The following is a 115075-nucleotide window of genomic DNA, read 5'->3' as shown; positions in this document are numbered from 1 at the left end:
TATGGCGGTCACGAATCCAGCTGGTCATCTTACCTGGCTCAATGCCTTCAACTGTTGCCGCGAAGTCATCAATGATGTCCACGCCCACGGCCACGCGGGTGGCACCTGCTTTCACGCCAGCTTCAATATCTTCAAAGCCGCCTTCCACCACAACTGGGACAAAATTATCCTGCAGCTTCTTCAGCACGCCCACATGCGCGGCAGTGTTCTCACCAACAAGGGCAAAGCCCACGACGTCCTCATGAGCAATAGCGGCATCAGCAATTTCGGCCACGTTTGCTGCCTCAGTATTCGCGGTGAGGATAATGCGCGCATCCACCTTGTGCGCTTGGATGGCGGCGGTGGCCTGGGAGATGGCATCGGCAAGCGATGCATCATTAAGGGAATCTGCGAAATCAGCCGGATTCAGCCGTAACTCGGCATAGATCACACCGTTGGTATCAAGTTCATTCAAGGTCGTAGAAACGGCATCGGCAACGCTTTGCCCTGCGGGGACAGCGGCGGAGAGGACGATCTTGGGTAGGGAGGCGAAGATTTCTGCGGAGGAATCTTTGTTTTCAGGGCTAATTAAAGGCGCGTCATACATGCCAGCCATACTAAGCCGGAGTCTAAGATATTTCATACAATGAATGCCATTTCCAACTACACCTCTGCCCTAAATCAACGTGCCCAGCTCATTCAGGCACGGCGCCGCCGTTTTCTCACCGCGGTAGTTGCTAGTTCTTTAGCCGCAGCAACTTTATCCATGTCTGTTCCCGTTGTTTCGGCGCAAGACGTGGAGCCGACCGAACTTGATGGCATGGCCGCGCAGGGCGCTGTGGCTGAGCAAGGCCTTAGTGAAGTTTTTGATGGATTGTTAAATGATTCCGATGATCCCACTGGCCCCGAAGACGCTGAGGAGGCTGATGAAGCGGCGGAGTCTTCAACGCGTGCGGCAGCGCCGAATACGGATTCCTGCCCGCGGGCGCTGCTGCCGCCGGAGCCGGTAACAACCTCTGAGGTTGTAGCCCCGGGCCAGGAGTCTCCTGTTCCCCTGCCGGAGGTACAAAACACTGATTGTGGTGTGCACGCCCCGGAAGGTTTTGAGGTAGATGACGATGTGCGGGCGGCGAGTTGGATCATCTCCGATTTGGACACCGGTGAAGTAGTCGCGGCGAAAGACCCGCACGGTCGCTATCGTCCGGCGTCGATTCTCAAAGTGCTCATCGCGTTGGTGGCCATTGATGAGTTGGATTTAAAAAAGACCGTCACCGGCACCGATGAAGACGCGGCGATTGACGGCTCCGCTGTGGGTATTGGCCCCGGTGGGCGCTACACCATTGAGCAGCTCTTGCAGGGTCTAGTCATGGCGTCTGGCAATGACGCCGCGCACGCCCTAGCGCAGCAACTAGGTGGCGATGAAGAGACTCTGAAAAAGATCAACCAGCTTGCGCTCAATTTGGGTGCGCGCTCCACATTCGCAGCCAGCTACTCCGGCCTCGATGCACCAGGTATGTCCACCTCCGCCGCAGACATGGCCTTGTTGTACACCGCCGCTTTCGAAAACCCCACCTTCACGCGCTTGGTGGGTACCGAAAACGTAGAATTCCCCGGCTATGGCGATTTAGAAGGCTATGAGCTGTGGAATGACAACGGTCTGTTTATGAATGACCCGGATGGAATTGGCGGCAAGACCGGCTACACCGATGACGCGCACCATACCTTCGTTGGTGCTCTAGACCGCGATGGTCGCCGGTTGATGGCTGTCATCTTGGACACCACCGTGGACCACGGCCCGCGCGCTTGGCAACAAGCCCAGCTGCTGCTGAATGAAGCCTATGATGTGCCAGCTGGTGAAGGTGTCACCACGTTGGATGACATCAAGCTCGTGGGCATGGACGCCTCAGATGCTGATGCAGAAATTTCTGCCGATGAAGCCGCACGCGCCGCCGACAACGCGCCCGAGGCAGCCGATGCACAGGCGGCTACCGATGCCGCAGCAGCCGAAAGCCACAACCAACCAGGCTGGATTTCCTGGCTGATTGTGGCTGGTGTTGCAGCGCTAGTTATTGCAGTTATTTCTTCTTTACTACTTCTGCGTCGGCCCAACGGTCGTGGGCGCCACGCAGCTCATTAGCCGGGTTGATGGTAAATGAGGTTGCGATAGCACCGATTAGTCCCACCGTCTGGCCTAGTCCTGGCACAATCAGGATGCTTCTAAACCACTGGCGTTTAATAGACTTTTCAATGCTGAGCTTTTCACCCGTATTCACATCACGCACGCGGTAGCCCAACATCAGCTTCGCGGGTGAGCCACCGAAGGCGACTTCGGTGCCCACGAACAGTACAGCCACCAAAATACCGGCGACCACGCCCGCAACGACGGAGTCCCCTGCCACCAACGCCAAAGGAACAATGGACAGCAAAAAGTAGTCCAGGAAAGCCATACCCACGCGCGTACCGGAAGACGGGCGGTCAGCGACTGCCGGGTCCACGGAAGGGTGGTACACGCCCTGGGTTTGCTGCGGGACTATCTGCTGGTGCTGATGATTTGGCTGCTGGTAGGGATTAAACGGCTGCGCATAAGGGCTCGCCTGCGGCTGTTGTGTTTGCGTATAAGGCGCTTGCTGCGGTTGCTGCTGCGGTGATTGTTGCGGCTGCGGCTGCGCAAACTGCTGTGGTTGCTGCCGTTGCGGCCCCTGTTGCGGACGGCCCTGCGGCCTGGACCAGCCGTGGGTCTGCTGCGGGGACTCGCTGACATTCATGCGGGTAACTGGGTCAGGCCAGGTACCGAAGTTTGCCAGGTGCTCCACCTCCGGCCAGGTAATCTTGCGGCCCGCGGCAATCGCGTCATCGTATAGTTTGCGTACCTCAGGCTTAGACAAGATGGAGTAGCACAGCTGAATCTCTTTGCGGCGAGGGTCATTCGCCGTCACACCGTGGCCTTCTAAGTCCGCGTCGCGCGCGGCCAGCAAAATACCAAGCGCCGCGCATTCATCAGCGGCATCAAGCTTCATGTGCTTGTACAGATCGGGAGCAAAGCTGTGACTCATACGGCCAACTATAGCGTGAACATAGAACATCCAACAGGTTAGTTTTCGCACATGGGTGCGTACCCTAACCCCTACCCTGAGATAAGAACTCAGGGTTGTGATTGCCAAATAGGACAATCACACCATCAGTTTGGAACTAAGTTACTTCCGGCGAAGCAGCGCTACAGCGCCCGCGCCAACTGCACCGATGGCAGCACCGACACCGAAGGTGGTGCCGGCAGATGGTCCCCGCGTGATTTCTTGACGCACTCGGATAACAGCTGGTTCTGGAACTGGTGGTTCTTCCAGAGCCAGCGATTCCTCGGTGGTTGCAGTCCAAGCGGAGACATACATGACCACACGCCAGATCAGGTACATCATGACCATGAGAACAATGACGGGGCCAAAGACAGCGCCGGCAGGATTGCCAGTGGCCGAAGACATGATGACGGTAGATAGCTGCTTGATCAGTTCCAGCGCAATAGCGCCCAGCAACGCACCCTTCGCGCCGGACTTCTTTGGCACCTTGGTGCGTGGCAGCACCACAATCATCCACCACATGACCAGGAAGTTGGCCAGCAGACCAACAGCCAAACCAGCAGCGAAGATAACCCAGCTCATACCCGGGAAGTGGTCAATGCCCATCCAATCAAAGATGCGCGGAATGATGCCCGAGGTACCCAGGGCGGTCACGCCGAAGGCCACGATGAAAGCCAACAGCAGACCAATCAGGCCAAGCAAGTCATTGATCTTTTTCACCAGGAAGTTGCCGCCGCCTTCATTGGCGTCCAGACCCCACATGGCGGAAATACCAATGCGCAGGTTGTTCATCCAGCCAAGACCAGACCACAAGGTGGTCAAACCAGCCACACCGAACATCGCGCCACGCTGATCGATAGCGGTAACCAGCAGTTCATTGATGGTGTTGCCCAACTCGCCATCAACAGCATTGGTAATAGATTCCTGCACCTGCTGCATCAGGTCATCGCGGTTAGCCAGAACGGTTGCCACCACAGCGACCATGAGCATGAGCAGCGGGAAGATAGCCAGGACCGAGTAGTAGGTGACACCGGCTGAGAACTGGTTACCACCCTGGGCGGTGTACCGGTCCTGCATGCGCATCATGTGGTCGACAAAGTTTGAGCGTTCGCGGATTTTATCTACTGCACCCGGTTCATCTTGGTGGGAGCGTTCAATTCCGTAGTCGTCGGTCCTTTTGCCGTTGGGTTTAGTGGCGGCAACCATCATCAAGGCCCTTTCTATGAAACGTTCAGCTGACTTTTATCTACACTAGACCCGATTTACCGGCGGCGCGCAGGAAGAAACCCAATCTTGTCGTAAACGTTTTCAAGAAGAGGTGTTGCAATCTCGGTGGCTTTATCGGCGCCATCGGCAAGCAAGCGCTCAATTTCGCTGCGATCATCCATCAGTTCATCAAAGCGGGCCTTCAGCGGAGTAACGAATGCTTCCAGCGCATCGGCGGTATCCACCTTCAGCTGGCCATAGCCCAAGCCGTCATAGCGCTCTACTAGCTTGTCGATGTTTTCCCCCGTCAACGCCGACTGAATCACCAACAGGTTAGACACACCTGGCTGATTGACGCGGTCAAAGTTCACAACACCCAAATCATCCGTGACAGCGGAACGAATACGCTTCGCAGACGTCTTTGGTGCATCCAACAAGTTGATCAAACCCTTCGGGTTCGGACCAGACTTGGACATCTTGGCCGTTGGATCCTGCAAGTCATAGATCTTCGCAGCACCTTCTGGGATGTAGGCATCTGGCACGCGGAAGGTCTCACCGAAGCGCGCGTTGAAACGCTCCCCCAGGTTGCGGGTGAGCTCCAAGTGCTGGCGCTGATCTTCACCAACAGGGACGAAGTGTGGCGAATACAGCAGGATATCTGCCGCCATCAGCACTGGGTAGGTAAACAAACCCACCGAGGTACGGTCCTGTCCGTGGCGCGCGGACTTGTCCTTGAACTGGGTCATGCGGCCGGCTTCACCGAAACCGGTCATGCACTGCAGCACCCACGTCAGCTCAGCGTGCGCTGGCACCTGGGACTGCACGAACAGCGTGGAACGCTGCGGGTCAATGCCCAAAGCAATCAGCTGTGCCGCACCAGCGATGGTGCGCTCCCGCAGTTCCGCCGGGTCCTGCTCCACGGTAATAGCGTGAAGATCAGGGATGAAGTAGAAGGCGTCAAAGCCATCTTGCAGATCAATCCACTGCTTCAATGCTCCGAGGTAGTTACCAAGGTGGTAGGAATCCGCGGTTGGTTGGATGCCGGACAGGATTCGGTCGCTTGGCTTCGGCGTAGCTGGGGTTGGGGTGGTTTCAGTCATGATTTATACCTTAATGTTTAGCGGTTTTGATTGTCTTATATGGCCCTAAAGGCCCAAGCTGGCACTGTTTGCTGAGGTCGTTTAGCCAAAGCAAAGCGCCTCAGCCGGCGCACACTTATTAAGTGTGCTTATCCGACCAAGGCGCTGTGGAAAGTGCGAAGAGAAGTTTAAGAAGCTTCTTAAGCTGTTTCTTAAATCTTGCGACTCGTTGGTGAGTAGACGTCAAGGGTGGTTGCCCAGCCAGCGACTAGGAACGCGCCACCTGCAGACATAACGATCAACGGAGCAAGGAAAGCGAAGGACGGACCAACGATGGTCCACCACCAGATACCTACGACGAGGCCAATGATTCCCAGGACGTAGTAAATAATTGCTTGAGTCATGCGGTCTACTCCATTGCTTAAATGACGGTAGCGACGTGAATCGGGTTAAAGCCAGCTTCACCAAATATTGTTCACAGGTAGCTTAACACTCACGGGCTAAAAGATTAAGATTTGGAGGCTTTATACTCACCCCCAAACCCGGTTAGTGGTCTTCCTAGTTGTACTCCACCATCAGTGGTGAGTGATCCGACCAGCGCTCTTCTACACTTGGCGCCTTTTCCACCCAGCTGCGCTGTGCGCGCTGCAGCATAGAATCGGTTGCGGCCTGGTAGTCAATGCGCCACCCTGCATCATTGTTGAAAGCTTGTCCGCGGTAGGTCCACCAGGTGTACGGACCGTCAGCTTCTGGTGCCAAGCGGCGGGCAACATCAAACCACTTCGGTTCTTCGGCTGCTTTCCATTCCGTCTTGGTTTCATAGTCAACGGTTCCCAGCCAGTCCCCCAGGCCTTTTTTGATCTGTGGCTCAGCATCAGGGAATGCTCCGAAGACGTGATCCATAAAGGCGCGTTCTTCTGGCAAGTGACCAGACTGCTTTTCATTGGGCTTGTTGTTCTTCAAGTCCTGCGCGCGGTGGCAGATATTCCAGTCGCCACCAATAACCATCTCTGGGTATTGCTGTGCGCGCTCATCCAAGACATCTGCGAATTCATCAAGGAAGTTGTACTTCTCATCCAGCTTTGGTGACTTCACATCACCCGAAGGCAGGTACAGCGATGCTACGCGCACACCAGCGGTGGTTGCTTCAATCCAGCGACCCGATTCCAAGAAGGAACCAAAACCGGTTTCCACATCAGTCAATGGGGTGCGGGACAAAATACCCACGCCGGCACGGCCCTTCGCGCCTGGGGTCAGCGCATCAGCCATGGCCAGATGCCACCCTGCTTCCAAAGCTGGCTTGAGCGCTGATTCAGTCTGAGCAGGATTGGCGCGCACTTCCTGCATGAGAACAATGTGAGCGCTGGTTTCTTGCAACCACGCATTCATTCCGGGGTTGAGTTCATTGCGCTGCTTACATGCGGCGCGAATGCCGTTGACGTTGACCGAAGCAATAGTTAAAGACATGCCCAACAGTCTAACTATTGTTCGGCTACTACCCCTCTATCAGCTCTACGCAGGGCTTATCCAACTACAGTCACCGCAGAATCACCGCAGACTCACCGCGGAGGCATCATGAAGCAAGTGCTATTTCTTCACGAACTGCGCGCCGATCCAGATGAGGATCGCAGCAGCAGAAAGAGCTGCACCAGCCAGCGCTGGGGAAGCATAACCCATGCCTGCACCAACCACGAGACCGCCGATGGCCGCGCCAGCAGCATTGGCCAGGTTGAGTGCTGAGTGGTTCAACGATGCTGCAAGCGTTTGTGCATCACCAGCCACATCCATCAGACGGATTTGCAAGCTTGGCGTTAGTGAAGCGCCGAAGAAACCAATCAAGCCGAAGTTGATGGTTCCAAGAATTGGGTTCTGTGAGGTAAAGAAGAAGGCCACCAGAATCAGGGAAATGGCTACGAGTGAGAACAGAATGCCCTTTTCCAAGTTGCGGTCAGCCAACCAGCCGCCAAAGTAATTACCGGCAACATTGCCAATCCCGTAGACCATCAGCACCAACCACATGAGGCTTTCTGCCATCCCGGCGCGCTCCGTCATGGTCCACGTGATGTAGGTGTAGACGGCAAACATGCCGCCGAAACCAACCGCCCCCATGGCAAGGGAAAGCCACACCTGTGGGCGGGCGAATGCCCCGAGCTCAGTTTTGACTGACGTTGCTGGCATGCGCGTCATGTGCGGCATAAATACCCACAATCCGGCGAGCGTCAAAATACCAACGGCGACAACCAGTACGTAGGCGGCTTCCCAACCCAATGCAGAACCAAGCGCCTGGGCGGCGGGAACGCCAAGGACGGTTGCAACGGAAAGACCCATGCCCACCATCGCCACGGCTTTGCCGCGCGAACCAGCTGGTGCCATGGACGCAGCCGATAGACCAGCAACGGAGAAGTATGCGCCGTGCGGAAGTCCGGCGATGAAACGTGCAACCATCAAAACCGTGTAATTCTCAGCAAAGACGCCCAGTCCATTGCCGATGATGAAAGCTGCCATCAAGATAATGAGCAAGCGCCGGCGCGGGATCCTGCCGGTAACCGCTGTAATCAATGGCGCACCAACCACCACGCCAAGCGCGTAGGCGGAGATAATGTGGCTGGCTTGACCTTCGGATATACCGAGGTCACCAGAAATCATGGGCAAAAGACCCATGGAGACAAACTCCGTGGTGCCAATGGCGAATCCGCCCATGGCTAATACGAACACGACAAACATGCGTCGCGCATTAGAAATATTGGTCTGCAACGGACGCGGATGGCGCTTGATTCGCGCGCGACGAGACGCTTCAGTGGAAGAAGCATCTCCCATCGCAGATCCATCGTTAGTAGGATCGGCAGATACGCCCAAAGGGTTAGCTATGTGCTTGCTATCACTCTGGGAATTTTGTCCTTCATTTTCGCCATCAATCCGCTTGCCATTCACTCGGGCAACCTTACCCAACACGATAAGAAACTCGCACGTCAAGTGATATATCAAGGAAACTACTTGACACTGTGCATCACACCACGAATGATGGGTGAATCTGAGTTATAGGTTTCGCCTTCTTAGATCCTTAGCGAAACCGTATTGACAAGGGCATATGTGTGCGGATTAACATAGGTAAGCCCTAGACAATTTAAGGTAGGCTCGCCTGCCTGATCACGTGGAGGACCACACACCGTGCATACATCCAAACTTGTTCGATTCACCGCTGTTTCCGCTATCGCGGCGCTTGCTTTGACTGCTTGTTCCGACAGCGAAAGCACTGACTCTGCGGCAAACTCTGACTCTTCTGCTGCATCCGAATCCGCAGACGAATCGGGTTCTGATTCTGAGTCCAGCAACCCTGCTGATGAATCTCAGTTCCCAGTCACCGTTGAACACGCACTGGGTGAAACCGTCATCGAAGAAAAACCTGAGCGTGTTGCCACTGTTGGTTGGGCAAACCACGAGGTTCCACTGTCCTTCGGTATCGTTCCAGTCGGCATGTCCAAGTCCACTTGGGGCGATGATGATGACAACGGCATCATGCCATGGACCGAAGACAAGCTGGAAGAGCTCGGCGCTGAAGAGCCAGTTCTCTTCGACGAAACTGACGGCATCCCATTCGAGCAGGTTGCGGACACTCAGCCTGACGTCATCTTGGCTGCATATTCTGGCCTGACCCAGGAAGACTATGACACCTTGTCTCAGATTGCTCCAGTCGTGGCATACCCAGACAAGCCATGGACTACTTCTGCCTATGATATGGTTTCCCTCGACGCCGCTGGTCTTGGCCTGTCTGCTGAGGCAGAAGAGCTCAACGCTGACCTGAAGAAGCAGGTTGAAGAGGCAATGGCGCAGTACCCAGAGTTGGAGGGCAAGAAGCCTCTGTTCACCTCCTTCGGTGGCGCCAGCTCCGAATCCCAGATTGGTTTCTACACCCTCGATGACCCACGTGCGGGCTTCCTGGAAGAAGCTGGATTTGAGACCCCTGAAATTGTGAAGGAATACACCGGCAACTCCGATTCCTTCTGGGAAGAGGTTTCTGCGGAGAACCCTGAGCAGTTCGAAGACGTTGACTTCTTCATCTCTTACTCTTCCGGCGATGAAGCTGCAGACCAGCAGGCATTGGAAGATATGCAGGCTGATCCACTGATGTCCAAGATTCCAGCTATTGCTGAAGGTCGCGTTGTCTTCCTCGAGGCTGGCCCTCTGGGTGCTGCCGCTAACCCATCCCCACTGTCTATTCCATGGGGCATTGATGATTACTTCGCTGAGCTGAACACCGCGTTCGAAGCTGAGTAATAGATTCACCGAAGACCTGAAAGACTGTCAGAGGTATATCACGCAGTGTCAGTAAAGTCCGTTGATGTCCAAGAGCAAGCTAGCGCGAAACATTCGCGCACAGCCAACGAGCTTGCTGATGCCGCACTTGCATCCCAAGCCGGAGGCGCTGGTAAAAAGCGCCCCATTGGGATGCGTCTGGCTGTGTTTGTTGGTCTGCTCATCGCCCTCGCAATTGCTTGCATTGCGTCGGTGATGTTTGGCGTGCGCTCAATTTCGATTGAGGACGCAATAGCCGCCATTGGTGGCGCTACCGAAACAGCTGAACAGGCAGCCGCCAGCACCCGGCTGCCACGCACCGTGATGGCGCTGCTCGTTGGCGCCGCCCTCGCAATGTCTGGTGCCACCCTGCAGGGAATCACCCGCAATCCATTGGCCGATCCTGGCATCTTTGGCGTGCTGTCTGGCGCTTCCCTCGCTGTGGTCACAGGTATTGCTTTCTTTGGGCTCTCTCGCCCAATCCCCACGATGATTGCGGCGATGGCAGGTTCACTGGCTGCCGCGGTATTCGTGTACTTCGTCGGTTCATTAGGCCGTGGTGGCGCAACTCCACTGAAGCTTGCACTATCAGGCGCAGCGACCGCCGCAGCGGCCTCCAGCTTGGTCTCGGCAATCTTGCTGCCACGCGCTGATGTCATGGACCAGTTCCGTTTCTGGCAGATTGGTTCCGTCGGCGGTGCAAGCTGGACCGAGCTCGGTTTGTCCTTGCCTTTCTTAGGAATCGGCGTGCTCATTGTTTTGGGCTGCGCCCCTGGCCTCAACGCTCTTGCACTTGGTGATGACGTCGCTACTGGCCTGGGAATCAAGGTCATGACCACCCGCCTGGTAGCTGTTCTGGGCGCTGTCATGCTGTGTGGCACCGCCACCGCATTGGCTGGTCCCATCGCATTCGTTGGACTGATTGTTCCGCACCTTATCCGCCTGCTGTGCGGCACTGACCATCGTTGGCTTTTGCCCCTGACGGGTCTTGCCGGCGCATTGCTACTTACTGCTGCTGACACCATCGGACGCGTTGTGACCCGACCATCCGAATTGGCCGTGGGCATCCTGGTTCCGCTTATCGGCGCACCACTGTTTATCTGGATTGTTCGCAACACCAAGGTGAGGGAGCTTTCCTAATGAGTACTTCAACCCAAGCAACACCATCTAACGCTGCGGGTACTCCGGCGAATACAACTGCTACCAAGCAGCTCGCGGCATCACTATCTGCTGCACGCAAGAAGCGTGGACACCAGTACTGGTCACTCATCACCTTCTTGGCCGTGGCAGTTATTGCTGTCTGGTTTGTGTCGTTGATGATTGGTGAGACCTTCTATACCCCGGGCGATGTCTTCGCTGTCATCATGGGCGAAACCGTCCAAGGCGCAAGCTTTACCGTGGGAACGCTGCGCTTGCCGCGCGCCACGGTTGCTATCTTCGTGGGTCTCGCATTCGGTATCGCCGGTACGATTTTCCAAACCATGCTGCGCAACCAGCTGGCATCCCCGGACATCATCGGTATTTCTGCCAGTGCTTCTGCTGCTGGCGCGACCGGCATCATCATGTTCGGACTGGGCCAGACTGCTGTTTCCATGATGTCCACCGTGGCATCATTGGCCATCGCAATATTGATTTACTTGCTTTCCATCAAATCTGGTTTCACCGGCACACGCATGATTCTGATCGGTATTGGTTGTGCCGCCATCATGCAGGCGTGGACTTCCTATGTGCTCTCCCACGCGGCCGCCTGGGACCTTCCTACTGCAACGCGCTGGATCACAGGCTCGCTCAACACCATGACGTGGGAGCGTGGAATGCCCACTATCTTGGCCGTTGTCATCATCGCCCCAATCATGGTGGCCTGCGCGCACTTGTTGTCCATCCTCGGATTGGGCGATGACCTCGCGCGCGGGCTGGGCATCCGCCTAACACTGACTCGCGTAGTGCTCTTCGTCGGCGCCGTTGTCCTCATCGCGATTGCTACTGCCGCAACCGGTCCTGTTGCATTCGTGGCGTTTATGGCAGGACCTGTTGCATCCAGAATCTTCAAGCCCGGATCTTCGTTGGTGCTTCCCGCAGGCTTAATCGGCGCACTACTGGTCTTAGTCGCGGACTTAGCTGGCCAGTACCTGTTTGGCACCCGCTACCCCGTCGGTGTTGTCACCGGCGCAATCGGCGCACCATTTCTTATTTATCTACTTACTCGATCGACGCGATAGGACATTCATGACTGCAACAGATGTAAATGAGCAAACACCTCATGCGGATCAGTCCAACTCCACCGCATTGAGTGCATCGGAAGTCTCCGTCGGCTACGGCGAGCGTTCCGTTATTGAAAAGCTCAGCGTCGACATCAAACGCGGCGCGGTAACTTCTATCGTCGGGCCAAATGGCTGCGGCAAATCAACGCTGCTGCGCGCGATGGCGCGTCTGCTTAATCCAAGCCACGGCGAAATTGTGTTGGATGGAAAATCTATCCATGACATCCCCACCCGAAAGCTTGCAACCAAGCTCGGCCTTTTGCCGCAGACCCCCATCGCGCCGGATGGCATTGTGGTTGCGGACCTCGTGGGCCGTGGCCGCACCCCACACCAAGGCGTGCTGGGACGTTGGAGCCAGCAAGATTACGACATCGTCGCTGAATCACTAGAAACCACCGGCATTTCCGACTTAGCAGAACGCTCCATCGATGAACTATCCGGCGGCCAGCGCCAACGCGTCTGGATTGCGATGGCGCTTGCGCAGCGAACGGACACATTGCTTCTCGATGAACCAACCACCTACTTAGACGTCAAGCACCAATTGGATGTTCTGGACTTGCTCACGGAACTCAACCGGGATCGCGGCACCACCATCGTCATGGTGCTGCATGACTTGAACTTGGCGGCGCGTTATTCCGATGAACTCGTTGCCGTATCCAGGGGCAAAGTCTTCGCCCACGGACATCCACGCGAAGTCATTACCAAAGAAAACGTTAAATCCGTATTCGGAATTGATTCCGTCATTATCAATGACCCAGTTTCCGATCACCCGGCAGTCATGCCTATTGGCCGCCACCACCTAAGGAGTAAGTAGATTCTCAATGGCATTCTTCCCATTTACTGCAACCGTCAAGAACTCTGAACGAATCTCCCCCAATTTCCAGCGCGTCACCTTCACCGGGGTCAATGACATGGGGCCGGCTGGTCACATCATGGACTTGCGCATCAAACTAGTCATTCCTGGTGAGCACGGTCTGCCACAGATGACTGGTGAGGAGAATTGGTATGACGAGTGGAAGGCCATTGATCCAGTAAAGCGCGGCAGCATGCGAACCTACTCCATCCGTGAGCTTCGCCGCGCTGGCGAGCACGGTGAAGCCGAACTAAACATTGACTTTGCACTGCACGGCGTAGGTACTCCTGACAGCGGACCTGCTGCCACCTGGGCAGTTGAAGCACAGCCAGGTGACCAGCTGTATGTCGTTGCTCCGCAAAAGGAAGATGAATCCGGCCCAGGCATTGAATTCCAGCCTGGTGAAGCAAAAAATGTTGTCATCTTGGGTGATGAAACCGCACTGCCAGCCATGCTGCGCATCGCGGACGAATGGTCTGCGGAGCTCACCGGCACCATGTACTGCGAACTCGTTGATATCGCAGATGCCCCAAAGATCGACTTCCCAGCGAATCTGACTGTGCATTGGGTGCCACGCGGCGAAGGCCACACCTACGGCGACATGCTGGTGGAATCAGCAGCACGCCTGTTTGAGGTAGAAAACCCACGCGGCGAATTCACCCCACCAGTACCGTCGTCTCCTTCTGATGCTGAGCAATCCCCGCTAATTTGGGAGACTCCAACGTACAGCTCCTTCGATGATGAAGAAGAACGAGCCGAGCCAACCTCGACTGTGGCTGAGCGCTATGCAGATACCTACTTCTGGATTGCCGGCGAATCCTCCATGGTCACCACCATCCGCCGCATGGTGGTCAAGGGCGCTGGAATCTCCCGCCACCAGGTTTCTTTCATGGGCTACTGGAAGAACGGTGTTAAAGCCCTCGGCTAAGAAATCAAGTAACAGATTCAAAGCTTGATTTGTGGGCTGCACGTTGAAAACGCGCAGCCCACTTCCAGTTTTCACACGCTCGAATTTTTCACCGACGGATCACCTCGTTGCTGTTGTATCACCGCGCGGGCCTCGCTTAGCGCCTGAAGGTGCAATAAGGGGTATCTATCCCCCAAAAGATACGGTGAACCGGTATTCTTGGTTGTTGAACGTTTTCCAAAACATTAATTTTTAGGAGAAACATGGCAAAGATCATCTGGACCCGTACTGACGAAGCACCATTGCTTGCGTCCTACTCTTTCAAGCCAATCGTTGAAGCTTTCGCTTCCGTTGCAGGCATCGAAATAGAGACCGCAGATATTTCCCTGGCTGCTCGTATCTTGGCTCAGTTCCCAGAGACCAAGGTTCCAGACGCACTGTCTGAGCTCGGTGAGTTGGCTAAGACCCCAGAAGCGAACATCGTTAAGCTTCCAAACATTTCTGCATCTGAGGTTCAGCTGCGCAAGGCTATCGCCGAGCTGCAGGCTGCAGGCTTCGACCTGCCAGAGTACGACGACGCAAAGGATAAGTACGACGTAGCTAAGGGTTCCGCTGTGAACCCTGTCCTGCGTGAGGGCAACTCCGACCGTCGTGCACCACAGGCAGTGAAGAACTTTGTCAAGGCAAACCCACACCGCATGGGTGCATGGTCCAAGGATTCCAAGACCAACGTTGCAACCATGGACGCAAACGACTTCCGCCACAATGAGAAGTCCGTCATCATCGAAGGTGATGACACCCTGACCATCAAGCACGTTGGCACCGACGGCGCTGAGACCGTTTTGTTGGACGGCCTGAAGGTCCTGGACAAGGAAGTTATTGACGGCACCTTCATCTCCTCCAAGGCTCTTGATGAGTTCTTGAAGGCTCAGGTTGCACGCGCAAAGGAAGAGGGCGTTCTCTTCTCCGCTCACCTGAAGGCCACCATGATGAAGGTCTCTGACCCAATCATCTTCGGCCACGTTGTTCGCGCATTCTTCGCAGACGTTTATGACAAGTACGGCGATCAGCTGCTCGAGGCTGGCCTCAACGGTGAGAACGGCCTGGGCGCAATCTACACCGGTCTGGACAAGCTGGAGAACGGCGCTGAAATCAAGGCTGCTTTCGAAGCTGCTCTGGAAAACGGCCCTGACCTGGCTATGGTTAACTCCAACAAGGGCATTACCAACCTGCACGTCCCATCGGATGTCATCATTGACGCTTCCATGCCAGCAATGATCCGTACCTCCGGCCACATGTGGAACAAGAACGATGAAGAGCAGGACACCCTCGCTGTCATCCCTGATTCCTCTTACGCTGGCGTGTACCAGGCTGTTATCGATGACTGCCGTGAGAACGGCGCATACGATCCAACCACCATGGGTACCTCCCCTAACGTTGGCCTGATGGCGCAGAAGGCTGAGGAGTACGGCTCCCACAACAAGACCTTCAAGATTGCTGCCGACGGCGAAGTTCAGGTTGTTAACTCAGCTGGTGATGTTCTGATTTCCCACAACGTTGAGGCAAACGACATCTGGCGTGCATGCCAGACCAAGGATGCTCCAATCCAGGACTGGGTAAAGCTGGCTGTTAACCGTGCTCGTCTGTCCGGCATGAAGACTGTCTTCTGGCTCGACACTGAGCGCGCACACGACCGCAACCTGATCGACTTGGTCAACAAGTACTTGGGCGACCACGACACTGAGGGTCTGGACATTGAAATCCTGTCCCCAGTTGAGGCAACCAAGGTCACCGTTGAGCGCATCCGTCGCGGCGAGGACACCATCTCTGTTACCGGTAACGTTCTGCGTGACTACAACACTGACCTCTTCCCGATTCTGGAGCTGGGTACCTCTGCAAAGATGCTGTCTGTTGTTCCTTTGATGGCTGGCGGCGGTCTGTTTGAGACCGGTGCTGGTGGCTCTGCTCCTAAGCACGTTGAGCAGGTTCAGGAAGAAAACCACCTGCGTTGGGACTCCCTGGGTGAGTTCCTGGCTCTGGCTGAGTCCTTCCGCCACGAGCAGCAGACTCACGGCAATGAGCGCGCTGGCGTTCTGGCCGCTGCACTCGACAACGCTACCGAGCGTTTGCTGACTGACGGTTACTCCCCTTCCCGCAAGGTCAAGGAAATTGATAACCGCGGTTCCCACCTGTACTTGGCAGCGTTCTGGGCTGAGGAGTTGGCTAAGCAGACCGATGACGCTGAGCTGGCTGAGGGCTTCAAGGAGTTCTCCGCGAAGCTCAATGAGAACCTGGACGCTATTGCTCAGGAGCTCATTGACATCCAGGGCCAGCCTGCAGACTTGGGCGGCTACTACTGGCCAAACGAGGACAAGACCGCACAGGTCATGCGTCCTTCCTCTATCTACAACGAGATTCTGGAGTCGTTGAAGAAGTAGTTCTTCTTCAGGCCTAACAAGCCCTCTTAGCCCCTTTTCATCGGGGTTGAGAGGGCTTTGTCGTGCCGCCAGCTTTTAGTTTTGTTTTAAACCCACATAATCAGCTGTCGTTGAGGGGTAGATTGGTAACTTATGGCTACCCCACTACTTGTCCCCTCTCAATTGCCGTATCAGCTGCCACCTTTTGCTGAGATTCGCGTTGAGCATTACCGTCCTGCGTTTACTGAGTCGCTCTCCCGTCATAATGCGGAGATTGCTGCGATTGTTAATAACTCTGATTCTCCGACATGGGTCAATACTGTTGAGGCGCTGGAGCGTTCCGGCCGTGACCTGGAGCGGGTCATGTCGGTCTTCGGGAATCTTTCTGGCACCGATATCACGGATGAAATGGAAGAGATTGCTGCGGATATTTATCCGGAGTTGTCAGCGCACATGGACGCGATTTATCAGAATGAAAAGCTCTATGAGCGTTTAAAGTCGGTGGAGGCACCGGAGGATACTGAATCCCAGCGCTTGCATGATCATCTGCTTCGTACATTCAAGCGCAAGGGCGCGGAGCTTTCCGCCGATTACAAGCAGCGCTTGTCGGAGATAAACCAGCGTTTGTCCACGTTGTCTGAGGATTTCGGCCGCAATTTGATGGCGGATACTCTTGCCCGCGCGGTGCGTTTTGAGGATGCGGAGGAGCTTAAGGGCTTGCCGCAGGACCGCATCGACGTCGCCGCCGCTTATGCCAAGGAGTTGGGCGAAGAGGGATTCGTCTTCCCGCTGGAGTTGCCGTCGGTACAGTCAGAACAGCAGCGCCTCGCCCGTGCTGAAGCGCGTGCAGCGTTGTATGAGGCAGCGCGTCTGCGCGGTACGGAATCCAACTCAGCCACGTTGGTGGAGATGGCTCAGCTGCGCGCGGAAAGTGCCCGTCTGTTGGGGTTTGATACCCATGCGGATTATGTGATTGCAGAGGAGACCGCCAAGGAAGCATCGGCGGTTAATGATATGTTGCGCGGTCTGGTCCCGGCGATCAACGCGAATGCGGCTGGTGAGCACAAGATTCTGGCCGAGGAAGCGGAGCTCAACGGCGAGAACTTCACCGCTGCGGATTGGCCGTACTGGGAGGCCAAGGTGCGCCAGCGCGATTTCGCATTGGATGACAATGAGTTGCGTAAGTACTTCCCGTTGGATGCAGTGCTTGTCGATGGCGTCTTTGCCGCCGCCCACCGCCTTTACGGCATCACGGTTATTCCACGAGATGACCTGGAAGGATACGCCGAGGGTGTGCGCGTCTGGGAGGTCTTCGATGATGGCCAGGAGCACAAGCTCAACACCGGTATCGGTTTGTTCCTCACAGATTACTTTGGCCGCCCGACTAAGCGCGGTGGTGCGTGGATGTCCACGTTCATGGAGCAGTCGCACTTGCTGGATACGCGTCCGGTAGTCATCAACGTCATGGGCATCGCGCGCCCGGCGAATGGTTCGACTCCATTGCTGAGTTTGGATGAGCTGCACACGGTCTTCCACGAATTTGGCCACGCGTTGCACGGCTTGCTTTCCGATGTCCGCTACCCCACCTTCTCCGGCACAAACGTACCGCGTGACTGGGTGGAGTTCCCCTCGCAGATTAATGAGAACTGGGCACTGGATCCAGCGTTGGTGAAGAACTACGCGCGCCACGTGGACACGGGCGAGGTCATCCCGGATGAGTTGCTGGAAGCTGTATCGAAGGCCTCGCAGTTCGGCCAGGGTTTTGCCACAGCCGAATACGTCGCGGCATCCATCATTGACCTGGCGTGGCACTCGCTCACTCCAGAAGAGGCTGCGAAGCTGGATTCCACGCCTGAGGCAATCGCCGAGTTCGAGCAGGCCGCGCTCGCCGCCGCTGGCATGGACACCGACGCTATCGCACCGCGATACCGCTCAACCTATTTCCAGCACATCTTCGCTGGCGGCTACTCCGCGGGCTACTACTCCTACTTGTGGGCAGAGGCTCTCGATGCCGACGGCTTCGAATGGTTCCGCGAGAATCACGCCGCCACGCCTGCCGATGACACCACCGGCGCTACCGACACCGCAGCCGCTGACTCCGCTGCCAAAGTCAGTGATGACGCAGCCCGGCGCGCGGGCCAACAGTTCCGCGACCTCATCTTGTCCACCGGCGCTTCGCGAGACTTCTCCGAGGTCTACGCCAAGCTCCGCGGCCGCGACAAGGAGCTCACCCCACTTTTGGTCCGCCGCGGACTAAACACCCCGAGTGTTTAATACTCCCGGCTTAAGCTAGGACTCGCCTTTCTTTCTGGACTCTTGTGCATCTAGATTTAAAAGGAAGGCGAGCACTTCGAGGGCATCATTTTCGCTCGGACTTTCTGCGCTTTCATCGAGGATTACCTCAATGCGCTTGAGAAGCGGGGTGAACGCTCTCCCGCCTGGGTGCATGAGTCCAATTCCGACCCGTTCGGAGAACGCGTCTCCGCCCACGGGCCCCGCGTGCCAGTACGTGTCCGATGCGGCATTCGACCAGGTTCCCGCTATAGCAGTCATGGTTGCTATTTTCTGTTTCTCTTCCAGTTCGCCATCACGCACTTCTGCGAGCAGCTCAATGGGGAACTCCCCTTCCCCGTTTTCTACTCGCCGCCGCGCATCTGCTGACAATGTGGCTAGTGCTTTAGGGACTTCCGTGTCTTCAAATTTCTGACGGTATTGTCCGTAGAAGTCCTCGTACCTTTGTAAAAAGGTCATCGTATTTCCTTCCCCATCGACACTCATCGACACTCATCGACTTCGCCGCCCAACCTACGCGAAGATTACGCACATAGCAGAAGCGGAGGCCATCCGTTCTTGGATGGTCTCCGCTTCTGTTCCACTCCTTTATTAGAGCCTCAGTGACAGGTGCTCAAACCGCGAAGCTTAAGCCTTGTCAAGGTGTGCGCGCACGAACCACTGGAACTTCTCGAGCTCCGCAGACTGTGCGATGAAGATGTCTTCGGTGATTGGATCGATATCGCCGGAGACCTTCAAGGACTCACGAACGTTTTCGATGACGGTGGTGTACAACTCATCGATAGCCGCGAGGTGGTCTTGGGTGTTAGCGCGGTTGAGGTCGTACTTCAAAGCAGTACGGTCTTCAGCCTGAGCCTTTGGAGTACCCAATGGCTCAAAGCCAAGGGTGGATACTCGTTCAGCGACTTCGTCTGCGTAGCCGCGCACCAGTTCAATTTGTGGGTCGAGCATCTCATGAACAGCAATGAAGTTTGGTCCCACAACGTTCCAGTGGGCGTGCTTCAAAATCAAATGCAGGTCGTTGTAATCATTCAGACGGGCCTGCAGCTCTTCAGAGAGCTTCTTGGAATCAACATCGGACAAACCAGGAACAGTGTACTGAGTCATGACTCCATTATATCCCCGAACCACATTTATTGCATGTCTATTTTGCCACATTTACGCAGGTCAGAGCTAAGGTTAGCCTCAGCAACCGTTCCTGGGTCACGCCACGGGAAACAGGTTTTTATCTAGGCTAGTGCTATGAAACTCACACTCCATGGACACTCTTGCGCTTCCGTCTCAACCGACCAGGGAGTCTTCGTCATTGACCCTGGCCCGGCATCAAATCTTTCTATCTTGGCATCGGCAGATGCAGTGCTTCTCACCCACTCACATCCGGATCACGTTGATGCTGAAACCGTGAAGGCATCAGGCTTGCCAGTCTGGGGCCCAGCGGATGCGGTTGGTCTGATTGGCGAGGGCACAGTTCTTCGCCCAGGCGAAAACTTTGAGCTTTTGGGCACCACCATCCATGCCGTGGGCGGCCTGCACCACGAAGTTCACCCACGCATGCCGCGTCCAGTGAATCTTGGCTATTACTTCAACGGCGTGCTCCACCCCGGCGATCAATACATCAAGGGCTTGCACAACGTCGAAGTACTGCTACTTCCAATCTCTGCCCCATGGGTGAAGAACTCTGAAGCCGCGGCCTATGCCCGCACTGTTTCTGCCACCCGCACCATCCCGATCCACGATGGCGTTCTCAGCAAGTTCGGCCGGACACTCTATGACAACGTCATGGTCAAGATGAAGGTTCCGGGCTACGCCCGCTTGGAAGAAGGAACCCCACTGGATCTTTCCCAGCCCCTAGAATTGGACGCATGACGCAGCCCAGCAGCCAAGAATCGCCTGCCGATAACATACGCGACTTCGATATTGTTGTCTTCGGCGCCACCAGCTTCGTTGGGAAGCTAACCGCGCAATATCTGGCCGAGAATCACCCGGAGCTATCCATCGCGGTTGCTGGCCGCAATGAGTCGAAGCTGCAAGAGCTCGTTTCCGCAACTGATATTGCCTTGCCGATTCTGGTTGCGGATGCTTCAAACATCGATGAGATGCGCGAGTTGGCTTCGCGCTCTACGGTGCTCATCTCCACCGTTGGGCCATATACGTACTACGGCGACAAGGTTGTTGAAGCCTGCGTAGAAAATGGAACCCACTATGTTGATCTGTGCGGCGAGGCGCTGTTTATCCGCCGCAACATCGACACCTGGCATGAGAGAGCACAGCAAACCGGCGCCAAGATTGTCCATTCCTGCGGATTCGACTCCGTCCCCTCAGACATGGGCATGTTCCATCTACACGACACTGCTCAAACTGCATTTTCTGAAGTAACCATGGCTGTGGAACACCTCGCTGGCGGATTATCCGGCGGCACCATCGACTCCATGCGTGCGGTGAGCGCGGATGCCAAGAAGATGGAAAAGGGCGGTGCCATCTTGCATAGTCCTTATACCCTTTCGCCCGACCACAAGAATGAGCCGGACCTGGGCGAGCAAAAGGACATGGACGTATCCTTCGACCCGCTGGCGCGCCAATGGACAGGGCCATTTTTCATGGCGATGTTCAATACGCGCATCGTTCGCCGCTCAAATACCTTGTCCGAGTATGCCTACGGCGACAAGCTGCGCTACCGCGAGGCCATCACCGCCGGAACCGGACTGAGCGGAAGAATTAAAGCCAATGCACTCTTTGCTGTAACCGCCGTTGGTTTTGCCGCGGTGATGAACAAGCGCATGGCGCGCTTTCTGCCAAAGCCTGGCGATGGCCCCAAGAAGCTCGATGAGGGCGGATTCAGCATTACCCACTACGGATTGACTGAATCCGGTGCCCTGCACACCGCAACCGTTACTGCACAGGGCGATCCGGGATACCGCGTAACCTCCATGATGTTGAGCGAGGCCGCAGTATTTCTGGCCACCAAGCCCGCGGGACTACCAGATGTTTCCGGCGGCATTTTGACTCCCGCTACTGCATTGGGTGCGCCATACCGCGATGCACTGCATGCTCATGGAATGAAGTTCTCCTAGACAGCTCGTTACGGCAAACAATACCGCTTTGTCTATTTATATTCTTTTTCTGCCAGCAGGTTCAGAAATAGACATGGAAGGTGCCACACATTCTAGGTACCGTGCGAGACATGACTAAATATGACAACAGCAACTTTGAGAACTGGTCTTTGGCCACCCGCGCACTGCACGTGGGCCAGGACCTAGACGGATCCGCAAACTCTCGTAACGTTCCAGTTCATCAGACCACGTCTTATGTTTTTGATTCTGCAGAGCATGCAGCCAACCGCTTTAACCTTTCCGATGCGGGCCCGATTTATACCCGCCTGACCAACCCAACCGTGGACGCTTTAGAGCAGCGTATCGCGAGCTTGGAAGGCGGCGTTGCCGCGGTAGCGTTTGCCTCGGGCCAGGCCGCACAAACCTCCGCTATCTTCACCCTTGCTTCAGCCGGTGACCACATCGTGTCTTCCCCTCGTCTTTACGGCGGAACCAACACCTTGTTCACCATCACCTTGGCTCGTTTGGGCATTGAGGTCACCTTGGTAGAAAACCCAGATGACCCACAGTCTTGGGCAGATGCAGTCAAACCAAATACCCGCGCGTTCTATGGTGAGACCTTCGGCAACCCAGTAGCGGATGTCCTGGATATCCCAGCCATCGCTGAGGTTGCGCACGCTAACCAGGTTCCACTAATTGTGGACAACACCATCGCAACCGCTGCAGTGTCCCGCCCAATCGAGCTCGGCGCAGACATCGTCGTAGCCTCAACCACCAAGTTCTACTCCGGCAATGGCTCTTCCATCGGCGGCGTGATTGTTGACAGCGGCAAATTCGACTGGACCGTCGAGCGCAACGGTGAGCCAGTGTTCCCATACTTCGTTAACCCAGACCCTGCGTACCACGGCCTGAAGTACGCGGATCTTGGCGCACCAGCGTTCGCGCTCAAGGCACGTGCAGGCATCCTGCGCGATACCGGCGCTGCTCTTTCTCCATTCAATGCCTGGATCACGCTGTCCGGTTTGGAGACGCTGCAACTGCGTATCGACAAGCACGGCGAAAACGCGCAAAAGGTAGCTGAGTACCTCGAAGCACACGACAAGGTCACCAAAGTCAACTACGCCGGCCTGGAGTCCAGCCCATACAAGGACGTCAAAGAACGCCTCGGTTACACCTCCGCCGGTTCCGTTCTCTCCTTCGAGATTGACGGCGGCAAGGATGAAGCGTGGACATTCATTGACGCGCTGAAACTGCACTCTAACCTGGCCAACATCGGTGACACCCGCTCCCTGGTGGTGCACCCAGCAACCACCACGCACTCCCAGTCCGATGAAGAAGGACTGCGTGTTGCTGGCATTACCCAATCCACTGTCCGTCTGTCAGTCGGTATTGAAAACATTGATGACATCATCGCTGACCTTGAGTTGGGATTCTCCGCAATCTAATGGTTTCGACGCACGTTTTGCTTGCCGATAAAGGCGTTTTGACGACCATCCCCATCGGCTCTTTCACCACTGAAGCCAGGGCTGAAATTGCCAGCGTTGATATCGCATATCAGCGCTGGGGTGAATTCCGCGGCTCCAATGTGCTGCTCATTGAGCATGCGCTCACGGGCGACTCTGATGTTGCCACGTGGTGGTGTGACCTGGTGGGGCCGGGCAAAGCGCTGGACACGGATTCTTGGTGCGTTATTGCCACCAATGCCTTAGGCGGTTGCAACGGCTCAACCGGTCCGAGCTCGGACTTGGATGGCAAGCCCTATGGTTCGCGCTTTCCGGCTGTTTCCATTCGCGACCAGGTGGAAGCAGAAAAGCGCTTCCTGGATGTTTTGGGAATCACCGAGGTTCATGCGGTTATCGGCGGCTCCATGGGTGGAGCGCGGACTTTAGAGTGGACGTTGTTATATCCAGAGATGCTCCAGGCAGCGTGCGTTATTGCTGTGTCGGCGCGGGCTTCGGCCTGGCAGATTGGTATTCAGTCGGCGCAGATTTCTGCTATTGAGCGCGACCCGCTGTGGCAAGGTGGTGACTACTACGACGGCGAATACCCTGCTGAGGGTTTGGCTGCGGCACGCCGCATTGCGCACTTGACCTACCGCGGGGAAATGGAAATCGATGAGCGCTTCGGTACCTCGGCGCAGGCAGGGGAAAATCCGCTCGGCCCTTATCGCAAACTGGATCAGCGCTTTGCCGTCAATTCCTACCTGGATTATCAGGGAGCGAAGCTAACGCAGCGTTTCGATGCAGGCTCCTACGTCACCTTGACTGAATCCCTCAACCGGCACGATATTGGCCGCGGGCGAGGCGGTCTCAATAAGGCCTTGGCCTCTTCGGAGGTTCCGACCATGGTGGTGGGCGTGGATACAGATATCTTATACCCGTATCACCAGCAAGAACACATCTCCCGCAACCTAGGCAACCTGTTGGCGATCGCCAAGCTGTCCTCCCCTGTCGGTCACGATGCCTTCTTGGTCGAAGGCCGCCAGATGGACCGGATTCTGCGCAACTTTATCCAGCAGTCCTTGCCTAATGCGACAGAAAGTGTCGATGGTGTGGAATACCGGCTAGGCGACGAATACATCATCTAGCAGGATGCGCGCTTCGGGGAGCGCGCATCCTGTGAGCATTAGCTTCCGAGGGCATCCACCGAAGCTGAGAGCCACACAAGCGCTGCGCCGAGGGCAGTAGAAAATGCCATGTCGAATCGGCGCGAGCGCACGGCGAATACGCCTACCCGGTCAGAATCACAGGTTCTGCGCACGACTGCGAGCCAAATCATGGCGGCGCCTAACAGGAAAGTAGCGCGGCGCCAATGCTCCATCAGGCTCATCACGCCGGAAGCCACAACGCCGAGGCCAAACAGCGCGATAAATACCCACTGCAGCCAGCTTGGTAAAGGCGAAGGCTTCAAGTGGATATCGTGCGGGTTCGACACTGACAGCATATTCTTACGGGCTTTACTTTGAGCTACTTGGCTGCGAGCTGCTCTGCGCGCTCGACGATATTAGAAACCAGGAAGGTACGGGTCAATGGGCCCACCCCACCTGGGTTCGGAGAGATAAATCCGGCCTTTTCCCACACGTCAGGGTGTACGTCGCCGGCAAGTTTGCCATCGACACGCGAGACTCCCACGTCCAAGATAGCTGCGCCTTCTTTGACCATATCGGCGGTGAGCATGTGTGGCTTGCCTGCTGCAGCGATGATGATGTCAGCTTCCAAGGTTTCTGCCTTCAGATCCTTAGTACCGGTGTGGCACAGGGTCACCGTGGCATTTTCGCTGCGGCGGGTGAGCATCAAACCAATTGGGCGGCCCACGGTCACGCCGCGGCCGATGACAACCACCTTGGCGCCGTCAATTTCAACGTTGTAGCGGCGCAGCAAAGAAATACAGCCATTTGGAGTACATGGCAGTGGTGCATCCTCGTTGAGGACCAGCTTGCCGAGGTTTACCGGGTGCAGACCGTCAGCATCTTTTTCCGGGTCAATCAATTCCAGGATGCGGTTTTCGTTGAGATGCTTCGGCAGCGGCAGCTGGACGATGTAGCCGGTGACATTGTCATCGGCGTTGAGCTCCGCAATGACTGCTTCAAGTTCTTCCTGGGTGGTGTCTTCTGGCAGGTCTTCACGAATCGACGCGATTCCAAGTTCTTCGCAATCGCGGTGCTTCATCTTCACATAAGAGTGTGAACCTGGATCTTCACCTACCAAAACGGTGGCCAGCCCTGGCTGCTTATCCAGTGCGGCAACTCGCTTTTTGAGGTCTTCAAATAGCTCGGCGCGGTACAGTTTTCCATCCAAAGTGGTTGCAGTCATGCACCCATCTTAAACTTATGGTTATGCCGTTACACATCGTGTTCGATAATCCTGTCATTCCCACCAATACTGGCAACGCCATCCGCACCGCAGCGGTGACTGGCGCCAAGCTGCACTTGGTGGAACCACTGGGCTTTAACTTTGACGATAAGCACCTCAAACGCGCAGGCCTTGACTACCATGACCTGGCAGATCTGAAAATCCACGCCGACTTTGACGCGTGCATGGAAGCGTTGCCCGGCGCGCGGGTATTCGCGTTTACAACCTCTGCAACTAAATGGTTCAGTGATGTCGAATACACCGACGGGGACATACTACTTTTCGGCACCGAGCCAAGTGGTTTGCCCGCCGAACACCTGGCGCATCCCCGTATCACCGAAGAGGTTCGCATCCCGATGGTCCCCGCGCGCCGCTCGATGAACCTCTCCAACGCGGCCTCGACCGCTGTCTATGAAGCCTGGCGTCAACTTGGTTTTCCCGGCGGCGTGTAATTCCTCCCCAGCTTCGTCAATCGCTTAATTCTGTTGCAGGTCTTCAGCTTCGGTAATCGTGGGCTGACTCGTTGACGCTAAAGACGGGAGCTTACGCGCGCGCAGGCGATCCAGTAGTTCCACGCAACCAGAAAACTCGAGGTCTTCGCCCGCGAGGCTAGCTGGACCCGCAACCATTTCGAATTTTACGGTTCCCAAGCGCAACATCTGACGGATGGGGCCAGCTTTAAAAGTCAGCTCCTGAATGTGAGAAGTACTCACCGCGCTGACGCGGCGATTAATCCGCCCAGCGTGAGCAATAGCAATGGAATCATCCTCCAGTAGCGTGACGGCTTGCCTTTGGTGGTCCAACGGTGAAGACCACAACGCACGCTTCGGCGATGTAAAATCTGGCTCCGCATAGCCCTCGGGTTGCGCATAGGTTGCAATTTGTTCTGCGGTTAAATCACTCACGCGCTCAAATAGTTGTAGCGCAAGCTCTCTGTTGCCAACGGGAAGAATTCGCGTGGAACCAGATTGCGCGCCGCCGCTGGTTTGCCCATACCCCGCTACGGAGACATTGACTTCATACCAGCCGAAGAAGCGCCACAGCAGCGGCTGCGTCACCCGCACGCCGTGAATACGTTCAATTCGGATCGACTGCCGGCGGCGATCTGCTAAACCGTAGGCAATATTGAGTGTGTTTTCTTCCTCATTGACTTGGGCATTGAAGCGCCAGGAAGAATCCAAGATCCCCCACACCGCCGGAACAATACCCACCAGAATCGGGACAACGGTACTCAACGGCACCGGAGTAACAATAGTGATGCCGATGAAGACCACCGTGAAAATTGTGGTCGCGCGCAATGCTGCAGCTGCCAAGGAACGGCGAATAGGGATCTCAGGCACGATGTCTGGATTTACACGACCGAGTTCATTATCAACTACCGCGTCGGGTGACTGCGCAGGCCCCTCTAGTCCAGGCTGATTCTCACTTCGGCCATCAGCCACACCATGGACATGGGCGAGTACTTCCAAACGTAAATCTTCTGCCTCTGTCTTCTTCAGGTAAGCGATTTCAATAACCGAAGAAGTGCCACCAGCGGTTTCCACGCGCACCGCCGCTAAACCAAAGATGCGTGCGATCAAGCTTTCTACGACATCCACAGCCTGCGTGCGGTCATAACGGGCAGAGCGCAATGACTTCGAGAGCACTCCTCGACGCAGAGATATTTCTTCTTCTCCAAGTTTAAAACCTAGCCGTCGCCACCAGATGCCAGAGACAAACCACAAAATCAAACACAGCAGAATAAACCCGCCTACTGCAATCACGGTTCCCCGTATTGCTTCGCCCAAGTGCCCATCCTTAAAGAAGGCGTAGATATCGCCCAATAATTCCAGGTTCACCTGCAAAAGAAAGACGGTGATGACAGCTAAAATTACTGACCAAAAGCGCAGCAAAGGCGTCAGCCGGTGAACCCGGCGGTAGCCTGCATCGATAGCCGGAGCTTCGTCACTCATAGCCCACTCATCCTTTCGCGTGCCTTATCAGCCAAGCGCCCACGCAAAGCATCAGCGGTATCTGCTTCCAAGCCTTTGACGGTAGCGTCGGTTCCCGCAGATGCGGTGTGTAGCTTGACGGTTTTCAATCCGTACATGCGCGCAATCGGACCCGAGGAGACATCCACGAATTGAATACGGCCATAAGGCACGACGGTAAATCGGTGCCACAAACGCCCCTTGGTTATGAGTAGCTCGTCCTCGGTTTCTTGCCAGCCCATGAGCCTGATTTGAGAAGGAATAAGCCACAACACCCACAAAATCAGCGCCACAAGTACCCCAGCCCCGATATAAAAAGACCAGTGCAGAAAATACCCCGCGATACCGGCAGCAATGGCGAGAACCCCCAGCCAGGATAAATTGACGATATAACGAGCTTTAATCAGATTCCTGGATACCGGATTCATGCCATCGGGTACGACATCGCGTGAGTTCATAAAGATCCACCCTAATGGAAATCCCTACTACCCCCGCGACAGAAAAGTGCTCATCGTGGGGACGATCCGAAAGGCCTTGATTTCTTCTATCCTGGTCAAGCTCAGTCGGAAACAGCAAACAGTCATCCATGCCCAGAAACAATAGGTTTGAGCGCGCAGCGGACACTATAGACCCGCAGTTCGACTCTCCCGTCAAACGAAATCCATGTGAGTACTTGAAACACTACTCTCGCCGTAACGAAGTAACCACTGCACCCCAGCGTCGAAAGTAGAATCTTTTCGACGCCTTTTGGTGACTTTCCAACGAAAGGGAGAAAATTCAGTAACTACCAGGCAAGGTTGACCTACATCGGGGCTAATCTTTCTAAAGTTCAGCTGTGAGCCGGAACTTAGGGATAAATCTCAACGACTACCTTTAAGAAGTCCTCATTGGTTCTTCCTTTTGTATCGTCAAATGCAATCGATTTTCTGAGTTAATAAGTCTGTTCCTGTCAATCTTCGATGGAGAAGGAAGCGTACTGAACGTGGACGTCGTCGACATCGCACGGTGGCAATTCGGAATTACCACCGTCTATCACTTCATTTTTGTCCCACTGACCATTGGCTTAGCGCCGCTGGTCGCAATCATGCAAACGTTTTGGCAAGTCACCGGAAAAGACCACTGGTACCGAGCCACGAGATTTTTTGGCACGGTACTGCTCATCAACTTCGCGGTTGGTGTAGCTACTGGCATTGTGCAGGAGTTCCAGTTCGGTATGAACTGGTCAGAGTATTCACGTTTCGTCGGCGATGTTTTCGGCGGACCGCTGGCGCTGGAAGGGCTCATCGCGTTCTTCCTCGAGTCTGTGTTCCTAGGCCTATGGATTTTCGGATGGGGCAAGATTCCTGGGTGGCTGCACACTGCATCCATTTGGATCGTTGCTGTTGCAACGAATATCTCTGCCTATTTTATCATCGTGGCCAACTCATTTATGCAACACCCGGTGGGCGCTGAATATAACCCTGCAACTGGTCGTGTGGAGCTTACAGATTTTTGGGCTCTTCTCACTAATTCCACCGCGTTGGCTGCGTTCCCGCATGCTGTTGCCGGTGGTTTTTTAACAGCTGGAACTTTCGTCCTCGGAATTTCGGGTTGGTGGATTATTCGTGCGCACCGCCAGGCGAAGAAGGCTGAGGAGGAAATCGAGTCGAAGCATTCAATGCACAGGCCGGCGTTGTGGGTTGGTTGGTGGACCACGGTTGTCTCTTCCGTGGCACTGTTCATCACTGGCGATACACAGGCGAAGCTCATGTTCGTGCAGCAGCCGATGAAGATGGCGTCGGCGGAATCCTTGTGTGAAACCGCCACAGATCCAAACTTCTCCATTCTGACAATTGGTACGCACAACAACTGCGATACGGTAACCCACCTGATCGATGTTCCGTTTGTGCTTCCATTCTTGGCTGAAGGAAAGTTCACCGGGGTGACTTTGCAGGGTGTAAATCAGCTCCAAGCTGCTGCGGAGCAGGCTTATGGTCCTGGCAACTACTCCCCTAACTTGTTTGTCACCTACTGGTCATTCCGCGCAATGATCGGCCTAATGCTTGGTTCTTTGGCTATCGCTGCGATTGCGTGGCTGTTGCTGCGTAAGAAGCGCACACCAACTGGAAAGATTGCTCGTCTGTTCCAGATCGGCAGCCTCATTGCCATTCCATTCCCATTCTTGGCTAACTCTGCTGGTTGGATCTTCACCGAGATGGGCCGCCAGCCATGGGTGGTGCACCCGAATCCTGAATCTGCCGGCGATTCCCGAACAGAGATGATCCGGATGACTGTTGATATGGGTGTTTCTGATCATGCGCCGTGGCAAGTCTGGCTGACTCTCATTGGCTTCACGATTCTCTATCTCATTTTGTTCGTGGTGTGGGTGTGGCTGATTCGCCGCGCAGTTCTGATCGGGCCACCAGAGGAAGGCGCTCCATCCGTGGAGGCAAAGACTGGACCAGCAACTCCAATTGGTTCAGATACGCCCATGACACCGCTGCAATTTACCGCTGCCGCCCCAACCACACGTGAAAAGGAATAACCATGGATCTTAATACCTTTTGGTTTATTCTCATCGCATTTTTGTTTGGGGGGTACTTTCTCCTCGAAGGATTCGACTTCGGCGTCGGAATTTTGGCACCCATCATCGGCAAAGATCCCGCCGCTAAAAACACGATCATCCGCACCATCGGCCCTGTCTGGGACGGAAATGAAGTATGGCTGATTGTGGCCGGTGGCGCATTGTTTGCTGCATTCCCAGAGTGGTACGCAACCATGTTCTCAGGAATGTACCTGCCACTGTTTCTTGTACTCATATCCTTGATCATTCGCGTAGTCGGCCTAGAATGGCGCAAAAAGGTAGATGATCCCCGTTGGCAGAGATGGTCCGACCACGCCATCTCTATTGGTTCTTGGACTCCTCCGCTGATGTGGGGATTCATCTTCGCCAATATCCTCCGGGGCATGCCTATCAAGGAAGATCACACTATTGACGCTGCGTCTGCGCTATCGGGTATGTTCAATGCCTTCGCTATCCTAGGCGCGCTCGCCTTCACCGCACTGTTCGCGCTTCATGGTCTCGCGTTCATCCGACTGAAAACTGCTGGTCGGGTGCGCACCGATGCAGCGAAAGCAGCCCCCGTAGTAGCACTCCTTGCAGCAGTAACCGGCGGACCTTTCGTGTTGTGGGCTGCCATAGCCTACGGCCGTACCTGGTCCTGGATTCTGGCGGCGTTGATTATCGCAGCAGTTCTCGGTGGAGCTTTCGCGCTGATCAAAGACCGCGATGGCTTGAGCTTCCTGTCCACCTCGATCGCAGTTATTGGTGTGGTTGCGCTGCTGTTTAGTTCACTTTTTCCCAACGTCATGCCAACATCCCTGGCCAACGGCGTCAGCCTCGATATTTGGAACGCTTCTGCAAGCCACTACGCCCTGACCATTCTGACCTGGACCGCTGCTGTGCTCGCACCACTAGTTATCCTCTACCAAGGCTGGACCTACTGGGTGTTTCGCAAACGGCTTCACGCCGAGCCAGTGTCTGCTTAAAATTGGAAGCAGAATTGAGCACTACCAAATCCGACACTCCTGCTAAACGTCGCACCGGTCCCGTCGATCCGCGGCTTTTGCGCCTGTCTCCCGCTTCTCGCCATTGGGTAATGATCGCGGGTGTTCTCACCGCGTTAAAAACCCTCGCGACAGTGGCGATGGGACTGCTCATCGGCCAAATGGCAGCGGGCATCATTGAAGTTCCGGGAAGTTCATTGCCGCGCGCCAAACTCATCGCGCTGGTTATCACGGTTTGTGCCCGCGGAATTCTCGCATGGGCACAGGACCGGTTCGCACAGCGTGCGTCAAGCCAAGTGACCATCGAACTTCGAAGGAAAGCACTGCAACACTTGGCACAAAGCGATCCCCGCACCATCGATCAGGCATTATGGCGAACTCGCTTAACCTCTGGCCTTGATGGTTTGGGGCCATACCTCACCGGCTTTTTGCCAGCCCTAGCCGCCACCGTCATCGCCACCCCAGTGATGCTCACGGTAGTGGGGTGGCTGGATGTGGGGTCCATGATCATTGCGATCATCACCCTTCCATTGATTCCAATATTCATGTGGCTGGTAGGAACGCTCACCGCAGGACGCACAAAACAACGCCTGAGCGACCTTGCTGTTTTGGGAGATCAGCTGCTTGACCTTATCGCTGGCCTACCCACTTTGCGCGCGTTTCGACGCCACCAAGACATGGCCGCGCAGGTCACGCGACTATCTTCTCAACATGCGACCTCCACGTTGAGTGTACTGAAAATCGCGTTTCTCTCGAGCTTCGTGTTGGAATTTTTGGCCACACTATCGGTCGCGTTGGTGGCGGTTGGCATTGGCTTTCGCCTGCTCGCGAGTGATCTCACCCTCGTCATCGGCCTGACCGTGCTGATCATCATCCCGGAGGTCTATGCACCAATTCGCGAAGTCGGCACCCGCTTCCACGACGCCCAAGACGGCCTCGTTGCCACAGATGAGATCTTTAAATTACTCAGCACTTCTGCGCTTCTCGACGCGCCTACCCACGCACCCCGCAGCGTTGTAGGCGGGCTGGAGGTAAGCGTCGAAAAGCTCCGTGCCGATGGACGCGATGGGCCGCGGCCTGCTAATTTGTCGTTCACAGCCCAGCCTGGGCAGTTGACGGTGCTGTGGGGACCAAACGGTAGTGGTAAATCCACGGCACTGTTGGCAGTACTGGGTTTGGCAACAGAAGACGTCTCGGGAGAAATTTCCGTCAAAGATGCTTCTGGTCAGGAATTTCTAAAAAGCGCATTGTGGGAGCACTGCGCATATTTACCGCAGCGGCCGGTCTTTGATCCTGAAAGCGTCAGTGATTATGCGGAGCTGTCGCTTGGGCAGCGCCAACGACTTGCGCTGAAACGTGAGCTCGGGGCGAAGCTAGTTCTGTTGGATGAGCCGACCGCACACCTGGATCCAGACAATGCTGCGGTCATGATCCAGCAATTGCAGGAGGAAGCCCGCCGAGGCACCACAGTCCTGGCAGTATCGCATGATCCGTTGCTACGCGCGGCTGCCGATGAAGTGGTGGAGGTCAAATGAACACCTTAGTTAAACTTCGTTTCCGCGAGCTAATTCCCGCCGTTGTTGCAGGTAGCGTGACGATGATCGCCTCCATCACCCTGACGGTGGTGTCGGCCTGGCTGATCACCAAAGCTTGGGAAATGCCACCAGTGATGGATCTGACCGTGGCGGTCACCGCTGTGCGCGCCCTGGGCATTAGCCGTGCAGTATTCCGTTATATAGAGAGAATCGTTTCACATGACTTGGCGTTGAAGGCAGCCAGCCGAGCCCGTTCGAGTGCATATCAACGCCTGGCTTCGTCGCCAAACTCTGCGTTGACGATGCGCCGCGGCGAACTGCTTAGCCGCCTCGGTGCGGATATCGATTCGGTTGCCGATGTCATCGTCCGCGCCATCATCCCCGCCGGAGTTGCCCTGCTCACCGGAGTTTTCGCCATCATCTTCACCGCGATTCTCAGCCCCGCAACAGCACTTGTCCTGGCGATTGGATTGATTGCTGCTGCAATTATCCCTCCCCTGCTTGCTGCTCGCGGAGTTAAAACAGCCGAAGCCCGGCGCGCTGAATCCAGCGAAGCCTACTTGAGTTCCTTGGATCAGGTGCTGTCCAACCAGGCGGCGCTTCGTGTTCGTGGTGATATGCCTTTGGCTCTGTCCAAGGCGGATGTGGCTGCGCGTTCCTATTCTTCTTCACTGGAGGCAGGCGCGAAAGACACTGCCATTGGCGCAGCGAGTTCCCTGTGGATTCACGGTTTCACTGTCATTGGTGTGCTCATGGTTTCCGCGTCACTGTATACAGATGGAAGCCATTCACCGCAGTGGTTTGGTGTGTTGGTGCTGCTTTCACTCGCAGCTTTCGAGACTGTCTCTGTTCTCCCCGATGCTGCGATTGCTCGTACCCGCGCCGCAGATGCCACCAGGAGGCTTGCGGAAATCTCGGCGCTGCCAGAATCTGTGTCTCTTGAGCTTCGCACGGCCTCTGACCAGCCCGTATTACGCGCCGAGAATCTAGTTTATGGATGGGACAGCGACCTAGGCACGAGCAACCTGGATCTCACCTTTGGTTCACGACATGAAATCATCGCACCCTCTGGAACTGGCAAAACTACCTTGTTGCTCACACTTGCTGGACTGTTGACGCCTCGTAGTGGCCGGGTGCTTATCGACGATTCCGATCCTTCTGCGTTGAAAAACGCCGTGCTGTTCAGTCCAGAAGATGCCCACATTTTTGCCACCACCGTCCGGGATAACCTAGCGCTCGGAGCACCAGAAGCAACCGATGAAGAGATGGCCTCGATCCTGGAGCACGTTGGTTTGTCAGAATGGCTCGAAGGATTACCCGATGGTCTTGGTACCGTACTTGATTTAGGTGCCGGTAGTCTCTCTGGAGGTCAACGCCGCCGGCTTCTTCTTGCCCGCGTGTTATTGAGCGACGCACCAATTTTGCTTCTGGATGAACCCACCGAGCACCTTGATACCGAGGGCTCTTCTGAAATTCTGTCTATGCTGGTTTCCGACCATCTCCCAGGTAAGAGAGCTCAGCGAACTGTAGTGCTCGTGAGGCACGTAAGGTAATTTTCCCCGCTAGCTTCTTAAAAAGGGCGCGTCCGCTAGCGTGGGGTGTTCTGCTCGTTGTGTTATGTCCAGGGAGTTAACGCGGAAGTAAGCACCTTGGTAGCTCCACGGATTGAATTCGCCTCACTCGCTCACCGAACCCGAATCCGGCCGTTCCGCCAATATCGTGCTTGCCCACAACGCATAGTCTAAAGTTGCACAGCGTTTGTTCTGAGATTTGTATTCTTCAACCAAATCCCGAACTTCATCGGATTATCAATCAGCCATGGACGTTTAAACGAATGTTAAACTTATATACTGTGACTGTGGAGTCAGGGGTTTCATCCCACCTAAGCTGAGACATAAGTGATGGAAACCAGCTCGATAACTGTGGGTTCAATTGTTTAGTCCCTAGGGTGGCTAATCCTTCGCACACCTAATGGAAATCCCTACTACCCCGCGAAAGGAAACTGCCTATATCAAGCGCCTCTAGCTTGTCGGCGGTAACTGTCACCGCCCCATTCGCATTGGAAACAATCCCGCGAATCACCAATGCCTTCGCGGTGCGAGCAACCACTTTATTGCGCTTCCACAGCCCCGGGGTCACCATTACATTAATCAGCCCGGTTTCATCTTCGAGGCCGAAAAAGGTCACACCGCTCGCGGTCTGCGGGCGCTGCCGGTGCGTGACGATGCCCGCCACGCGAATCCGCGAGCCGTCCTCAGCAGTCTTGAGCTCCGCCGCGGTTAGCACACCCGGCGGGCGAATCAGCTGCATCGGTTGCAGATTATGCGTAACACCCGTCGAGGAAATATCGGTGGCAACCAGCTCCATCAGACTCATCCCGGGCAGAGCAGGAGCCTCAGTAATCGTTAGCCCCGGCAGCATGCCCTCACGTTCCGTTGCCGCCACACGCGCATTCCATAACGCTTGCCGGCGACTTAGCCCAAAGCAATCCAACGCGCCCGCTTTTGCCAGTGCCTCCAAATTCGCCGTGTTCAAATCAGCCCGGCGCGCTAAATCCGCCATGTCCTTATACGGCGCATTCTCTTCAATACGGTCAGTGACTTTGCTCAGTCCTTGCACAAGGTTGAGTCCCACACGAATGGCAAAAGCACCATCTGAGTGCGCTTCGAGGCGGGCCTCGGTGCCAGAGGCGTTGACATCGACAGGCAAAATGCGCACCCCATGCCGACGGGCATCCTGGATAAGCGACTGCGGCGAGTAAAACCCCATGGGCTGCGCGCGCAGCAAACCGACGCAGAACTCCGCCGGGTAATAGTGCTTAAACCACGCCGAGAAATACACCAACGATGCAAAAGACTGCGCATGCGATTCCGGGAAACCATAGGCGGCAAAGGCCACAATCTTATTCCACAAGGTCAAGGCAACCTCGCCCTCAATCTTGTTGGTCTCCCACAGGCCAGTAAAGAAACGCTGGCGCAGCGCCTCCATGCGCTCCGGGGAGCGTTTAGAACCCATCGCGCGGCGTAGCTCGTCGGCTTCTGCTCCGGTGAACCCGGCGGCATCGACAGCAATCTGCATCAGTTGTTCCTGAAACAGCGGAATACCTAAGGTCTTACCCAAGGACTTCTCCAACACCGGATGGTCATAGACCACCTCTTCTTCCCCATTGCGCCGGCGCAGATACGGGTGCACCGAACCACCCTGGATGGGGCCGGGGCGAATCAAGGCGACTTCCACCACCAGGTCGAAAAAGCGCCGGGGCTTCAACCGCGGCAGGGTGGAAAGCTGCGCGCGGGATTCCACCTGAAATACACCCACCGCATCCGCACGCGACAACATCGCGTAGACCTCCGGATCCGCCAGGTCTAGCTCCCACAAATTGATGGTTGTACCGCGGGTTTCTTTCACCAAATCCACCATGTGGTGAATGGCTTCCAACATGCCCAAACCCAGCAGGTCAAACTTCACCAACCCGGCCGCAGCGCAATCATCTTTATCCCACTGCAACACCGACCGGTCCTCCATGCGCGCCCACTCCATGGGCACCACATCCGCGATCGGGCGATCACACAACACCATGCCGCCGGAATGAATACCCAAATGCCGCGGTTGCCCACGAAACTGCTCCGCCAGGTTCAACACATCCTCCGGGGCATCCGCAATGCCTTTCGACCACGCATCACCGGCACCCTGCGGATAGCCCAATGCACGGGCAGCGTCACGCAACGCACCCTTGCGCCGGTAGGTAATCACATTGGCAACCTGCGCTGCCCTATCGCGACCATAAAACTCATACACATACTGAATGACTTCCTCGCGCCGACCGGACTCAATATCCACGTCAATATCCGGCGGACCATCCCGGTCCGGTGAGAGAAAACGCTCAAACAACAACTGCGCCGAAATCGGCTCCGCATTCGTAATACCCAACACAAAACACACCACGGAATTCGCAGCCGAACCACGGCCCTGACACAAAATACTGCTGCGGGCACAAAAATCCACAATGTCCGTGACAATCAAGAAATATCCCGGAAACCCCAGCTTCTCAATCACCGCCAGCTCATGCACAATCTGCTTCTGAGCTTTCTCCCACGCCTTCGGGTGCGCGCGGTAACGCTGCGGGGCGCGCCGGGCGACCATCTCCCGCAGCCAGCTCATCTCATCAAAACCTTCTGGCACATCGCAGTACGGCAGGTTCGGGGCCAGCGCGTCCCAGGTAAACGCGCACTGGCGCGCAAGCTCAACCGTGTAGGCGATTTCTTCCGCGCGGTCTGGCAACAGCGTGAGCATCTGCTGCCCGGAGCGCAGCCACTGCGCGCCCATCGGATGCTGCGCAGGTTCCGCGATTTCCAATGATTCCCGCCGGGACAAAGCGTGTTTGGCCGCAGCCAGCCGCGCATCAGTGCGGGTCGCCGCCGCAGGCAACGCCGTGGCAATCGCGCACAGACCCCAACGCGCGCGCATGTCATCTAGTACCTCGTGGTGGTCAGTATCTTCCGGGGACAATGTCGCCGCGTATTCCAGCACTACATTCGCTGCGCCGAAATCTGCCACCAGCCCATCAATCTCATGCGCCCATTCGAAACCGGCGATGATCACACATTCTTCGCCCAGGCGTTCGGCAACCTCAGCGCGCGGCGGATAGCGGACTTCATCCTTTTCTTTCGTCACCATGCGGGCATCCGCCACCAGCCGGGACAGCCGCCGATACCCCTCCGGTCCGCGCGCGAGCGCCACCAGGCCCGGCCCGATGGACAGCTGCACGCCATAGACCGTGGGCAACTCTTGCAATGCGGCTGCCTCAGCGAACTTCATCAGCCCATAAAAGCCATCCTTATCCACCACCGCCAAGGCTTCCAACCCCAGTTCAACAGCTCTTTCCACCAACTCTTCTGGCTCAGATGCACCGTTGAGAAAAGAGAAGCAGGAGGTAGCGTGCAGTTCCGCAAAAGCCACCAGGGGCGTAGCCCGCGCGCGCTCCCGCCGGGTCTCATCTACTTTCTCCGGGGCGTCATAGACAGGCACAGGCGTAGGACTTGGCCGGCCGGAGAGAATCCTTTCAATCCGGGACCATGACAGCTGACTTCCGCCATTGAACCTCATGGATAAAATGCTACACTCTATGCGCAAGTTTGTTCTAATTAATCTGGAGGATGGAACATCGGCAAGCAACCGCTAGCAAAAATCCCTGAGAAACAGTGCGGTCTATTAATATTCAAAGCCGGAAAAATTGCCATATAAGCAGGTAACAGGCAGGGAAAACACCTTCACAACACGCGGTGAATAAAACTCTGAATAGACAAAGCGGTACGGCAGTTGTTACTTTCTACCCAGCAATAAACAAATAATTCCCTTCAATCACACACTCCCTTTAGAGAAAGACGTCTATAACATGCAGATTCGTCGCGTACTTGCTGCCACCTCGGCCGCTGTCATCGCTGCAACCGGCCTGGTTGCTTGCTCCTCTGCTTCCGAAGACACCGCTTCCGGTGACGCCGAGTCCGCAGAGCAAGACGGCCCAATCCGCGTTGGCACCACCGACGCAGCTAAGAAGGCTTGGGCAGCATTTGAGGAAGCAGCTGAGGCTGAAGGTATCGACATCGAAATCGAGAACTTCGCTGCCTACTCCACCCCTAACCAGGCACTGGAGCAGGGCCAGCTGGACACCAACAACTTCCAGCACCTGAAGTTCCTGGCTAAGTACAACGTGGGCAATGACTCCGACCTGACCCCAATCGTGGCAACGGAAATCATTCCTTTGGCACTGTTCTGGAAGGACCACGACTCCCTCGACGGCATTGAGGGCGAATCCATCGCTATCCCGAATGACCCATCCAACCAGGGTCGCGCCATCAACGTTCTGGTCCAGGCTGACCTGCTCACCTTGAAGGAAGAGGGTCTGGTGACCCCAACCCCGGCAGACATTGATACTGAGGCTTCCAAGGTTGAGGTCACCCCGGTTGATGCAGCGCAGACCCCATCCGCTTACGGCGAGGGCACCCCAGCTATCATCAACAACTCCTTCCTTGACCGCGCAGGAATCGATCCAAACCTGGCCGTATTCCAGGATGATCCAAACTCGCCAGAGGCTGAGCCTTACATCAACGCTTTCGTTGTTCGCGCTGAAGACGCTGACAATGAAACCATCAAGCAGCTGGCCGAGCTGTGGCACACCCCAGAAGTCCAGGCTGCTGTCGATGAAGATGCCAAGGGCACTTCCGTTCAGGTAGAGCGCACTCAGGAAGAGCTGCAAGAAATCTTGGACCGCCTCGAAGAAGCAGAGCGCAACAGCTAAGCTTTAAACTGAAGAAATCGTTACCCCGCCGGCGAAACACGCTTGGCGGGGTTTCCAACTGAAATGAGTAAAGCCATGAATACTGTTGGAACGCGGGTTGAGTTCCGCAATCTCACCAAGGTTTTCAAACAGAAAAAAGCTGAGATTAAAGCACTCGACAATGTTTCGCTGACCGTTGAGGCAGGCGAAATCATGGGCATTATCGGCTATTCCGGTGCCGGTAAGTCCACGTTGGTGCGCATGATCAACGGCCTCGACCAGCCGACTTCTGGCAGCGTGCTGCTGGATGGCACCGATATTGCGAAGATGCCGGAGTCCAAGCTGCGCGGCATCCGTAAAGATATCGGCATGATCTTCCAGCAGTTCAACCTGTTTACCTCGCGTACGGCGGCGGGCAATATTGAGTACCCGCTGAAGCTGCAGGGTATGGCCAAGGCTGAGCGCAAGAAGCGGGTGGCTGAGTTGTTGGACTTCGTTGGTCTGGCGGACCGCGGCGGCAACTATCCGGAGCAGCTTTCAGGTGGTCAAAAGCAGCGCGTGGGTATTGCCCGTGCGTTGGCGACCAACCCGACGCTATTGCTTGCCGATGAAGCCACCTCCGCCCTTGACCCCTCCACCACCAAGGAGGTACTCGAGCTTCTGCGTGAAGTCAACAAGGAATTCGGCATCACCATCGTGGTGATTACTCACGAGATGGAAGTTGTTCGCTCTATCGCTGACAAGGTTGCGGTGATGGAAAACGGTGTCGTCGTGGAACAGGGCTCTATCTATGAGGTCTTCTCCAATCCGCAGACTTCCGTGGCGCAAAGTTTCGTGGCTACCTCGCTGCGTAATACTCCTGACCAGGTCGAAGCCGATGACTTGCTGGCTTATGATGGCCGCCTGTTCACCATCGAGCTGGCTGAGGATTCAGGTTTCTTCGGCGCTGCTGCCGATGCCCGCAATGCTGGCGTCAACATCTCCATCGTGCACGGTGGCGTCACCACGTTGCAGAAGCATTCCTTTGGCAAGATGACTGTTCGTCTCAACGGCTCTGATGCTGCCATCCAGCAGTTCTACGACACTTTGAACGCCACCACCGATATTCAGGAGATCACCCGATGAACATCAACTATCTGGCAGAAGCAGACTGGGATCGCCTGGGCAGCACGCTAACCACCGCCATCCAAGACACCCTCATCATGGTCATTGTCACCATGCTGGTGGCAGGCGTCTTGGGTCTTGCGATTGGTATTTTGCTCTACACCACGCGCCCTTCGGGCATTTTGAAAAACCGCGTGGTCTACACCGTGCTGAACGTGCTGGTGAACTTTGTTCGACCGATTCCGTTCATCATTTTGCTGGCGTTCGTCCAGCCAGTCACTGTGGCCGTGATGGGCACTTCCATCGGCCGTAACCCGGCGACCTTCGTCATGGCTATCGCCGCGACCTTCGCGGTTGCTCGTATTGTTGAGCAGAACTTGGTCGCCATTGACCCGGGCGTGATTGAAGCAGCTCGCGCGATGGGCGCTGGCCCGTGGAAGATCATCACCACCGTCATCATCCCTGAGGCTCTTGGACCGCTGGTCCTGGGCTACACCTTCTTGTTCATTGGTGTGGTCGATATGTCCGCGATGGCCGGCTATGTCGGCGGCGGCGGCCTCGGTGACTTCGCGATTGTCTACGGCTACCGCGCCTTCGAATGGGAAGTCACCCTGGTGGCAACCCTCATCATCATTGTCCTGGTCCAGGCAGCGCAGTTCTTCGGCAACTGGCTGTCCGCCAAGATCATGCGTCGATAACTCGCTGCACTCGTTATCGACGGCTATTCGTCCTTAACGTTCCCGCTTTAACGTGGCTGCGCGGCTTTTAAGCGCGCAGCCACCCAGACTGAGGAGGTCTTTGGTTTGTCTCCACACGAGGAGATAGCACTAGGGACTTCCTTTTTCTTTAGCTCCACCGCCCACACGCGGCCATCGGTATGCGTGACTTCCACGGGCTGGTTGGATTTGCCCTTCGGGTCTTCATCAATGGCGGTGAGGGTGCCGTAGTGAAGGGTCTCGCGGGCATCGATAAGCTGCTGCGCTACCGCAAGCTCTGCGACCTGTGCCCTGCCGGACAACAAACCATTGCCGCGGTTGCCGGGGAAGAAATACTCGCCCTTGATGGCTGCCTCCACCAGCTGCTTGCCTGCCTCAGCATTCAAACGGCCGAAGGAATACGCCCACGGCATGAGCAAACTAACCGCCGCGAATCGGTGGCCTTTCATGTGCGAGGCCTCCCACACCAAAGACTCGCCAAAGTGCTCATGCAGCTGCGCGGCCAGCGGGCGGCCTTTCACAGCGCAGCACACATCGCGTTTGCCGTGGGTGCATACCAGCAGCAGTGGCTTATCGATGCTCTCTCCGCCATTTCTCCCCGGCCCCGACAAGTCCAGATCGAGAATGTCTTCTGGCCCCGACAACTTCACCAGCTCCATCGTGGCCTGTTCTGCCCACACCAGATAGCAGCGGTGGAACTTGCCCACATCCCGGCCCTCGCGGCCCGGACGCCGAATTAATTGCAGACCAGTGCCCTTGCCAGATTTCTTCAACTTCGACTTCAACTGGGATGTAAGCTCTTTGGAAAAAGTCTTGCCGTCGAGCACATCACGGGACCAACCTGCAGGCCATTCAAACAAAACATAAGCTCTGCCTTGCTTCGCACTGCCTGGAAGCGGCTCAACGTGAATATCAGAACAGACCGTCATGAGCCTTACTTTACCCAGCGGGATTCAGAATGTAGAGAATATGTACGCCCACAAGTTCGCAATCCTTTGCAATTGCTATTATCGTACTTCTCATGAATAAATCCCTCCGTGCCGTGCCGGCGTTGCTGATCACAACTTCGCTGGCTCTTAGTGCCTGCGGCGCGGAGAACCCAGACCAAGTCACCATGGCTGCCTCTACGAAAGCTGGCATCACTCCGCTAGGAGAAGCCAGTCCCGCAATGAAGACGCTGCGCCCCACCAAACCTTCGCAGCTGCTTGTCACCAATGTCCGTTTGGGCATTCATGACAGCTTTGAGCGCGTGGTCTTTGACCTTGAGGGCGAAGGCGACCCGGGCTGGTTTGTGGACTACACCGATAAGCCAATGCAGCAGGGTTCTGGCAACCTGGTCCAGCACAGTGGCCGCATTGCGCTCAACGTCAATATTGATGGCACCGTGTACCCACATGAGCTCAACCATGAAGACCCTGAAATTCAAACTGTCCAGGGCCAAGGCGGGTTCGTTTCTGAGGTTGTCAACGCCGGTACTTATGAGGGCCGCTCCCAGTTCTTCATCGGCATTGATGAAGCACGCCCCTACTCCGTGCAGGTGCTAGAAGACCCCAAGCGCGTGGTCATCGACATCATTCGCTAACTATAGGTCGCTTCCACGCGCCACTGCCCGGCCACCCACTGCAATAACCACGCTCTTTCATAGGATTCGTTGTCGGCCTTGCCCACCAGCTGCAGCCGCGCCACGCGCCGCGGCTTATCGGGGTCTTCCGCATGCGCGGGCTGCCACCACAACGTATCCACAGGCCACGGTCCTGCCCATCCCACAACCATGTAGCGGTGTTTGCCCCACCCCACGGCATAAGGCACCGATGACAGCACTGCCTCGGCGGTGACCTGTACGTCTTTCGCCGTGGCATCGATAAGCCGAATGCGCGCGGCTGGGTGCTGCGGCCCACCGTCCCGGCGCGCTGGCAACGGCGCAGGGATTCTTCCGGGCCATGAACCTTCCTGTGTCTTCGGGATGTCATCGCCGTAGGGGACAAAGTCCACCCGTTCTGCCACCCCGCGGCCGCCAGCCGCCCAGGGCTGCAGGACTTTGTCCGTGCCCAGGGTCGATTGCACACGCGCGATAGCCCTTTTGACGTGCTCATCTGAGCTTCCACTGCCCCACAGCTGGCCGATGAAATCCGGCTGACCAACTTCCAGCGGCTCCAGCGACAGCTCGATGATGCCAGCGCCCTCTGACTCCGCGTCATCCGCAAGATGCCCATCTGCCGTGCCGGAATCCGCCGCCCGCACCGCAGTCAGCCAGCCGTCCAACTGCCAGCGCACACGGTCTGCCGTGGCGTCTTCGCTCAGTGCTTCCCGCGTGCGCCACACCCGCTCCAGTGCCTGTCCACGGTTGAACTCCGCGCGGATTTTCAACCGCAGGCACACCACGCCTGCGGCGGCGAGCTTTTCATGTAACTTCGCCGCCAACTGGCGTGCGGCAAACGCCGCTGAGTCCACGCGCGCAATCGGGTCAGCAGGGATGACCGCCACCGACAGGTCACTGCGCGCTTCCTCCGGCGCGACTCTCCTATCCGCCCGCGTGGTCACGATGTCATGCACGCGCGCACCCGGTGGGCCGAAACGGTTCACAACCTGGCGCAGCGGCAACTTCGCTACATCGCCCAAGCGCCGCAGCCCCAGCTGCTGGAACTGCTGCACCAACTCAGACGGGACTCCCAGCGCGGTTTCAGCCGATAGGACGGACACCGGCTGCACCGCTAAGAAGTCTTTCGATGCACCCCGCGCCACCACATGCCCCGCCTCCTGGTCGCGCGCTGCGATGATCGCCGTGGCAATCTCATCCGCCACGCCCGCGGTGGAGTCCACGCCCCTGCGCGCCACCGAATCAATGAGCATCTCCACCGCACTTTCCCCATGAAAGCGCGACGCGGCACCCGCATCCACGATGACCAGCCCCGGCCGCAGCACCTCCACCGAGGACGCCACGTCATCCAAAGAAGTAGCAATCGCAGTAAAGAGTGCACCATCCCGGTCCTCATTGGCTTCCACCACCGTGGCCTCACTGCAGATAGCTTGAGCCTGCCGCAGCCGCATGCCGCGCTTGACGCCCGCTGCACGCGCTGCCCTATTGCACACCTCCACGTGGTGATTGCGCACCAAAATTATGGGACCTGTCAGCGAGGAGTCTTCAATCTGTGCGGCCTGGATAGGCCAGTCCGGAAACCACAGCGCCGCAATACGAGGTTGCCCGGCACTCATACTGCCCTCAACTTCGGACGCGGATTCTTCGAAGGCTGGCCGCAGGTGATTGTGGTGGACTTCGGCCGCATGCCTTTAGCTTCTGTTCGCACCGCAATATCCACACCCCGGATTCGTCCTGTGCCGCGGCCAATCCCGTGATAGCGCACCACATTCGCATCCATGCTCAACACGGTTCCCGGCAGCCGTGCACCCACGGTCACCAATGCTGCCTGCCCGCCGCGCACCCGGGCCAGAATGGGCCGTGCCCGCGCGGGGCTTAGCTCCACCGGTGGGCCATGGTGAAAGACCACGTCCATTCCCTCCACCAACACACCGGTGATGCTCCAGGGATCAGCGCCCGGGTCAGGCACCGCAACCACCCGCGACAAATCCCCTTGTTCGACAACCTGTGCGAGCAACAACTCTGGCCATCCAACTACCGCAACGTGCCCGCCTGCCGATGTCACATGCGAAATAATCTCCACCGCAAGCGCCGGCGAATTAGACAAAGACATCACTTGCCGGCGCGGTAGACCTCCGCCAGGCAGCACAGAAGCCAGCTCCGAAGGTACATCAACGACGCCTTCATCAGGGGTTACTTCAACTTCCGGCGCTTGTTCCGATCCAAGTGCGGCCATGCGGGAGCGCAGCGCGGCAACACGCTCACTCCGGTTCAGGCCTTCTAAGTCAACGGCGGCAGATCCTTCAATCCCGCCGTGACGAACACTTGTTTGATTCACGGATACAGTATGCAACCCACAACGGACGCATTGCAACTGTATGTTCGAAAACGCTGGTAGGCTAATCGAACACATTTCGACACTACCGAAAGCGGCTTAAAACCTCACAAGCCTAGCCTATGGCTGCCCATCGCTTTCGCAATAAGAGCAGATCACAGGCCTATTTAAAAGCAAAACATGCTCTCAGCTTGGGATTAATCCAAGTCCCTATCCGCCGCCCAACGCGTGAGCTGATACCAGTTCGACTGCTACGTCTTGCGCAAGATGTTCGATACATGCGTTTCCACCGCTCAACTCTCGGAACAGGTCGTCGATGACACGATCGGTATGTTTACTTCCTTCCCGCATCAACGGAAGCTTAAGCGTCCACAAACAGAGATCGGGCTCTATACCCAAAATGCCCAAAGGATACCCCCCGCATCATTCGCCGCCCAGCAGTAACAATCCGCTAGTTCCAATCCGCCACCCGCGCAAGAAAAGAACTGGTAGATAATATTTTAGACTTATGCGCCAAACCGCCAGAGAGTCCCCAGCCCACCTCAGCCCAAGCCGCATAGTACCCCCGATGAGACGAGAACGTAATTCTTAGAAACAGGCTGCAGTTACGTTTAAAACGTCCAAATCGTACATACACTTCAAGGATGAAATCGTGTCGACAAAATTCAAACTCACAAGGAAATTACTCACCCCCCTGGCATCCACTGCACTTGCACTGAGTCTACTAACCCATGTCCCCACTGCAAGCGCAACAGAAATCGACGATCTCAAGCTAGAAGAGATAATCGACAGCAATACCGATTCTGCTACGAACATCATCGAAGAAGAATGGATCAGTCATGACGGGACTATCGAATTCGACTCGATTTCCAATTCAACAGGTCCTGAACTGAGAAATGCTCAGGCCCCCCTACAAAACGAGGAAATCACTACAAAGGTAATTGAACGTGAGGACGGCTACCAACTAGTCACGGTGAGTGAAGGCGCCGAAGCGCTCGACCTCTCTTTTGAATTCGCTGATTCTTTCTTAGAAGAGCTGCCCAGTGGCCACATCTTGGTCCGCCCCTCAGAAGGAGAAGAGCCTACTGCGTATATCGATCCTGCATGGGCACAAGACGCCGACGGCAATCATATCGATACGCGTTTTTCTATTGAAGGCGATACCCTAGTCCAACATATCGCTCCAAGTCCAGTTGGGACACATGTCGTTTCAGATCCCTATATCCGAGATGTTCGTAAGAACGGTCGCAAAATCGGTCAAGAACTTGTATTCACTCGAGACGAAACAAGTATTATTTCTCTTAGTGGGCTGCCGGCGTGTATCAGACTCGCAGCGAAAGGCGGCCCTGTATCTACAGCAATCGGAACCATCGGCTGTGGAGGTGCGCTGCTAATCGCCAGCCATGCAAACAACACCGGACGATGCCTCACACTTCGGGCAATAGGTTCCCCTTATGCGCCGAATTTGATTTTCCCTTACGCAACTAGCTGCTGACGCTATACAGAAGCTAACTGCGTTAGTACAACTTCACATTAAAGAGCGGAGCAAACCTGTGACCACCACGCTACTGGCAGTGATAGTGGGATATGCGACAGTATCCTTTGTACTGCTTCGGACAAACCCGAAAGTCGGAAGAATAGCTACATATTCCCTATATGTATCGCTTATTCTCACTACAGCAATAGTCATTAATGAGCTAACCCTCCAAGCTGATTCAGTCCTCATCATTGTTCAGCCCATGATCATCGCACTGCTACTCATAACCGCAGTAGCCATTTTGAGACAACCAGGAGTTCAAGAGAAACCCTCACCCGGCATTCAAGAAGACAGAAGTTAAGCATTCCGCCGGAAGTAGTAACACTGGATTAATCCAAGTCCCTATCCGCCGCCCAGCGCGTGAGCTGATAACGGTTCGACTGCTGCGTCTTGCGCAAGATGTTCGATGCATGCGTTTCCACCGTCTTGATTGAAATAAACAGCTCTTGGCCGATTTCACGGTAGGTATAGCCACGCGCCAAAAGCCGCAGCACTTCCAATTCACGGCGCGTTAACGCGTCCACGACGGGGTCTGAAATTGGTTCCGGTTCAGAGTCCGGCCCACCCACTGGGTCTGGTGCTGGCTCACCTGAAGCAAAGGCATCGAGGACAAAACCTGCCAGCCGTGGTGAGAAATAAGCATCGCCGCTATGGACCCGCTCAATAGCCTCAGCGAGTTCCACACCACCAATATTCTTGGTGACGTATCCGCGCGCGCCGGCACGAATCAACGCGATAACGTCCTCCGCCGCATCTGAGACTGACAACGCGAGAAACTTCGGGCCATCATCCCCGGGATGTGCCTTGGTGATGCTACTAAGCACCGCCAGTCCCCCACCATCTGGCATGTGCACGTCCAACAGCACCACGTCTGGGTTAGTTTCTGTGATTCCACTGGTTGCCTCAGCAACCGTGCCGGCATCCCCCACGATAGAAATACCTTCAGCGCTGCTGAGCTCAGCACGGACACCCGCACGGAATACGGAATGGTCATCAACCAGAAAGACGTTCACCATGTTCACAAGGCTACACGGCTACATCCGGTTGAGCCTTGCCAACTACGGTTTCCAGTTCTTTCCAAAATAGATAACCGACAATGCCCCGACAAACAGCGGAACGCACGCCATCACCACAGAGCGCCATTCGAGTACCCCAGCAAAACGAAATACCACTAGAACCACAGTGCAAAAGGCGAGAAACGCAAGGACTGTCTTTTGACTGCGAGACATCAACACTTCACCCTTTGAGAAATAAACTTCATGAGAGTTCAGGCTAGCCCGCCCCCCTTTTTAAGGTCAAGGGATTGGGAAGAACTCGGAACGTTCGTGCACACCGAATGAGGGGCATCCGCTCCAGCGTGAATGTTTAGCTCGCGATGATGAGCATTACTTCGGCGCCTTCGCCGGGAGCGGATTTAATCTTGGCGCTGCCGCGGATACACACAATGCGCTCCACAATGGAGTCACAGATACCATGACGATCTTCTGGAATGGCATCAAAGTCAAAGCCATCGCTGCGGTCGCGGACAAAGATAGACAGCTCACCGGCAGGGTGCTCCGCATAGACGTCCACGGAATCCACACGCGCATGCTTACCAGCATTGACCATGGCTTCGCGCGCAGCCATGACGGTCAGCTTGGTGTCTTCGGTGAGCGCAATATCCTCGCCCACGGTGACGGGACGAATGGTTATGCCAAAAGATCTTCGACTACACCACAGACATAACCGCAAACCTATTATCCCACAGAAGCAATTCATCCTAAATTCCCGGTCCGATTACTGCCACAACGCTGAGCGAATACAGCAAACAAGTTTAACCCCATAAATGGGTATCACCTTCAATAGTCATTTCCCTTCCGGAGAAACTGTGGCATACTCGCTCGAAATCAATTCCAATCGGGAGGAGTGAAAATGAAGGGACATACCCTCAAAAGACCAATATATTGATTGCGGCAATCATATGGATTTTCAGCATTCCAGTTGCTTCGACACACCCCACATCTACAACTCATTCAGTTACGAAAAACGAAGCAGACAGGGAAAACCAAAACTTGACCCCTTATGGGTCATGCGGCGATGTCCTTCAAGCAAATACAACCGGTGGAAGCGCAAGCTGGACACTCTCATGTCATCCAGGACAAGTGCATGTTCAGGGGACGGTCAAAGATACACTTCCAGACAATCGCTGTGCTCGAATAACTGCCAATTTTGCCGATGGCACGTCCTACACCACAAGCACTTGTGGTTTCCGCTCATCCAAATCTTTTTCTTGGAGCGGACCTGGATCTATCGCTGATGTCTATTTGTCTGTCGGATAGGGAAATGATGAAAAAGCGATTTGCAGCATTAATTACAAGCGTCGGAATCTTATTTTCAGGTTCCATAACGGCCGCCCACGCCAGTGATATCCGTCCAGTTGCCAATGGATATTCGGAAGTATTCCCACTCGCCTCAGCTCCGTGTACTGTCTATTCATATTCGTGGCATGCGAAACAAGAAATGGCAGCAGACAGTATCACGGAACCCACCGTACAAGACGTGGTCTATTCAACATGCAATACGGCCACACGGCAAGCTAACGGAACATGGAAATACAATGGCCGCACCATAGTTGTAATCATGAATACCAACCACAATGTCGTAACTGTTTGGCGAAAGTAATGAAACGAACAATAACGCTCAATGTCGAGCAATGGAACGACGCTGGAGAGTTAACAGTCCTAAGTTTTCTAGATGAGATTGGCAATCCACTGGCCACGGGCCCAACTCGAGGTATTGAAGCCATTGATCCGATCAGCGGGGATACTTTGGCAGTGCTGAAACTCAATAGTGACGGTAGAATCACTTCGATTGAAATTCTACAATCATCGAGTCTCCTACCAGGACTGATTACAGAGGATGATGAGCACAAGTAGTTCCGGGCCAAGCAAAGAAAACGCTTCTACCTTAGTCTGTACCCTCCCACTAAGCTCCTTTTTAGTCGGCATGTGCGATGTCTAGCTCGCGATGGTCAATGTAACTTCGGTGCCTTCGCCGGGAGCAGATTTAATCTTGGCGCTGCCGCCGATACGGGACATGCGCTCCACAATGGAGTCACGGATACCGTGGCGGTCTTCTGGAATAGCATCCGAGTCAAAGCCATCACCGCGGTCACGGACGAAAATGGATAGCTCGCCGGCAAGATGCTCCGCGTAAACGTCTACGGAATCCACGCGTGCGTGTTTGCCGGCATTAACCATGGCCTCACGCGCAGCCATCACGGTCAGCTTTGTAGCTTCGGTTAACGGAATATCCTCACCCACGGTGACGGGACGGATAGAAATACCAAACATATCTTCAACTTCACCACACGCACTATCAAGCGCAGCGAAAACAGATTGCGAGGTCTTTTCTTCCGAACCAAACAGCCAACTACGTAACTCGCGTTCTTGGCCGCGGGCAAGGCGCGCGACTTCTTGGGGGTCATCGGCACGTTTTTGTATCAGCGCAAGGGTCTGCAGGACTGAGTCATGAAGACGTGATGCAATCTCCGCGCGCTCGTCAGAGGCTGCTTTCGCCGCTTGCTGTTCCGTTAACTGGTTCCACATCCGAATACCAAGTGGAACCACCAGCGCGCCAATACCACCCAAAGTCAGCACGACCGCCAAAAGTGCGGCACCGAAAGAGTCATTGCCTTGCCAGCTCAAGCTCATAAAGAGCACTCCAGCAAGCACTAAAATGGCACCGGAGACCACGCTAATGATGCCAGTCGTGCCGCTGAGTCCACGGTCATATGCGCGCCAGGCGAGCACTGCACCGATAGCCACAATAATCATCGGCAGCAGCGCAACCAACGATAGCCCCGCGCCGAGGGTGGCAAAAAGAATCGGCGCCACAATGGCAAAAGCAATAATGGCGATATTCGTGCCACGCGGCAACTTACCAGCAAAGCGTTCACTGAACTTGCCGATGACCGGTTGCACGTCTCTAGGCTTGGTCAACATCCACAAGGACGCATACACAAAAAGCCCCACACCGGATGCCAAAGACCCCACGGCGAATACCAAGCGGACAAGCAGTACGTCCACGTTGAGGTGCGCTGATACGCCTGAAGCTACGCCAGCGACCACGCTGCCGTTAGAAGCACGGCTTAGGCGTGGATACGGCGCTGGCCGTTCAGCGGTTGAATAAGGCGCAGGTGTGGTCATGGCATCAATTGTGGCATGGACATAAGCCTCTGAGGTATCGGGGAGAACCCTGAACCTTAAATATCAGGGCAGTCCCCGATAGTTATTTGTGCTCGTAGCTTTGATAATTAAGACATGACTTCCTACGAACCCTCCCCATACGGCCCGAGTTCTCGCCCATCCGGCAAGAACGACAATGGTGCCAACAGCGGAGCATCCTCCCACTCAAATCCGTACAAGAAACCATCCAGTCTCTCCGATAACGCGAATGCAGATACCCCCGGCAAGAAGCCGCAGTCTGACTTCGTAAAGGACATGTCCAACGCCTTTACCGAAGCTAAAGAAAGCATCACTTCGGCGTTCAATGAGATACGTTCGGAAACCACCGGCAAGACCAACAGCACCCACAACCAGGAATTCGCTTACCAGCAATACGAAGGTAAGCAGCACGATGACGATTCCCAGACCAGCTTCGATGATGTAAAGAAGCAATTTAAGGAAATGTGGGCATCCCGCCCAGTGCGCTTGCCAGCTGACCAAGGTGGCGGCGGCAAAATTGCCGGCGTTGCTGAGGGCATTGCTGTTCGCTACCAGATAGACCCAGTTCTGGTCCGCACCGTATTTGTTGTGACTGCATTCTGCTGGGGCGGTTCCATCGCCCTGTATTTGCTGGCGTGGATGATTATGCCACGATATTCCAAGGCCACCTCGCCCATCGAAGATGCCTTCGGGTCTAATAAAGACCTGCCACGTGATTCGAAAGGCAAGTCCACCTCGGAGAAGTCCTTGGGTACGACGCTGGCGGTCATCTTTGCTATCGGTTTCATCATCCCGCTCATCTTCTCTTCCAGCTCCATAACCATGCTGCTGCCAATCATCGCTGGTATCGGCGGCTGGTACTTGCTGCACAAGCGTCGCCCGGACGCACCAGCAGGCCTGCTTGCTACCCCGCAGCAGCGCACCGAGCCACCGCGCGATGAGCACATCGACTTGTCGATGTTCGAGCCTGTCGATGGCTACCCCTTCCCCGACGGCCGCACGACCCCACCAGCCTGGGACCCACTCGGAGCGGCACCTGATACCTGGCACCTGCCCGACCCAGAGCCAGTACAGGAGCCACAGCCAAAGAAGAAGCGCCGCTGGGGTCGCGTGCTCGGCATTACCGCCGCTGTTATCGCGGTATGGAGTCTGATTATCGGCGGCATCCTCCTCGCCTTCGGCTTTGCAGCTAATAGCCCAAGCTGGACTTCCTCAGACTGGGGAGCACGCTCTTATACTCCCGCAAATGAAGCAGCCGTCACGGATGTTTACGATGTTGGAATCGGTGCTTTCTCCCTCGATCTCTCACAAACTGAAGGCCTAGATGACATGACCGAAGACCGCACCGTGACCATCGATGGCGGTATCGGTGCAATCAACCTGGACCTGCCAGAAAATACTCCGGTCAATGTGACATGTGATTCCGGAATTGGTCATAGCAACTGTGTTGACTTGCAGCACGATGATGCGAAGCTGACCATCGATATCGACTCCGGCATCGGCTCCACCACCATCGATTACGGCTACATGAGCGAAGAAGCCGACAAGGCTCGCGCCAGCATCGGCAGCTAAGGGCTCGCAGGAAGTCACTGGCTAACCCCTCATAAATCGAGTTGCGTATCAACACGCAACTCGATTCCTCATTTTCGGGGACTTTCGGACCGTTTTCTGCCCGAAAATGGCGTGCCTGTGGATAACCATGCCAGTTGCGTGACATGTCAACTTAGTTATCCACAGGTTTTCAACCTTGCTATGGCGTTTGCTTGCATTCTCGTTTTAATGTCGATCTCATGAACCAGATATTGCAAGCATTCAGACTTTTCACCAGCAAGGGGGTGGAATTTTTGCGGCTTTTCGATGAACACTCGCCCTACGACATCGCCAGCTACGGCATCGAGTTGTCGTTGGCGAAAGAGTATTCAAAACTCGCGGACGCCCTCTTTAGCTCCACCAACTCAACACGCCTCCAACGAGACTCCATAGCCCTCGCCGAAGAAAAGCAGCTCAGCGTCAATCACTTGCTGATGATTGACAAACTCGCCCGACAATTAAACGCCCGCGGCGCCGCCTGGAAACTCCGCGCCGAACTCATCGCTTATAACGGCACCTTAGAAGAAGTAAAAGCCTACGGCCAACAACGCATCAAAGAACTCATCGGCGAGAAACCCAAAGAACCCGGCGTACGCCTAAGCCGTTCCAAGAATGGCATGCGCACCCTGAGTATCACTGATACTCAACGCAGTATCACCGATTTCGAGAAAACCCTCGCCGCCAACATTACCGATGAGGACAAGCCCCGCTCCGCAGCTCTTCTGGAAGCGTTCTGGAACCACGTCAACGGAAACGGCGGCGTCATCGAGCCGAAGTACCGCCCGGTTATCGCCATCGGTCTTGAAGAATCTGCCGAAATCTTTAGCGGCGCTGGCAGCGAAACTAACGTAGGCGTTTCCGACGGCACCACCATGACCGGTGCCGAAATCGTAAACCTCGCAATGTCGGGTGCACTCGGCGACAAGCTCTACGCCGGGCTCTTCCACCCGACCGCCGGACCAGTCAATCTCTACGAAGCACGCTTCGCCTCGCCCAAACAACGCATCCTGGCAACAGCTGAGAACCTCGTCTGCCCATGGCCGGACTGCGGAGTCCCGGCGGATAGGTGCCAAGTCCACCACATCGACGCTCACAAGAACGGCGGCCAAACTAATCCCTCAAACCTCACCATGCTGTGCAAGTACCACAACGGCGTCAACGACGACGGTGACCCGGGCACTCCCGGGGCACAGAAAAGAAAAAATAAGCGAGGACGGATGCGGCGCCACCGCGGGAAGGTCCGCCTGCAGACTCCCGGCGGAAAACTGGTGGGCAACACCCATGAGCTGAGCACGATGGGGGCGATGGATCTGATTTAAACCCCCAGCACCCAGAGGGTCTATAACCGATGCAAGTGGATAAGCCGGTGCATCGGTGATCACCCATGCCCTGAGCAGATTCATGGCTGGTTAGCTCTGATAAGCTTGCGCTTCGCATACGTGATGGCGGATTAAGCTTTACTTTCGGAGGGGACTAGATGATAGATTTCAGTGTTTCTCTCATGGGGTTGGCTGATTCCATTAATCTCCTGCTGTGGATCATCATTTTCCTCGGCAAGTTTCAGGGCGTGAGAAACCGCGAGTTAACGCTTAGCGTCGTGGGTGATTGGTTAGGAATTTGCGTTGCGGCGCTAGGGATGCGTCTTGTCGTTCGAATTTCTGGTTGGACGCCGCCGCATCTTGGAGAAAATCCGTTCCTCGGAATTGTGTTGTGCTTGCTCGCTGTATTCGCATTCTTTACGCGCAATAAGGGCACTTCTTTGTGGGATCTTGCGAACAAACTAACCAAGCGTTGCTACAGCTCCCCCGGCGCAGCTATCTTCATGGGCATTGTGCTCGGTGTCATTCAGTCAGTGACTTCGGTGCCATTTATCGGTGCAGTACTCACCTTGCTGGCTGAAGGCGACGGCGCCATGCTCATCGTTTCAATGTTGCTGTATTCACTGATAGCTATTTCATCATCGTTTGTCGTCTTATTGCTTCTGTCTAGTAAGAAGCAAGCACATAGCGTGGGAACGATTTCCATGGAGCGGGTAAATCTCTTACTTTCAGCCGCACTGTTTATCATCGGCGCGCTGCTCATTTACGCTTCCCTGACTTAGAGATAACAAAAAGCGAAGCCCCAACCAGATATCAACTCTGGCTGGGGCTTTGTCCTACTCTTCTAAGTAAAATTTCTTGGAAGTTTTACTCCCACTCGATGGTTCCTGGTGGCTTGGAGGTCACGTCGAGGACGACGCGGTTGACGTCGTTGACCTCGTTGGTGATGCGGGTGGAGATTTTCTCCAGCACCTCATAAGGGATGCGTGTCCAGTCGGCGGTCATGGCGTCCTCGGAAGAAACAGGGCGCAGCACGATTGGGTGGCCGTAGGTGCGGCCGTCGCCTTGGACGCCGACGGAGCGGACATCGGCGAGAAGAACGACTGGGCACTGCCAGATTTCGTTATCCAGGCCGGCGTTGGTCAGCTCAGTACGGGCAATAAGGTCAGCTTCGCGCAGGGTGTCCAGGCGTTCCTGGGTGACTTCACCAATGATGCGGATGCCCAAACCAGGACCTGGGAATGGCTGGCGGCCAACAATTTCCTCCGGCAGGCCAAGCTCACGGCCAACGGCGCGGACTTCGTCCTTGAACAGCAGGCGCAGTGGCTCAACAAGTTCGAACTCGACATCATCAGGCAAACCGCCGACGTTGTGGTGGGACTTGATATTCGCGGTTCCGTCACCGCCGCCGGACTCAACCACGTCCGGGTACAAGGTGCCCTGGACCAGGAAGTCCACGGTGGAGCCCTCAGGGGATTCTTCCAGCACCTGCGCAACGGCACGCTCAAAGGAGCGGATGAACTCCGCGCCAATCGCCTTGCGCTTTGCCTCAGGGTCGGTAACACCGGCGAGCTTAGCCAAGAAGGCATCAGCCTCATGCGCGGTGACCAGCTTCGCGCCGGTAGAGGCCACGAAGTCCTTCTCAACCTGCTCACGCTCACCAGCGCGCAGCAGACCGTGGTCCACAAACACACAGGTCAAACGGTCGCCGATAGCGCACTGCACGAGTGCGGCCGCAACAGCGGAGTCCACGCCGCCGGACAGACCGCAAATAGCGCGGCCTTCGGGGCCGATTTGGGCCCGGACGTCATCGATAAGCTGCTGTGCGATATTCGCCGAAGTCCAAGTCTGCTCCAAACCTGCTACCTCGGTGAGGAAGCGGGTGAGCACTTCCTGGCCATGCGGGGAGTGCATAACCTCCGGATGGTACTGCACGCCAGCCATCTGTTTGGACACGCATTCCATCGCAGCGACCGGGGCACCGGCCGAGGAAGCGGTCACGGTAAAGCCCTCGGGTGCTTCCGCGACGGCGTCACCGTGCGACATCCACACCTTGTGGTTGGCCTCCAAGCCGTCGTGCAGCACGCCACCGGTGTGAGTGATTTCGGTACGGCCGTATTCACGGTCACCGGTCTGCGCAACGCGGCCGCCCAGGGCGTGGTTCATGGCCTGGAAGCCGTAGCAGATGCCGAAAACGGGAACGCCAAGTTCCAACAGTTCAGGCTTGAGCTGCGGGGCGCCATCGGCGTACACGGAGGACGGGCCGCCGGACAGAATCAGGGCGGCAGGGTTCTTGGCCTTGATTTCTTCAACGGTGGCAGAGTGTGGGACTACCTCGGAGTACATCGACGCCTCGCGTACGCGACGAGCAATAAGCTGTGCGTACTGGGCGCCAAAGTCCACCACGAGGACTGGGCGCGGAGTTGTTGCAGGTTGAGTCACACAGGTAGTTTAACGCACCCGCGGCCTGCGGCGGTAAACATAGCTGCCCGCGGCCCACACGCTCAGCGCGGCGGCGATTCCGATGCCGGTACCAGCGATAACATCGCTTAGCCAATGCACCCCAAGGTATATCCGGGACGCAGCGCTTGCCGATGCCCCGACGATCACCATTATCGCGACGGCCCACGGGTACTTCGCGCGCCAGGTTTTAGTGGCTAACAAGACGATTACTGCGGTGGCAATGGCGAACGCGGCTGAGGAATGCCCGGAGGGAAAGCTGGGGTCATAGGTATAAACCAGCTGTTCTTGCACCGGCGGGCGGGGCCGGTTGATGGTGTATTTGAGCACCGTGGTGATGGCTTGCGCCAGGATTAAGCTGGCGGGGACATAGGCGGCCAGCCACGGGGAGACCTTGTTAAACATGGCGATACCGGCGACGATGAGAACCACCACTGCGAGGTAGCGCGGGCTCATGGCGGTGCTAAATCCTGCGACAATCTCAGCGAAGATATCGGGGCTGTGATTACTGGCCAATGTATTCCTCCGCTTCCTCCACGGTGCTGGATACCGATTGCGCGAGCGCTTGCCTAAACGCGCGGAGGGCCGGATGCTGCTCGCGGCCGGCGCGCACGGCGGTGTACAAAGTGCGGTGCGGCCGATCCGGCAGGTGCACAAAACGCACGCCAGGCTGCAGGGGCGCGAACAGCGCTGAGGTCACCGAACACGCGTGCCCGGCGCGCACCAGGTGGGTTTGGAGGAACGGGTCTGGGGTTTCAAAAAGCACGTTGGGTTCCACACCGTGTTGGCGGCAATAGGCATGAAAGAACTTGCCCAGTGAGTAGTCCACGGAGTCCATAGCAAACGCTGTGGGCGGGCGGGACTCTGCGCGTTCTTTGATCTCTTCGAAGGTCAACGTGGAATCTTCCGGGGTAATGAGCACCAGCTCATCATCAATCAAATGCTCTCTGTGCACCGTCTTATCCGTCAACGGCAACACCCCGGGATAGTCCTCGCCCAGAATCAAATCCACCTTGCCATTGGCCACTGCCGGCAGCGCGTTTTCAATGTCCAGCTGGGAGATTTCCACCTTCAAGTCGGGATATTTCTTGCTCAAAATATCCAGCGCTTCGGGCAGGATGGAGGCCAAGACAGTCTGGAAACTAGCCACCCTAATGCGCCCGCGCACCTGGGAGGTGGAGTCGATGACGGCGGACTGGGCGGCATCGGCAAGCGCTAAAAGCTCATCGGCATAATCGGCCAACAGCTCGCCCTGCTCAGTGAGCACAATGCGCCTACCCGCGCGCTCATAGAGCTTTGCGCCAACGTCCTTTTCACACTGCGCCAACTGCTGCGAAATCGCCGAATGCGTGTAGCTGAGCAACTCCGCAACGGCCGTGACCGTGCCAAGCCGGCGCAACTCCCGCAGGATGCGCAGCCGGTGCAAATCCAGCATGGCGAACACCGATTCTTTCTGTCAGCAATTCTTACATATAAACGCTATTAATTGTAGATAGACTAACAGAAGACTTTCTCGCAGAATATCCATATGACCAATCCCTACGCAGTTCTGTGCATCATCGGCTCCTGCATCTCCCTGCAGGTCGGCGCCGCTTTAGCCATCCAGCTCTTCCCCCACGCCGGCACCTGGGGTACCGCCTCCATCCGCCTGCTGATGGCGGGTCTGATTCTGATGGTGATTGTGCGCCCGAAGTTTCACACCTGGACGCGCAAGCAATGGTTCGGTGTAGCGCTCTTCGGTGCATCTCTGGGGCTAATGAATGGCTTCTTCTACAACGCTTTGAGCCTCATCCCGCTGGGCACTGCCGTCACCATTGAGTTCCTCGGCCCCCTGGCGCTGGCTGCGTTTTTATCCCGCAGCATGCGCGATGCCGCCTGCGTCGGCCTTGCGCTACTCGGCATGGTCTTGCTGGGCATTGAATCTTTCAGCGGCGACTCGCTGAGCCCACTAGGCGTGGTCTTCGTGCTCATCGCCGGCGCATTCTGGGCCTGCTACATCCTGGCTTCGAAGAATGTTGGCTCCTTGGTGCCCGGCCAAGGCGGGCTCGCCGTTGCGCTGCTCATTGGCGGTACCTTGATTTCCCCACTGTCGGGTACCAAGGCGCTGGTTGTCTTTACCGACTGGAACCTGTTCGCTCTAGCCATGGGCACCGCGGTGCTGGCATCGCTGATCCCCTACTCCCTCGAACTCGTCGCGCTGCGCCGCCTGGGCCCGAACGTGTTCTCCATCCTCATTTCGCTGGAACCAGTCTTCGCGGGGCTCTTTGGGTGGCTGCTACTGTCCCAGAATCTCAGCGCGCTGAAAATCTCCGCCATCCTCCTGGTGGTCATAGCGTCCATCATCCAAACCGTGGCCAAACCCGGCATGAAGCTTCCCGCACCTGAGCCCGATACTGACTCCGCGGGCCCGCTATATCCCCCAGCCCGCAAACGCACCCTGCGCCAGCGCCTAAAGCGCGTGAGCAATGTGAGCCGCTAGCGGGATCTAAAAAGGGCCGTTCGGAGGAACTTCTCCGAACGGCCCTTCTTGTTGAGCAGCTAATTAGCGCACCGCCAGTCCAACCTTCTGGAAGGACTTCAAATCCGTGTAACCGCATTTAGCCATCGCGCGACGCAGGCCGCCGACTAGGTTGAGCTGGCCGAAAGGCTCATTCGATGGTCCGTAAAGCACAACTTCCAGGGTTGGCTCGCCGGATTCATCAATGGCATCCAGGTCAAAGTCCAGGGTGCCGGCGTATTCCACCACGCCACGTGGGAAACGTGGGTGCCCAGCAACAGCTGGCCAGTAGAAGCCACGCGCGCCAGCTTCCTTGGCTTGCGCCAGAAGCGGGCCAAGCACAACAGCGTCCGCGCCACAGGCAATCGCCTTAGCCATATCGGCGGACGAGGTCAGGTCATCATCAGCCATGATGTGCACATAACGGCCACCGGTTTCATCCAGGTAATCCCGGCGCGCTGCCGAGACATCCGCGATAGCAGTTGCCAGCGGAACATCAATGCCCACGGTTTCCGCGTTGGTGTTCACGCCGCCGCCGACAATAACGCCCGCAGCACCAGTGCGCATCAAGTGCAGCGCGGTGGTGTAATCCACAACGCCACCGGCGATAACTGGAACCTCCAGGGTGCCAATAAACTCCTTCAAGTTCAAAGGCTCACCACCGGTGGTAACATGCTCCGCGGAAATCAGCGTTCCCTGAATAAACAGCAACTCGGCGCCGGCCGCGATAACGATTGGCGCAATCTCGCGTGCGTTCTGCGGAGAGACGCGCACGGCAACGGTCACGCCGGAATCACGCACCTGCGAGATACGTTCCGACAGCAGCTCAGTGTTCAACGGCGCCGAGTGCAGACGCTGCAGCACCGCCAAATCACCTGGGTTCTGGCAGACCTCAGCGATAGCTCCGTCTAGGTCCTCATGGCGACCCCACAGGCCTTCCGCGTTAATAACGCCCAGGCCACCCTGCTTGCCCATTTCAATGACAAAGTCAGGGGTTGCCAAAGCATCAGTTGCGTGAGAGACCACTGGAATATCGAAAGTGTAGGCGTCAATATTCCACTGCGTGCTCACATCCGAAGAAGAGCGAGTACGACGGTTAGATATCAAAGAAATATCAGCGAGGTCATAGGTACGGCGCGCTTCGCGGCCAATACCGATTTCAACGTAATCACGCATGAAAAATTCTAATCCTTAACGGTAGTTCGGAGCTTCAGCAGTCTGCTGCAAGTGGTGAGGATGCGACTCTGCCAGGCCAGCAGTGGTAATACGCACGAACTGCTTGGTCTTGAGCTCATCAATAGTAGCGGAGCCAGTGTAGCCCATCGAAGCACGCAAACCGCCCACAATCTGGTGAGTAATCGCACCAATTTCGCCGCGGTAAGGAACCTTGCCTTCCACGCCTTCTGGAACCAGCTTGTCTTCGCTGCGCACATCAGCCTGGAAGTAACGGTCCTTGGAGTAAGAACGCTTCTCACCGGACAGGCCACGGCCCTGCATAGCGCCCATGGAGCCCATGCCGCGGTAGCGCTTGTACTGCTTGCCGCCGACCACAACAATGTCACCAGGTGCTTCAAGCGTGCCAGCAAACATAGAGCCCAGCATCACCGAGTCAGCGCCAGCAGCCAAAGCCTTGGCAACGTCGCCGGAGTACTGCATGCCGCCATCGGCGATGATTGGCACGCCGGCTGCCGATGCCACCGCTGCCGCCTCCATAATCGCCGTAATCTGCGGCGCACCAACACCTGCAACAACACGAGTGGTGCAGATAGAACCAGGGCCAATACCGACCTTGATAGCATCCGCGCCAGCTTCAATCATGGCCTTCGCAGCAGAACGGGTAGCCAGGTTGCCGCCGATGACGTCAATCTTGGAACCGAAATCCTTCTTCACGCGGGAGACCATCTCCAGCACGCGGTTGTTATGCGCGTGTGCCGAGTCAACTACTAGGACGTCCACTCCGGCATCGACAAGCATGCCTGCACGGTCATAAGACTCATCACCGGTACCGATACCAGCAGCAACCAACAGGCGACCCGAAGCATCCTTCGCGGAATTCGGGAACTGCTCAGTCTTAACAAAGTCCTTGACTGTAATCAGACCGACCAGCTTATTGTTGCCATCAACTATCGGAAGCTTTTCCACCTTGTTAGCAGAAAGCAGCTCCAGCGCTTCTTCCTTGCTGACGCCTTCTTTTGCCACAACCAGCGGCATAGCGGTCATGATGTCAGAAACCTTGCGGGAGTAGTCACGTTCAAAGCGCATATCGCGGTTGGTGCAAATACCCAGCAGGGTGCCTTCATCATCAACCACTGGAAGACCCGAAATGCGGAAGCGTGCGCACAGGTCATCTACTTCCTGAATGGTCATATCTGGATTCGCCGTCACCGGATCGGTGACCATGCCCGACTCGGAACGCTTCACAATCTCAACCTGCTCCGCCTGCTCCTCCGAGGACAAGTTGCGGTGCAGCACGCCAATGCCGCCCTGGCGCGCCATAGCAATCGCCATACGTGCCTCAGTCACGGTGTCCATCGCGGCCGATGCCAACGGCATCCCCAAACGAATATTGCGGGTGAACTGCGCCGAAGTGTCAACTTCCGACGGAACTACATTAGATTCAGCAGGAAGCAACAGCACGTCATCAAACGTCAAGCCGTGCAGCGCAACCTTATTTGGGTCATCTCCACCGGTAGAAACACGATTATCGGACATTAAGGGTCATCTCCTTCGCACAGGCTTTTCTTTTTACCTACCTTAATCCTTAAACCCTCGATATACATATCCGTGTAAGCCAGCTAATAACTCATGCATTAATAATTGCCTAATCCGAAAGTATTACCTAGGCTTCGTGGTGTGAACTTTTTCGCCAATATGCCCAAAGATCCCTTTGCTGACGATCCGAACGATCCAGCGTCTTTCATTGAGGATGATGAGCACAATGAACTGGTAGATCCCATCACCGCCGAAGAACGCTTCGCACTCAACCGCGACCTCGAACTGGTCCAAGAGTTTGCCAAGCACCTCTCCCCGCGCGGCATCGACGGCATTTTCATGTTCTGCGAGGACTGCGAAGAGCCACACTTCTACGAGTGGGACATCATGGCTTCCAACATGAAAAGCATGCTCAACGATGAACTCTCGGCCGTCCATGAACCCGGCGCCGAACCTGACCCCAACCGCTACGTGCCATGGGAATACGCCGTCGGCTTCATCGACGGGCTCAACTCGCACCGTTTTGGCTAATTCCTCGTGCCTCACGGCACTGCGGGATTAACCAAAACGACGAGCAGAAAGCAAAGTAGGCTGCAGTTTGGCCGATAGGGCTCGTGGTTGTTGCGTGCAGATGGCATGCGAAAAGCCTCTGACTTTAACCAGAATTTCTGGAAAGTCAGAGGCTTTCTACGTCTGAGCGCGAGCTCAACTAGGTAACTAGTTCTGAACCTGCGGTGGAGTCAGGCCGTTATCGCCGCCACCGTCGCCCTGGTTTTCACCAGGATTAGCCGGGTCCTCAGTTGGCTCCGGGTTATTGGTAGGCTCAGGAAGCGGATTTGGAACCGTGTTGTCATAGACCGTGGTGGTCTCCACAACAGTTTCCGTGTACTGCTCAACCACAGTGGTCGTGGTCGTCTCCGGCGCTGGAGTCTCAGATGGCTCCGGTGCTGGCTGTTCCACGGTCTCGGTCACAGTGGTTGTGCGCGTCTGGGTATCGCGGTTAGCGCGCGATGCCTCACTGGCTTCGCTTTCCGCCGCACGACGATCCCCACGAGCCTGGGCTGCTAGGTCACGTGCCTCTTCAAGAAGTGCACGCGTGCCAGTCATATCGCCAGAGGCCGCGGCAGCATCCATTTCTTCCAGCGTGCTTGCCAATTCAACAAAGGCAGCATCAGAAGAATTGAACAAGTTCTGATTCACGCCATACAGCGGTGAACCCGGTCCGGCGTTGTAAATCGCCGCACCCGAACCAGCAATCAATACGGTGGCCGCAGCTGCACCAATCAGACCGTTCAAAATCGGACGGCCCTTACGGCGACGCTTGCGCGCATCCGCCAAAGAAATAACCTCTGGTTCTAGCTCCGCGCCCTCAATAACTGGCGCGGCAGGCATCGGACGTTCAACGTCTTCACGCAACTCCAAAAACAGTGCAGCAAGTTCATCTGCACCATCAGAAGGATCATTACCTAAGGAAAGCTCGGTCAGGAAAGCATCATCGTCGATAAGTGGCTGAAGCTGCTCAGCCATGGACTCAGGCGATTCCAGTCCATCATCTTTCTTCTTACCCATGTCTACTCCCCCTTTCCCTGGCGATTAGTCATTTTATTGTTTCACTATCGGTTTGTAACGAACATTGGAAGGTTGTAAGTCTCCGTCAGTCCTCGTGGGTTGCCTCCACTACTTTCCGCAACTGTGCGAGCGCCCTATGCTGGGCAACGCGTACAGCGCCCGGAGTGGAATCAACAACCTCCGCGGTCTCCTCCGCAGACAGCCCAACGAACACACGTAGGATTACGATGTTGCGAGCCTTGTCACTTAATGTATCGAGCATCGAGCGCACTCTGTTACTACCATCTGTGACCAGCGCAAAGTCTTCAGGATTATCGCCCTGTTCAACCGAATCTGGCACCTCTTCAGTGGGCAGCGTATGGTCCCGGCCCATCGCGCGGTGCGCATCCGTGACCTTGTTAAACGCAATGCCGTAGACATAAGCCATAAAAGGACGGCCCTTGTCCACATAAGAACCAATAGAGGTAGCTACCGCCAAGCAGATCTCTTGCGTGACATCCTCTGCGGTTGGCTGGCGCCCACCACCGATGCGGGCACGGCAATACCGCAAGACCGGCGGATAAATAATCCGCATGATGTCTTGGATCGCACGACGACTGCCGTCCACAGCCAACGGAACCAGGCCCGCTAGCTCCTTTTCGGTATCGCTCACGTTCTCATTTGCCCTTCATCATGAAACCAGTTGGTTTTAAACAATAGTCCCCCATACGCCGCACAAACCGAATCAGTCTAACAATTCGGCCGAGCATTGTTGGTGTCCTTAGTGTGCGCCAGCGTGTTTCATTGTGCCAAACCGAAACACGATTAATGCGGCACCCATCATGCCACAGTAGCACCATAGACCACACTCGCCACATGCGTTTCAACTAAATTACCTGCATTATTGCAGGATTTAGCCCCCTCGCAACTTGAAATAGAAGAAACCTCAAAAGTTCACCTATCTTTAACCTTCCACAACAGCGCAGGTCACGCGGGGCAAAAACCCATTCGCAATGGTCAGCCCACTTGAACGCAACCAGTTGGCTACTTTTTGTTCACCAAATCGCGAAACACTACCTCTTGGCCAGTTTGGTGATGTCTTTCCGATACCACTGAGTTTTCGCTGGAATTTTTCGCTTTCTTTTCAATTCTTATTCCCAATAAGGAGTCTTTACCGTGTCACAGCCGCACCTGCTTCCAGGACCAAACGCTGATTTTTGGGAATGGCAGCTACATGGCGCCTGCCGAGGAGAACAGTCTGATGTGTTCTACCATCCGGACGGCGAGCGTGGACGCGCTCGCGCCCAGCGTGAGAACCGCGCTAAGGCAATTTGTGCTTCCTGCCCAGTACTCGAACTCTGCCGCGACCATGCTCTCGAATCTGCAGAGACTTACGGCGTCTGGGGTGGAATGAGCGAATCTGAGCGCTCCGTGGCGCTTCGCGGGCACCGCAAGAAGAAGGTCACCGTCTAAGAAAATAAGAGCCTAGCGGCGATTTTGTGCGCTAGACGGACGTAAGATGTTGTATTCCGGGCATGATTTCGCGCTTCACCGAAATCGTGCCCTTTGTGCTTTCTATCCTAGTACGGTGGGCGGTTAAGTTCCCTCACACCACCATGATTTTTGGATTAAGGAAGTGCACACCATGTCACAGTTTTCCGGCGTCGAACTCAACCACCAACTCATTGCGGGCACCTGGCGCGCGGGCAGCTCTGAGCGCAGCGCCACCGATAACAATCCTTTCGATGACTCAGTTATCACCGACATCCAGCAGGCATCGGCCGCCGATGTGGATAAAGCCTATGAGGCAGCCAGGAAGGCTCAACCTGAGTGGGCTGCGCTGACTCCATCGAAGCGCTCTGCCATCATCTACAAGGCTGCGGAGTTGCTGGAGGAAAAGCGTGCGGAGATCGTCGAATTGCTCATCCAAGAGTCCGGTTCCACCCGCAGCAAAGCAAACCTAGAAGTCACCCTGGCTGCCAACATCACGCGTGAGGCAGCGTCCTTCCCAGGGCGAACCCACGGCCGCATCTCGCCGTCGAATACCCAGGGCAAAGAAAACCGCGTTTACCGCGTCGCCAAGGGCGTTGTGGGCGTAATTAGCCCCTGGAACTTCCCACTGCACCTGTCCATCCGTTCGGTCGCCCCAGCGCTTGCTTTGGGCAACGCTGTGGTAATTAAGGCAGCCAGTGATACTCCGATTACCGGCGGGCTTATCCCGTCGCGCATCTTCGAAGAGGCCGGCGTTCCAGCCGGTGTTATCAGCAATGTCACGGGCTCGGGTTCTGAGATTGGTGACCACTTTGTCACCCACGCCATCCCGAAGCTGATTTCCTTTACTGGTTCCACCCCGGTGGGCCGCCGCGTAGGCGAGCTCGCTATCAATGGCGGTCCGATGAAGAATGTTTCTTTGGAGTTGGGCGGCAACGCGCCATTTATCGTGCTCGCTGATGCCGATGTCGACAAGGCCGCACAAGACGCCGCTGTCGGTTCTTTCCTCCACCAGGGCCAGATTTGTATGGCTATCAACCGCGTTATTGTCGATGCTTCCATCCACGATGAGTTCGTGGAGAAGTTCGTTGCAGCCGCCAAGCACATTCCTGCCGGTGATCCATTTGAGGATAAGACCATGGTGGGCCCAATCATCAACGACAGCCAGCTAGATAGCGTCAAGCAGAAGATTGCCCAAGCCAAGGAAGAAGGCGCACGCGTCGCGCTTGAGGGCCCGATTGAGGGCCGTCTGGTGCACCCACACGTGTTTACTGATGTCACCCGCGAGATGGAGATTGCGCGGGATGAAATCTTCGGTCCACTCATCGGCGTGCTCAAGGCTGACGATGAAACCCACGCCATTGAGTTAGCCAATGACCCTGAGTTTGGCCTGTCGGCAGCGATCTACTCCACCGACATTGACCACGCTTCACAGGTCGCGCTGCAGATCGAATCCGGCATGGTTCACATCAACGATCTGACGGTCAATGATGAACCACACGTGATGTTCGGCGGAATGAAGAACTCCGGTTTGGGCCGCTTTAACGGCGATTGGGCCATCGAGGAATTCACCGATGACCGCTGGATCGGCGTTAAGCGTAGCTAGCCAGATACTTTCCGGTCTGTGAGTTCTCAACCTTCATCAGGTCCTTTGGCGCACCGGCAAACACGATGGTGCCGCCATCAGAACCAGCGCCCGGACCCAGGTCAATGACGTGGTCTGCGTGGGCTACTACCGCCAGGTGGTGCTCAACGCAGACCACCGTGTTTCCAGATTCCACGAGGGTATCCAGCAGTCCCAGCAGCATGTCGACATCGGCCAAGTGCAGGCCGGTGGTTGGCTCATCGAGCACCAAGATATCCGCCGCTGCCTTCGAGCCCAAGTGAACAGCAAGCTTCAAACGCTGGCGTTCACCGCCAGACAAGGTGTTTAGCGACTGGCCCAAGGTGATGTAGCCTAGGCCGACGCTGACGAGCGTGTCACAAATCTTGGCGGCGGCAGCCACCTTGGATTCTTTGTCCTTGAAATACTGAGCTGCTTGATCAGCAGGCAGCTCGAGCACGTCAGCGATGTTCTTATCGGCGAGCTTGTAGCCCAGGACCTCATCATTAAAACGTCGGCCCTCGCATACCTCACAAGGCACATCGGCGCCGCTCATCAGGCCCAAGTCCACCCAGACCACGCCGGCACCATTGCAGTGCGGGCAGGCGCCATCAGAGTTCGCGGAGAACATCCCCGGCTTCACGCCGTGCTCTTTTGCAAAAGCCTTGCGGATAGAATCCAACGCGCCCGTGTACGTTGCCGGATTTGAGCGGCGCGAGCCCCGAATCGCGGTTTGATCCACAAACAACATCCGTCCTGAATCCAGCAAGTCCTGCGGCAAACACGCCATCAACGAGGACTTACCGGAACCAGCCACGCCCGTAATGGCGCTGAGCACACCAAGTGGAATATCTACATCGACGTTGTCCAGGTTGTTCTTCGATGCCCCGCGGATCTCCACCGCATCACTAAACTTCCGAACCTCCGCCTTGACCGGCACGCGGTCCCCCAAGTGCTTACCAGTTACGGTGTCGGATGCCTTCAGTTCCTCAAACGTGCCGCTGAAGGTAATCTCACCGCCGTGGGTACCCGCGCGCGGGCCCAGGTCAATGACGTGGTCTGCAATCTCAATGGTCTCGGGCTTGTGTTCAACCACTAGCACGGTGTTGCCCTTATCGCGCAGCTGCAACAAAGTGCGGTTCATGCGCTCAATATCAGCCGGGTGCAAACCGGCGGTCGGCTCATCAAAGACGTACGTTGCATCGGTCAACGCCGAACCCAAGTGACGCACCATGCGCGCACGCTGCGCCTCACCACCCGACATGGTTCCGGATGGACGCGACAACGTCAGATACCCCAATCCAATATCGATGGCGGTTTCTAGGGACGACGATAAAACATCGACAAGCGGTGCGACTCGCTTATCTTCTACCCCGCGCAGCCAGCCCAGCACCTCGTTGAGCTCAACGGCGCTGATATCCGCAATGGATTTGCCGTTGATCTTCGAGGTGCGCGCATGCTCCGCCAAACGGGTACCGCCACAATCCGGGCAGGACACGAACGTCACCGCGCGGTCAACGTATTCGCGCAAGTTCTTCTGCAAAGAATCCGGGTCCTTAGCCAGCAGCGAGCCTTTCAGGCGTGGCACCAGACCGTTGTAGGTCATGTTGATGCCGCTGGATTTCACCTTCTCATCCTCGGCGTAATACAGCTTGTGCTTTTCAGCATCCGTGAAGTCTTTGACCGGCTTGTCCGCGGAATAAAACCCGGACTCGGCGTAGGTTTTCCAGGACCAGGTATCCACCTTGAGGCCCGGCACCAAGATGGCGCCTTCATTGAGCGACAAGCTTTCATCGACCACGGCAGTCAGATCGATGTCAGAGACACGACCGGTGCCGTCGCAGTGCGGGCACATGCCGCCGGTGCGCTCAAAGGTGGTGACAGTCTTCTTGCCGTCATTGACGCTCATTGCGCCTTGCGCACTCACCGATGGCACGTTGAAGGAATATGCACCTGGGCCGCCCACGTGCGGCTCCGCGATGCGCGAGAACAGCACACGCAGCATGCCGGTGATGTCCGTGACGGTGCCGAAAGTCGAGCGCGTATTCGCAGCCAGTGGCTCCTGGCCCACGATGATTGCCGCGGTAAGACCTTCAAGGTGCTCCACGTCTGGGCGCGCGAGCGATTGCATGAAGCCTTGCACGAAACCCGGGTAGGTTTCGTTGATGAGACGCTGCGATTCAGCAGCGACGGTGTCAAACACCAGGGAGGACTTACCGGAGCCAGAGACACCGGTAAACACGGTCAGCTTTCGCTTGGGGATGTCAATGCTGACGTTTTTCAAGTTGTTGTCATTCGCACCAACAACGCGGATATGTTCTTGTCCAATCACTTGCGCAAGTTTACATTCATCACGTCTTAGCCACAGCGTGAACCGCGATCACAAACGCGCCCTGCAACTTCGAAAAGTCAGCAGGACGCGAAAGTATTTAAAGCGCGGTGGCTTTAGTGGTGGTGATGGTGTCCACCAGCGGCTGCCTCAGCAGCTTCAGCTGGCTTTTCCACAACCGATGCCTCGGTGGTCAAGACCATGCGTGCAACGGACGTTGCGTTGACCACTGCGGAGTGGGTGACCTTAACTGGGTCGATAATGCCGCCCTCAATCAGGTTGGCGTACTCCAAGGTGGAGGCGTTGAAGCCCTCACCGTTTGGCAGGTCAGCAATACGGGAAACAACAACAGCGCCGTCCAGGCCAGCGTTGGATGCAATCCAGTACGCAGGGCGGGTCAGTGCGCGGGCAACAGACAGGATGCCAATCTTGGCTTCATTGTCGAAGTCATTCGCGAACTCTTCCAAGCCCTTTGCAATCTGTACCAAAGCTGAGCCGCCGCCGGCGATGACGCCTTCTTCAACAGCAGCACGTGCCGCGTTGATAGCGTCTTCGACGCGCAGCTTGCGCTCGTTGACTTCGGTTTCAGTTGCAGCGCCGACGCGGATAACCGCGACGCCACCGGACAGCTTTGCCAGACGCTCTTCGAGCTTTTCCTTATCCCACGTGGAATCGGTGCGCTCGATTTCGCGGCGGATGAACGCGCGGCGCTCTTCCACAGCTTCAGCGGTGCCAGCACCGTCAACCAGGACAGTGTCATCCTTAGTCACGGTGATACGACGTGCGCGACCCAGAACCTCCAGGCCGGACTCGTTCAGGTTGACGCCAACCTCAGGGTCAATGACGGTTGCGTTGGTGACCACAGCAAGGTCATCCATGAATGCGGAACGACGCTCACCGAAGTAAGGCGCCTTCACAGCCGCGACCTTCAAGGTCTTGCGGATAGCGTTAACAACCAGCGCCTGCAGTGCTTCGCCTTCAATATCTTCAGCGATAATCAGGGTTGGCTTGTTGGATTCTGCAATCTTCTCCAGAAGTGGCAGGAAGTCCGGCAGGGAGGAAATCTTGTTGCGTACCAACAGGATCTGTGCGTCATCCAAAATCGCCTGGGAAGTCTCTTCCTCAGTAGCGAAGTAGGGAGACAGGTAGCCCTTGTCAAAGGAAATACCTTCGGTGATGTCCACGCTGGACTCCATCGACTGGGATTCCTCGACGGTAACAACGCCGTCCTTGCCCACCTTGTCCATGGCGCCGGCAACCATCTCGCCGATTTCTGCGTCACGGGAAGACACGGTAGCAATCTGAGAAATCTCAGTTGCGGAGTTTACCTGGGTTGCGCGAGCCTTCAGCTCTTCAACAACCTTCTCAGCTGCAGCCGCGATACCGCGGTTGAGCTCGATTGGGTTGGAACCTGCAGCAACGTTGCGCAGGCCTTCGAAGATGAGCGCTTGCGCGAGCAGGGTTGCGGTGGTGGTGCCGTCACCAGCGATGTCGTTGGTCTTGATAGCAACAGACTTCACCAGCTGGGCGCCGAGGTTCTCAAATGGATCCTCAACATCGATATCACGCGCGATGGTGACACCGTCATTGGTCACGGTTGGGCCGCCGAAGGACTTCGACAGCACCACGTTGCGGCCGCGTGGGCCGAGCGTGACTTTCACAGCGTCGGCGAGAGTATCTACGCCGCGCTGGATGCCCTCGCGGGCTTCTTGATCAAATGCAATCAGCTTTGCCATGTTTGGCTAAACCGCCTTACTTACTTCTCAATAACAGCGAGTAGGTCACGAGCAGACAGCAGCAAGAACTCTTCGCTGTCGTACTTGAGCTCGGTTCCGCCGTACTTGGAGAAGATGACAACGTCGCCGACGTTAACGCCAACTGGGGTCACTTCGCCCTTGTCGTTTGCGCGGCCTGGGCCGACTGCAACAACGGTTGCCTCTTGTGGCTTTTCCTTCGCAGAATCTGGGATAACCAGACCGGATGCGGTGGTGGTTTCTGCTTCTACGATCTGGACGAGAACCTTGTCCTCAAGCGGCTTAATGTTTGCCATGGTGATGATTCCTCCGTGTGAAATCTCTTAGTTGCGTTTGTGCCGGTTGCATCATTAGTCCAGCACAGCCGTCGTCGCGGGTGAACAACTGTGGGTCAAACAACCTTGATTAGCACTCTACCCGCGCAAGTGCCAGCTCTCAACCACAGCCCTCGCAACTAAAGTACGCTGTGCGCGAACGCCGGAAAACACCCCGCAAAAAGCAAAGCACTGCCCTCCTTTTCGGAGAACAGTGCCGGAATTGAAATTCGTTATTCTGCTGCCTGCGCCTTTTCCGCGGCTTCCGCACGGCCGGAGTTCAAAACAGCTGCGCGCCACAGGCGGTATTCTTCTTCGTTGTCTTCACGGTAGTTCTCCACCGCGCGAACAGAGTTTTCTACGCCTTCGATAATCTCATCGGTAACGTCTCCGCCCTCAGATTCCACGAAGATAACCGCGCCGGAAATCGCACGCAGTGGGTCCTGCAGGAAGGATGGATTGCCGGTATCCGCGGTGTTGCGTGCAAGCGATGCCACTGGGTTTGGTTCGGCGCCTTCGGCCTTTGCCTCAGCATTAAACAACGCTGCGTACAACGAGCCGTCTTCTTGGAATGCCACGGCAACGCGGTCTTCGGTAGCGCTGCCGAGGAACTGGTTTGCATGTTCCAGTTCGAACTCAATCTTGCGGCGGGTCAGGTCAGGGTTGACAAGGAATCCGGTGATCATGGAAAAGCCCACGCTCCTTTAACACACGTGCGTATTTGAATTATTGCAGTAATCAGTACCTAATCTAGCGTGTATTCCCAGCAAACGCTTCTTGTGCGCAGGAAACTTTCAGTGAACTTCGCGTTACTTATACTCGCCTGTTAGCCAGCCGCAGCAACCAGCGGGACTTCCACGTCCAGGGAAGTTTCAGTGCCTACGGCCAAACCGGATGGCGCAGCGCCTTCATGGATGAGCTGTCCGGCTAGGGCTGCAATCATCACACCGTTGTCGGTGCACAGCTCAAAGCGCGGAACGCGCAGTTCCACGCCAATCTCCGCGCAGCGCTGGGCTGCTAGTTCACGCAGGCGAGAGTTCGCGGCCACGCCTCCGCCGAGCAGCAGGACGCGGGCGCCGGTGTCTTCACAGGCGCGTACGGCCTTAGCGGTCAGCACGTCGCAGACGGCTTCCTGGAAAGACGCACAGACGTCTTCCACGGAAATCACGCGACCTTCGCGCTCGGCTTTTTCCACATAGCGTGCCACCGCAGTCTTTAAACCAGAGAAAGAAAAGTCGTGGCGGTGCTCGCCGCGCAGGTCTTCGGCACGGCTTAGGCCACGCGGGAAGGCAATATTGGCTTCGCCGCGTTTTGCTAGCTTGTCGATGACAGGTCCGCCCGGATAGCCCAATCCCAACAAGCGGGAGACTTTGTCATAGGCTTCGCCAGCAGCGTCATCGAGGGTGGAACCGAGTTCTTTCATCGGCTTGCCCACGGCATCAACTTCCAGCAATTGGGTATGACCGCCAGAGACTAATAGCGCTACGGAGTGGGGTAGTTCTTTGCCTTCTAGGTTGGCCACAGCGACGTGCCCGCCGAGGTGGTTTACGCCATAGAAAGGCACACCCCACGCGGATGCATAAGCTTTGGCTGCCGATGCCCCGACCAACAACGCGCCCGCCAATCCCGGACCGACCGCCGCGGCAACTGCGTCGGGTTTCTCAATGCCGGCTTCCTCGAGCGCGGCCGCCATCACCTGCGGCATGGCCTCCAAATGGGCACGCGAGGCGATCTCTGGCACGACGCCTCCAAAGCGTGCATGCTGCTGCATGGACGAGGCGACACTGTTGGCGATGATCTCCATGTGTCCGGCATCGGAAAGCTTGATGATGCCCACGCCGGTTTCATCGCATGAGGATTCAATACCTAGGACAATCATCATTCCTCCCCTGGAGTCTGTGTCTGAATTGGAGTCTGTGTCTGAATTTCACGTTTCATGGTGTGCGCATCGGCGCCTGAGGGCTGGTAGTAATTGCGGCGAATGCCAAGGTGCGCAAATCCATAATTTTTGTACATCTCGATGGCGGCCTCGTTGCCCACGCGCACTTCTAAGAATATCGGTGCGTGCTTTAAATCCGCGATGTGGCAGATATTGTCCATCATCATTCGGCCAATTCCGCGGCGCTGATGCTGCGGATCAGTGCCGATGGTGAGGATTTCAAACTCCGGATAATCCATGTTGCCGCGCAGCGCTAGGCCGGCGTAGCCCACCAGCAGGCCTTCGTCTTCGACGCCGAAGTAGAAGTTATACGGCTGGATGAATTCCTGCTCGAATACCTCGCGGTGCCACGGGGTTTCGCCGGGAAATAGGATCTCCTCGAGCTCGGCACAGCGTGCGGCATCGGCGTGGTTCAGCTTGCGCAGTTCCACTTAAAGCTCCACTTCTGGAATCGCTGCTGAGCGCGGCTTGGCCGCTGGTTCCTTGGCATCCGGACGGCGTAGATACAGCGGCACTAACGGCTGCGGGGTTTCGTCCAGAGCTGCGACCGCGGCCAATGCAGCAGTAGTCGGGCGCTGGTTAAGCACGCGCAGGGCACGCACAGATTCAGGAAGGCGTTCAACAAGATTCGCTGGGATGGAGATGATATCCAGCTCGCCTAACTCAGCGGGCACCTGCAAGTCTTCGGGACGCACCACGTTGGGCTCGCCTACGCGCTCTGCGGTGCCGTTCGTGATGCGGTAGTAGGCAAAGTAGATTTCTTTCCGCCGCGCATCGGTCGCGACCAACAGCGTTGCTGCTTCCTCGACGCTGGTTGCGACCTCGTGCGCGATTGCGTCATGGGTACACACACCGTGCAAGGGTATGCCGAGTGCTTGCCCCAGCGCCGAGGCGGTAGCCATGCCGACGCGCAGGCCGGTGAAGGGACCGGGACCAACGCCCACGGCAATGGCATCGAGGGCGTTGTAGCCGCTTGTCTGCTTGCCGATGACTTCTTCCACCGCCGGCATCAACTGCTCACTGAGCAAACGGGTGTCTTCAATGACCTGTTCATCGATCTGGCCGGATGAGGTATCAACTACACCGGTGACAAGGTCTGGGGTGGCGGTGTCTAGAGCAAGAACGCGCATTAGCCAACCATGAACCAGGTGTTATTTGGGTCCTTGATGAAGGTCATCAGGGCAGCTGGGTTGATGGGCTGCGCAGACTGCAGCTGGCCACACAAGTCAATGTTTTCGCGGAAGTGCTTCTCCGCGATTGGCTGGCCTTCCATTGGCAGCACCAGCATGTAATTGGTGTGCTCTGGGATAGCGCCGTTTTCATAGGTAAACAGTGCCGGGTCAACCCCGAGCTGCGCGATGTTTTCTTCCGTTACACCTGGACAGATTGGCATCACTGCGTTGATGTTTTCGCCCCAGACATCCAGCGGCGCCAAGGAAGTGCCGTGCAGCTCCATGTCGTCGACCTTTTCCATGCTGGATTCCAGATCGCCGGTGACAGCAGCCTCAGCACGGGTGGCGTTGAAGGCAATCAAGCCCATGAGCACGACTAGCCAGCCTGCAACAATAACGCCGATGAGTGCTTTGGACTTTTGCGAAATCATGGAACTCCTCTAAATTTGAAAAACTAGTGCATGGGGGTGTGAAGATTCACCGTTATACAGTACGCGCGATATCGCCTGTGTTAACAACCGGAGGCGAAAATTCAGGAATTGTCCACCCAACGCCAAGAAATGATGCGCGCGTGGGAATCCGGGTCTTCTTCCAGCGCGGATTCGCGGTCCAAGGAAATAAGCAGATAGCGCTCGGAAATCTGCTCCACTAATCCCCCGCCCCATTCGGCGATGACTACGGCCTCATCCAAGTCGGTGTCCAGGTCCAGCGAGTCGAGCTCGCCCAAAGGGTCGGTTGCGCCGGCTTCTTCGCCCAACAACCTGTAGGCATCCACGTGCACAAGAGCGGGACCGCCAACTAGGGAACGGTGCTCGCGTGCAATCACAAAAGTCGGTGAAGTTACCCGGCCTTTAACTTGCATGCCCCGTGCGATGCCCTGGGTCAGCGTGGTTTTTCCAGCTCCCAGTGGCCCGTCCATGATGAGCACGTCGCCGGCGCGCAAAGTCTTGCCTAGTGCCTCACCAAAGGCTTGGGTGTCTTCTGCGGTGGCGAATTCTTCGCGTCCTTCGAGTGGAAAACTCATAGGTCGATTCCTCCCTCGTAGATGCGCTTGGTGCGCCCGGTGGGGCGGCAGACAACTTCATAGTTGATGGTGCCAATGGCATCGGCAAGCTCTGTTGCACTTTGGCCGCCTTCGCCAAAAATGATGGCCTCATCATCGGCCTGCACGCCAAAAGGGTTCTCTCCCAAATCCACCACGATCTGATCCATGGAAACGCGTCCGACCTGAGGATAGGACTTGCCACCGATGGTGACGTTGAGTGAGCCCTGCACTGAACGCGGCAGGCCATCGGCGTAACCGACGGGCACAACCGCTAGATATCCATCTGCCGGGGCAGTCCATGTCAGGACATAACACGAAGACTCGCCTTGTTTGATGGGCTTGACGTTGACTATGTTCGCCGCCCACGTCATCGCCGGCTGCAGGCCATGTTCAACGCCCGCGATGGGTTCTAAGCCATAAGAGGCCAGGCCGACGCGCACCTGGTCAAAGTGCAAATCCTTGCGCGACAGGGTTGCTGGGGAATTTGCCAAGTGGTTAATCGGGCACTCCAAGCCCATCTCACGTGCACGCGCAATGGCCTCGCGGAACTCTGCCGCTTGGACATCGGTATGGGGATTTTCCGGTTCATCCGCGCACGCTAAGTGCGACATGAGGCCTGTGACTTCGATATGCGGGGCATCGGCAAGCAAGGCGAAAACCTCATCCCACAGCTGACGGTCCACGCCATTGCGGTGCATCCCGGTCTCCACCTTGATGACCACCTTGACCGGAACCTCAATCTCCACCAGCGTCTGAGCGTGGGCCAGCGATGGAACCCCGATAACGATGTCGGAGCTCAACGCATCCGAGAGATCCTGCTGCGGCTCCCACATCCACGCCACCAGCGGGGCATCAATGCCCAGCTTGCGCAGCGCGACCGCCTCATCCACCGTGGCACAACCGAGGACATCCGCGCCGGCTTTGAGCATGACCGGCGCGACCCGCTCCACGCCGTGGCCGTAGGCATCCGCCTTGACCACGCACATTAAGCGCACATCGGGGCCAACTAAATCCTTCAGCAGCCTAACGTTGTGCGAGATGGCATCCAGGTTGATTCGAGTGGAAAGAAGCGACATGGGCCTTATTGTAGGTCGGTTATTCCACGGTGACGGATTTAGCCAGGTTACGTGGCTGATCCACGTCATAGCCCTTGGACTCTGCAACCTTGCAGGCGAAGATCTGCAGTGGCACCGTAGCCAGCAGCGGCTGCATCAGCGTTGGGCTCTGCGGAATGCGGATGATGTGGTTAGCGTATGCCTCCACTGCCTCATCGCCTTCTTCAGCAATCACGATGGTGATTGCGCCGCGCGCGCGTACTTCCTGAATATTGGACACGACCTTGGAGTGCAAGGAATCGCGGCCGCGTGGCGATGGCACGATAACGAAGACCGGCTGGCCTTCTTCCACCAGTGCGATTGGGCCGTGCTTAAGCTCGCCCGCTGCAAAGCCCTCGGCGTGCAGATAAGCGATTTCCTTGAGCTTCAGCGCGCCTTCCAGTGCAACTGGGAAGCTAACGTGGCGGCCCAAAAACAGCACGGAAGTGGCGTCCTGCATGGACTGTGCCAGCTTGGTGACATCGTCCTTGCCGTCGATGACCTTCTGTACCTTGTCTGGCATGGCGCGCAGCTCAGACAGGATGGCCTCGACTTCGTCGGCGAACATGTTGCCGCGCAGCTGCGCCAGGTACAGGCCGAGGACATAGGTCGCGGTGATCTGCGCCAAGAAAGCCTTGGTGGACGCCACAGCGATTTCTGGACCAGCGTGGGTGTACAGCGCTGCGTCCGACTCACGTGGGATGGATGCGCCTTGAGTGTTGCAGATTGCGATAACCTTCGCGCCCTGCTGGCGTGCGTGGCGCACCGCCATGAGGGTATCCATGGTTTCACCCGACTGCGACAGAGCGACAACCAGGGTCTTCTCATTCACGATTGGGTCGCGGTAGCGGAACTCGTGTGCCAGTTCCACCTCGGTTGGGATACGGCACCAGTGCTCGATGGCGTAGCGCGCAACGTGGCCGGCATATGCCGCGGTGCCGCAGGCGATAACGATGATCTTGTCGATAGACTTCAGCAGCGACTCATCAATGCGCAGCTCGTCGATGGCCAGGTTGCCCTTTTCATCAACGCGGCCCATCAGGGTGTCACGCACTGCTGCTGGCTGGTCATGGATTTCCTTCTCCATGAAAGAAGCAAAGCCACCTTTTTCCGCAGCTGCTGCATCCCATTCGATGTCGAAGCGCTTGCCTTCTTGCGGGTTGCCTTCATAATCGGTGATGACAATCTCGTCGGCGGTGACGGTCACGATGTGATCGTTTTCCATCTCGACGGCCTTCTTGGTGTAGTCAATAAAGCCCGACACATCAGAGCCCAGGAAGTTCTCGCCCTCACCGAGACCAATAACTAGCGGGGAGTCACGGCGTGCAGCGACAATACGATCTGGCTGCTCGGCGTGGATGGCGAGCAGGGTAAAAGCACCATCGAAAAGCTGGCAAGCCTTGCGCATTGCCAAAGTCAGCTCGCCCGTTTCCTTGAACAAATCGCCCAAGACAGTCGCCGCGACCTCGGTATCGGTCTCGGATACGAAGTGATAGCCCTTCGCCTGCATCTCAGCCTTGAGCTCAGCAAAGTTTTCAATAATGCCGTTGTGAACCACAGCAATCTTGCCGCCCGCCACAACATGTGGGTGGGAGTTAACATCGCTCGGGCCACCGTGGGTTGCCCAGCGGGTGTGACCAATGCCAAGCACCGATTCTGGCAATGGGCGCGCCGCGATTTCGCCTTCTAGCGCCGCAACCTTGCCTGCCTTCTTACGCCAATGGACTTCCCCATCGGAGTACACAGCAAGACCTGCTGAGTCATAGCCGCGGTATTCCAAACGGCGCAGTCCCTCCAGGACAACATCTTCAGCAAAGTACTTACGGTTATCGGACGGGTGACCGGCATATCCTACGATTCCACACATGAGCCTAAACTTTACAACAGGTTATTGTATCTCATCGATCCAGGCAGAGCGTCAAATTTGCACATATTCCCGATAGCAGGGAAAACCGGCTGCAAAAAATTCTGAGCGGAGGGAGTTTTTCTACCCCTATTCTTTATAATTTCCCCGCATTTGGCGCAGTTGGTGCATCATCGAAAGTTATCTTGTTCTATCCTGGGTGATGTGTCTGCGAATTTGAAGAAACACCTGGCAACGTTGTCCAAGCGTGGAAGCCACCGCGTGCTCGTCGGCGATCTTGATTACGCCGGCCTGCCCGGCAAGGTCTACACCCCGGCGGAAGGCAAGGGTCTTCCAGCTGTCGCTTTTGGGCATGACTGGCGCAAAAGCGTCAAGGATTACCACGCCACGCTGCGCCACCTGGCTAGCTGGGGCTTTGTGGTTGTCGCACCGGACACCGAAACCGGGCTTATCCCAAACCACCGCAACTTGGCTGCTGACCTGGAGTCCAGCCTGCAGGTTGCTGCCGGCGTGAAGCTGGGCAACAGCAATATTTCTGTCTCCCCGCACAAGCTTGGTCTGATCGGCCACGGCATGGGTGGCGGCACTGCCATTTTGTCTGCTGTAGACAATGACAAGGTCAAGGCCGTTGGCGCCTACTACCCTGCTCAGACTTCGCCTTCTGCCGATGCCGCGGCGCGCCGCCTCGACATTCCTGGTCTTATCATCGGCTCCGGTCGCTCCGATATTTTCAACGCTGGTAACACAGCGAAGCTCGCCTACAACTTCGGCGGCGACGTTGTCTACCGCGAAGTTGAAAAGGGCACTCAGCAGGGTTTCTCCGAGGACCTGCTGTACAAGCTAGTTATCGGCTCTGGTGCTTTCCAGGCTTCGCAGGCGGAAATCGCCCGCGGCCTGATGGTTGGTTTCTTGCTGCACCAGCTCGAAGGCGATAAGACTTACTCTGATTTCTCCGAGCCAGATGCCGCTGCCAAGGGCGTTGAAAGCTACTTTGGCGACGAGCTTGCGAAGAAGGCCGGTGAGCCCACCAAGGATGAGCTTCTTCCTGCCAAGCAGGATTTCTAACCTAGCCTCTTCGCAGCACTGACTTCACCTGCCCCGGCGCCTTTCGCGGCGCTGGGGTTTGCTGTTTTTCTACCGGCTGCTGCACGGGCGTATCCTGCCCCGGCGGCGGTTGTTTCACAGCGCCCGGAATATCTGGCGTGCGGTAATCCAACGGACGATTTTGCGACACCGGCTGAGCATACTGTGCTGGCTGCGCTTGACCCCACTGCTGCCGTTGTTGCCCGTGCTGGCTGTGCTGGCTGTGCTGGCTGTGCTGGCTCTGTTTTGCTTGGGCGTCCTGCTTGGCTTGTGCCGCTGCTCGTTCCGCTGACTTTTCCAGGTCGCGCTGCGCTTTTTCCAGCGTCTTTTCAAATTCGGTGAGGCGCTCTGCTGCTCGCTTGCGAAACTGCTGCGCGAAATCTTCAAAATCCATTACCAAGCCCCTGCCTTTCGTGCCGGTGAACTACTTGACGAACTATCTACTGAGCTAGCAGCCGAACTACCAGCGGCACTTCCAGCTGCGCTGCCTGCATACTCTTGCGCTGGGGCCGAGCTTTCTACGACAATATCTGCCGCACCTGAGACCGCCTGCACCTTCTTCGGTGGCGGTGTGGGCTCAGGAACCTTCGACAAATCCTCCGGCGGTGGCTTCACGCCACCCTTCGGCTCTTCCGGTTCCGGTGTTGGCTCAGGAGCCGGTTCGGGCTCCGGTTCAGGTTCTGGTGCTGGCTCTGGAGTCTCTCCAAAGATTTCTAGATGCTCAGCAACGAAGAACATCAGCGCACCGATACTCAGGATGGCAACACCCGCACCGACCAGGCCTAGCAGGCTGCTGCAGCTGGTTGATTCCTCAACCTCGCACTTCTCCTCCTCCGTTGGCTCAGCAGGCACAGTTGGCTCTTCTGGCTCATCGATGCAGTCATCTGCTGGCTCAGGTTCGCAGCTCTCTACCGGCTTCGGCTCTGGCTTTGGTTCTGGTTTCGGCTCTTGCTGCTGCTTTTCCTCTGGTGGGCACTTTGGCTTCTCACACTCGGCCTTGTCTTTGCCCTTGTCTGTGCCCTTATCTTTATCCGTGTCTTTCGGCACGTTCGGGGTTTCTACCGGCTGGGTTGGCGTCGGATTCGACGGCTGCTGCGGCTTTGGGTTCTCCGCCGGCTGGTTCTGCGCCGGTGGGTTTTCTACCGGCATGGTTTCCACAGGCTTGGTCTCGTTTGGATTCTTCTTTTCCGGCTCGGGCTGTGGTTCAGGTTGTGCCTCTGGTTCCGGCGCAGGTTCTGGTTCTGGGCACGGCTCGACTTCCTTCGGCGGTGGTTCACAACCGTATTCACCGGCGGGTGGTTCAGGCGCTGGGCAGTTGCCCGTCTCTGGTGGTTCTTCCGGCAGTGGTCGATCGCAGATGCAATCGCACTTCTTAAGGAGTTCCTCGTAACACTTATCCAGAAAGTCATCACGGTCTTGGCACGTTCCCACGACCTGATCGTTGGTGTTTTCAATCAGGTAGTTTCCGGCCATCAGAACACCGGTTACCAGCATTCCCTGTGGGGTACGCCGCAGCACCTCGGTTAGCAGGGAAAGGAAGCCAGTGCTTGATTCAAGAATGCTTGACATCGCCGAATCAGATGTACTGCAAATATCGTCGATGGTGTCCGCGCACTTCTTGGAATCGTCAATAAGTGCGCTGCACTGATCATCATCTTCTTCGTCATCATTCAAGAGTTTCCTGATGCGGTCCGCAATCATGCCGCCACCAAACGACGTTATCGTTCCCAGAAGAAGGTTCTTTAAAAGCCCGCCAGCGATTCCAATGAGTCCTGCATTGCCCTTGCCTTTCTTGCCACTGCCACGACTATCGCGTTCTTCTCTGGTAGGGCCGACGGCGGCCTCGACTTGTTCGACGAGTTTGTAAGATTCGAGTCCGTCGGTGGCTTGAATTCGGTCCCAAATGAGTTCGAAGGGAGTCGACGGGCCCGCGTATTGTCCGGCGGAGGCGGCTTGGAACTCAGCGACTGTGGTTTGGAATTCTGCAAGCTTGCTGGAGGCTTGAGATGCGACTGAACTCATTTGCCCTCCCCAATCTCAAACTGGCGGAACGCGGCGGCTGAGCCTTCATCGGTAGCCTTGGCGGCGTCGAACTCAGCAATCGCAGCCCGCGCCGAGTTGGAGATATTCTGCAAGCGATAGTTGCGAAGCTTATGAATCGTTGCGAGCTTGGATTGGATACGGCGGGCGTAGCCGTCGAAGTCGCGGCCGGCAGCGGCCTGCGGGAAATGCGGCAGCCGCTGATTCAAAGCATCCTGACGCCCGGTGGTTTCAGCGATGAGGTCATTGAGTTTCCCGACGGCTTCGGAATGGTCGAAGTGTACATCAGACACGAAAAAGCCCTCCCCCTTTGATAAGTCCATGAATTCACACGAATTTGTGCGCTATCAATATTGGACTGGAACCTCGACTCGAAGGTTCCGGGGAAGGGCTAAAAAGTTTTAGCGGCGGCGTTTTTAAACGGCTGCGACTACCGCAGCGAGACGGCCAGCAACCTTGCGGGCCTGCTCTTCTTCGGCCGCTTCAACCATGACGCGGAACAGTTCCTCAGTGCCGGAAGGACGCAGCAGCACACGGCCGGATTCACCGAGTTCTTCTTCCGCCTGCGCGATAGCAGCGCGAACATCAGCAGAATCCATGATGGCCGCCTTGTTGGACACAGGAACGTTAATCAGCGTCTGTGGCAGCACGGTCATCACCGAAGCCAGTTCCTTCAAAGACTTGCCGGTCTTCGCCATGCGCGCCATCAGGGATAGGCCCGACAAGGTGCCATCGCCAGTAGTGCAGTCTTCAGGCAACACGATGTGGCCGGACTGCTCGCCACCGAGGGAGAAGTCTCCACGGATGAGCTCTTCGACCACGTAGCGGTCGCCCACCTTGGTCTCACGCACCTCAATGCCCTGTTCCTTCATGGCGAGTTTTAAACCCAGGTTCGACATCACTGTTGCAACCAAGGTGTTGAAGCGCAGGTTGTTTTCTTCCTTCATACCCACGGCCAAGATCGCCATGATTTGGTCGCCGTCAACCAGATTTCCCTCAGCATCGACAGCCAAGCAACGGTCAGCATCACCGTCATGGGCCAAGCCCAGGTGCGCACCGTGCTCGACAACGGCTTCCTGAGTCTTTTCAATGTGGGTGGAACCGCAGTTTTCGTTGATGTTGAACGCGTTTGGCTTGTTGTGAATCGGCACGACCTCCGCACCGGCAGCGCGGTAAGCTTCAATCGCGACGCGGGATGCAGCACCATTTGCAGCATCCACCACAACCTTCAAGCCGGACAGGTCTACAGCAACTGCCTCACGCAGGTGCTTCAGGTAGCGGTCACGGGCGTCAGGAGCCTCAGAAATAATCCGTCCCAGATTCGTACCAGTTGGGCCTTCCTCGCTCAAGCCTTCCATGGTCGCCTGAATCTGATCCTCGATGGAATCTGGCAGCTTACGGCCACCGGCGGTGAAGAACTTAATGCCATTATCCGGCATCGGGTTGTGCGACGCGGAAATCATGACGCCTAGGTCCGCACCGTAGTCATCGGTAAGAAAAGCGATAGCCGGCGTCGGCAACACACCAACCCGTACAACATCCACACCGCGCGACGCCAAACCAGAAGCGATAGCAGCATCCAGCATCTCACCAGAGACGCGAGGATCCCGGCCAATCACCGCCGTTGGTCGAAGTTCATAGGATTCACGGTCCGCAGTCAGCACTTCCGCCGCTGCTTGTCCCAGCTTCAACGCCAGAATCGGGGTGAGTTTCTTGTTTGCCAGGCCACGGACGCCATCAGTTCCAAAAAGTCGAGTCATAACAATAGATTATGCACGTTCGGTGCATGCTTCGCTGACTCGGGGCGGGAAACTATCGAACCCCGAAAACGAACAAACCCGCCGCAACTTCCACAAGGAGAGTGCGACGGGAATGAGGCAAAAAGCGAAGATTAACGCTTGGAGTACTGCGGAGCACGACGTGCCTTGTGCAGACCAGCCTTCTTACGCTCAACTGCACGTGCGTCACGGGTCAGCAGACCAGCCTTCTTCAGGGCTGCGCGGTCAGCTGGGTTGTAGACGTTCAGTGCACGGGCAATAGCCAGACGCAAAGCGCCGGACTGACCGGTTGGGCCACCGCCGTTGACGGAAACCTTGATGTCGAACTGGCCTTCACGATCAAGCAAGGTCAATGGCAGGAGAACGTCCTGCTGGTGAAGCTTGTTCGGGAAGTAGTTGTCCAGGGTGCGGCCGTTAACGGTGATCTCACCGGAACCAGCGATCATGCGTACACGAGCAATTGCGCGCTTACGACGACCAACGGTCTGGATTGGGCCCTCGTGCAGGACTGGAGCTTCAGCTTCGGTCTCTGCGGATGCCTCTGGAGCAATGGAATCACCAATGGTATTGGTGAACTCTTCGGTAGCGGCAGCTGCTGCAGCGATGTCAGCAGCGTCAGCTACGTTGTTCTCGAAGTTTTCGTTATCAGCCATTACTGTGCCACCTGCTTAAACTCGAAGGTCTCCGGCTTCTGGCCGGCGTATGGGTGCTCTGCGCCGTTGAAGACATGAAGCTTCTTAGCAGAGGAGCTCGAAAGCTTGTTGTGTGGCATCATGCCGGTAACAGCTTCTTCGATAACGCGCGCTGGGTTAGCATCCAGGGACTGGCCCAGGGTCATGGTGCGCAGGCCACCCGGGTAACCGGAGTGGCGGTAACGCATTTCGCGGTCGCGCTTGTTGGAAGAAATGTGAATCTTTTCAGCGTTGATGATGATGACGTGGTCACCACAGTCAACGTTTGGTGCGAACTGAGGCTTGTGCTTGCCTCGCAGCAGGTCTGCCACGGTGGAAGCAAGCTTGCCCAGAACCACATCAGTTGCGTCGATGACGTACCACTTACGGGTAATGTCACCGCTCTTTGGGTGGAAAGTAGACAAAATGACTCCTTGGAGTTGTCTCTGGGGGCTGCCGGCCAGCGCTACGTGCCCATACATTGTCATGCAGCGGCCGGTGGAGACCTGCAGACAGTGCGTCGGACTAAGCCCGACAAAGCACACAGGGTATCTAGCATAATCGCCGATACCCAGAAAACCAAAACACACCAGGTGCGCAGTATTACATTGCTTGCCGATGCAAAGCCCATGCATCGAAAAGCGCAATCTCGCCTGCGCACCTGGTGTGTTATCCCGCCTGGGACATTAGTTCATTACTGAATGAATGAATGATTAATGAATTCAGTTATCCCCAGCTTGCTGCGGCGCGACGGTTGACGTCACTCATGCGGTCGTTGGACTGGGAAACGGTGTTGGAGATGGTGGCCAGCACGGTGTTGAGCTCAGCTGCTGCCTTGTCCCACTTGGCCTGCGCCTCGTTGTATGCCGCGGCAGATTCGCCTTCCCAGGTTGCTGCCATCGGCGCGATGACGCCCTTAAGGTCATCGAGCAGACCGTTGATGCGGGAAGAGGTGGAGTTGATGTCAGCGGCGGCGTTGGAGATGGCGCCGAATTGGTACTTGATTTCGCTCATGGTGACTATTCCTTCGTGTCCTTATATATAGAGGTATGAATTGGTGTGCGAATTAGAGGGCGAGTCCGCCGCCGACGTTGTTGAACGCGTCCTGGTTTTGCGCCTCGACATTATCGAAATTGCGAGCATTCGATCGAATGTTTTCGCTGATGGAAAGCAGTGCTTCCTGCAGCTGCTGCGAGGATGCGTCATAGCGGTTCATCAAGTTGTCAAAGGACACCTGCGCGGAACCGGTCCAGCTGGCGCGAACCTGGTCCACGACGCCCTGCAGGCGGGTCAGTTCAGCGGATACTTCATCATTGGTGTTGTCGACGCGGCCTGCGGTCGCGACCATCACTTCTGCTTCGGTCTTAAACATTTGGCTCATTGATCTAGCCCCTTCTTATGGGTTGTGAGTGTGCGTTATGTGTCCATCGGAAGCTGCGGTCAAACCCCCTACCGTGCTTCCTTAACTACATTGGACTCAGCCTTATCCCGGAAGGTTCCCGAAGTTGTTTAAGAAACTTTTTCTATGGACTCCGAAGCCATTCGGCACGCCGCGCGCTGCGCCATGCTGGGCGCCTTGCGGGTGTGGCATCCCAGCGATACTTGCTGGTCATCTTCTACCCAGGTTGTCCAAGTAACCTCAGAGTCATCGCCCGGATGCTCCAAATAAGTCAACCGGCCATTGGCTTCATGTGGGTTGGACAAGGTTTCGTCGCTGTCGATCTGCGCGCGGACTTCTGCAAATAAAGCGTTGGCGGGTACAGCATAGAGCGGGTCCATCGCCATAATGATGCGCAGGTTCGGGTCTTGACCGGTCGCAGTAACCAGGCCTTCTTCTTCCGTATGGGTAAATCCTGCGGGCAGCATGACGCGCAGTCCCCCGGCTTCGATTGTTTGATGCGCCGGTGCCGCACTAGTGTTTGCCTGTGTTCCCGAAGTTTCCGATGCCTGCGTTGATATCTCCGGTGCCGGCCCTACTTCAGCGATCGTAGTTGTGTTCACTGGCGCAGCGGAATCGCTGGCAGCACTAGTCGCACTGCGCAAGAAGAACCACGCGATAAGGATGATGATCAGCACTACCACCACGATGATCGCAATGAGTCCTTTACGCTGTTTAATGCGCTCAAGAAAGGATTCTTCATCACCTACCGGGCGGATAATCTCATCATCATCGATGATTTCTTCGGGCTCTAGTTCTTCTGGTTCATGCTGTGGGATGGCTAGAGCTGTGACCGGTTCGCGTTCGGCAATGATGACATCGTGGACTTGCAGCTGACGGCGAATAATCTTTACTGCTTCATGCGACATTGGCCCGCCGGAGGAATCCGCGACGACTGCAACCCGCACATCCGGCCATTGGGCAGGCAGCAGCTTTTGTGCCTGTTCCATCACACCGGATAGTGCCCAGCCTTCCACGATGGCTGTGCCAGGGAGATCATAACGATAGATCGACTCTGGCCCTTCAAATATGGTGGCCGTATCTAACACCGTGATGGTGAGATTGACCGTGGTGGATTCATATAACGACATCTTCTAACCTTCATTCCCTGCTTCGTTTTCAACTTCTTTGAGCACCGGCAGCGCGGCCTGGCACAGCCCGACCAACTGCCCACCAATCCCCAGTTGCCCGCGTCCAACCGGCTGATTCGCTGGTTTGATTCCAAACATCGCGCCTTCATCACGCGGGGAATCCATGACAAAGACTGCCGGTTGGGTATCGCGCAGGTTAGACAGGAACTGCCCGAACAGTGCGCGCCCGATTCCGCCGGCTTTCCGCGCAACCACAATGTGCAGGCCAATATCGCGGGCATGCGGAAACAACTCCACCAAGGGCGCCAGCGCCATTTCACTGACCAGGTCAAGGTCATCGATGACAACGTAAATATCCGGCCCGGTCCACCAACTGCGTGCGGCAAGCTCTGCCGGCGTAACGTCTGGGCCCGGCAGGCGAGCTTTGAGCGTGGTCGCGGTATCGCGCACTGCCTTTTCCGTCGCAGCGGAAGTCGCTGAATAAGCCGCCAGCATCGATTGTTCGATGGTGCCAAGGTGGGCACGGCGTTCATCGATAAGCACAATGCGTGCCTCAGCACTGTCTTTGGCAGCAATCCCCTGCAGCAAGGTGGCCAACAGCGAGGACTTACCCACACCAGAAGTGCCGATAACCACGAAGTTCATGCGGGTATCCCAATGCTGAGTGTCCAGATCACGTCCACCGAGAGCCCATGGAATGTCGTCGGCTGAGGGATCGAGGTCTGCGACGGTGAGCTGTTGCGGCAACATTTTAAGCTTCGGCACCGGTGCCACGTTTGCCCAGGAGGTTTCAATATGGGCGATATCCTGGCGCGATGTGCTGGCGAAGAGGAAGAACTCTCCCGCAGGTGTAATTCCGCGGCCCGGTGCGCTGGGAAGTTTTTGTTGTTTCTTGCGGTCAAACAGCGAGTCCATGGGCTCACCGAGTTTGAGCTCTAGCCGTTCTGAGATGAGATCGCGGATAGCTGGGCGCATGGTGGTCCAGCGCGGCGTGGAAATAATGACGTGCACGTGCGCGGAAGGACCGTCGGCAGCGAGTCTGGTCAGTGCTTCGCTGAGATCTTCAAATTCCGCGCCGGATGTTCCAATCGCGTGCCAGCCATCGATGACCAGGAAGGTATGGCGTGCTTCGGGAAAGTCCACCAGGCCGGATACTTCATCAATGATGCGGCGGACCTTCTCGTCCTCGTGACGCCCGGCAACAGCTGCCACATGCGGCAGGCGTTCCAGCGCGGACAGCTGCCCGCCGCCCAAGTCAATGACGTAGAAGCGTAAGAATTCTGGCGAATACGCTGCGGCCAACGATGCGACAATGGTGCGCAGTGCCGTCGACTTGCCGGATTGCGGACCGCCACACAGCGCCATGTGGCCGGACGTCAGGTCCACCATGAGTGGGTCTTGGCGCTGGTAGTAGGGCCTGTCGATGATTCCAATCGGTGCCTGGATGCCTACGCCTTCTTCCGGGACGAAGTCCGCCGCGATGGCTGGTAGTTCAATGGCTTGCGGCAGCGGCGGCAGCCACACGCGATGAGCGGATTGCCCGCGTGCCAAAGCTTCGGCGCGGGTGGCATCCACGACTTCATCAAGCAGCGTAGTGGAGTTATCCACGTAAGTATCTGGGGTAATCGCCGATGAGAAATCTTCATCCCAGCCGTTGAACTCTTTGATTCCCATGCGGCTTTCTTCGTCTTGGGCAATTGGTACGGTCTCACGCACCACGCCACCAGACACGTAGAAGGCCTGAAATCGACTAAGCGCATCAGCATCTGTCTTCAAATATCCAGCGCCCGGTTCGCCGGGCAGGTGATAAGCATCCGGAACTCCTAGGACCTGACGTGACTCAGCAGCAGAAAACGTCTTCAATCCCAAGCGATAAGACAAGTGTGAATCCAGTCCGCGCAGCCTTCCTTCTTCCAGGCGCTGCGATGCGAGCAGCAGGTGCACGTGCAAGGAACGGCCCAAGCGGCCGACCGCAACGAAAAGCTCAGCGAAGTCAGGGTGCTGCATGAGCAATTCTGAGAACTCATCGACCACGATGACCAGCGCTGGGAGTGGTGCCAGGTCTTCCTGTCCGCTTAGCCGCGCGGTGGTGTAATCGGTGACGTTGGCGTAGTTTCCGGCATCACGCAGGATCTCCTGCCGGCGGTTCATCTCCCCGGAGATCGCATCATACATGCGCTCAACCAGTGAGGATTCATCTTCTAAGTTGGTAATCACCGCGGCTGTGTGCGGCAAGTAGTCACAACCCAGAAATGTGGCGCCGCCCTTGAAGTCCACGAGGACAAAGTTCAGTTCATCCGGACTGTGCGTTGCGGCAAGGGATAACACGATGGTGCGCAGCGCTTCCGATTTACCCGAGCCCGTGGCGCCAATGCACAATCCGTGTGGACCCATACCACCCTGGGCGGATTCTTTCAGGTCTATCATCACCGGTGTCTGTGAAGGTGACAACCCAATTGGTACTGCGAGCCGTGCGGCGCCCACGCGCCCTGGCCATAACGCAGGGCCAGTCATTTCCGAGACATCAGAAAATCCCAGCAAACTCAGTAGGTCAAGGCGGGTATCGGTGGCAGTCATCTCAGGGCGGCTAAAGCGCGCGAGCGCCCGTGCGCAGGTCACAGCTGATTCTTCGCTGACCATGTCGGGTATGCCAAGTTCCTCGTCACCGCCGGCGGTGACAACACGCAGGCCGTCATCGACAAGTAATAAAAGCCCCTCTTGTTCAGCTCGCACGCCCAATGCTGTGGTGCGCCGCGATGCGATATCGACGATGCAGTGCACACCAGCATCATCGATAAAGGGCTCCACCCCGGTGGTTGGGGTGTCATCAACCAGCAAACACACGAATCCCGCTGCGTCTGGGTTCCGGGTGTGTGGCAACCACTTCAACCACTCCCAGCCTTCACCGATAACGCGAAAACCAACGGTCTCCGGGCCATGAAACATAGCCAACTGCAGCACCATTGCACGCACCACATCCCGTGCGCCGTCCCCAGCAAGACCTAGAAAGCGGAAGGCTTGCAGCTGCAATGCGACCGGCATGTCCGCTACTGTGCTCACCCCCGCGAGTGTGTGCCGCAACCGCACCGCGCAGACAGGATCCAAGTCTTCCGCCGCGCCCGATTCGGCCACGTTAATGGGAGTGACCAGCGCCGCCGGGCCTAGACCGATGCGGATTTCAAACGCGTCTTCATCTCCCCCGGCGCGCTCCCACATGCGCGCGGTACCCGCCAATGCCTGCAAATCTTCTGGCGCGGGATGCCGGTGCAGTTCATGCCTTCGCTGGGATTCGCCATTGCCTAAAGCTTCATCACGAAGCGACGCTAAATGCCGCAGATATGTACGCCGAGATTCATCCGGGTCATTCGCGCTTTGTGGATTAAACATCATGGCCATTGAGGCCAGCATCATCATCGGGAACATCAACATCATCGGATTCGGTGCGCCGTTGGATGACAGCACCATCATCGCGACCATGCCCAGCATGACCACCACCATGATCAGCGGCATCAAAATTCGCATCAGCGGCAGCGGCTGGCTGCGGGCTGCCTGCGGAACGGGTTCAGCATCAAGGCTGCCCGTTGGTAGTGGCGGCGCTGGATCTCGCAGCGCAAACGAGATCGGATCGACAACGCGCATATTAAATTTCCCCCTCATCCCCGAAAAGGCAGTGTCCAAAACAGTGGACACGCTCTAACAAGTAAGCCACAATAGATACGGTTGGGCAAGGTGGGGTGCCAACAAATTTCAAACTTTATTTCGGGGGAACAGTGAGTTTTTCACAAAGTGTGCGGGTCACGGTGCGTTGTCACGTGGGTGAATTCCGCAAAGAAGCAGACTTGGCGTTGCCGGTCTCATCTTCATTGAATGAATTGATGTCCGAGGTCACGGACTTTGTGGGGGCACCGTCGGTGACTCGTCCGTGGCGCGCATCAACCGCCGCCGGGCGCCCTGTGGATCAGTCGGCGCCGCTGTCCGCCACGCAGCTTGTCGATGGATCGGTGCTGTTACTTTCACCATCCGAGGACCTACCGGCGCCGGTCATCCGTGACTCGGCTGAGGCATTGGTGTATTCAGGCACTGACCAGCCCGCGCGTGGTTTGCAGACCTTGTGGGTAGTAGTTGCGTTGTGTGCTGCCGGCGGGGTGGTTGGATTCTTAGGGTCCTCACAAATTGCGGGGTCTATTGCTCTAGCTGGGTTAACGATTGCGTTGGGCGCGTTGGTGTTGGCGGTGTGGCATCGGCAGCTGGTGCTGGCATGGTTGGTGATTTCGGCAGCACCGATTGCTGCGGGCATTGCGGTTTCTGGCTGGCCGATTGATACCGCGCGGGGTTTAAGTTACGGACTTTATGCCGCAGCACTCGCCTGCGCAGTGATGGCGTTGGCCTGCCATGTTTTAGCGATTTCGCATGCGCGCACCACGGGTGCGGCCACCACCATTGGGGGTTTATTGGTTCTCGCAGCGTTGACCGTGCCTCATAGTGCTGGGGCTGTGGTTGGTGCAGCGGTCATCATTATTGCCGTCGCGCCCGGGCTCTCTACTATGGCCGCTGGCCTGCGGGTTCCACAGTTGCCTACCGCTGGTCAGGACTTGGCGGTCTCAGATGAGATGGTGGACAACATTGATGAACGCTCGCAGCGTGCGCACTTTATATATGAAGGGATTTGTTTAGGGCTAACAATCGTCACGGTTGTTGCGCTGGCGTATTTGGCGCTGACCAGCTCAACGACACCAATTGTGAGCACACTGTTGTGCCTTGCGTTGTGTTTTGCGGTGCTGCTGCACGCAGCGCGTCACCGGCAGGTTGTGGCTGCGTGGTCCATGACGGTGCTGGCTGCTGCCGCGGCAGTCTGCGCGCCGGTGGTAGTTGCGGTTGCTGATTTTCACGGGCAGGTACACATCACACTGTGGATGGCGGCGTGCATTCCCATCGTGTTGGCATTGGTTTCCCCGTGGTGGGCGCCGCGAATCCAACATGCAACGCCGACAACCATCCAGTGGTTTGAGCGGTTGGAGGCAGTTGCGCTGGTTGCATGTTTGCCGATGGCCGCGCATCTGGCCGGGCTCTTCGAGTTCATTCGGGGTCTGGGATAATGCGCCGGATGGCAAGTGCGCTCGCAGCACTAATTCTGGTACCGATTGCCATTGCAGCACCGACGGCTCCAGCGTGGGCACAAGATACCGCGTGCGCGGTGCCGCTGGGTTCTGCGGAATCACCGTCGTTTAGCCCAGCGCAGCAGGACTACCGCGCGCGGCTGCATTCTTTGGCCACGGGCAAAGGCATCAAAGTTGCCATCATTGATACTGGTGTTTCTGCCCACGAGCAGTTTCCGCAGCTCGAAGCAGGCCCGGACCTCGTGGTGCCCGATACGCCTGCGCCCTTTCATGATTGCGATATTCACGGCACGGTGGTTGCCAGCGTCATTGGCGCGCGGGACATGGGCATCGCGCCCGATGCCACGCTGATGGCTATTCGGCAAACTTCCCTGCACTATCGCTCTACACCGGATTCAGAAAGTTCCGGGTCATTGGCCACCATGGCGGAATCCGTGCACGCTGCGGTTGATGCCGGGGCACGCGTCATTAGCCTCTCGGTGGTTTCCTGCATGACAAAACAGCAGGCGGAGAACCTCGATTCACATGGCTTGACCGAGGCTCTTGATAGGGCGGAGCGCGCGGGAGTCGTGGTGTTGGCATCGGCAGGCAATGTCGATGGTGACTGTGAGCCGGGCATGGTGGTCTACCCTGCTATCGAAGACACTGTTATTACAGTCGCAGCATTGTCCACCGAGTATGAGCTAGCGGGGTACTCCTTGCCTGTCATTGAAAGCGACTGGGTCAGTGCGCCCGGAGCCGTCGATATCGCCATGCATCCGAATGGCACCGGTTGGATGCGTGGGGCAATCAAAAATGGCAGCGAAAGTGGATTCAATGGAACCAGCTACGCCACGCCCACGGTCAGTGGCACCGTCGCGTTGATGTTGGAGCGCAACCCGAGACTATCCCCGCGCCAAGTGCGCAACATAATTTATGGTGCGGCACAGTCAGCCAATAATGTGCATGATCCACTGGCAGCGCTAAGCCACGTACCAGCTTCTTATGTGGTGAAAGAACGCGCGGTGGAGATAACACCTGCACCGGCGGCAGGCTTTGCAGCGCAAGGCAGATTATGGAAGCTCATCGCCGCTATAGGCGGGGCTGGTTTTATAGCCTTGTTTATCGCAGGGATGGTTAGTAGCTTGCGGCCAAGGCGTTCTCCCGCGTCAGAGCGGTCGCCTCAGGCAGCAATCTCACGATCGGCCACGCCGCTTCCTGCACGTCGACGCCCAAAGCATCAACCAGGGCGACATCGGGAAGCTCATGACGGCGGCCGGTGGACTCAATAACGTGCACCCCTGAGCCGGTATCTACCGCGACCGCACCGCCGCTAAGCCCGGTGAAATAGCTCGCGGAACTTTCCCCGGGAAGCTCGACCAAAGAATCCACCGGAGTAAGTTCCACCGCAGCGCCCTCAGTATTGGCGCACAACCAGGAATCTCCATCAACGATGCTCGGAACCGTAGCGGGAAGAACATCAATGGCCGGGTCGGTGATATCGGCAAGCCCGGCAAGTTCTTGGGTGGATACGGTGCGAAGTGGTGCTGAAGCATCCGCCAACACCCTCGCCTGAGTTTCTGTGAGCGCTACTATTCCGCCGTCGACCTGCGCCCAGGTTTGGTTATCTGCGTGCAGCAGTTCTACCTCGGGCAGGCGAATCGGCGGGTTTTCGGCAAATGCGTTGAGGAATTCCGCCGGTACTTCGACTGGTTCCGATAGGTTAAGCGCGCGGCGGATTATCCGCCCATCATCACTATTAGCGGCAGGCAACAGCGCACGGCCTTCGCTAGTAACCAGCCAATCTCGGTCTTGATGTCTCAGATATGCTGCGGCTGGTTCGGGCAGTTCTTGTAATTCATGGCCGACGCTGACCACCAATTCATGCTCTACCCCGTCACCGTCGCGCGTGGCACTGGTGACAAAAGGTGGCTCATCGTGCCCGGGTGGAGCCAGGCACGCAGCCCACGTATTGTCTGGGCGCGGTGCCAATGGGTCTATCTCTGGGGGTGCTGCCAGCTCAATCGGTGCATCTGCAATACCGATCGGCGTTCCCAGCGCTGCGTCTTCTAGTGCTGAACTGCCGATGCTTGCTGGTTCAGCGGCTTCCCCCAGAATCAGCCGGGCAGACGCCAGATTCGCCACCGGATGCAGTGTTTCTTCCACGCGGACATACAGTTGCGACTGTTCAGAGCGCAGCAATTGCGCATCACCGGGATTCGGGTCCGGACGCAGCCACGCCAACAGTCCCGAGCCCAACGCAATGAGCACCACCGCGATGGCCCCGAAAATCAGCGCGCGGCGCCGACTCGCTAATGGATCATGAATCATGCTGATGTCACCTAAGACCAGCGCATGTTGCATTCGACGAACTAAAAACTTATGCCCTGAGACTTGCGCCTTAGTAGTCGGTGCCAATTTAGACACAGTCAAACACTCCCCGAAACACTCCCCCGAATATTTAAGTGCGTGCAAACACGCAACCTAAATAATGTTAGCACTCCTTTTATCCCGTGTGACCAGTGTTCGCGCTGCTAAATCCTCGTCCGCGGGGTAGTCCACACCAACCAAGGACAAGCCTTTCGCCGCGGCAACGGGGATAGAAGAAGAACGCTCTGACTCAGCCAGCATTGCCTCCACGAAGTTGATATCGCGGCGCCCTTCGCCAACAGCTAGGCAGCAACCGACGAGCGAGCGCACCATTGACCAGCAAAAAGCATCGGCGGTGACATGGGCTTCATACAAGTTGGGCTCAGTTGCAGTGGATGCATCCACCCAATAAAACTCCTGCAAATCCCGAATAGTGGTGGCATTGGGTTTGGCCTTACAGAAGGCCGCAAAATCATGCAGCCCTACCAATGTGGTGGCGGCTTCCTGCATCAAATCGACATCCACTGCCCTAGTCCACACCGCAGTATCGCGCACTCGAGTGGGCAAAGCACCCGCCGGATCAGTGGTGATGCGATAGACATAGTGCCGGCGCAACGCCGAAAAGCGCGCATCGAATCCCTCAGGGGCAAAAGAGACGTTAGAAACGCGGATATCATCATCGACAAGCTTTGCTAAACGGCGAACCAGCTTCGCCGGATCCCCATCAATACTGCGCTGATTAAGGCTGTCAACAGGGACATCCGCATGCGCGACCTGACCTGCCGAATGCACCCCAGCATCGGTTCGACCCGCGACGGTCAGCTCAATGGGGTGGCGCAGGATCATCGATAAGCACTGCTCAAGCACCCCTTGTACCGTGCGCAACCCGCCTTTTTGGCTAGCCCACCCATGAAAATCAGTGCCATCGTAGGCGAGGTCGAAACGCAACCGGACAAGCTTCGGTAAATCAGTCATAACCCGCGATTGTACCCCCACATGAGGGCGCTTGGAAAAGCCTGTGAAGCCAAACCTTTCCCAAGGGCATCACTCACAGAAATGGAAATAACTACCAACAACTGTGACCTGTCACCGAAAATTCAGGTGGACACGCACCGCTGCGCTGTTGCAATAATGGTTCCCGAGCACGTTCACCGCACCACCTCGGGGCGAGGCTGGGCGTGCATGAGATTTTCTCTAAAGCAAAAGCTGGAAGGAACAACCATTATGAAGAAGTTCAAGAAGTTCGCCGCTGTAGCATCCGCAACCGCACTCATGGGTGCAGGCGCAATGACCGCACCAACCGCATTCGCACAGGGAGAGGGTTCCGCAGACAGCGTCACCCAGTCTTCTGAGGGCGAGAACACTGAAGACGAAGGCGACGTCTCCTCCGAGGCCGAGCAGTCCAGCGAGGAACTGTCCTCCAACCTTGAGAAATCTGCAGACCAGCTCTCCTCCGACGTGGGCTCCTCTGAAGATGGCGAGAACTCTGAGGGCTCCACCGAAGGCCTGTCCTCCGACGTCTCCAGCTCCACCGATGAAACCGAAGATGGCGAAGGCTCCTCAGAGAACGAGCAGTTCCTGTTCGGCGCTGGCATCCTCGCAGCAATCGCTGGCGGCATCGCAGCATTCCTGCCACAGATCCAGCAGTACCTGCCACAGGCTTAATTACTGCACTGTGAAGCAGAAGGGGAACAGTAGCAGCAAGTCAGGGTGCTTGCTGTAAGAGCTGCCTCGGATATCTCCTTATGTGTCGGCTGAGACCCACATCGCGTAGTAGACGGTGTGGGCCTCAGCTTTTTGCATTTCAACACCTCCTACCCCACCGCCCGTGCCTGAGGTGAGAGGGCTCCCCTGAAAGCTCTCGTTGCTTCCTGCCCCTCGTGTAGGTGCAGAGCTTTAGGCGCATGGCTAGGTCCATAGCTAGGTCATCTCCAACGAGAGTGTGAACTGTAGGTCGCCACACGACTCAGTCATTCCTCTCGGGCATCTGGGGGATCTGGGCACCGAAGCCATCGGTCATGTGCGGCAGCACCGCCACTCGTAGAGTTTCACGAGAGGTTGTATGGCAATGGCGGACAACTGACGCGCATAGGAAAAGGGCCCTGTACCTAAGTGGTACAGGGCCCTTGAGGGCTACTAGGAGATAAAGAGAATTACTTCTCTTCTTCCTTAGCCTCTTCTGCTGCTGGAGCTTCCTCGGTAGCGGTCTCCTCTGCTGGGGTTTCCTCAGCAGTGGTTTCCTCTACAGAGGTCTCTTCAACAGCTTCTTCTTCAGCCTTCTTGGAAGCAGCTGCGCGGGTAGCGCGGAATGCCTCTGCAGAAACAGTCTCCTCAAGAACCAGGGAAATCTGGGACATTGGAGCGTTGTCGCCGGCACGGTTGTCCAGCTTAACGGTGCGGGTGTAGCCACCTGCACGGTTTTCGAACTGTGGCGCCAACTCGTCGAAGAGGTGTGCAACAACATCCTTGTGTGGGATGAGCTTCAGCACGGAACGACGGTCAGCCAGGGTTCCACCCTTAGCCTTGGTGATGATCTTCTCTGCGTAAGGACGAAGCATCTTCGCCTTCGCATCGGTGGTCTTGATAGCGCCGTGCTCGAACAGGCTAGCTGCCAAGTTGCTCAGCAGGTGAGCCTGCTGCTTAGCGGAGCCGCCGAGACGGGCACCCTTCTTAGGGGTAGGCATTTAAGTACTCCTCGTGTGCGGATTAGGTAGAGCGCGCGACCAAGGTTTCCTTGGTCTAGCACAATTGCTATTTACTCGGATTCAGCCGGATCCTTGAAGTCACCGGTTTCGGCGTCATAGCCTTCGAGCTGGGTTGGATCGAAGTCCTCAGGGGTGTCCTTGAGAGCCAGATTCAGGTTAGCCAGCTTAATCTTCACCTCGTTGATGGACTTCTGTCCGAAGTTGCGGATATCCAGCAGGTCCGATTCGGTGCACTCTGCGAGCTCACCAACGGTGTGGATTTCCTGACGCTTCAGGCAGTTGTACGAACGTACGGAGAAGTTCAAGTCCTCAATTGGCATGCTGTAAGCAGCGATGTACTCGGACTCCTGTGGGGATGGTCCGATCTCGATGCCTTCAGCAGCGGTGTTCAGCTCGCGAGCCAGGCCGAAGAGCTCGACCAGGGTGCCGCCAGCAGATGCCAGGGCGTCGCGTGCAGAAATAGAGTTCTTGGTTTCCACGTCGATGATCAGCTTGTCAAAGTCGGTGCGCTGCTCAACACGAGTAGCTTCAACCTTGTAAGAGACCTTCAGCACTGGGGAGTAAATCTGGTCAACCGGAATACGTCCGATGTCACCAGAAGTTGGTGCTGCAGGAACGTAGCCACGGCCACGCTCAACGACGAATTCCATGTCCAACTTCGCAGTATCGTTCAGAGTTGCAATAGTCATCTCTGGGTTGTGGATTTCCACACCAGCTGGCGGCTGAATGTCGCCAGCGGTTACTGCGCCAGGGCCTTCCTTGCTCAGGTACATAACAACTGGCTCGTCAGAGTCAGAGGACAGTACCAAGTTCTTGACATTCAAGATGATCTCGGAAACGTCTTCCTTCACACCGTTGATGGTGGTGAACTCATGGAGAACACCATCAATCTTGATGGAAGTTACTGCTGCACCAGGGATGGAAGACAGCAGGGTACGGCGCATGGAGTTACCGATGGTGTAGCCGAAACCTGGCTCCAGTGGTTCGAATACGAAACGGGAGCGGGAAGAGTCGATGAACTCCTCGGTAACCTGTGGACGCTGTGAAATAAGCATGGAACTTCTCCTTGTCGACGACCGCTATTTGACGCCGGTAGAGGGTGAAAATTATGGAAGGAATCCGATTGATTCCTGAGATAACCGCACCGTGCTTTTGATGGCACCGTACGGTTAAACAGTTTACTTCGAGTAAAGCTCGACGATGAGCTGCTCCTGCAGCGGAACGTCGATCTGAGCGCGCTCGGGCAGCTGGTGCACGAGGATGCGCAGGGATTCAGGAACAACCTGCAGCCAAGCTGGAACAACAGCTTCGCCGAGACGATCCTGAGCCTCTTCGAACCATTCCATCTTCTGGGAACGCTCGCGAATATCGATGATGTCGTATTGCGAAACGCGGTAAGAAGGAACGTTGGTCTTCTTGCCGTTCACGGTGAAGTGACCGTGGGAAACAAGCTGACGTGCCTGACGACGAGTACGTGCCAGACCTGCGCGGTAGACAACATTGTCAAGGCGGGTTTCGAGCAGGACAACCAGGTTGTCGCCGGTCTTACCCGTCTGACGGTTTGCCTCTACGTAGTAGCGACGGAACTGACGCTCCAGCACACCGTAGGTGTACTTTGCCTTCTGCTTCTCCTGGAGCTGCAGCAGGTACTCAGATTCCTTGATGCGGTTTCGGCCAGCCTGTCCCGGTGGGTATGGGCGGCGTTCGAAAGCCATATCGCCACCGACCAAGTCGACGCGAAGACGGCGGGATACACGAGTAGCGGGGCCGGTATAACGAGCCATAGTTTAGTTCTTCCTTCCCTTAAACGTGGCGACGCTTCGGTGGTCGGCAGCCATTGTGTGGCTGTGGGGTTACGTCAGAGATAGACGAAACTTCCAAGCCGGCAGCCTGTAGTGAGCGGATTGCGGTTTCGCGGCCCGAACCTGGGCCCTTAACGAATACGTCAACCTTCTTCATGCCGTGCTCCATTGCCTTGCGAGCTGCAGACTCTGCTGCCATCTGCGCTGCGAATGGAGTGGACTTACGGGATCCCTTGAAGCCAACCTGACCTGAGGAGGACCAAGAGATAACAGCACCGGATGGGTCCGTGATGGACACGATGGTGTTGTTGAAGTTTGACTTAATGTAAGCGTGGCCCTGGGCCACGTTCTTCTTGACTACACGACGGCCGGAACGGCGCGCCGTGGAACGAGTCTTCTGAGCCATTTATTACTTCTTCTTTCCTGCGATCGTCTTCTTAGGACCCTTACGCGTACGCGCATTGGTCTTGGTGCGCTGACCACGGACTGGCAGGCCACGACGGTGGCGCAGACCCTGGTAGCAACCGATTTCAATCTTGCGACGAATGTCAGCCTGAACCTGACGGCGGAGGTCACCCTCTACCTTCCAGGAGCCTTCAATAGCGTCACGAAGCGCCGACAGCTGATCATCATCAAGGTTGTCGGTGCGCAGGTCAGGAGAAATACCGGTCTTTTCCAGTAGCTCCTTGGAACGGCTTGGGCCGATTCCGTAAATGTAAGTGAGCGCGATCTCCATGCGCTTGTTGCGTGGAAGATCAACACCAGCTAGACGTGCCATGTGGCGTGTCCTTTCGGGTTGTTACGGTGGTTTTCTCCTTAACCGCCCCGCACCATGTCACGCTTCGCCCGGTCCGACCGGGTCTATGGGCAACATTGTGGTGCAGGCTCTGGCCACCGTGGCCTGAGGTATTAGTAGAGCACTCGACCTTGCGAGTACCCCTGATTAAGGAGGCTTTCGGTTTTTACTTGTAGCGGTAGACGATGCGTCCGCGGGTCAGGTCATAAGGAGACAACTCCACTACAACGCGGTCCTCTGGGAGAATACGGATGTAGTGCTGACGCATCTTGCCGGAAATGTGAGCAAGAACCTTATGCCCATTATCGAGCTCGACACGGAACATTGCGTTTGGAAGCGGTTCGACAATGCGACCCTCTACCTCAATTGCGCCTTCCTTAGCCATAACCTCTACTTTTCTGGCAGCCAATTTTGTTACGGCTACCTGCATTTTTAAATGTCTACTACCTGATGCAGCCAACACACGATCACGTGTGCGCATACACCATCGACATAGCTTACGCGGTACACGCCGGTTTTCCAAATGCCGTTGCCCGTCTTGCCGCTGGTCAGCCCGCCCACAGCCGTAACACGTAACTCGTCTTCAATTACGCAAGCGGTTCACAAAGTCGGCAAACCCCAACTTTTCCTGCCCAACGCTTCTGCAGCCGGCGTTTTCGGATAGCATCACGTCGCACGAGGTCGGTTGGAAAGATCCCCCAATGAACTTTCCACAGAGTGGGTGACTGCAGGACTTCAATGGTGCTTATATCAGAATTTGCTACCACATTTTCGTGGTGTCCAATAGCACGATCGATCATCGGGCGTACATATTCGGTGTAGGCGAAGTCGTCGGCTATTTGCACAGATTTGGAATTCAAAGTGGCGTCATCGATCACTTCTGATACCGGACAACCCAGTTCATTTTCGTATTTCACTTCCAACAGTTCATGAAATTCAGTCCGATAAACCATTGATCTTTCGCAGGCCTCTTCATAGATCTGATCAATTTCGTATGGAATCAACATTGCCCCACCCACATCAACCGCAATTTTCAAAGACTGCTTGTCAAACACATGGACTCTTTGCTTCTGAACGTCAACATCAAGGCCATGCTAGAACCCATCCCTGACAGCAGCGCGGACACCTCAAACAAACTATCGAAACATTCTTGTTGTTACGGTTCTTCAATAGCGGAGTACGCATCAATAGCAAATAGAAATCCAATGAGGGCTAAGTAAAGAAAAGTGTGTCTGAATTAGCTTACTTCTGCCAGCTCAACAACTGTTTTTAGCCGGTTAATAGGTCTCCAAGAGCTATTAACCGGCCTTTTGCGTTCAATACCGAGATCCCGTGAAAAGTGTGCTAACCGGTTCTGGTTTGATTTTCCGGTGAGTACAAACAGACCAAGATGCCCCATCTGTACAGGGCTAATGAAGAAAAACGGATACACACAAGCCGGCACCCAACGCTGGCGATGCACACAAGGCTGCCGCGGATCCTCAGTAAGAAACAGCCAACAAGCCAGCAAAGACGCCGCAACCTTCCGACTGTTCTACACCTGGATCACCACGGGTCGTTCCCTCAACAGCCTCGCACAAGAACACAACACCACCCGCCAAACCCTGCACGCACGCATGAAATGGTGCTGGCTGATACAACCTAACGTAGAAATCGACCACAATAGGGTCTATGACCAGCTATTTATCGACGGCACCTACCTCAACAAACAGTGCCTGCTCATCGCCGCAAGCCTCGACCACGTCGTCGCATGGCTGTGGTGCGATAAAGAATCCACCACCAACTACATCAAACTCATCTCCCAACTACAGCCCCCACTGATCATCACCCTCGACGGCGGGACCGGAGCCTTATCAGCAATCAAAAAATGCTGGCCCACCAGCCACATTCAACGCTGCACCGTCCACGTTCAACGCCATATCAGACGCCAAACCACCTCCAGGCCACGCACAGAAGCAGGCAAAGCCATCTACGCACTAGCCCTGTCGCTGACCAAAGTAGAAACCCCCGACGACGCCTACCAATGGACTACAAACCTGCTGGCTACCCACGAGTTTTACAAACCCACACTCGCTAAGAAAACCTTTTATAAACGCGGTCAACACCCCAGCGGGAAAACCTGGGACTGGACACACAAACGAGACCGCACAGCCATGAATTCGCTAAACAACCTCAACAGCAAAAAATGGCTATTTACCTGGATAGAACCACCCGAAGGATTCATTGGAACACCAAAATCCACCACCAACAGCCTTGAAGGTGGCATCAACTCACCGCTCAAACTCCTCGCCAGAAACCACCGCGGAATGAGCAAAGAACACCAACGCACCGCCATCGATTGGTGGCTCGCATCAAAAACGCAGCTGCCTGCCGAGCCCGTAAAGACCGCCAGGCAGCAACGCTGGGGTAAAGACGCACTCGCCAAAGTCAACGCCTTACTCGAAGCGGAATCACCCACACCACCAGAAATCGGTGGCCCAAGCGGATACGACACCGCAATCGATACCACCTACCAGCACTCTATGGGAATACAGAAAGGATGGCTAGGTAGATAACACAATGTCCGCCGGCAACACACCGACAGACACACTTTTCTTTACTTAACCCTCCAACGGCAACTGGACTACCTCACAAAAGCGGCGCGTTCCTTCCCCTGTTGACGGGAAGGAACGCGCCGCTCAAAGTTTTGGCCATTAAGCGCGATCTTAATTAGTAGATGAAGACCTTGTCGCCGACATGCAGGTTGTCCCAGTAGCGCAGAGCGGCCTGCTCTGGCAGACGGACACAACCAGCGGAGTCATAGGCTGGGTTGCCCATGTGGAACGCGTGGCCGTTGTTGGTGAAGTAGATCGCGTAAGGCATTGGCGCGTTGTTGAACTCGTAAGAGATTTCGTCCTTGACCTTACGGTTCACGTAGAAGGTACCGCGTGGGGTCTCCTGGCCAGCCTTACCTGGCGCCATGGACGGTGCAACATAAGTGATGTTTCCGTTGTTCTGCAGCCAGGTACGACGACCGTCAAGGTCGACACAGACGTCAGCGTCAGCTGGACAAGGGCCAACATTGAATTCACGGCGCTTGCGCTCAGCTTCAGCCTTGCGTGCAGCTTCCTCAGCGCGTGCCTTCTCAGCCGCTACCTCAGCTTGGCGTGCCTTCTCAATGGCTGCCAAACGAGCCTTCTCTTCGCGTTCCTTCTGAGCGCGCAGACCCGGGAAGACTACATCCATGGTGCTATCAAGCACTGGACGAATCTGGGATGCGGCTTCAGGGTTGGATTCGCTGACCTGCTTCAGAAAAGCGTTGCGTGAGTTCCACGCGTTCTCACGCGTATCATTCAAGACGTCATCGAAGCTCAAGTCAGAGGAACTCTGAGCGTAATCTGGGGTGGCAGGTTGTGCCTGCGCTGCTGGCGATGCCCCAAGCAACGCAACAGCGGTAGCTGCAGTAGCAGCGAGCGCTACGAGCGAGCGACGGACACCGACAAAGCTGGTTTTCAACATGGCAAGAAGTATAAACCTTCCTGCCACAATTCGCATAGTTATCTAGTAGCGCGGCGTTAAAATTCGCGGACCATCGGCAGTTGCGGCAACAGTATGCTCCCAATGCGCGGCCCATGAACCATCTTCGGTGTAAACGGTCCACTCATCATCGGCGTCAACGAAGTTGTCTTCAGTACCCAGAGTGATCAGTGGCTCAATCGCCAACACGGAGCCTTCTTGAATGATTGGTCCGCGGTTCGCACGACCCTCATTCGGCAAGAAGGGGTCTTCGTGCATGGTGCGGCCGATGCCGTGTCCGCCAAAGCCATCAACAATGAAAAGTTCGACTTCCCACTTATCTTCAGCCTCATAGGTGGCCATTTCAATAGCGTGAGAAACATCGCTGAGACGATTTCCTGGACGCATCTTATCGATACCTTGCTCCAGGATCCACGCGGTGGCATCGTTAAGCTTTTGCGGGTTCTCCCCCAGCTTGCCGATACCGAAAGTCCATGCTGAGTCCCCCACCCAGCCGTCCAAGGTAGCGCCACAGTCAATTGAGACCAGGTCGCCTTCTTTGAGAACCAGCTTCTCGCTCGGAATGCCGTGCACAATCACGTCATTGACCGAAGCACAGATGCTGCCAGTGAAACCGCCGTAGCCCAAAAATGTTGGCACGGCGCCAGCTTCACGAATGGTGGCCTCCGCCAGAGCGTCAAGCTCCTTGGTGGTCACACCAGGTTTGGCAGCCGCTCGCACCGCCTGCAGGGTGCGGCCGACAATCTCGCCGGCGGCTTGCATGGCATCCAGCTCACCTGGGGTGCGTGCTGGAATCTGGTTTTTGCGGCTGCGACGACCCATTTACTTACCGATGGCTTCCATAGCCGCTGCGTTGATTTCCTCAACGGTGCCCTCAGCCTTGATGTCGATGATCTTCTCACCGTAGTGATCGATCAACGGCATGGTCTCCTCACGGTAGACAGACATGCGGGTACGGATGGTCTCTTCATTGTCATCTGCGCGGCCGCGGGCCAGCATGCGCTCAACAACGACGTCATCGGTGACCTGGAAGTTCAAAACGCCATCCAAGCTCTGACCGTTCTTAGCCAGCAGGTCCTTAAGGATCTCTGCCTGCTCAACAGTGCGTGGGAAACCGTCCAGAAGGAAGCCATTCGCGGCATCGTCCTGGGACAGGCGGTCTTCCACCATGCGCGCGGTGACATCAGTTGGCACAAGCTTGCCGGCATCCATGTAGGACTTTGCTTCTACACCGAGTGGAGTGCCTTCGCCGATGTTAGCGCGGAAGAGATCACCGGTGGAGATGTGAGGAACGTTCAGCTTTTCGCTGAGGATAGCTGCCTGGGTACCTTTGCCAGCACCTGGAGGGCCGAGGAGAACGAGTCGCATTACTTAAGAAGTCCTTCGTAGTTGGATTGGAGAAGCTGGGATTCAATTTGCTTGACCGTAGTCAGTGCCACGGAGACAAGAATCAGAATAGCGGTACCGCCGAAAGCGGACATGCCGCCACCAGAACCCTGTCCGCCAACACCCGCGTCGAGCAAGATGTTTGGCAACACTGCAATCAGCGCGAGGTAGGTTGCGCCGACGAACAGCAAACGGTTCATGACAAAGCCCAAGTATTCTGCGGTCGGACGGCCCGGACGAATGCCCGGAATGAAGCCGCCGTAACGCTTCATATTATCTGCTTGCTCCGCTGGATCGTACTGAACGGAGACATAGAAGTAAGAGAAGAAGATAGTCAGCACGAAGTACGCCAGAATGTACTGCCAAGACGATGGCGCCTGCAGCCATGCGATGACGTTGCGCTGCCACCAGTTATCCGGTGGTACTGCCTGTCCGGAGTTTACAATCTGGGTGATCAGAACTGGCATGTAGATCAGGGAGGACGCGAAGATGACCGGGATAACGCCGGCCTGGTTGACCTTCAACGGCAGGTAGGTGGAAGAACCACCATACTGACGACGGCCCACCATACGCTTTGCGTACTGCACCGGAATGCGGCGCTGTCCCTGCTCGATGAAGGTAATACCGACAACCAGAACCACGACGCCGACAACAACCATGGCAAAGACCAAACCACCGTTGTTTTGCAGGATCTGCAGTCCGTCGGTTGGCAGGCGGGTAGCAATACCCGCGAAGATCAGCAGCGACATACCGTTGCCGATGCCCTTCTCCGTGATGAGCTCGCCCATCCACATCACCAACACCGCACCGGAGGTCATGACAATGACCATCACGATGAGGGTGAAGATGTTGCGGTCTGCGTCAAGCACCTCAACGCCCTGGCCGAGCAGCTGCTGGCGGTCAGCCAGAGCCACAATGCCTGCGGACTGCAGCAGTGCCAGCGCCAGAGTGAGATATCGCGTGTACTGGGTCATCTTGGACTGACCGGACTGGCCTTCCTTCTTCAATTGCTCGAAGTGCGGAATAACCACGGTCAGAAGCTGAACGATGATCGACGCAGTAATGTACGGCATGATGCCGATCGCGAAAATAGACAACTGCAACAGCGCACCACCTGAGAACAGGTTAATGACCGAATAGAGGTCACCTGATTCTTGGGTGAGCTGACGCAGACGCCCCGCGATGGTTGCGTAATCCACTCCCGGAGTCGGGATCTGGGCGCCGATACGGTAAGCAATGATCATCACGATGGTGAAAATGATCTTCTTACGGAGATCGGCGTCCTTAAATGCCTGAATAATGGCGGACACTAAATAATCCTCCTGCCCTCAGCGCAGATGCAGCACGTGGGCTGCCTACGACAAGGCGGTCTTTGATAATGCTTTCTTGGAAACCGGAGTAGGGCTTGAAAGAAGCAACTTCAACAGTTATGACCCCATTACCCTACCAGCTTGTTAGCAACCAACCACATCGGGTTGCTGCTTATCACACTCTCAGGTTTCTAAGGTGGCCCTAACCATGCAAGAAGGCCTCCTTAAGGTGTTCAGCTTGCGCTGATTTCCTTAAGAAGGCCTTGCTTAAATGTGTGTAGCTAAGACTTACTTCGTAGCGGTGGTGGAACCGCCAGCTGCTTCAATCTTTTCTACAGCAGACTTAGAGAACTTGTCTGCGGTGACGTTCAGCTTGACGCTGAGGTCGCCTTCGCCCAGAACCTTGACCGGCTGCTTAGCACGGACCAGGCCAGCGGCAACGATGTCAGCTACTGCGACGTCGCCACCCTGTGGGAATGCTTCTGCCAAATCCGCAACGTTGACTACCTGGTAGGTAATCTTGTTCGGGTTCTTGAAGCCCTTGAGCTTAGGCAGACGCATGTGGATAGGCATCTGACCACCCTCGAAAGCAGCCGAAACTTGCTTACGTGCCTTGGTACCCTTGGTACCGCGGCCAGCGGTCTTACCCTTGGATGCCTCACCGCGGCCAACGCGGGTCTTTGGCTTGTTTGCGCCCTTGGTTGGGCGCAAATCATGCAGCTTGATGATATCAGCCATGGTTATTACTCCCCTGCCACTTCTTCAACGGTGACCAGGTGACGAACCTTATTAGCCATACCACGGATGATCGGGGTGTCCTGCTGAATAACAGAGTGACCGATGCGCTTGAGGCCCAAAGCCTCAATGTTCTTGCGGTGGTTTGGCTTGGTGCCTACCAGGCCCTTTACCTGTGTAATCTTCAGAGCCATTATTTTATGCCTCCTGACCTGCGCGCTGGCGCAGCATACGTGCTGGAGCAACCTCTTCCAAGGACTTGCCACGACGTGCGGCAACCTCTTCAGGGCGAACCAGCTGCTTCAGGCCGTCCATGGTTGCGCGGACGACGTTGAGGGCATTATCGGAGCCGAGAGACTTCGACAGGATGTCCTGGATACCAGCACACTCAAGAACTGGACGAGCAGCGCCGCCAGCGATAACACCGGTACCAGGAGCTGCAGGCTTCATCATAACGATGCCAGCTGCGTCGCGACCCTGGACTGGGTGGGTGATGGTGCCGCCAACCATTGGAACGCGGAAGAAGTTCTTGCGAGCCTCTTCTGCACCCTTCTGGATTGCAGCAGGTACTTCCTTAGCCTTGCCGTAGCCAACGCCAACCATGCCCTGGCCGTCACCAACGATGACCAGTGCGGTGAACGACATGTTGCGTCCACCCTTCACGGTCTTGGAGACGCGGTTGATGGTTACAACGCGCTCGATGTACTTATCGCGCTCGTTGTCCTGCTGGTTACGACGATCGTCGCGACGGCCGCGGCCGCCACGGTTGTTGTTGTTTTCGGCGGAGCGTCCGCCGTCACGCTGTTCACGGTCCGACATTAGGCGTTCCTTCCGTTGATGTTTCCGTTGACCATTAGAACTTCAGACCACCTTCGCGAGCGGCGTCTGCAAGAGCTGCGACGCGACCGTGGTACTTGTAGCCTGCACGGTCGAAGACGACAGCTTCGATGCCAGCTTCCTTGGCACGCGCAGCAATCAGTGCGCCAACCTTGGATGCCTTGGCCTTCTTGTCGCCCTCGAGTGCGCGCACGTCAGCTTCCATGGAGGAAGCTGCAGCCAGGGTGTGGCCAGCCAAGTCATCGATGACCTGGACATGCATGTGGCGGGAGGAGCGGTGGACAACCAAACGTGGAGCCTCTGGGGTTCCACGCAGGGTCTTACGGACGCGGAAGTGACGACGAGCACGTGCTTCGCGACGTCGGGTGGAAATGTCCTTGCCGACTGGGGTGCGCTTTGCGGTTTCAGTGTTTGCCATTGCTTACTTACCCGTCTTTCCGACCTTGCGACGGATCTGCTCGCCAGCGTAACGGATACCCTTGCCCTTGTAAGGATCATCCTTACGCAGACGGCGGATGTTCGCGGCGATCTGTCCGACGTTTTGCTTGTCAATACCGGAGATGGACAACTTGGTGGTGCCATCGGTAGCGAAGGTGATTCCCTCTGGAGCCTCAATGAGGATCGGGTGGGAGTAACCCAGGGCGAACTCAAGGTCCTTGCCCTTTTGTACTACACGGTAACCAACACCGAAGATTTCCATCTTGATGGTGTAGCCCTCGGTGACGCCAACAACTGCATTGTTGATGAGGGAGCGGGACAGACCGTGCAGTGCACGGCTGGTGCGGTGATCGTCCGGACGAACAACGCGCAGCTCGTTCTCTTCAACTTCTGCGGTGATTGGAGCAGGGATCTCAACAGTGAGAGTGCCCTTAGGGCCCTTTACCTCAACGGTTTGGCCGTTGATCTTGGTTTCTACGCCATTCGCCAAAGCGATGGGTGCCTTACCAATTCGTGACATTGTGCATACCTCCCTTTACCAGACGTAGGCGAGGACTTCTCCGCCTACGCCCTTCTCGGTAGCCTGACGGTCGGTCAGAAGGCCGTAGGACGTGGAGATGATAGCCACGCCGAGGCCGCCTAGAACCTTAGGCAGGTTAGTGGACTTTGCGTACACACGCAGACCTGGCTTAGACACGCGGCGCAGACCCGAAAGGGAACGCTCACGGTTGTTGTATTTAAGCTCGAGGGACAGCTCGCGGCCCTCGACGGAGTAGTCAGCGATGTAGCCTTCCTGCTTCAAGATTTCAGCAATGTTTGCCTTGATCTTGGAGGTCGGCATCGACACGGTGTCGTGCTGCGCATGGTTTGCATTGCGCACGCGCGACAGCATGTCGGCGATAGGATCTGTCATGGTCATAATTAAGTGACCGTTTGCCTTTCTCGTTGCGGTTCCCGCAACTCACCTGCGTTTTCCGTGTGATTTCGGGCTACTTACGCTCCCACCGGTCAGTACCGGAGGGCGCTCGCCACCCTTTGATGCATACACGGGCCGCTAAATTTGGCGAGGGGCCTACAACAAAGTAGATGTATAAAAATCATGCTCGGAAAAGCACATCTTTGCAGCTCAACCACAGTTGGGCGGCGTAGTGCTAGTCCGACGTGCTACTTTACCGTTTTAGCTGGCGTTTTCCAAAACACTTGGGGTGAAGTTCACATCTTTGGGAATTGGGTCGGGGTACTACAGTGTTGGATATGAGTGAGTCCAATGATGACAACAAGGATGACAAGGCGGTACAGACCGCACACGAGTGGCTCGTCGAGGCAAGTCAGGTGCTGGGGCTTCCTGCGGAGGACGCAACGCACCACATCAAACAGCTTCTAGATCTCACACGGGACGTCGCCCATAACCGCTCGCGCCCCGCTGCCCCACTGACCGCATTTTTGGTGGGCCTGGCGTCTAGTTCGCCGGAAGAGGTCACGGCAAACATCAATAAGCTAAGTGCACTAGTTAACAAGGAGTACTAATGGCAGGGCGTTTGAATCAGTCTTACGCAGTAACCCGCATGCGCCGCACCGAAGACGGAACAGGATGGGAGGAAGACACGCGCGCCGATTCGGTTACTGCGGAAGAACCCTTAGAAATTCGAGTTGGGCACCAGACCGTCACCACCACCATGCGCACCCCGGGCCATGACATTGAACTCGCACACGGCTTCTTGCATTCCGAAGGCCACATTCGGACGGTCGAAGACGTGGCCACCGCGCGTTACTGCGCCGGCACCAATGCCCAGGGCGAAAACACCTACAACGTATTAGACGTTCAGTTGTCCAACAACATTGAACTCGCACCACGGGCAATTCGCTTGACCGTGACTAACTCCGCCTGCGGCGTGTGCGGTACCTCTTCTATTGAGGAATTGGCGTTAAAGCTCTACCATCCGATGCCCGATGTCGCACTCGACCCGGAGTTGGCTGCAACGTTGCCGGATAAGTTGCGGGAATATCAAAAGCAGTTCCGCAAGACTGGCGGGATTCACGCGGCGGGCGCATTTGATTATGAGGGCAATCCGATTGTGGTGCGCGAGGACATCGGCAGGCACAATGCGGCCGATAAAGTCATCGGCCACCTCATCATGGAAGGCATGCTGCCTGCCAATGACTTGATTTTGGTCATGAGCTCGCGCGCTTCATTTGAGCTTGTCCAAAAAGCTGCGATGGGGGGCTTTGGATCGCTTATTGCAGTCTCGGCTGCCTCATCGCTTGCGGTTGATACCGCGCGCAATGTCGGGATGAACCTGGTTGGATTCGCCCGCGGTGACCGCTTCAACCTGTATGCCGGAAAGCTTGCAACCCCGGCCAAGCTTTAGTCGCGGTAAACCGCTGGGCCTTTGTTGAGCCAGGCGTAGACCCCGCCCATGAGCAGGCCGCCACCAATGAAGTTGCCGATCCACACCAGAATCCAGTTAATCGACACCGAGCCAAAGCTCATCGCAGCGGGCAACGGGTCAGAGGAGAACGCCGTGATGACCATGACGCAGAAGTTTGCGATGACGTGCTCGGTGGACAGACCCACGAAGATTGCGATGATTGGCACGATGGCGAAGAACTTCGACACCACTTCTTTGGCGAAGATGCCGGCGATAATAGCCATGTTGACCACGAAGTTCGCCACCATTCCTTCAACAATCATGCCCTCGGGGCTTTTAACCAACTTGTCCTGAGAGATAGTTGACAGCAAATGTGCTGCGTCCATGTCGGCGAATTTCGCAGACATCGCCAAGGCGGCGCCAATAATGGCCACGCCGATGAGGTTGTAAACGGTGGTCATGAAAACCACCCATATCGCCTTAGCCCAGGTGATTTGCCTGGTTGTTGCACCATAGCTCATGAACATCATCGAGCCTGTCGCCAGCTCAGCATTGAGAACAACAATTGCAAACAAGCCCAGACCAAACAGGGCTGCGAAAACTTGCCCACCGAGCCCCGGCAATACGGGGTTGAGTACCTGCCCCACTACACCAGCAAATGCCGTACCCAGTGCCAAGTACACGCCAGCGAGGATGCCACGAACACCAAAACGTGGCTGGTCTTCATCAAAGAGTGCGACCTTCTTGCCAACGCCAGCTTCGATTGTTTCATTCAGGCTCATGGGCTTCGTTTTCCTTCTCACGCTTCCGGCGACTGCATATGGCGGTAATATTCTTCCCGCCAATATTTTTACCGGTAACACATTAGCGGTCGAAGGTGGGTTTTGCAGAATGATTGCAAAATATCCTTGGTCACGGACGGATACCGGAGAGGTCTTTAGGATCGAAAAATCCCGCTAACCAACACAATGTGGTTAGCGGGATTTAAAGCGCTATTTACTTGAATGGGAAGCCGAGCTCGCGAAGCAGCTTGCGGCCTTCCTCATCGTTGGTAGCGGTGGTAACAACGGTGATGTCCATACCGCGTGGGCGGTCAACCTTGTCTACGTCAATTTCGTAGAACATGGTCTGCTCGGACAGGCCGAAGGTGTAGTTACCGTTGCCGTCGAACTGCTGGTCAGACAGACCGCGGAAGTCACGAATACGTGGCAGCGCGATGGTCAGCAGGCGGTCCAGGAACTCCCACATGCGGTCACCACGAAGGGTAACGCGGGCGCCGATTGGCATGCCCTCACGCAGCTTGAAGTTCGCGATGGACTTACGTGCACGACGCAGCTGTGGCTTCTGACCGGTAATAGCGGTCAGGTCTTCCAGCGCACCGTTGATCAGCTTGGAGTCACGTGCAGCGTCGCCGACGCCCATGTTGACAACAACCTTAACGACGCCAGGAATCTGCATGACGTTGTCGTAGGAGAACTCCTTGTTAAGAGCATCCTTGATTTCCTCGCGGTAGCGAGTCTTTAGACGAGGGGTGTAGTTCTCGCTCATGATTAGATGTCCTTCCCGTTGCTACGCGCGATACGGACTTTCTTGCCGTTTTCATCGAAACGGTAGCCGACGCGGGTTGGATTGCCCTCGGAGTCAATCAACGCAACGTTAGAAACGTGGATTGGAGCTTCCTGGGTAACAATGCCGCCGGATTCTGCGCCGCGCTCTGGGGCAGAATTTGCAACGTGCTTCTTGATACGGTTAACGCCCTCTACTAGGACGCGCTCACGCTTTGGGTATGCCTCGATGACCTTGCCCTTCGCGCCCTTATCTGGGCCCGAAATAACAATCACCATATCTCCCTTATGAACCTTCATAAGATTAGATCACCTCCGGTGCAAGTGAAACGATCTTCATGAACTTCTTGTCACGAAGTTCACGAGCAACAGGGCCGAAGATGCGGGTACCGCGTGGCTCGCTGTCGTTCTTCAAGATGACAGCTGCGTTCTCGTCGAAGCTGATGTAGGAGCCATCTGGACGACGGGTTTCCTTCTTGGTGCGGACGATAACAGCGCGAACAACTTCGCCCTGCTTTACGTTGCCGCCTGGGGTTGCTTCCTTGACAGTCGCGACAATGGTGTCGCCAATGCCACCTGAACGTCGTACGGATCCACCGAGGACGCGGATGCACAGAACTTCACGTGCACCAGAGTTATCGGCGACTCGTAGACGCGATTCTTTCTGAATCACTTTGGGTCTCCTGACCTGGATTAATGTGTGCCAAAATTTCCGACCTTGACACACGCGGTCTTTTGCTTAACAGTGCATTCGCGTCGGGCCGATAACTTCAGGCCCGCCAGGATTGGGTGTGGTTCGGAAACGCACCACACGGCGCTCTCCACGCGCTATGCAACCTAAGCATTAAACCACATTCCTCGCGGCTCCTCCAAATCACTTTATCTGCTGGTCAAAACGTCGCGGGCGCAAAAGCAGCAAAGGGATCGGTGACTTCGAGCTGCCTACGCACAAACCGGAATTGTTTCGCTGGCCGTCCGCCGGCTTTGCCGGGCCGCGAGAGGTTTCCGGTCAGCTCTAACTGCCCGCGCCGTTTGAGTACCCGTTGCAGGTTGGATACAGCTACCGGATACCCTAGTACGGCTTCGTAGGCGCGCGAGAGGTCCGAGAGGGTAAATTCCTCCGGGCACATCGCGAAAGCAATATTTGTATAGGACAATTTTGCGCGCAGACGCGCCACAGCATCACTGGCAATTTCGCCGTGGTCAAAGGCCCAGTCTTGGTCCAAGTGCACAAAGTCGACATCAGCAAGCTGGTCCCACGCAACCAGACCAACATAGGCAGTGGCCACTGTGCGGTCGAAGGGATCACGACCGACTTCAGAGCGCGTGCCCAGTTGTTCCATAAAGTTCACGGGCACCACCAGGTGCCGCCGTACGGACTGCTCAATATTTTCATCAACTTCCAGCGGCCCCGATGGCAGCGCCCACTGCCCCGCGAAAGGCTCGCGTTCACGGCGATGCGCCATTACTTGCAGTCCATGGCCCGGTGATGCCCGCAAGACAGCGGCAATTGCTTCATGTCGGTATTTCGCGGCACCGAGCTCATCACGCAGGGGGCCGCGTGGTTGTGGAATAGACGCGCCTTGGTTCATAACGTCTGATGATAGCCCTAATATAAGGGAGCAACATTTCTTTCTAGTTAAAGCAGGTGCACGATATGGCCGCAGGGCGCGACAATCAGCCTCAGCAATACCGTAGGCCGCCTTCGCGGGAGCAGCGTGGGCGTGGCACGTTGGGTCCGCGCAAGACTTTTCGCCAAAAGCTTGTCGATGCCATCTTTGCCATCCCACCGCGCATGCGCCTTTATATTGCGATTGCTCTATTAATTGTCATTATCCTCGCGGCTATCACGGCGGTTGTCTCCCGCGGCGGTGACTACGATGAAGCGAGCGAGGAAGCAGTGATAAGCACTTCCGCGTCCCCTGCCCCACTCGATATCACAGTGAAACCCTCGCGGCCAGTGGAAATGTACATTCCATCGATTGATTTGCGGGCAGATTTTGAAGCTGAAAACTGCGCGGTGACAGATGGTGCCATCGACCCGGACACCATGTCAGAAGCCTGCACGTACACCTCAGATGACCGGCCTTACTCACAGCCCGGAACCGACGCATCTGACATCGTGGTCATCGCAGGCCATACCGGCGCCGGCGTGCCGGCGGTGTTCAATGATCTCTACGATGGCACGGCTGATGAACACCAGGTTTCCGTGGGTGATGAGCTCTTTATCCGAACTGAGGAATCCGGTGATTTGTGGCTGGTTTATGAAGCAACTGACTTACACGAGCCAGAAAAATCCGGCCTGTCGCAATCTGCAGAAATTTGGGGCACGTCCGCCACACCAGGAAGGCTGCTGACAATTAGCTGCATCCAGCCGCCAAACCTCCTGCAAGCAGCGGTAAAGAACGCTGTTGTGGGATGGCAATATTCACGAGTGGTTGATGCCATTTAGAAAAATGTTAAAGATGTTAAAAATGTTTTAAATGTTACTGGCGTGTTGCTGTGCGACTCATTTTAATCATGTTGCTATTGTATCTGATAGTGCGTGTGGGGTCTTCGTGGATCTCAATCCACGCATATTCGCAAAACCAATCTAGGAGTAACAGCATGAAGCGTCTTGGCACAACCTTGGCCGCAGCCGCGCTAACTGGCGCGATCGCTTTCGCTGGCGTTCCAGCCAGCGCTTCCGAGGGTGCGGTCCCTCAAGAAACCACCACCCTCGGCGATCGAGGCACCAAAGATGAAAACACCGATGGTGACCGCGACAAAGAGGACGACAGCGACCGTGACCACAACGAAGGCGAAACCCCATACGGCGGCGGCTCCAAGTCCCGCGTAGAGTGCGCCGACGATGAAGGCGCAACCTTAAACATCAAGTGGGGCGACGAGCGCCCTGAGTCCTTCGAGTTCGACGGCAGCACCTGGTTCAAGCACGAGGACGGCGAGCACTACGTCACCGACTCTGCTAACCGCGACGGTGAACTGTCCGAGCAGGACGAATTCAAGTCTGACCAGGCTGCAGCCAAGAAGTTCGGCTACAGCTGTGACTATGAAGGTTCCGACGGCGACCGTGATCGTGACCGCGACCGCGAGCGCACCCCAGGCAACGAAAACAACCGCGAAGACTGCGAGTCCACCGAGAACAATGGCGGCAACAGTGGTGACGGCAACAATGACGAGAACTGCGAAACCACCACTCTTGGTGACCGCGGTATGAACGCTGAGACCGGTGACAACACCGTTGCTCGTGTTCTGTTCGCATTGGCTGCACTGTCTGTGCTTGGCGCTGCTGCTTTCGGCGCACGTCGTTTCTTCACCGCTTAATCAGCGGCGTCCTTAAATTCGACACTCCTGGCGTTGAGGCTTCGGCCTCAACCACGAACGCGGATTTGCAGTAGAAGACGAACACCCCCTCTTGTCCAACAGGGCAGCTTTCACCGCGGAAGCTGGTGACAAGAGGGGGTTTCGTTATGCCCACTAGATTCCGCCAATCTTTCCTCCAAGGTCGCCATGGGCGGCATTGCTTTACACTGTGGTGCTATGACCTACGAATCGCCCGAACTTCCATATCACTCCCCCTTTCGGCCGGCTCAACGATCCGAACGGCATCTTCATCGAAGACGACAGCCTGCACATCTTTTACCAGCATGATCCGGCCTTTCCTGAAGGCCAGAAGCGAACGGGTTGGGGTCATGCATCGGTCAGTACGCGCGAAGCACAGGTTCCGTTGCACCATCCCGATGCGCTATATCCCGATGCCGACTATGACGCGCATGGTTGCTATTCCGGCGGCGCAGTAAAAGACGGCGATGATATTTGGCTCTTTTATACCGGCAACCTCAAAGTTGATGGCCGGAGGATTCCAAGCCAAAATCGTGTCCACGCAAGCGTGCCCAACCACCCCATGGGCGGGACATACCGCAAGGACGCAGCTAACCCCCTCATCCCGGATGCGCCCGAGGGATTTACTGGACATTTCCGCGATCCTCACATCGTCTGCGACGGTGAACGTTGGCGAATGGTGTTGGGTGCGCAAACCACGGAGGAATCCGGTGCCATCGCCGTGTATCACTCAGATGATCTGAAGTCCTGGGAATTCACCGGCGTCCTCGAATTCGACGTCACCAACGCACAGCCAGGGCTTAGCCCCGACCTCGTTCCGCGTGGATACATGTGGGAGTGCCCAAACTTGATTTCGATGCTCGACCACAGCGACGGACGCACCTATGACGTTTTGGTTTACTGCCCGCAGGGTCTTGCCCAGCAAGACGAGCACTATGTTTCTTCCGACCAGTGCGGCTACATCGTCGGCCGCCTGGAAGGCTCAACCTTCCACGTCACTCGCGGCTTTACGGAGCTAGACTACGGTTTTGAATTCTATGCCCCGCAGCTTTTGAGCACCGGCGATGACGCCATCACGATAGGCTGGATGGGACTCCCTGCCCAAGATGACAACCCAACTGTTGACGCTGAGGGCTGGGTTCATGCGCTAACCCTGCCGCGTCGCACTACCTTGCACAATGGCGTTCTGCATCAGGTGCCACTGTTCCCGCTGCCCGATAAGCCTCAAACGCAAGGCTTCGGTGCAGTAGCAACCGCAACCTGTGAACATGATGAGACGCTTTCGCTTGTCGATGCCGCCACGCCACGCCTTTCCACCTGGCACGCCGAGGGCAAACTGCTTATTCGCCGTCACCTACCTACAGGCGATGAAACTCGAAGCGTTGTTTGCGCACCGGGTGAGATTACCGCGATTGCCGATGGCTGCGCAGTAGAAGTATTCAGCCAGAGCTTTGCTTTGAGCGTGCAAATCTTTGAAGAATGGCAAAACTGGACAACAGAAACCACATAAACAAAAGGTTTTTGTCTGAATCTGTTGATTTATATCCGAGTGATGTGTGTAATAAGTAGAGATTCAGTTCTGCTTACCTCACAAGGATGTACCTCATGGACCATAAACGCGTTGCTACCACGGTGCTGGAAGCGCGCGGCGGCGAAGACAATATTGCGGGCGTTGCCCACTGCGCTACCCGGCTGCGGGTGGTGGTGAAAGATAGCAAGGGTATTGATAAGCAAGCTCTTGATAATGACCCGGATTTGAAGGGAACCTTCGAGGCCGGCGGCATGTTCCAGGCCATTGTTGGACCTGGTGATGTCAACGTGGTGTTCAATGAGATGACGCAGCAAGCGAAGAAAGATATCGCTGTCTCAACGGACAAGCTCAAGGACATCGCTGC

The 115075-nt window shown here is 56.2% G+C and carries 112 protein-coding genes and 1 pseudogene (2 of these 113 running past the window's edge); 41 read left to right on the top strand and 72 right to left on the bottom strand.

From position 1 onward, the window contains the following. Nucleotides 1-586: the 5' portion of an amidohydrolase family protein gene (locus CCASEI_RS03405; protein WP_051461241.1), read on the bottom strand. The gene continues 347 nt to the left of window position 1, outside the view; 586 of the gene's 933 nt are visible here — the first part of the coding sequence; the start codon lies at nt 584-586; the stop codon falls past the left edge of the window. Between the two features lie 39 nt (nt 587-625). On the opposite strand from CCASEI_RS03405, the gene CCASEI_RS03400 reads away from it, so the two are divergent. Beyond that, nucleotides 626-2116, top strand: a complete 1491-nt coding sequence (locus CCASEI_RS03400) for a D-alanyl-D-alanine carboxypeptidase family protein (RefSeq protein ID WP_006821438.1) — start codon at nt 626-628, stop codon at nt 2114-2116. Here CCASEI_RS03400 and CCASEI_RS03395 read toward each other — a convergent pair. The 6 genes from CCASEI_RS03395 to CCASEI_RS03370 form a co-directional block, all read right to left on the bottom strand. Next, on the bottom strand, nt 2055-3032 hold the full coding sequence (locus CCASEI_RS03395; RefSeq protein WP_038574399.1) for an RDD family protein: 978 nt from the start codon (nt 3030-3032) through the stop codon (nt 2055-2057). The genes CCASEI_RS03400 and CCASEI_RS03395 overlap by 62 nt on opposite strands. Nucleotides 3033-3173: 141 nt before the next feature. Continuing rightward, complete coding sequence (locus CCASEI_RS03390; protein ID WP_025387130.1) at nt 3174-4256, bottom strand: YhjD/YihY/BrkB family envelope integrity protein; 1083 nt, start codon at nt 4254-4256, stop codon at nt 3174-3176. A gap of 56 nt (nt 4257-4312) precedes the next feature. Next, nucleotides 4313-5356 carry a tryptophan--tRNA ligase gene (gene trpS / locus CCASEI_RS03385; RefSeq protein WP_006821435.1) on the bottom strand — a complete coding sequence of 348 codons (1044 nt, stop codon included), beginning with the start codon at nt 5354-5356 and terminating at the stop codon, nt 4313-4315. Between the two features lie 191 nt (nt 5357-5547). After that, on the bottom strand, nt 5548-5739 hold the full coding sequence (locus CCASEI_RS03380) for a membrane protein (protein ID WP_006821434.1): 192 nt from the start codon (nt 5737-5739) through the stop codon (nt 5548-5550). 154 nt (nt 5740-5893) lie between these two features. Next, nucleotides 5894-6802: an exodeoxyribonuclease III gene (locus CCASEI_RS03375; RefSeq protein WP_006821433.1), complete on the bottom strand. Its 909-nt coding sequence runs from the start codon at nt 6800-6802 to the stop codon at nt 5894-5896. A gap of 120 nt (nt 6803-6922) precedes the next feature. After that, the gene (locus CCASEI_RS03370) at nt 6923-8152 is read right to left on the bottom strand and encodes an MFS transporter (protein WP_038574914.1); all 1230 of its coding nucleotides are present in this window, start codon (nt 8150-8152) and stop codon (nt 6923-6925) included. Between the two features lie 351 nt (nt 8153-8503). On the opposite strand from CCASEI_RS03370, the gene CCASEI_RS03365 reads away from it, so the two are divergent. From CCASEI_RS03365 to CCASEI_RS03335, 7 genes are all read left to right on the top strand, one after another. Continuing rightward, a complete protein-coding gene (locus tag CCASEI_RS03365; RefSeq protein WP_006821431.1) occupies nt 8504-9610 on the top strand; it encodes an iron-siderophore ABC transporter substrate-binding protein in 1107 nt (368 codons plus the stop codon). Between the two features lie 171 nt (nt 9611-9781). Beyond that, nucleotides 9782-10768, top strand: a complete 987-nt coding sequence (locus CCASEI_RS03360; protein WP_035094137.1) for a FecCD family ABC transporter permease — start codon at nt 9782-9784, stop codon at nt 10766-10768. Beyond that, nucleotides 10768-11847, top strand: coding sequence for a FecCD family ABC transporter permease (locus CCASEI_RS03355; protein WP_006821429.1), 1080 nt, complete (start codon nt 10768-10770; stop codon nt 11845-11847). Before CCASEI_RS03360 ends, CCASEI_RS03355 begins: the two co-directional genes overlap by 1 nt. 7 nt (nt 11848-11854) lie before the next feature. Further along, complete coding sequence (locus CCASEI_RS03350) at nt 11855-12703, top strand: ABC transporter ATP-binding protein (RefSeq protein WP_025387128.1); 849 nt, start codon at nt 11855-11857, stop codon at nt 12701-12703. A gap of 7 nt (nt 12704-12710) precedes the next feature. Continuing rightward, nucleotides 12711-13670 (top strand): siderophore-interacting protein, encoded by a 960-nt coding sequence (locus CCASEI_RS03345; protein ID WP_006821427.1) that lies wholly within the window; start codon nt 12711-12713, stop codon nt 13668-13670. Nucleotides 13671-13912: 242 nt separating this feature from the next. Then, on the top strand, nt 13913-16087 hold the full coding sequence (locus CCASEI_RS03340; protein ID WP_006821426.1) for an NADP-dependent isocitrate dehydrogenase: 2175 nt from the start codon (nt 13913-13915) through the stop codon (nt 16085-16087). A gap of 132 nt (nt 16088-16219) precedes the next feature. Then, nucleotides 16220-18340 carry a M3 family metallopeptidase gene (locus CCASEI_RS03335; RefSeq protein WP_006821425.1) on the top strand — a complete coding sequence of 707 codons (2121 nt, stop codon included), beginning with the start codon at nt 16220-16222 and terminating at the stop codon, nt 18338-18340. A 15-nt stretch (nt 18341-18355) separates the two neighbouring features. On the opposite strand, the gene CCASEI_RS03330 is transcribed toward CCASEI_RS03335, so the two are convergent. Continuing rightward, on the bottom strand, nt 18356-18817 hold the full coding sequence (locus tag CCASEI_RS03330; protein ID WP_006821424.1) for a hypothetical protein: 462 nt from the start codon (nt 18815-18817) through the stop codon (nt 18356-18358). A gap of 168 nt (nt 18818-18985) precedes the next feature. Further along, on the bottom strand, nt 18986-19465 hold the full coding sequence (gene dps / locus CCASEI_RS03325; RefSeq protein WP_025387127.1) for a DNA starvation/stationary phase protection protein Dps: 480 nt from the start codon (nt 19463-19465) through the stop codon (nt 18986-18988). 135 nt (nt 19466-19600) lie between these two features. Between dps and CCASEI_RS03320 the strand changes: the two genes are divergently transcribed. From CCASEI_RS03320 to metX, 4 genes are all read left to right on the top strand, one after another. Continuing rightward, nucleotides 19601-20224 carry an MBL fold metallo-hydrolase gene (locus CCASEI_RS03320; protein WP_006821422.1) on the top strand — a complete coding sequence of 208 codons (624 nt, stop codon included), beginning with the start codon at nt 19601-19603 and terminating at the stop codon, nt 20222-20224. Then, nucleotides 20221-21429, top strand: coding sequence for a saccharopine dehydrogenase family protein (locus CCASEI_RS03315; RefSeq protein ID WP_025387126.1), 1209 nt, complete (start codon nt 20221-20223; stop codon nt 21427-21429). Before CCASEI_RS03320 ends, CCASEI_RS03315 begins: the two co-directional genes overlap by 4 nt. A gap of 110 nt (nt 21430-21539) precedes the next feature. Further along, nucleotides 21540-22853, top strand: a complete 1314-nt coding sequence (locus tag CCASEI_RS03310) for an O-acetylhomoserine/O-acetylserine sulfhydrylase (RefSeq protein ID WP_025387125.1) — start codon at nt 21540-21542, stop codon at nt 22851-22853. Next, nucleotides 22853-23995 carry a homoserine O-acetyltransferase MetX gene (metX, locus tag CCASEI_RS03305; protein WP_081748456.1) on the top strand — a complete coding sequence of 381 codons (1143 nt, stop codon included), beginning with the start codon at nt 22853-22855 and terminating at the stop codon, nt 23993-23995. Before CCASEI_RS03310 ends, metX begins: the two co-directional genes overlap by 1 nt. Before the next feature lie 38 nt (nt 23996-24033). Here the strand turns inward: metX and CCASEI_RS03300 are convergent, their stop codons facing one another. Together CCASEI_RS03300 and CCASEI_RS03295 are read right to left on the bottom strand one after the other, a co-directional pair. After that, a complete protein-coding gene (locus CCASEI_RS03300; RefSeq protein WP_006821418.1) occupies nt 24034-24351 on the bottom strand; it encodes a DUF3017 domain-containing protein in 318 nt (105 codons plus the stop codon). Between the two features lie 23 nt (nt 24352-24374). After that, complete coding sequence (locus tag CCASEI_RS03295) at nt 24375-25220, bottom strand: bifunctional methylenetetrahydrofolate dehydrogenase/methenyltetrahydrofolate cyclohydrolase (protein ID WP_025387123.1); 846 nt, start codon at nt 25218-25220, stop codon at nt 24375-24377. A gap of 23 nt (nt 25221-25243) precedes the next feature. On the opposite strand from CCASEI_RS03295, the gene CCASEI_RS03290 reads away from it, so the two are divergent. Then, nucleotides 25244-25711 carry a tRNA (cytidine(34)-2'-O)-methyltransferase gene (locus CCASEI_RS03290; RefSeq protein WP_025387122.1) on the top strand — a complete coding sequence of 156 codons (468 nt, stop codon included), beginning with the start codon at nt 25244-25246 and terminating at the stop codon, nt 25709-25711. Nucleotides 25712-25735: 24 nt separating this feature from the next. Here CCASEI_RS03290 and CCASEI_RS03285 read toward each other — a convergent pair whose 3' ends face one another. Beyond that, a complete protein-coding gene (locus CCASEI_RS03285) occupies nt 25736-27211 on the bottom strand; it encodes a PH domain-containing protein (RefSeq protein WP_025387121.1) in 1476 nt (491 codons plus the stop codon). Continuing rightward, a complete protein-coding gene (locus CCASEI_RS03280; protein ID WP_038574395.1) occupies nt 27208-27687 on the bottom strand; it encodes a PH domain-containing protein in 480 nt (159 codons plus the stop codon). The genes CCASEI_RS03285 and CCASEI_RS03280 overlap by 4 nt, the downstream gene beginning before the upstream one ends. 524 nt (nt 27688-28211) lie before the next feature. Between CCASEI_RS03280 and CCASEI_RS03275 the strand changes: the two genes are divergently transcribed. The 4 genes from CCASEI_RS03275 (at nt 28212) to cydC (ending at nt 33863) form a co-directional block, all read left to right on the top strand. Next, complete coding sequence (locus CCASEI_RS03275; protein WP_006821413.1) at nt 28212-29753, top strand: cytochrome ubiquinol oxidase subunit I; 1542 nt, start codon at nt 28212-28214, stop codon at nt 29751-29753. A gap of 2 nt (nt 29754-29755) precedes the next feature. Continuing rightward, nucleotides 29756-30757, top strand: coding sequence for a cytochrome d ubiquinol oxidase subunit II (gene cydB, locus CCASEI_RS03270; RefSeq protein WP_006821412.1), 1002 nt, complete (start codon nt 29756-29758; stop codon nt 30755-30757). Nucleotides 30758-30867: 110 nt separating this feature from the next. Beyond that, nucleotides 30868-32310 carry an ABC transporter ATP-binding protein/permease gene (locus CCASEI_RS03265; protein ID WP_025387119.1) on the top strand — a complete coding sequence of 481 codons (1443 nt, stop codon included), beginning with the start codon at nt 30868-30870 and terminating at the stop codon, nt 32308-32310. After that, nucleotides 32307-33863 carry a thiol reductant ABC exporter subunit CydC gene (gene cydC, locus CCASEI_RS03260; protein WP_025387118.1) on the top strand — a complete coding sequence of 519 codons (1557 nt, stop codon included), beginning with the start codon at nt 32307-32309 and terminating at the stop codon, nt 33861-33863. The genes CCASEI_RS03265 and cydC overlap by 4 nt, the downstream gene beginning before the upstream one ends. Nucleotides 33864-34278: 415 nt before the next feature. On the opposite strand, the gene CCASEI_RS03255 is transcribed toward cydC, so the two are convergent. Continuing rightward, a complete protein-coding gene (locus CCASEI_RS03255) occupies nt 34279-37416 on the bottom strand; it encodes an error-prone DNA polymerase (RefSeq protein ID WP_025387117.1) in 3138 nt (1045 codons plus the stop codon). A gap of 289 nt (nt 37417-37705) precedes the next feature. Between CCASEI_RS03255 and CCASEI_RS03250 the strand changes: the two genes are divergently transcribed. The 3 genes from CCASEI_RS03250 (at nt 37706) to CCASEI_RS03240 (ending at nt 40389) form a co-directional block, all read left to right on the top strand. After that, nucleotides 37706-38608 (top strand): MetQ/NlpA family ABC transporter substrate-binding protein, encoded by a 903-nt coding sequence (locus tag CCASEI_RS03250; protein WP_025387116.1) that lies wholly within the window; start codon nt 37706-37708, stop codon nt 38606-38608. A 75-nt stretch (nt 38609-38683) separates the two neighbouring features. Continuing rightward, on the top strand, nt 38684-39712 hold the full coding sequence (locus CCASEI_RS03245) for a methionine ABC transporter ATP-binding protein (RefSeq protein ID WP_025387115.1): 1029 nt from the start codon (nt 38684-38686) through the stop codon (nt 39710-39712). Then, complete coding sequence (locus tag CCASEI_RS03240; RefSeq protein ID WP_006821405.1) at nt 39709-40389, top strand: methionine ABC transporter permease; 681 nt, start codon at nt 39709-39711, stop codon at nt 40387-40389. Before CCASEI_RS03245 ends, CCASEI_RS03240 begins: the two co-directional genes overlap by 4 nt. A gap of 47 nt (nt 40390-40436) precedes the next feature. Here CCASEI_RS03240 and CCASEI_RS03235 read toward each other — a convergent pair whose 3' ends face one another. Continuing rightward, on the bottom strand, nt 40437-41336 hold the full coding sequence (locus CCASEI_RS03235; protein WP_025387114.1) for a sucrase ferredoxin: 900 nt from the start codon (nt 41334-41336) through the stop codon (nt 40437-40439). 92 nt (nt 41337-41428) lie between these two features. On the opposite strand from CCASEI_RS03235, the gene CCASEI_RS03230 reads away from it, so the two are divergent. Further along, the gene (locus CCASEI_RS03230; protein ID WP_025387113.1) at nt 41429-41989 is read left to right on the top strand and encodes an AMIN-like domain-containing (lipo)protein; all 561 of its coding nucleotides are present in this window, start codon (nt 41429-41431) and stop codon (nt 41987-41989) included. Here CCASEI_RS03230 and CCASEI_RS03225 read toward each other — a convergent pair. Together CCASEI_RS03225 and CCASEI_RS03220 are read right to left on the bottom strand one after the other, a co-directional pair. Then, nucleotides 41986-43620: a Y-family DNA polymerase gene (locus CCASEI_RS03225; protein WP_025387112.1), complete on the bottom strand. Its 1635-nt coding sequence runs from the start codon at nt 43618-43620 to the stop codon at nt 41986-41988. The two genes, CCASEI_RS03230 and CCASEI_RS03225, sit on opposite strands and share 4 nt — an antisense overlap. Further along, nucleotides 43617-44342 (bottom strand): hypothetical protein, encoded by a 726-nt coding sequence (locus CCASEI_RS03220; RefSeq protein WP_025387111.1) that lies wholly within the window; start codon nt 44340-44342, stop codon nt 43617-43619. Before CCASEI_RS03220 ends, CCASEI_RS03225 begins: the two co-directional genes overlap by 4 nt. A gap of 649 nt (nt 44343-44991) precedes the next feature. Between CCASEI_RS03220 and CCASEI_RS03215 the strand changes: the two genes are divergently transcribed. Continuing rightward, nucleotides 44992-45834, top strand: coding sequence for a hypothetical protein (locus tag CCASEI_RS03215; RefSeq protein ID WP_006821399.1), 843 nt, complete (start codon nt 44992-44994; stop codon nt 45832-45834). A 371-nt stretch (nt 45835-46205) separates the two neighbouring features. Here CCASEI_RS03215 and CCASEI_RS03205 read toward each other — a convergent pair whose 3' ends face one another. Next, nucleotides 46206-46892, bottom strand: coding sequence for a response regulator (locus tag CCASEI_RS03205; RefSeq protein WP_006821397.1), 687 nt, complete (start codon nt 46890-46892; stop codon nt 46206-46208). A gap of 349 nt (nt 46893-47241) precedes the next feature. Continuing rightward, the gene (locus CCASEI_RS03200) at nt 47242-47547 is read right to left on the bottom strand and encodes a sensor histidine kinase (RefSeq protein ID WP_025387110.1); all 306 of its coding nucleotides are present in this window, start codon (nt 47545-47547) and stop codon (nt 47242-47244) included. 543 nt (nt 47548-48090) lie between these two features. Between CCASEI_RS03200 and CCASEI_RS14980 the strand changes: the two genes are divergently transcribed. Then, complete coding sequence (locus tag CCASEI_RS14980) at nt 48091-48537, top strand: hypothetical protein (protein WP_006821396.1); 447 nt, start codon at nt 48091-48093, stop codon at nt 48535-48537. 335 nt (nt 48538-48872) lie between these two features. Here the strand turns inward: CCASEI_RS14980 and CCASEI_RS03190 are convergent, their stop codons facing one another. Continuing rightward, complete coding sequence (locus CCASEI_RS03190; RefSeq protein ID WP_006821394.1) at nt 48873-50063, bottom strand: ATP-binding protein; 1191 nt, start codon at nt 50061-50063, stop codon at nt 48873-48875. Nucleotides 50064-50177: 114 nt separating this feature from the next. Here CCASEI_RS03190 and CCASEI_RS03185 point away from each other — a divergent pair, with 114 nt between their 5' ends. The 3 genes from CCASEI_RS03185 (at nt 50178) to CCASEI_RS03175 (ending at nt 53772) form a co-directional block, all read left to right on the top strand. After that, on the top strand, nt 50178-51653 hold the full coding sequence (locus CCASEI_RS03185) for a PspC domain-containing protein (protein WP_006821393.1): 1476 nt from the start codon (nt 50178-50180) through the stop codon (nt 51651-51653). A 218-nt stretch (nt 51654-51871) separates the two neighbouring features. After that, entirely contained in the window at nt 51872-52990 is a 1119-nt protein-coding gene (locus tag CCASEI_RS03180) for an HNH endonuclease signature motif containing protein (protein WP_025387109.1), read from the top strand. A 182-nt stretch (nt 52991-53172) separates the two neighbouring features. Then, complete coding sequence (locus CCASEI_RS03175; RefSeq protein WP_025387108.1) at nt 53173-53772, top strand: hypothetical protein; 600 nt, start codon at nt 53173-53175, stop codon at nt 53770-53772. A gap of 85 nt (nt 53773-53857) precedes the next feature. Here CCASEI_RS03175 and guaA read toward each other — a convergent pair whose 3' ends face one another. Genes guaA through CCASEI_RS03160 form a run of 3 tightly spaced genes read right to left on the bottom strand, consistent with a single transcriptional unit; the run spans nt 53858 to nt 56885 of the window. Beyond that, entirely contained in the window at nt 53858-55432 is a 1575-nt protein-coding gene (gene guaA / locus CCASEI_RS03170) for a glutamine-hydrolyzing GMP synthase (RefSeq protein WP_025387107.1), read from the bottom strand. A 9-nt stretch (nt 55433-55441) separates the two neighbouring features. Next, nucleotides 55442-55966, bottom strand: coding sequence for a phosphatase PAP2 family protein (locus CCASEI_RS03165; protein WP_006823295.1), 525 nt, complete (start codon nt 55964-55966; stop codon nt 55442-55444). After that, nucleotides 55956-56885 carry a LysR family transcriptional regulator gene (locus tag CCASEI_RS03160; RefSeq protein ID WP_025387106.1) on the bottom strand — a complete coding sequence of 310 codons (930 nt, stop codon included), beginning with the start codon at nt 56883-56885 and terminating at the stop codon, nt 55956-55958. Before CCASEI_RS03160 ends, CCASEI_RS03165 begins: the two co-directional genes overlap by 11 nt. Nucleotides 56886-56978: 93 nt before the next feature. Here CCASEI_RS03160 and CCASEI_RS03155 point away from each other — a divergent pair, with 93 nt between their 5' ends. Beyond that, nucleotides 56979-57929 (top strand): EamA family transporter, encoded by a 951-nt coding sequence (locus tag CCASEI_RS03155; RefSeq protein ID WP_006823293.1) that lies wholly within the window; start codon nt 56979-56981, stop codon nt 57927-57929. Nucleotides 57930-57992: 63 nt separating this feature from the next. Here the strand turns inward: CCASEI_RS03155 and CCASEI_RS03150 are convergent, their stop codons facing one another. Together CCASEI_RS03150 and guaB are read right to left on the bottom strand one after the other, a co-directional pair. Continuing rightward, complete coding sequence (locus CCASEI_RS03150; RefSeq protein WP_006823292.1) at nt 57993-59123, bottom strand: GuaB3 family IMP dehydrogenase-related protein; 1131 nt, start codon at nt 59121-59123, stop codon at nt 57993-57995. A gap of 15 nt (nt 59124-59138) precedes the next feature. Then, nucleotides 59139-60659: an IMP dehydrogenase gene (gene guaB, locus CCASEI_RS03145; RefSeq protein WP_006823291.1), complete on the bottom strand. Its 1521-nt coding sequence runs from the start codon at nt 60657-60659 to the stop codon at nt 59139-59141. Between the two features lie 141 nt (nt 60660-60800). Here guaB and CCASEI_RS03140 point away from each other — a divergent pair, with 141 nt between their 5' ends. Beyond that, nucleotides 60801-61190: a DUF5319 domain-containing protein gene (locus tag CCASEI_RS03140; RefSeq protein ID WP_006823290.1), complete on the top strand. Its 390-nt coding sequence runs from the start codon at nt 60801-60803 to the stop codon at nt 61188-61190. Nucleotides 61191-61376: 186 nt separating this feature from the next. Here CCASEI_RS03140 and CCASEI_RS03135 read toward each other — a convergent pair whose 3' ends face one another. After that, a complete protein-coding gene (locus CCASEI_RS03135; RefSeq protein ID WP_025387105.1) occupies nt 61377-62228 on the bottom strand; it encodes a hypothetical protein in 852 nt (283 codons plus the stop codon). Nucleotides 62229-62313: 85 nt separating this feature from the next. Next, nucleotides 62314-62880 (bottom strand): sigma-70 family RNA polymerase sigma factor, encoded by a 567-nt coding sequence (locus CCASEI_RS03130; protein ID WP_025387104.1) that lies wholly within the window; start codon nt 62878-62880, stop codon nt 62314-62316. Between the two features lie 503 nt (nt 62881-63383). On the opposite strand from CCASEI_RS03130, the gene CCASEI_RS03125 reads away from it, so the two are divergent. Further along, entirely contained in the window at nt 63384-63680 is a 297-nt protein-coding gene (locus tag CCASEI_RS03125) for a WhiB family transcriptional regulator (RefSeq protein ID WP_025387103.1), read from the top strand. 172 nt (nt 63681-63852) lie between these two features. Further along, nucleotides 63853-65304: an aldehyde dehydrogenase family protein gene (locus CCASEI_RS03120; protein ID WP_006823286.1), complete on the top strand. Its 1452-nt coding sequence runs from the start codon at nt 63853-63855 to the stop codon at nt 65302-65304. Here the strand turns inward: CCASEI_RS03120 and CCASEI_RS03115 are convergent. The 11 genes from CCASEI_RS03115 to glmS form a co-directional block, all read right to left on the bottom strand. Next, a complete protein-coding gene (locus tag CCASEI_RS03115) occupies nt 65291-67630 on the bottom strand; it encodes an ATP-binding cassette domain-containing protein (protein WP_025387102.1) in 2340 nt (779 codons plus the stop codon). The genes CCASEI_RS03120 and CCASEI_RS03115 overlap by 14 nt on opposite strands. Nucleotides 67631-67746: 116 nt before the next feature. Next, on the bottom strand, nt 67747-69366 hold the full coding sequence (groL, locus tag CCASEI_RS03110; protein ID WP_006823284.1) for a chaperonin GroEL: 1620 nt from the start codon (nt 69364-69366) through the stop codon (nt 67747-67749). Between the two features lie 20 nt (nt 69367-69386). Continuing rightward, complete coding sequence (gene groES / locus CCASEI_RS03105; RefSeq protein WP_025387101.1) at nt 69387-69680, bottom strand: co-chaperone GroES; 294 nt, start codon at nt 69678-69680, stop codon at nt 69387-69389. A gap of 251 nt (nt 69681-69931) precedes the next feature. After that, nucleotides 69932-70384 (bottom strand): hypothetical protein, encoded by a 453-nt coding sequence (locus CCASEI_RS03100; protein ID WP_025387100.1) that lies wholly within the window; start codon nt 70382-70384, stop codon nt 69932-69934. Between the two features lie 140 nt (nt 70385-70524). Then, nucleotides 70525-71577 (bottom strand): tRNA (adenosine(37)-N6)-threonylcarbamoyltransferase complex transferase subunit TsaD, encoded by a 1053-nt coding sequence (tsaD, locus tag CCASEI_RS03095; protein ID WP_025387099.1) that lies wholly within the window; start codon nt 71575-71577, stop codon nt 70525-70527. Continuing rightward, entirely contained in the window at nt 71577-72068 is a 492-nt protein-coding gene (gene rimI / locus CCASEI_RS03090; protein ID WP_006823280.1) for a ribosomal protein S18-alanine N-acetyltransferase, read from the bottom strand. The genes tsaD and rimI overlap by 1 nt, the downstream gene beginning before the upstream one ends. Further along, the gene (gene tsaB, locus CCASEI_RS03085; RefSeq protein WP_006823279.1) at nt 72069-72767 is read right to left on the bottom strand and encodes a tRNA (adenosine(37)-N6)-threonylcarbamoyltransferase complex dimerization subunit type 1 TsaB; all 699 of its coding nucleotides are present in this window, start codon (nt 72765-72767) and stop codon (nt 72069-72071) included. Further along, nucleotides 72767-73240: a hypothetical protein gene (locus CCASEI_RS03080; protein WP_006823278.1), complete on the bottom strand. Its 474-nt coding sequence runs from the start codon at nt 73238-73240 to the stop codon at nt 72767-72769. Before CCASEI_RS03080 ends, tsaB begins: the two co-directional genes overlap by 1 nt. A gap of 101 nt (nt 73241-73341) precedes the next feature. Continuing rightward, complete coding sequence (gene tsaE / locus CCASEI_RS03075; RefSeq protein ID WP_006823277.1) at nt 73342-73833, bottom strand: tRNA (adenosine(37)-N6)-threonylcarbamoyltransferase complex ATPase subunit type 1 TsaE; 492 nt, start codon at nt 73831-73833, stop codon at nt 73342-73344. Next, entirely contained in the window at nt 73830-74930 is a 1101-nt protein-coding gene (gene alr, locus CCASEI_RS03070) for an alanine racemase (RefSeq protein ID WP_025387098.1), read from the bottom strand. Before alr ends, tsaE begins: the two co-directional genes overlap by 4 nt. A 19-nt stretch (nt 74931-74949) precedes the next feature. Beyond that, nucleotides 74950-76815, bottom strand: coding sequence for a glutamine--fructose-6-phosphate transaminase (isomerizing) (gene glmS / locus CCASEI_RS03065; protein WP_025387097.1), 1866 nt, complete (start codon nt 76813-76815; stop codon nt 74950-74952). A gap of 201 nt (nt 76816-77016) precedes the next feature. Between glmS and CCASEI_RS03060 the strand changes: the two genes are divergently transcribed. Continuing rightward, nucleotides 77017-77877, top strand: coding sequence for a dienelactone hydrolase family protein (locus CCASEI_RS03060; protein WP_006823274.1), 861 nt, complete (start codon nt 77017-77019; stop codon nt 77875-77877). A gap of 1 nt (nt 77878) precedes the next feature. Here CCASEI_RS03060 and CCASEI_RS03055 read toward each other — a convergent pair whose 3' ends face one another. The 10 genes from CCASEI_RS03055 to eccCa all read right to left on the bottom strand — a co-directional run bounded on the left by CCASEI_RS03055 (nt 77879) and on the right by eccCa (nt 88552). After that, on the bottom strand, nt 77879-78289 hold the full coding sequence (locus tag CCASEI_RS03055) for a hypothetical protein (protein WP_006823273.1): 411 nt from the start codon (nt 78287-78289) through the stop codon (nt 77879-77881). Next, the gene (locus CCASEI_RS03050; protein WP_006823272.1) at nt 78289-79917 is read right to left on the bottom strand and encodes a hypothetical protein; all 1629 of its coding nucleotides are present in this window, start codon (nt 79915-79917) and stop codon (nt 78289-78291) included. Before CCASEI_RS03050 ends, CCASEI_RS03055 begins: the two co-directional genes overlap by 1 nt. Continuing rightward, the gene (locus CCASEI_RS03045) at nt 79914-80228 is read right to left on the bottom strand and encodes a hypothetical protein (protein WP_006823271.1); all 315 of its coding nucleotides are present in this window, start codon (nt 80226-80228) and stop codon (nt 79914-79916) included. Before CCASEI_RS03045 ends, CCASEI_RS03050 begins: the two co-directional genes overlap by 4 nt. Before the next feature lie 123 nt (nt 80229-80351). Further along, nucleotides 80352-81695: a phosphoglucosamine mutase gene (glmM, locus tag CCASEI_RS03040; protein WP_006823270.1), complete on the bottom strand. Its 1344-nt coding sequence runs from the start codon at nt 81693-81695 to the stop codon at nt 80352-80354. A 131-nt stretch (nt 81696-81826) separates the two neighbouring features. Next, complete coding sequence (gene rpsI / locus CCASEI_RS03035) at nt 81827-82366, bottom strand: 30S ribosomal protein S9 (protein ID WP_006823269.1); 540 nt, start codon at nt 82364-82366, stop codon at nt 81827-81829. After that, nucleotides 82366-82809, bottom strand: a complete 444-nt coding sequence (rplM, locus tag CCASEI_RS03030; RefSeq protein WP_025387096.1) for a 50S ribosomal protein L13 — start codon at nt 82807-82809, stop codon at nt 82366-82368. Before rplM ends, rpsI begins: the two co-directional genes overlap by 1 nt. Nucleotides 82810-83110: 301 nt before the next feature. Further along, nucleotides 83111-83398, bottom strand: coding sequence for a WXG100 family type VII secretion target (locus CCASEI_RS03025; RefSeq protein ID WP_006823267.1), 288 nt, complete (start codon nt 83396-83398; stop codon nt 83111-83113). A gap of 52 nt (nt 83399-83450) precedes the next feature. Continuing rightward, nucleotides 83451-83765 carry a WXG100 family type VII secretion target gene (locus CCASEI_RS03020; protein WP_025387095.1) on the bottom strand — a complete coding sequence of 105 codons (315 nt, stop codon included), beginning with the start codon at nt 83763-83765 and terminating at the stop codon, nt 83451-83453. A 128-nt stretch (nt 83766-83893) separates the two neighbouring features. Next, nucleotides 83894-84913 carry a type VII secretion-associated protein gene (locus CCASEI_RS03015; protein WP_006823265.1) on the bottom strand — a complete coding sequence of 340 codons (1020 nt, stop codon included), beginning with the start codon at nt 84911-84913 and terminating at the stop codon, nt 83894-83896. Between the two features lie 3 nt (nt 84914-84916). Further along, the gene (gene eccCa / locus CCASEI_RS03010; RefSeq protein ID WP_225868434.1) at nt 84917-88552 is read right to left on the bottom strand and encodes a type VII secretion protein EccCa; all 3636 of its coding nucleotides are present in this window, start codon (nt 88550-88552) and stop codon (nt 84917-84919) included. Nucleotides 88553-88683: 131 nt separating this feature from the next. Between eccCa and eccD the strand changes: the two genes are divergently transcribed. Together eccD and CCASEI_RS15405 are read left to right on the top strand one after the other, a co-directional pair. Then, nucleotides 88684-90009 carry a type VII secretion integral membrane protein EccD gene (gene eccD / locus CCASEI_RS03005; RefSeq protein ID WP_225868433.1) on the top strand — a complete coding sequence of 442 codons (1326 nt, stop codon included), beginning with the start codon at nt 88684-88686 and terminating at the stop codon, nt 90007-90009. After that, a pseudogene (locus CCASEI_RS15405) lies at nt 89949-90953 on the top strand (S8 family serine peptidase); the annotation flags it as partial. The gene eccD and the pseudogene CCASEI_RS15405, both read left to right, overlap by 61 nt. 193 nt (nt 90954-91146) lie before the next feature. On the opposite strand, the gene eccB reads toward CCASEI_RS15405, so the two are convergent. Next, nucleotides 91147-92436 (bottom strand): type VII secretion protein EccB, encoded by a 1290-nt coding sequence (gene eccB / locus CCASEI_RS02995; RefSeq protein WP_025387092.1) that lies wholly within the window; start codon nt 92434-92436, stop codon nt 91147-91149. A gap of 57 nt (nt 92437-92493) precedes the next feature. Continuing rightward, nucleotides 92494-93354 (bottom strand): tRNA pseudouridine(38-40) synthase TruA, encoded by an 861-nt coding sequence (truA, locus tag CCASEI_RS02990; RefSeq protein ID WP_006823260.1) that lies wholly within the window; start codon nt 93352-93354, stop codon nt 92494-92496. A gap of 249 nt (nt 93355-93603) precedes the next feature. Between truA and CCASEI_RS14330 the strand changes: the two genes are divergently transcribed. Beyond that, nucleotides 93604-94044, top strand: a complete 441-nt coding sequence (locus tag CCASEI_RS14330; RefSeq protein ID WP_006823259.1) for a hypothetical protein — start codon at nt 93604-93606, stop codon at nt 94042-94044. Between the two features lie 488 nt (nt 94045-94532). On the opposite strand, the gene rplQ is transcribed toward CCASEI_RS14330, so the two are convergent. The 7 genes from rplQ to CCASEI_RS02950 all read right to left on the bottom strand — a co-directional run bounded on the left by rplQ (nt 94533) and on the right by CCASEI_RS02950 (nt 98737). After that, nucleotides 94533-95063, bottom strand: coding sequence for a 50S ribosomal protein L17 (gene rplQ / locus CCASEI_RS02980; RefSeq protein WP_006823258.1), 531 nt, complete (start codon nt 95061-95063; stop codon nt 94533-94535). A gap of 71 nt (nt 95064-95134) precedes the next feature. Further along, nucleotides 95135-96139 carry a DNA-directed RNA polymerase subunit alpha gene (locus CCASEI_RS02975; protein ID WP_006823257.1) on the bottom strand — a complete coding sequence of 335 codons (1005 nt, stop codon included), beginning with the start codon at nt 96137-96139 and terminating at the stop codon, nt 95135-95137. Nucleotides 96140-96262: 123 nt separating this feature from the next. After that, a complete protein-coding gene (gene rpsD / locus CCASEI_RS02970; RefSeq protein ID WP_025387090.1) occupies nt 96263-96868 on the bottom strand; it encodes a 30S ribosomal protein S4 in 606 nt (201 codons plus the stop codon). Nucleotides 96869-96887: 19 nt separating this feature from the next. Then, a complete protein-coding gene (rpsK, locus tag CCASEI_RS02965; protein WP_006823255.1) occupies nt 96888-97292 on the bottom strand; it encodes a 30S ribosomal protein S11 in 405 nt (134 codons plus the stop codon). 3 nt (nt 97293-97295) lie between these two features. Next, entirely contained in the window at nt 97296-97664 is a 369-nt protein-coding gene (gene rpsM, locus CCASEI_RS02960) for a 30S ribosomal protein S13 (RefSeq protein WP_006823254.1), read from the bottom strand. Between the two features lie 184 nt (nt 97665-97848). After that, the gene (gene infA / locus CCASEI_RS02955; RefSeq protein WP_003854422.1) at nt 97849-98067 is read right to left on the bottom strand and encodes a translation initiation factor IF-1; all 219 of its coding nucleotides are present in this window, start codon (nt 98065-98067) and stop codon (nt 97849-97851) included. Between the two features lie 202 nt (nt 98068-98269). Continuing rightward, nucleotides 98270-98737 (bottom strand): hypothetical protein, encoded by a 468-nt coding sequence (locus CCASEI_RS02950; protein ID WP_025387089.1) that lies wholly within the window; start codon nt 98735-98737, stop codon nt 98270-98272. A 315-nt stretch (nt 98738-99052) separates the two neighbouring features. Here CCASEI_RS02950 and CCASEI_RS02945 point away from each other — a divergent pair, with 315 nt between their 5' ends. Then, a complete protein-coding gene (locus CCASEI_RS02945; protein WP_025387088.1) occupies nt 99053-100237 on the top strand; it encodes an IS1249 family transposase in 1185 nt (394 codons plus the stop codon). A gap of 154 nt (nt 100238-100391) precedes the next feature. Here CCASEI_RS02945 and CCASEI_RS02940 read toward each other — a convergent pair whose 3' ends face one another. The 10 genes from CCASEI_RS02940 to rpsH all read right to left on the bottom strand — a co-directional run bounded on the left by CCASEI_RS02940 (nt 100392) and on the right by rpsH (nt 106823). Beyond that, nucleotides 100392-101180: a L,D-transpeptidase gene (locus tag CCASEI_RS02940; protein WP_025387087.1), complete on the bottom strand. Its 789-nt coding sequence runs from the start codon at nt 101178-101180 to the stop codon at nt 100392-100394. Nucleotides 101181-101222: 42 nt separating this feature from the next. Then, the gene (gene map, locus CCASEI_RS02935) at nt 101223-102020 is read right to left on the bottom strand and encodes a type I methionyl aminopeptidase (RefSeq protein ID WP_025387086.1); all 798 of its coding nucleotides are present in this window, start codon (nt 102018-102020) and stop codon (nt 101223-101225) included. Further along, nucleotides 102021-102566, bottom strand: a complete 546-nt coding sequence (locus CCASEI_RS02930; RefSeq protein WP_006823250.1) for an adenylate kinase — start codon at nt 102564-102566, stop codon at nt 102021-102023. Beyond that, on the bottom strand, nt 102566-103894 hold the full coding sequence (secY, locus tag CCASEI_RS02925) for a preprotein translocase subunit SecY (RefSeq protein WP_006823249.1): 1329 nt from the start codon (nt 103892-103894) through the stop codon (nt 102566-102568). Before secY ends, CCASEI_RS02930 begins: the two co-directional genes overlap by 1 nt. Before the next feature lie 288 nt (nt 103895-104182). Beyond that, nucleotides 104183-104632: a 50S ribosomal protein L15 gene (gene rplO / locus CCASEI_RS02920; protein ID WP_006823248.1), complete on the bottom strand. Its 450-nt coding sequence runs from the start codon at nt 104630-104632 to the stop codon at nt 104183-104185. Nucleotides 104633-104637: 5 nt separating this feature from the next. Then, nucleotides 104638-104823 (bottom strand): 50S ribosomal protein L30, encoded by a 186-nt coding sequence (gene rpmD, locus CCASEI_RS02915; RefSeq protein ID WP_006823247.1) that lies wholly within the window; start codon nt 104821-104823, stop codon nt 104638-104640. Nucleotides 104824-104827: 4 nt separating this feature from the next. Further along, nucleotides 104828-105448 (bottom strand): 30S ribosomal protein S5, encoded by a 621-nt coding sequence (gene rpsE, locus CCASEI_RS02910; RefSeq protein ID WP_006823246.1) that lies wholly within the window; start codon nt 105446-105448, stop codon nt 104828-104830. A 34-nt stretch (nt 105449-105482) separates the two neighbouring features. Next, on the bottom strand, nt 105483-105884 hold the full coding sequence (gene rplR, locus CCASEI_RS02905; RefSeq protein WP_025387085.1) for a 50S ribosomal protein L18: 402 nt from the start codon (nt 105882-105884) through the stop codon (nt 105483-105485). Nucleotides 105885-105887: 3 nt separating this feature from the next. Next, nucleotides 105888-106424 carry a 50S ribosomal protein L6 gene (gene rplF / locus CCASEI_RS02900; RefSeq protein WP_006823244.1) on the bottom strand — a complete coding sequence of 179 codons (537 nt, stop codon included), beginning with the start codon at nt 106422-106424 and terminating at the stop codon, nt 105888-105890. A gap of 15 nt (nt 106425-106439) precedes the next feature. Next, complete coding sequence (gene rpsH, locus CCASEI_RS02895) at nt 106440-106823, bottom strand: 30S ribosomal protein S8 (protein ID WP_006823243.1); 384 nt, start codon at nt 106821-106823, stop codon at nt 106440-106442. A 335-nt stretch (nt 106824-107158) separates the two neighbouring features. On the opposite strand from rpsH, the gene CCASEI_RS02890 reads away from it, so the two are divergent. Together CCASEI_RS02890 and fdhD are read left to right on the top strand one after the other, a co-directional pair. Continuing rightward, nucleotides 107159-107431, top strand: coding sequence for a DUF6457 domain-containing protein (locus CCASEI_RS02890; protein ID WP_006823242.1), 273 nt, complete (start codon nt 107159-107161; stop codon nt 107429-107431). Then, nucleotides 107431-108273: a formate dehydrogenase accessory sulfurtransferase FdhD gene (fdhD, locus tag CCASEI_RS02885; protein WP_025387084.1), complete on the top strand. Its 843-nt coding sequence runs from the start codon at nt 107431-107433 to the stop codon at nt 108271-108273. The genes CCASEI_RS02890 and fdhD overlap by 1 nt, the downstream gene beginning before the upstream one ends. Here fdhD and CCASEI_RS02880 read toward each other — a convergent pair. The 5 genes from CCASEI_RS02880 to CCASEI_RS02860 all read right to left on the bottom strand — a co-directional run bounded on the left by CCASEI_RS02880 (nt 108270) and on the right by CCASEI_RS02860 (nt 111430). Continuing rightward, nucleotides 108270-109055 (bottom strand): formate/nitrite transporter family protein, encoded by a 786-nt coding sequence (locus tag CCASEI_RS02880; RefSeq protein ID WP_006823240.1) that lies wholly within the window; start codon nt 109053-109055, stop codon nt 108270-108272. The two genes, fdhD and CCASEI_RS02880, sit on opposite strands and share 4 nt — an antisense overlap. Before the next feature lie 214 nt (nt 109056-109269). Continuing rightward, complete coding sequence (gene rplE, locus CCASEI_RS02875; protein WP_006823239.1) at nt 109270-109821, bottom strand: 50S ribosomal protein L5; 552 nt, start codon at nt 109819-109821, stop codon at nt 109270-109272. A gap of 2 nt (nt 109822-109823) precedes the next feature. Continuing rightward, nucleotides 109824-110138, bottom strand: coding sequence for a 50S ribosomal protein L24 (gene rplX / locus CCASEI_RS02870; protein ID WP_006823238.1), 315 nt, complete (start codon nt 110136-110138; stop codon nt 109824-109826). A gap of 4 nt (nt 110139-110142) precedes the next feature. Then, nucleotides 110143-110511 carry a 50S ribosomal protein L14 gene (rplN, locus tag CCASEI_RS02865; protein WP_006823237.1) on the bottom strand — a complete coding sequence of 123 codons (369 nt, stop codon included), beginning with the start codon at nt 110509-110511 and terminating at the stop codon, nt 110143-110145. Nucleotides 110512-110728: 217 nt separating this feature from the next. Continuing rightward, complete coding sequence (locus tag CCASEI_RS02860; RefSeq protein ID WP_006823236.1) at nt 110729-111430, bottom strand: NUDIX hydrolase; 702 nt, start codon at nt 111428-111430, stop codon at nt 110729-110731. A 65-nt stretch (nt 111431-111495) separates the two neighbouring features. On the opposite strand from CCASEI_RS02860, the gene CCASEI_RS02855 reads away from it, so the two are divergent. The 4 genes from CCASEI_RS02855 to CCASEI_RS02840 form a co-directional block, all read left to right on the top strand. Then, the gene (locus CCASEI_RS02855; protein ID WP_006823235.1) at nt 111496-112290 is read left to right on the top strand and encodes a sortase family protein; all 795 of its coding nucleotides are present in this window, start codon (nt 111496-111498) and stop codon (nt 112288-112290) included. A 155-nt stretch (nt 112291-112445) separates the two neighbouring features. After that, entirely contained in the window at nt 112446-113162 is a 717-nt protein-coding gene (locus tag CCASEI_RS02850) for a hypothetical protein (RefSeq protein ID WP_025387083.1), read from the top strand. A gap of 244 nt (nt 113163-113406) precedes the next feature. Further along, a complete protein-coding gene (locus tag CCASEI_RS02845; protein WP_038574379.1) occupies nt 113407-114690 on the top strand; it encodes a glycoside hydrolase family 32 protein in 1284 nt (427 codons plus the stop codon). A gap of 95 nt (nt 114691-114785) precedes the next feature. Then, a protein-coding gene (locus CCASEI_RS02840) for a sucrose-specific PTS transporter subunit IIBC (protein ID WP_025387082.1) crosses the window boundary here: on the top strand, nt 114786-115075 show its start. Its footprint extends 1687 nt past the window's final position; only the first 290 of its 1977 coding nucleotides appear in the window; its start codon is at nt 114786-114788; its stop codon lies beyond the right edge, outside the window.

The organism is Corynebacterium casei LMG S-19264 (assembly GCF_000550785.1).
Lineage (GTDB): Bacteria > Actinomycetota > Actinomycetes > Mycobacteriales > Mycobacteriaceae > Corynebacterium > Corynebacterium casei.
The sequence above is the reverse complement of the archived record's forward strand: the minus strand, read 5'-3'. Positions and strand labels throughout refer to the sequence as shown.

Excerpts from the sequence above, each read along its gene's own strand:
- CCASEI_RS03400 (WP_006821438.1), top strand. The coding sequence starts at position 626 with ATGAATGCCATTTCCAACTACACCTCTGCCCTAAATCAACGTGCCCAG.
- CCASEI_RS03395 (WP_038574399.1), bottom strand. The coding sequence starts at position 3,032 with ATGAGTCACAGCTTTGCTCCCGATCTGTACAAGCACATGAAGCTTGAT.
- CCASEI_RS03390 (WP_025387130.1), bottom strand. The coding sequence starts at position 4,256 with ATGGTTGCCGCCACTAAACCCAACGGCAAAAGGACCGACGACTACGGA.
- trpS (WP_006821435.1), bottom strand. The coding sequence starts at position 5,356 with ATGACTGAAACCACCCCAACCCCAGCTACGCCGAAGCCAAGCGACCGA.
- CCASEI_RS03380 (WP_006821434.1), bottom strand. The coding sequence starts at position 5,739 with ATGACTCAAGCAATTATTTACTACGTCCTGGGAATCATTGGCCTCGTC.
- CCASEI_RS03375 (WP_006821433.1), bottom strand. The coding sequence starts at position 6,802 with ATGTCTTTAACTATTGCTTCGGTCAACGTCAACGGCATTCGCGCCGCA.
- CCASEI_RS03370 (WP_038574914.1), bottom strand. The coding sequence starts at position 8,152 with ATGGGAGATGCTTCTTCCACTGAAGCGTCTCGTCGCGCGCGAATCAAG.
- CCASEI_RS03360 (WP_035094137.1), top strand. The coding sequence starts at position 9,782 with ATGCGTCTGGCTGTGTTTGTTGGTCTGCTCATCGCCCTCGCAATTGCT.
- CCASEI_RS03355 (WP_006821429.1), top strand. The coding sequence starts at position 10,768 with ATGAGTACTTCAACCCAAGCAACACCATCTAACGCTGCGGGTACTCCG.
- CCASEI_RS03350 (WP_025387128.1), top strand. The coding sequence starts at position 11,855 with ATGACTGCAACAGATGTAAATGAGCAAACACCTCATGCGGATCAGTCC.
- CCASEI_RS03345 (WP_006821427.1), top strand. The coding sequence starts at position 12,711 with ATGGCATTCTTCCCATTTACTGCAACCGTCAAGAACTCTGAACGAATC.
- CCASEI_RS03340 (WP_006821426.1), top strand. The coding sequence starts at position 13,913 with ATGGCAAAGATCATCTGGACCCGTACTGACGAAGCACCATTGCTTGCG.
- CCASEI_RS03335 (WP_006821425.1), top strand. The coding sequence starts at position 16,220 with ATGGCTACCCCACTACTTGTCCCCTCTCAATTGCCGTATCAGCTGCCA.
- CCASEI_RS03330 (WP_006821424.1), bottom strand. The coding sequence starts at position 18,817 with ATGACCTTTTTACAAAGGTACGAGGACTTCTACGGACAATACCGTCAG.
- dps (WP_025387127.1), bottom strand. The coding sequence starts at position 19,465 with ATGACTCAGTACACTGTTCCTGGTTTGTCCGATGTTGATTCCAAGAAG.
- CCASEI_RS03320 (WP_006821422.1), top strand. The coding sequence starts at position 19,601 with ATGAAACTCACACTCCATGGACACTCTTGCGCTTCCGTCTCAACCGAC.
- CCASEI_RS03315 (WP_025387126.1), top strand. The coding sequence starts at position 20,221 with ATGACGCAGCCCAGCAGCCAAGAATCGCCTGCCGATAACATACGCGAC.
- CCASEI_RS03310 (WP_025387125.1), top strand. The coding sequence starts at position 21,540 with ATGACTAAATATGACAACAGCAACTTTGAGAACTGGTCTTTGGCCACC.
- metX (WP_081748456.1), top strand. The coding sequence starts at position 22,853 with ATGGTTTCGACGCACGTTTTGCTTGCCGATAAAGGCGTTTTGACGACC.
- CCASEI_RS03300 (WP_006821418.1), bottom strand. The coding sequence starts at position 24,351 with ATGCTGTCAGTGTCGAACCCGCACGATATCCACTTGAAGCCTTCGCCT.
- CCASEI_RS03295 (WP_025387123.1), bottom strand. The coding sequence starts at position 25,220 with ATGACTGCAACCACTTTGGATGGAAAACTGTACCGCGCCGAGCTATTT.
- CCASEI_RS03290 (WP_025387122.1), top strand. The coding sequence starts at position 25,244 with ATGCCGTTACACATCGTGTTCGATAATCCTGTCATTCCCACCAATACT.
- CCASEI_RS03285 (WP_025387121.1), bottom strand. The coding sequence starts at position 27,211 with ATGAGTGACGAAGCTCCGGCTATCGATGCAGGCTACCGCCGGGTTCAC.
- CCASEI_RS03280 (WP_038574395.1), bottom strand. The coding sequence starts at position 27,687 with ATGAACTCACGCGATGTCGTACCCGATGGCATGAATCCGGTATCCAGG.
- cydB (WP_006821412.1), top strand. The coding sequence starts at position 29,756 with ATGGATCTTAATACCTTTTGGTTTATTCTCATCGCATTTTTGTTTGGG.
- CCASEI_RS03265 (WP_025387119.1), top strand. The coding sequence starts at position 30,868 with ATGATCGCGGGTGTTCTCACCGCGTTAAAAACCCTCGCGACAGTGGCG.
- cydC (WP_025387118.1), top strand. The coding sequence starts at position 32,307 with ATGAACACCTTAGTTAAACTTCGTTTCCGCGAGCTAATTCCCGCCGTT.
- CCASEI_RS03255 (WP_025387117.1), bottom strand. The coding sequence starts at position 37,416 with ATGAGGTTCAATGGCGGAAGTCAGCTGTCATGGTCCCGGATTGAAAGG.
- CCASEI_RS03250 (WP_025387116.1), top strand. The coding sequence starts at position 37,706 with ATGCAGATTCGTCGCGTACTTGCTGCCACCTCGGCCGCTGTCATCGCT.
- CCASEI_RS03245 (WP_025387115.1), top strand. The coding sequence starts at position 38,684 with ATGAATACTGTTGGAACGCGGGTTGAGTTCCGCAATCTCACCAAGGTT.
- CCASEI_RS03240 (WP_006821405.1), top strand. The coding sequence starts at position 39,709 with ATGAACATCAACTATCTGGCAGAAGCAGACTGGGATCGCCTGGGCAGC.
- CCASEI_RS03235 (WP_025387114.1), bottom strand. The coding sequence starts at position 41,336 with ATGACGGTCTGTTCTGATATTCACGTTGAGCCGCTTCCAGGCAGTGCG.
- CCASEI_RS03230 (WP_025387113.1), top strand. The coding sequence starts at position 41,429 with ATGAATAAATCCCTCCGTGCCGTGCCGGCGTTGCTGATCACAACTTCG.
- CCASEI_RS03225 (WP_025387112.1), bottom strand. The coding sequence starts at position 43,620 with ATGAGTGCCGGGCAACCTCGTATTGCGGCGCTGTGGTTTCCGGACTGG.
- CCASEI_RS03205 (WP_006821397.1), bottom strand. The coding sequence starts at position 46,892 with ATGGTGAACGTCTTTCTGGTTGATGACCATTCCGTATTCCGTGCGGGT.
- CCASEI_RS14980 (WP_006821396.1), top strand. The coding sequence starts at position 48,091 with ATGGCACGTCCTACACCACAAGCACTTGTGGTTTCCGCTCATCCAAAT.
- CCASEI_RS03190 (WP_006821394.1), bottom strand. The coding sequence starts at position 50,063 with ATGACCACACCTGCGCCTTATTCAACCGCTGAACGGCCAGCGCCGTAT.
- CCASEI_RS03185 (WP_006821393.1), top strand. The coding sequence starts at position 50,178 with ATGACTTCCTACGAACCCTCCCCATACGGCCCGAGTTCTCGCCCATCC.
- CCASEI_RS03180 (WP_025387109.1), top strand. The coding sequence starts at position 51,872 with ATGAACCAGATATTGCAAGCATTCAGACTTTTCACCAGCAAGGGGGTG.
- CCASEI_RS03175 (WP_025387108.1), top strand. The coding sequence starts at position 53,173 with ATGGGGTTGGCTGATTCCATTAATCTCCTGCTGTGGATCATCATTTTC.
- CCASEI_RS03160 (WP_025387106.1), bottom strand. The coding sequence starts at position 56,885 with ATGCTGGATTTGCACCGGCTGCGCATCCTGCGGGAGTTGCGCCGGCTT.
- CCASEI_RS03155 (WP_006823293.1), top strand. The coding sequence starts at position 56,979 with ATGACCAATCCCTACGCAGTTCTGTGCATCATCGGCTCCTGCATCTCC.
- CCASEI_RS03150 (WP_006823292.1), bottom strand. The coding sequence starts at position 59,123 with ATGCGTGATTACGTTGAAATCGGTATTGGCCGCGAAGCGCGCCGTACC.
- guaB (WP_006823291.1), bottom strand. The coding sequence starts at position 60,659 with ATGTCCGATAATCGTGTTTCTACCGGTGGAGATGACCCAAATAAGGTT.
- CCASEI_RS03135 (WP_025387105.1), bottom strand. The coding sequence starts at position 62,228 with ATGGGTAAGAAGAAAGATGATGGACTGGAATCGCCTGAGTCCATGGCT.
- CCASEI_RS03120 (WP_006823286.1), top strand. The coding sequence starts at position 63,853 with ATGTCACAGTTTTCCGGCGTCGAACTCAACCACCAACTCATTGCGGGC.
- groL (WP_006823284.1), bottom strand. The coding sequence starts at position 69,366 with ATGGCAAAGCTGATTGCATTTGATCAAGAAGCCCGCGAGGGCATCCAG.
- groES (WP_025387101.1), bottom strand. The coding sequence starts at position 69,680 with ATGGCAAACATTAAGCCGCTTGAGGACAAGGTTCTCGTCCAGATCGTA.
- CCASEI_RS03100 (WP_025387100.1), bottom strand. The coding sequence starts at position 70,384 with ATGATCACCGGATTCCTTGTCAACCCTGACCTGACCCGCCGCAAGATT.
- tsaD (WP_025387099.1), bottom strand. The coding sequence starts at position 71,577 with ATGATTGTCCTAGGTATTGAATCCTCATGCGATGAAACCGGCGTGGGC.
- tsaB (WP_006823279.1), bottom strand. The coding sequence starts at position 72,767 with ATGCGCGTTCTTGCTCTAGACACCGCCACCCCAGACCTTGTCACCGGT.
- CCASEI_RS03080 (WP_006823278.1), bottom strand. The coding sequence starts at position 73,240 with ATGATTTCGCAAAAGTCCAAAGCACTCATCGGCGTTATTGTTGCAGGC.
- tsaE (WP_006823277.1), bottom strand. The coding sequence starts at position 73,833 with ATGAGTTTTCCACTCGAAGGACGCGAAGAATTCGCCACCGCAGAAGAC.
- alr (WP_025387098.1), bottom strand. The coding sequence starts at position 74,930 with ATGTCGCTTCTTTCCACTCGAATCAACCTGGATGCCATCTCGCACAAC.
- glmS (WP_025387097.1), bottom strand. The coding sequence starts at position 76,815 with ATGTGTGGAATCGTAGGATATGCCGGTCACCCGTCCGATAACCGTAAG.
- CCASEI_RS03055 (WP_006823273.1), bottom strand. The coding sequence starts at position 78,289 with ATGGATTTTGAAGATTTCGCGCAGCAGTTTCGCAAGCGAGCAGCAGAG.
- CCASEI_RS03050 (WP_006823272.1), bottom strand. The coding sequence starts at position 79,917 with ATGAGTTCAGTCGCATCTCAAGCCTCCAGCAAGCTTGCAGAATTCCAA.
- glmM (WP_006823270.1), bottom strand. The coding sequence starts at position 81,695 with ATGACTCGACTTTTTGGAACTGATGGCGTCCGTGGCCTGGCAAACAAG.
- rpsI (WP_006823269.1), bottom strand. The coding sequence starts at position 82,366 with ATGGCTGATAACGAAAACTTCGAGAACAACGTAGCTGACGCTGCTGAC.
- CCASEI_RS03025 (WP_006823267.1), bottom strand. The coding sequence starts at position 83,398 with ATGAGCGAAATCAAGTACCAATTCGGCGCCATCTCCAACGCCGCCGCT.
- CCASEI_RS03020 (WP_025387095.1), bottom strand. The coding sequence starts at position 83,765 with ATGAGCCAAATGTTTAAGACCGAAGCAGAAGTGATGGTCGCGACCGCA.
- CCASEI_RS03015 (WP_006823265.1), bottom strand. The coding sequence starts at position 84,913 with ATGTCGTTATATGAATCCACCACGGTCAATCTCACCATCACGGTGTTA.
- eccCa (WP_225868434.1), bottom strand. The coding sequence starts at position 88,552 with ATGCGCGTTGTCGATCCGATCTCGTTTGCGCTGCGAGATCCAGCGCCG.
- truA (WP_006823260.1), bottom strand. The coding sequence starts at position 93,354 with ATGACTGATTTACCGAAGCTTGTCCGGTTGCGTTTCGACCTCGCCTAC.
- CCASEI_RS14330 (WP_006823259.1), top strand. The coding sequence starts at position 93,604 with ATGAAGAAGTTCAAGAAGTTCGCCGCTGTAGCATCCGCAACCGCACTC.
- rplQ (WP_006823258.1), bottom strand. The coding sequence starts at position 95,063 with ATGCCTACCCCTAAGAAGGGTGCCCGTCTCGGCGGCTCCGCTAAGCAG.
- CCASEI_RS02975 (WP_006823257.1), bottom strand. The coding sequence starts at position 96,139 with ATGCTTATTTCACAGCGTCCACAGGTTACCGAGGAGTTCATCGACTCT.
- rpsD (WP_025387090.1), bottom strand. The coding sequence starts at position 96,868 with ATGGCTCGTTATACCGGCCCCGCTACTCGTGTATCCCGCCGTCTTCGC.
- rpsK (WP_006823255.1), bottom strand. The coding sequence starts at position 97,292 with ATGGCTCAGAAGACTCGTTCCACGGCGCGCCGTTCCGGCCGTCGTGTA.
- rpsM (WP_006823254.1), bottom strand. The coding sequence starts at position 97,664 with ATGGCACGTCTAGCTGGTGTTGATCTTCCACGCAACAAGCGCATGGAG.
- infA (WP_003854422.1), bottom strand. The coding sequence starts at position 98,067 with ATGGCTAAGGAAGGCGCAATTGAGGTAGAGGGTCGCATTGTCGAACCG.
- CCASEI_RS02940 (WP_025387087.1), bottom strand. The coding sequence starts at position 101,180 with ATGTTGAAAACCAGCTTTGTCGGTGTCCGTCGCTCGCTCGTAGCGCTC.
- map (WP_025387086.1), bottom strand. The coding sequence starts at position 102,020 with ATGGGTCGTCGCAGCCGCAAAAACCAGATTCCAGCACGCACCCCAGGT.
- CCASEI_RS02930 (WP_006823250.1), bottom strand. The coding sequence starts at position 102,566 with ATGCGACTCGTTCTCCTCGGCCCTCCAGGTGCTGGCAAAGGTACCCAG.
- rplO (WP_006823248.1), bottom strand. The coding sequence starts at position 104,632 with ATGGCTGATATCATCAAGCTGCATGATTTGCGCCCAACCAAGGGCGCA.
- rpmD (WP_006823247.1), bottom strand. The coding sequence starts at position 104,823 with ATGGCTCTGAAGATTACACAGGTAAAGGGCCTGGTAGGCACCAAGCCA.
- rpsE (WP_006823246.1), bottom strand. The coding sequence starts at position 105,448 with ATGTCGGACCGTGAACAGCGTGACGGCGGACGCTCCGCCGAAAACAAC.
- rplR (WP_025387085.1), bottom strand. The coding sequence starts at position 105,884 with ATGGCAAACACTGAAACCGCAAAGCGCACCCCAGTCGGCAAGGACATT.
- rplF (WP_006823244.1), bottom strand. The coding sequence starts at position 106,424 with ATGTCACGAATTGGTAAGGCACCCATCGCTTTGGCGAATGGCGTAGAA.
- rpsH (WP_006823243.1), bottom strand. The coding sequence starts at position 106,823 with ATGACCATGACAGATCCTATCGCCGACATGCTGTCGCGCGTGCGCAAT.
- CCASEI_RS02890 (WP_006823242.1), top strand. The coding sequence starts at position 107,159 with ATGAGTGAGTCCAATGATGACAACAAGGATGACAAGGCGGTACAGACC.
- fdhD (WP_025387084.1), top strand. The coding sequence starts at position 107,431 with ATGGCAGGGCGTTTGAATCAGTCTTACGCAGTAACCCGCATGCGCCGC.
- CCASEI_RS02880 (WP_006823240.1), bottom strand. The coding sequence starts at position 109,055 with ATGAGCCTGAATGAAACAATCGAAGCTGGCGTTGGCAAGAAGGTCGCA.
- rplE (WP_006823239.1), bottom strand. The coding sequence starts at position 109,821 with ATGAGCGAGAACTACACCCCTCGTCTAAAGACTCGCTACCGCGAGGAA.
- rplX (WP_006823238.1), bottom strand. The coding sequence starts at position 110,138 with ATGAAGGTTCATAAGGGAGATATGGTGATTGTTATTTCGGGCCCAGAT.
- CCASEI_RS02860 (WP_006823236.1), bottom strand. The coding sequence starts at position 111,430 with ATGAACCAAGGCGCGTCTATTCCACAACCACGCGGCCCCCTGCGTGAT.
- CCASEI_RS02855 (WP_006823235.1), top strand. The coding sequence starts at position 111,496 with ATGGCCGCAGGGCGCGACAATCAGCCTCAGCAATACCGTAGGCCGCCT.
- CCASEI_RS02850 (WP_025387083.1), top strand. The coding sequence starts at position 112,446 with ATGAAGCGTCTTGGCACAACCTTGGCCGCAGCCGCGCTAACTGGCGCG.